Genomic DNA, 115,343 nt, shown 5'->3' with positions numbered 1-115,343 from the left:
CCGGCAGCCGATCGAGGAGCTATTGCCCTGTGCCACCACGTTGGCGAAGACGGCGGGTTGCGTCGTCGTGATGGTGAATGACCACGGCAGGGTCACGTCGTCAACTCGTTGTGGCACAGCGTCGACGTCGAGGTAGTTGATTGTCGCCACAGTCCCGGGCGCGCCGAAAACTTCGAGGACCACCTCTTTGGGGTTGAACGGGATGATCTCGTTTGAGATGCCACCGGTGGCCGAAGTGGTGTTGTGAGAACCGAAGATCCCGTGCAAGCGATAGACGCTGAAACCCGCGGCCACGATCACCGCTATTGCGACGAGCAGCATCCAGCCCCGACTTACCGCCTTGGCGAGCGAAATCGGGGCAATCTTTCCGGCGCTTCGGGCGCGGATCGACATGCCATGACGGTACGGTACCGGACCGGACACTTCAAGAGCGGGGCGAGATCGGTTCGACATCTCGCGTTGAGTCGGGGTGACTGAGGGAATTGGCTGAGGGGTTTACCGGATGGGCCTTGTGAGGCTGGGCAGGACGACATTGTCGACCAGGGCCTGCACGGTGTGCGGGGTGGGTGGTCGGCTGGGGATGATGTGGCGGAAGACGAGGTAGCCGGGCAGCAAGTCCCAGAGTTCGTCGTCGATGGCCGCGGCGTCGATCTCACCACGGTCGACGGCCTGGTGCAGGATGTGGTGCATCAGCGCTTTGCGGTGCTCGAAGAACCCGTGTTGCATGGCATCGCTGAGCGCCGGATTGCGCGACACCTCGACCAGCACCGCGCGGATGGTGCTGGTGTGCTGCCGGGCCTGCTCGCAGATCACTTCGCCCAGTTGCAGCAAATCGCCGCGCAGCGTGCCTGTTTCCGGCGGTACCGCGACCTGGCGGATGCCCTCGATGAACGCGGCCAGCACCAGTTCGGCTTTCGACGGCCAGCGCCGGTACACCGTGGCTTTGCTGGCACGGGCAGTGGCCGCGACCGCATCCACCGTCAACCGGTCATAGCCGTGCTCTTGCAGCAGCTGCAACGTCACGGCAAGCAACTCAGTCTCCCGGGTCGACCATGATGCGGGCTCCGGGGAGCGATCGGCAGTTGGGGTCACAGCGCCCACGATAGAGGCCTTACGGTAGTACAGACCAGTACCGTACTGTCGCGGTGCCTGGACTGGGCTCTCCGGAGGGGCGCCACACGATCTCCAGCCGGGAAATTATGCTCGGCAGCGTGACTCAACGGTCCAATCGGCGGCCGACGCCGCTCCACGAGTTGCGAGTCGTCGAGGTCAGTGACCGCATCGCCGGGAGCTACTGTGGCAAATTGTTGGTCGACGCCGGTGCGCAGGTGCGCAAAATCGAACCGCCGCAAGGGGATCCGCTGCGCCGCTACTCGCCCAGCTGTGCACCGGTGCCCGACGAATCGGCGGCCTCGCCGTTGTACTGCTACCTCAATGCCGGCAAGCAGAGCCTGACCCTGGCGCCGGATTCGCAGCGGTACCGTTCCGAGCTCGCCGCCGCCGACGTCGTGATCGCTACCTGCGGTCGGTCACAGGCGCCGGCCCTGGGCATTGACCCCCCGCGGCTGCTGGCCGAGGCTGCGCAGGCGGTTGTGATCACGATTTCCGATTTCGGCTGGACCGGTCCGTTCGCCGACCGCACCGCCACCGAGTTCACCCTGCAAGCGTGGGCGGGCTCACCCGGCTTTCGCGGTGATCCCGCCGGGCCGCCCATCTCGATCGGCGGCGACGTGGGTGAATACATGGGTGGTGTGTTCGCCGCGTTCGGCGCCCTGGCCGTGCGCCGCCGCGTCGAACACGGCGGCCCGGGCGAGCATCTGGATCTGTCCATGCTCGAGGCGATGAGCCTGATGCAGAGCAGCGAATGGCTGCATTCGCAGCTGCTGCAGGTTCCACCGGTCCGCCGCACCCTCGAAGTGCCCTCGATCGAACCCGCCAGGGACGGCTACGTCGGGATCACCATGGTCACCGGCCAGCAGTGGCTCGACTTTATTGCGATGGTGGAATGCCCTCAGCTCGAGGAGATTTCGCAGCTGCGGTTCCAAATCGGCCGCTGGGAATACCGAGACCTCATCCGCGAATCGATCCGTCCATGGATGGCCGAGCGGACCGTCGAGGAGATCGTCGCGCTGGGTCAGTTGTTCCGGTTGCCGATCGCGGCGTTGGGGAATGGTGCCACCGTCCGCGATATGGAGTACGTGACCGAGCGCGGGGTGTTCGTCGACAACCCCGCCGGCTTTCACCAGCCGCGCCCGCCGTGGGTGATGTCGCGGTGCGCGCCGGCGCCGGTACGCCGTACTGCTGAGCTCGGCGTTGATAACGACGAATCACCATGGCGCGCGCGCGAATCCGCATCTGATCCGGTGCCGGTCGGGCTGCCGTTGGACGGTGTTCGGGTGATCGATCTGACCGCCTTCTGGGCCGGGCCGGCCGCGACCCATCTGCTGGCGGCCTTCGGCGCCGACGTGGTCAAGGTGGAGTCGATCCAGCGCCCGGACGGCATTCGTTACTCGGGGGGCATGCGCACCGATGTGGACGACTGGTGGGAGTACGGCTGGGTCTTCCATGCGATGAACACCAACAAGCGTTCGATCACATTGGATTTGGGCTCCGAAGATGGACGCCGGTTGTTCCTGGCGCTGGCCGCGGATGCCGACGTGGTGATCGAGAACTTCTCGCCGCGCGTAATGGAGCATTTCGGGTTCACGGCCGAGGTGCTGTTGAAGGCGAACCCCCGACTCGTGGTCGCCCGCATGCCGGCCTTCGGATTGACGGGGCCGTGGCGTGACCGGGTCGGCTTCGCGCCCACCATGGAGCAGATCGGCGGCCTGACGTGGGTGACCGGATTGCCGGAGGAGCCGCCGGTGACCCCGCGCGGCGCGTGCGATCCGCTGGCCGGCGTGCACGCGGCGTTCGCGGTGCTGGCCGCACTGAACTTCGCCGAACGTAGCGGGGTCGGCCAGCAGGTCGAGCTGCCGATGGTCGAGTCGGTGTTGAATACCACCGCAATTCAGCCGATCGAGCACGAGGTCTACGGCGTCACGCTCAACCGTCGAGGCAACCGGGGTTTCGGCGGGGCGTTACAGAACATCTACCGGTGCTCCGGCGAGGACGACTGGATTGCGGTCAGCATTCGTGACGACCGCGACTGGAGTGCGCTGGTCGAGTTGATGGAGCGACCGTACTGGTGCGACGAGTCGCTGTCGACTACGGCGTTGCGGCGCGAGCGGGCCGACGAGATCGACGGCTGGCTACGGGACTGGTTTGCCGCGCAATCCCTGATGCCGACGGTGGAATCGCTTGCGGCTGCCTGCATTCCGGCTGCGCCGGTTGTCTCGCCGTCATTGGTCACCGAAAACCCGCAACTGTGTGACCGCGGGTACTTCGAGTCGCTGGTCCATTGCCGTATCGGGCAGGCCCTATATCCCACACCGCCTTTCGCGCTGCTGGCCGGCCAGCAGGAATGGTTGCGGCGCCCACCGCCGACGCTTGGCGAGCACAATGAAGAGATACTGCGTGAGCGGTGCGGGCTGGCCGACGAGGAACTTGCGCGGCTGGCGGCAAACGGTGTCATCGGGACTCGACCCAAGGGGCTGTAGGGCACTGCTGATCTGATCAGCCGCACCGAGGCCACTCGGCGCATCAACGCCGCCGCCGATCTGGGGCCGCGGCGCGGGCTGACCGGAGAACCGATCGCCCCGGTACTGGCCGGGGCCGCCGCCGCCCAACGCGAGGGAAAATCGGCGCCGAGCACATCGCGGTGATTCGCCGCTTTTGTCACCAATTGCCGGGCTGGGTCGATCAAGCCACCCGGGAGCGCGCCGAAGCTCAGTTGGCGCGCCACGGCGGCCAGGTTCGCCCCGAACAACTATCCGGGCTGGCCGCCACGATCGCTGATTGTCTCAATCCCGACGGCACCTACCGCGATGAGGACCGGGCGCGGCGCCGCGGCCTGACCTTAGGCAGCCGGCAAGCCGATGGCAACTCGGAGCTGAGCGCGCTGATCACCCCCGAACCGCGCGCCACCGTCGAGGCCGTGCTGGCCAACCCGGCCGCCCCGGGCATGGGCAACCCCGAATCCCAAACCCCCTGTGTGGACGGCACTCCCAGTCAAGGGGCCATCGACACCGACACCCGCTCAGCCACCAACGCAACCACGACGGCCTTACCGCCGGGCTGCGCGCCCTGTTGGCGTCGGGAGCGTTGGGTCGGCACAACGGCTTACCCGCCTCGATCATCGTGACCACCAGGATTGCCGAGCTGGAAGCCGCTGCCGGACAAGGACTGACCGGCGACGGCACCGTGCTGCCGATCAGTGATGTGATCCGGCTGGCCCCCCACGCCCGCCATTACCCGGTGGCTTTCGACAAGGGCAAAGCCTTAAGGCTGTATCACAGCAAACGGCTGGCTTCACCGGGTCAGCGAATCGTGTTGTCTGCCAAGGAGCGCGGGTGCAGCGCGCCAGCAGCGCGCCCGGTTGTGACGCCAAGGGCTACTTCTGACCCAACCGTCATTCCCCACGCCCAATCACCCAGCACCGACGTCAACCAACTCACCTTCGCCCTGCGGCGGCCACCACCCCGTGAGCCGACAACTGCTGGAGCACCCGCAAAAGCACCCACGGCGACACCAAATGGGTCCCTCCGGCCCATCTCGAGCGCGGCCAACCCCGCACGAACACGTTTCATTATGCCGAAAGCTCCTCCGCGCCGACGAAGCTGCGGACTCACCGTCATCGCGCAAATGGCGAAGCTCTGCCATCGCGAGGGTAACTTACGGCAAAGCCGTTGTGCGACAAGGATCCCGCCGGAGCCTCGGTGGAAGCCAGCCGGCGCAGCAATCCCGGGCACCACCGGCTACCCGCTATGTCCACGTTGACGTTCAATCCCTAAGATAGTAAAAATAGATCTAGTCGTCGAACCACGGTGAGTCAAACGCGGCCTGGTTGCCGCTCGGCCGCGTGGGAAACGGAGATCTCGTGACGCAGACCATTTCAGGCTCGGCTTCCGAATCGGCCCAGGATCCGTCGGAACGAGAGTTCGGTGCGAGCGGGATTGCGCTGTCGTCGTACCGGTTCCCGACGGGATGGTTCATCGTCGCGTTCGCCTCTGACCTGGCTCCCGGCGATGTCAAGCGTGCGCATTATTTCGGCGAGGAACTGGTGCTGTTCCGCACCGCTTCGGGGCGGGCGCACGTGCTGGACGCCTACTGTCAGCACCTGGGAGCGAACCTCGGTGTCGGCGGCACGGTGGAGGGCGAACACATCGTATGCCCCTGGCATGGCTGGCAATGGCGCGGTGACGGCACCAACGCGCTGATTCCCTACAGCAAGATCGGCTGCAAGAACAACGTCCGGATCCGCAGTTACCCCAGCATGGAGTGGTACGGCTTCATCCTGGTCTGGCACGAACGCCACGGCCGAGCGCCGTACTGGCAACCGCCGGTGCTGCCGGAGCTGGAAACCAACGAATACTACCCGCTGCACCCGCACAGTCGGATGCTCAACCGGGTCAAGGTGCATCCGCAGATGATCATCGAGAACGCCGCCGACCCGTATCACGTGCAGTACGTGCACAAGGCCGCCAACCCGGCCACCACCGCGTCGTTCGAGGTCTCCGGGCACCACCTGCACGCCACCGTGAACGCCCACTTCGGCGGCGGCCGACCCACGACCTGGTTGACCCCTAACGGCCCGATCGACGCCAAGATCGTCTACGACAACTATTCGCTGGGGTTGGGTCTCGTGCGCTTCCCGAACGAGCTGGTGGGCACGGTCCAAGTGACCGGACAGACACCGGTCGACGAGGACTACACCGACTACTTCTACACCCAGGCCTCCCTCCGCGAACCCGGTGACATCGGCGACGTGCCCATCGGCCGCGCCGCGAAGTTCCTTGCCCTACAGCAGGAAGTCATCAAACAGGACTTCTTCACCTGGGAGAACATGAAGTACTTGGACAAGCCGAACCTGGCGCCGGAAGAAGCGCACGACTATGCGGCCCTTCGACGCTGGGCGCACCGCTTCTACCCCGGGGCACAGCCCTCGGCCGAGGACTTCGGGTACACCGCCGAGGGCAAGCCCGACCCGGCGGCTGCGAAGGCGTGATGTGAGCAGGCCCCCGGGGCCCTCCGATTTCGGAGTCGATCGCTTCACCGTTGCCGATGTGCTCGACCGTCGCGCCATGCAGCATCCCGATCGGGTGATGCTGTCGGTAGCCGGCATCGACGTCACTTTCGAGGACGTGCGGCGGCGGTCCTGTGCTGCGGCGAGCATGCTGACCGGCCTCGGAGTCGGTCGCGGTGACACCGTGGCGCTGTTTACCGCAACGTGCCCGGAATGGATCTACTTCTGGCTGGGCGCGGCGCGAATCGGCGCCGTCAGCGCGGCGGTGAACGCGGCCAACAAGGGCGATTTCTTGCTGCATACCTTGCGGCTGTCGCGGGCCAAGGTCATACTCACCGACCCCGAGCGGCAACACCGCTTTGAGGACATCGCCGACCAGCTGGACACACTGAATCAAATCGTGGTCCTGGGAGATTCACTGAGTTCGGCACTGAGTCGCGATGCCGGCGGCACCCCGGACCGCAACCGCGGCGCCGCGGGGGTGGCATCGCTGTTCTTCACCTCCGGCACCACCGGGCCGTCGAAAGCCGTTGCCACGAGCTGGCATTACCTGTTCACGGTGGCCGCCACCGTGGCATCGGCCTGGCGATTCGGCCCGGGAGAGGTGCTCTGGACCGCGATGCCACTGTTTCATCTGAGCGCGGCGCCCATTGTGCTGGCCCCGATGCTGGTCGGCGGAACAACGTTGCTCGCCAACGAATTTCATCCTAGCGAGGTCTGAGACGACGTGCGCGCTCATGGCGCCGTCGGTTTCGTCGGCGCCGGCGCGATGGTGTCGATGCTGCAGAATCTCCCCCCGGATCCACGTGACGCCGAGCTGCCGTTGCGGTTCATCTCCGCCGCACCGATTAGCGCGGACGCCTACCGCGAGATCGAAAGGCGTTATGGCTGCCGCGTTGTCACGATGTACGGATTGACCGAGGCATTTCCCCTTACCGTCAAGGGCGTTGCCGACGACGGCGTTCCGGGGACATCGGGCAAGCCAAACCCGAATTTCGAGGTGCGCATCGTTGACGACACGGGCAACCCGGTACCGGCCGGAAAGGTTGGAGAGATCATCTGCCGGCCTCGATATCCGCACGTGATGAGCGAAGGGTACGTAGGGCACGAGGCGTCGGGCTTGCCGGTCCATCAACATCAGGACTGGTTTCATACCGGAGACCTGGGCAGCTTCGACAACGAACAGAACTTGACCTATGTGGACCGCATCAAGGATTCGCTACGCAGGCGCGGTGAGAACATTTCTTCGGTGGAAGTGGAGACCGTCGTGACAGGCCATCCGGCGGTGCTGGAGGCCGCGGCTGTCGGCGTGCCCAGCGACGTGGGTGAGGACGACATCCTGCTGCTCGTCACCATTCGCCCCGGTGCCGTCATCGACTGCGCGGAGTTGCTCGACTTTTGCGCTGACCGCATGCCTTACTTCTGCGTGCCGCGATTTGTGGAAACGGTCGATGAACTCCCGAAGAACGGAATCGGACGAATACGCAAAGATCTATTGCGTGCCAGGGGTTTAACACCGGCAGCATGGGATCGGGAAAGGCATGGCTACCAAGCCAGCCGATGAGTTAACGTAGTGTCACGTCAATCGGTCCCAACATTCCCGCGAGTGTGGCTGGAGAGCACAATGACGTTGTCCTATCAAGAACAGCAGATGCTGCATGCTGCGACGGGCCGCGCTGCCATTTTGGATTTGACCGCGCGGCACAATCGGGCGTATTCCGACGGTGACCGCGACGCCTGGATTGCCACCTTCCGTCATTCCGGTGCCAGCTATAGCCGTGACGGCGAACCCTTCGGTGATCCGCGCGCGGCCTTCGACGGCGGTGACGGGCAACGCCTGGTCACCGTCGACCACGAGATCCACGTCGACGGGGTCGATGCGACGCAGCGCTGTGTCGCTCTGCTGTTTGCACGCGTGCATGGCGACACCGCGCTGCGGGCCACCGGAACATTCCGTGATCAGCTGATCTATGAGCGCGGTGGTTGGTACTTCACTTCCCGGGCACTGCAATGGGATTCGGTACCGAGCCGGCATCCGCTCGTCATGTAATCCGGCCTTGAACGTGACCTACCACCTGGCCTTCGGCAGCTATCAGGATGCGCTGCAGATGGTCGGCGCGACTACGGAGCCGCGAACCGCTGCAACCGTGGTCAGCGCAGCGCGCATTCAGTTGTTCGCCGCCATGGTCCGTGACGGTAACCGGTCGTATTGGGACGCCGAGTACGCGCGGCGGCGGTGGGGCGGCTTGCTGGCTCCGCCGGCGCTGTTGATGGGTTGGCTGATTCCGCCACCCTGGCAACCGGGAGGCCGGGTTCCCGCGGCATCGTTGGCGTTGCGGGTGCCATTGCCGGGCACCACATTCATCAACGCGGCCAACGATGCCGAGTTCCTGCGACCGATCGTCGAGGGTGACCGGCTCACCGTCGTCGAGGAGCTGGTGTCGGTATCCCCCGAAAAGCGGACCCGGCTCGGGGTTGGTCATTTCGTCGAGACGCTGGAGACCTACCGTCGCCAGGACGGTGCGGTGGTCGCCACATCCCGAAATACGCTGTTCCGCTTCACACCTGGGCCGGGATCGTGACCGATCTGACTTGGAACGAAATCACCGTTCCGCTCGGGCTGCCTGAGGTCGTCGACCAGATCAGTTATCAGCGTGTGGTGGAGAACCCGGGGGCGACGTGGGACTATTTTCCCGGCCATTTTGATCCGGCATACGCCCAAAGCCAGGGAAATTCAACGATATTCGTCAACACCATGCATCTCGCGGGTTTCGCTGACCGGATCGCGACCGACTGGGCTGGTCCGGGCAGCCGGGTGGTACGCCGTTCCTTGCGGTTGGCCGGCTCGATCTATGCCGGTGACACCATGGTGGGGAGGGCACAGGTGGTGGCCAAGCGGTGTGACGACAGTGTCGACCCGCCGCGCTATCTTGTCGACCTAAGAATCGAGGTCGCCAATCAGCACGGCGCGTTGTGCTGTCCGGTCGAGATCACCCTGCAGCTGCCGGAATAGCCTTGAATGGCGGCATTTTTCCGTTGCACAGCACCGCTTGCAGCTCGACGTATTCGGCTAGACCCTCGGGCCCGAACTCGCGGCCGATCCCGGACTTCTTGAACCCGCCGAACGGTGTGCTGATATCGAGCATGTACATGTTGATGCCATAGGTGCCGGTCCGGATCCGGGCGGCGATATCCATGCCGTGGCCGGTGTCGGCTGTCCAGACCGACCCGGCCAATCCGTAGTCGCTGTCATTGGCGATCCGGATCGCGTCCGCTTCGTCGCGGTAGGTAAGCACCGTCAATACCGGGCCGAATATCTCTTCCCGGGCGATGCGCATCTCGTTGGTCGCGTCGGTGAACAGCGTTGGCCGCACGTACCAACCACGGCGGGCCGGGCTGTCCTCACCCCCGACCACGATGCGCGCCCCTTCCTGCCGTCCGGACCTGATGTAGTCCTGAACCCTACGCTGCTGGCGGCGGGCCACAAGAGGCCCGATGTCGGTCTTTTCGTCAGCGGGGTCGCCAACCTGCAGCGACGCCATCATGTCGGCAAGGGCGTCGACCACTTCGTCGTGACGGCGTTCGCTGACCAGGATGCGGGTCTGGGCGACACAGGCCTGGCCGTTGTTCATCAGGCCGGCCGTCTTCAATCCGGCGACCGTCGTCTCGAGGTCGGCGTCGTCGAGGATGATCGCCGCCGACTTGCCGCCCAGTTCCAGGCTGACCCGTTTCAGCTGCTCTCCACAGATTCCGGCGATCCGGCGGCCGATGGTGCTGGAGCCGGTGAACGCGATCTTGTCCACCCCGGGATGGCGCACCAGCGCCTCTCCGGCAACCGGTCCGCCGGTCAGTATCGAGACGACGCCCTCGGGTAGTTCGATCTGCTCGATCATCTCGGCCAACCACAAAGCGTCCAAAGGAGTTTCGGGCGCGGGTTTGACGATCACGGTGCAGCCGGCGATCAGCGCCGGAATCAGCTTGGGCATGATCAGGCATTGCGGCACGTTCCACGGCACAATGGCGCCGACGACACCGACGGGTGTCCGATGCACATGGGCCTCGCCCAGCAACCCCTGCCGGCGTTCCGCCCATGGGAAATGCCGTGCGGCCGCCAGGGTCAGGTGGATCATCGACGCCGCACCTGCCGCCTGGCCCAGCCTGCTGAAGCTGCGGGGCGAACCCATCTCTTGGGTAATCAAGTCGGCCATGTCGTCGAGGTGGCGCGCGTAAACGGCGGCCAACCGCTCGACCTTGATCATTCGCTCCTGCGGATCCAACAGCGGCCACGAACCGTGGTCGAACGCGTGCCGCGCGGCTGCCACCGCCGCCTCGACATCGCCGGGACCAGCCGCCGGTGCTTCGCCCACGGGTTGCTCCGAGTGCGGCGAAATGACGGAAAGCCGCTCCGGCGTGGTGGGTTTGCGCCAGCGCCCGCCGATGAACAGTTCGTCATAGCGGTGTTGCGGGGATTCTGCCGTCATCGGACATCCCCTCGGGGCAGACCATAGGTAACTTTGCTATTGATGCTAACATAGCGAAAAAGCGTGGCATGGCGCCTGGGAAGGCTTGACATGAGCAGCGACTGGCGCAGTTACCCGTTCCAGCTGGTCGATGGTGACAGCGCACTGGAGTTTCCCGCCGCCGAAGGCGTCCACGCCGACCAGGAATCCGATACCTGGTTTCTCGCGGGCCAACTGGACACAGCCGGTACCAGCCGGTCGTTTGCGTTCCTGACCATTTTCAACAAGAACCGGCCCGGTGGCTCGGTGGTCGCCGACTTCTACACGCTGGCGCTGTTTGACCTCGACACCGGCGAGTACGGCACCTACACCGACTACGACATGCCGCCGGCCAGCATGGCACCCGACGCCCGGCCCAAGCTGTCGGCTGCAGCGGGACACCTGGACCTCGCATACCGCAGCGACGCCGGCACCGTCTCGTGGACCACCTGCCATGACGCCGATGGACAGTTGTTGCCCTACACCTACCGGGTCAGTCTGGTGGGAACCGATCAGGCCGGTCGCTTGATGCGGCTGGATCTGGCGGTGACGCCCACGCGCGCGCCCACCCCGGTGGGGGCGTCGGCCTACAACGGAAAGATCGTCTGCTTCGGCCAGCCCGACACCCACTCCTACTTCCACACCGGAATGACGATGACCGGAACGCTGTGCTGGGGCGAGGCGAGCGAACAGGTCACGGGTACGGCCGGGCATATCGACCGGCAGTGGTTCCCGACGTATGCCGGTGGCGGGGGAGACCCACGGGGCCGGTCGCACGAATGGCGCACCATCCATTTCGACAATGGTGTCGACATGAGCATCTGGAGACAGTTCGACCGTATGAACGGCAATGCGGTGCAACCGTTTACCGGGTTGACGGCCAGCTATCCCGATCCCGGCCGGGCGCCGGAATGCGCCGAGGACATCGAGGTCACTATCCTCAGCTATGTCCGGTGGCCGGATTCCGTGCGGCCGTTGTTGCCTCCGGTCCGGCCGGCCCGCTATATGCCCGACCGCCACCGGATCACCAGCACTGCAATGCAATTGGACCTCACCGGCGAGCCGCTCGTGGCCGCACCGGCCCACGGCCTGCCGATCGAATACATGGAAGGCCCCTACCGTTACCGCGGAGCGCTGCGCGGTGAGCCGGTGACGGCCTTCGCGTTCTATGAGCGGTCGCTGGCGTTGCATCGCGACTGGGAGCTGATCGACGTGCTGGCCGCGACCGTCGCCAACGCTCGGCCACCGCGCCCGGAGCTGGTCGCTCTGGTGGAACGCGTTGCGCCAGTGGTGCTTTCGGGACGTCGCGGGGAGGCCCTGGAGATGTTGCGGACGGGATCAGCAGCGCTTCCGGACGATTGTGATCAGGATTCTCGTGAAGTTCTCGAGGCGCTGATCGGCTCGCTGGCGCAGGAGATTCCCGCGGCGAAGCTGTAATTTGGCAGGAGTCTTCTCGACCTTTTGCTGCGAATCTTCAGCCTCGGCGCAACGCGTCGAGCGCGCGCTCCCATGCTAGGTGACGGTGTTGTAGCCCCGGCTCGTTGCGCCCGAACACCAGTCGCTCCCGCGCGCCCGATTCGAGGTTGGCTTGCAACGACTCGGCCAGTCGATAGTCCTCGTCGCGGACCGTTGCGTGTGCGTACTCGAATACGGCCTGGGCGCCGGTGGCCACGGATTCGTCGGATATATCCAGCGCCGTGGAGTTTTGGTGGACGGTAACCGACCGGCCCGGCTGCTGGCCGGGGTAGATGCGGAACAGCTCGCCGTTGGCGATCGTCACCGACAGCACGACGTTGGGGAACAGCGCATAGATAACGACCATGTGGTGGAACGGATCCCACTGGTCCTCGGGCACGGCGTCCAGATCCAGGATCGTGTTCAGCGGAAAGATTAGCCGGTGATGCGGCCCGTAGGCGTCGAACACCGTGCAGTTGCTGCGGGCGATGGTGGCGAAGGTCTGCTTGTGCACGGTGGCGAAGTGGTAGTTCTCCGAAAATGTGTCGATCGCCAGCTTCCAGTTGATCCGCGAGTCGAGCACTTTCTCGCCCAGTGGGGACCAGTGCCCGATTCCCCATGAGTCGAGTTCGCCGGCCAGCGGTCCCAGGTGGGCTGCGATGTCCAGGGTGGCGCCCGGGTCCAGTGCAACCCACAGAAAGCCGGCGAATTCGGTGGCCGGAAGCCTGGTCAAGCCGTCGTCCTTCAACGTCATCTCGGGAAAGCCCTCCTGGCCCGGCAGTCCGACCAATCGCCCGGTGTTGTCATACGTCCAGGCGTGGTAGGGGCAGGTGAACCGCTTCGCGGTACCGCACCCCGTCGCCACCTGGGCCTGCCGGTGCAGGCAGACGTTGTCGAAGGCCCGCACCGACCCGTCCGACGTCCTGGTCAGCAGCACCGATCGCCCCAGCACCGTCTTGGTGCAATACGAGCCCGGCCGCGGCAGCTCGGAGACGTAGCCGACCAGCTGCGGGCTGGACATCAGCATGGCCCGGTCGTGTTCGTGGCGCTCGAGGCAGGTGTACTCCCGCGCATGGACCGTATGCTGCCGCGGTGCCAGGTCCGTGGTCTGGTCGCGGGCGAGCTTGCGGGCACGGCGGGTGAGGTCGATGAGCTGGTGGTGATCCATCGCGACCCCCATTGCGATCGAGTGCGGTCTGCTCGCCTCTAACTTTACTAACTTTGCATTGACAGTAAGAATCGGCTACCGACCGTCGTCCAAACCTCTGTTGCGACATCGTGATGCAGATGTGACGGGCGAGCTCAGTGAGCCAATTGATGCCGGTGTCGTACTCTGTGGCATGTGGAGGTCTCGCGTCGGGACGCACTCAAGTACGCGGCGGCGGTACCAGGCATGCTGGGCCTTGGCATCGCAGCCGCGTCGCTGTGCGCCGCGCCGGCGTCGGCGGGTTCGCTTGGCACCTTGTTGGACTATTCGGCCGGGGTCATACCCGCCAGCCAGATCAGGGCCGCCGGGGCGGTGGGGGCGATCAGATATGTATCGGATCGGCGACCCGGCGGTACGTGGATGCTGGGCAAGCCGATCCAACTCGGCGAGGCGCGCGATCTGAGCAGCAACGGGCTCAAGATCGTGTCGTGCTACCAGTTCGGCAAGGGCAGCACGTCCGACTGGCTCGGCGGTGCAGCTGCAGGTGTTCAGCATGCCCAGCGGGGCATGGAGTTGCACGCCGCGGCGGGCGGTCCGGCGGGCGCCCCCATCTATGCCTCGATCGACGACGATCCGTCGTATGAGCAGTACAAGAACCAGGTCATGCCGTATCTGCGGTCCTGGGAGTCGGTGATCGGGCATCAGCGCACCGGGGTATACGCCAACTCCAAGACGATCGACTGGGCGGTCCATGACGGGCTGGGCTCTTATTTCTGGCAGCACAACTGGGGCTCCCCGAAAGGCTTCACGCATCCGGCCGCCAATTTGCACCAGGTCGAGATCGACAAACGTAAAGTCGGCGGAGTCGGCGTGGATATCAACGAGATCCTCAAGCCCCAATTTGGGCAGTGGGCATAACCTTCAGTCCCGTCAGGCCCCGGGCGACACGCTCCAGCAAACACTCGTTCGCTTAAGCGGAGGCCGCGCAAAAACTGGCGATTGGCCCGCGCCACGGCCGACGCGACATCACGGGCCGGGCGCAGCACCGAATTTCAACATAACGATTTGGTAACAATACTGCCTTGATCAGCGCAGTTAGAGCTACTCGACCGTAACCACCTGCACGCAGGACGTTTGGTCCGCACGCCTGCGCCGCCAGTGGAAGCAGGTGTTACCGATGGCGTGGTTACCCGCGCGTAGAACTCGCCAGTAACCGATCAGCGTCAAAAAAGTGGACTGATCCTTATGACACTCTTATAGAGCCGATGCAGTCCGTCGCGCCGCCCGGTCCATGGGCCAGCCCGCCGACAACGCACCGGTCAGACGTTTTCCGGCTGCGATTCGATGCGGAATCGGCCGGAGTTCACGAGGCCCCTGCAGGGGCGGTCCGGGCCGGCCGAACGAACCGACACGTACAGACGCATACAGGAGATAAAGACGGTGACGATCCACGAGCACGACCGGGTGTCAGCTGACCACGACGGGACGGGTCCGCATCGCACGCATGCTCTGGTCGATCGCCTGACCGCCGGTGAGCCGTTCGCGGTCGCGTTCGGTGGCCAGGGCAGCGCCTGGCTGGAGACGCTCGAGGAATTGGTTTCGGCGGCCGGAATCGAATCGGAGCTGGCGGCGCTGGCCGGCGAGGTCGAGCTGCTGCTCGAGCCGGTCGCCAAGGAACTGGTTGTGGTGCGCCCGATCGGCTTCGAGCCGCTGCAGTGGGTCCGTGCGCTGGCCGCTGAAGACACCGTCCCGCTGGATAAGCATCTGACGTCGGCTGCGGTGTCGGTGCCCGGCGTGCTGCTCACCCAGATCGCGGCCATCCGCGCCCTGGCACGCCAGGGGATGGACCTCATGGCCACCCCTCCGGTCGCCCTGGCCGGGCACTCGCAGGGCGTGCTGGCGGTAGAGGCGCTCAAAGCCGGCGGAGCCCGTGATGTGGAGCTGCTGGCGTTGGCGCAGCTGATCGGGGCAGCCGGAACGCTGGTGGCGCGCCGGCGCGGGATCTCGGTGCTGGGCGATCGTCCACCGATGGTGTCGGTCACCAACGCTGATCCGGAGCGGATCCAGCGATTGCTCGAGGACTTTGCCCAGGATGTGCGCACGGTGCTACCGCCGGTACTGTCCATCCGCAACGGCCGGCGCTCGGTCGTCATTACCGGCACCCCCGAGCAGCTCTCGCGCTTCGAACTGTATTGCCGTCAGATCTCGGAGAAGGAGGAGGCCGACCGCAAGAACAAGGTCCGTGGCGGCGACGTCTTCGCGCCGGTCTTCGAGCCGGTACGGGTGGAGGTGGGCTTCCACACCCCGCGGCTGGGCGACGGCATCGACATCGTCGGCAGCTGGGCCGAGAAGGTCGGCCTCGACATCGCGTTGGCCCGGGAACTCGCCGAATCCATCCTCGTCCGCAAGGTCGACTGGGTGGACGAGATCACCCGCGTCCACGAGGCCGGTGCGCGCTGGATTCTCGACCTGGGGCCCGGGGACATCTTGACCCGGCTGACCGCGCCCGTGATTCGTGGCCTGGGTATCGGCATTGTGCCCGCCGCGTCCCGTGGTGGGCAACGCAACCTCTTCACCGTCGGCGCCACTCCCGAGGTGGCCCGGGCCTGGTCGAGCTACGCCCCGACCGTGGTTCGCCTGCCCGACGGCCGGGTCAAGCTCTCGACGAAATTCACCCGACTTACCGGACGGTCACCGATCCTGCTGGCAGGCATGACGCCGACCACCGTCGACGCCAAGATCGTCGCAGCGGCTGCCAACGCCGGGCACTGGGCCGAGCTGGCCGGGGGCGGACAGGTCACCGAGGAGGTCTTCCACAACCGCGTCCAGGAGATGTCCGATCTGCTGGAGCCAGGCCGGACCTATCAGTTCAATGCGCTCTTCCTCGACCCGTACCTGTGGAAGCTTCAGGTCGGCGGCAAGCGGCTGGTGCAAAAGGCGCGCCAGTCCGGCGCGGCGATCGACGGTGTGGTGATCAGTGCGGGCATCCCGGATCTCGAAGAAGCCGTCGAGCTGATCCATGAACTCAACGACATCGGGATCAGCCATGTCGTATTCAAGCCCGGAACCATCGAGCAGATCCGCTCGGTGATCCGCATCGCCACCGAGGTATCGACCAAGCCGGTGATCATGCACGTCGAGGGTGGTCGCGCCGGCGGTCACCACTCCTGGGAAGATCTCGACGACCTGCTGCTGGCGACCTATTCCGAGCTGCGCTCGCGGGCCAACATCACCGTCTGCGTCGGCGGCGGCATCGGCACACCAGAGCGTGCGGCCGAATACCTGTCCGGACGCTGGGCGCAGTCTTACGGCTTCCCATTGATGCCGATCGACGGCATCCTGGTCGGCACCGCGGCGATGGCGACCCTAGAGTCCACGACGTCACCCTCGGTCAAGCGGATGCTGGTGGAGACCCAGGGCACCGGCGAGTGGATCAGTGCCGGAAAAGCCCGGGGCGGCATGGCTTCCAGCCGCAGCCAGCTCGGCGCCGACATCCATGAGATCGACAACTCCGCGTCGCGTTGCGGCCAGCTGCTCGACGAGGTCGCCGGCGACGCCGAGGCGGTCGCCGACCGCCGCGACGAGATCATCGCGGCCATGGCCAAGACCGCCAAGCCGTACTTCGGCGACGTCGCGGAGATGACCTACCTGCAGTGGTTGCGGCGTTACGTGGAACTGACCATCGGCGAAGGCAATTCGACCGCCGACACCGCTGGGGTCTTGGGGCCGGACAGCCCGTGGCTGGCCGACACCTGGCGCGACCGCTTCGAGCAGATGCTCCAGCGCGCCGAAGCCCGCTTGCATCCAAAGGATTTCGGCCCTATCGAAACGGTCTTCACCGACCCGGCGCTGCTGGAGACGCCCGCCGAGGCCATCGCCGCGCTGCTTGTTCGCTATCCGGACGCCGAAACCGTCCAGCTGCACCCGGCCGACGTTCCCTTCTTCGTCACCCTGTGCAAGACTCCGGGCAAGCCGGTGAACTTCGTGCCGGTGATCGACAAGGACGTCCGACGCTGGTGGCGCAGTGACTCGCTGTGGCAAGCCCATGACGCACGTTACGACGCCGACCAGGTGTGTATCATCCCCGGTCCGGCGGCGGTGGCCGGCATCACCCGCCTGGACGAGCCGGTGGGCGAGTTGCTGGACCGCTTCGAGCAGGCCGCCATCGACGAGGTGCTGTCGGCCGACGGCGAAGTCAAGGACGTCACGTCGCGCCGGTTGGGCCGTCCCGACGTCACCGGACCGCTGGCCGTCGTGCTGGACGCGCCCGACGTGCTGTGGGCCGGCCGCACCGCGATCAATCCGGTGCACCGGATCGCCGACCCCAGCGATTGGCAGGTACACGACGGACCCGAAAATCCCCGTGCCACACACTCTTCCACCGGAGCCAGGCTCCAGATCGACGGACAAAACGTGGTGTTGAGCGTGCCGGTTTCGGGTACCTGGATCGACATCCGCTTCACCCTGCCGACCAACACCGTCGACGGCGGTATCCCGGTGGTCTGCACCGAGGACGCGGCCACGGCGATGCACTCGGTGTTGGCGATCGCAGCCGGTGCTGACGGGCCGCAGGCCATGCCCGCGGTCCATGACGGGACCACGTCGGTCACCGTCGACTGGGACCCGGAGAAGGTTGCCGACCACACCGGGGTCACCGCCACCTTCGGCGAGCCGCTGGCGCCCAGCCTTACCACGGTGCCCGATGCCCTGGTCGGCCGGTGCTGGCCGGCCGTTTTCGCGGCGATCGGATCGGCGGTTACTGCCACCGGTGTGCCCGTGGTAGAAGGTCTGCTCAACCTGGTCCACTTGGATCATGCCGTCCGCATGGTCGGCACTTTGCCCCCGACTCGCGCCCAATTGACCGTTACTGCAACGGCTTTCGAAGCCGTTGACACCGAGGTGGGCCGGGTGGTGCCGGTTTCGGTGACGGTCGCCGTGCCCGGCGGCGAAGCGATCGCCGTCCTCGACGAGCGATTCGCCATCCTCGGCCGAACCGGGGCAGCCGAACTCGCCGACCCGGTGCGGGCCGGTGGTGCGGTGTCGGAGAATGCCACCGACACCCCGCGGCGCCGCCGCCGTGACGTCACCCTGACCGCGCCGGTCGACATGCGCCCGTTCGCGGTGGTATCCGGCGATCACAACCCCATCCACACCGACCGGGCGGCAGCGCTGCTCGCCGGCTTGGAATCGCCTATCGTGCACGGCATGTGGCTGTCGGCCGCAGCCCAGCACGTAGTGACCGCCACCGACGGACAGGCCCGTCCGCCAGCCCGGCTGATCGGCTGGACCGCGCGTTTCCTGGGCATGGTGCGTCCGGGCGACGAAGTCGACTTTCGTGTCGAACGCGTCGGAATCGACCGGGGCGCAGAGATTTTGGAGGTAGCCGCGCGGATCGGCTCCGACCTGGTGATGTCGGCGACCGTGCGACTGGCCGCGCCCAATACGGTGTACGCGTTCCCCGGCCAAGGTATTCAGCACAAGGGCATGGGCATGGAAGTGCGGGCGCGATCCAAGGCGGCCCGCAAGGTGTGGGACACCGCCGACAGGTTCACCCGCGACACGTTGGGCTTCTCGGTGCTGCACGTCGTCCGGGACAACCCGACGAGCATCATCGCCAGCGGAGTGCACTACCACCACCCCGACGGCGTGCTGTACCTGACGCAGTTCACCCAGGTCGCCATGGCCACCGTCGCGGCCGCGCAGGTGGCCGAGATGCGCGAGCAGGGCGCCTTCGTCGAGGGCGCGATCGCCTGCGGCCACTCGGTCGGCGAGTACACGGCGCTGGCCTGCGTCACCGGCGTCTACGAGCTGGAAGCCCTGCTGGAGATGGTGTTTCACCGTGGTTCCAAGATGCACGACATCGTGCCGCGTGACGAACTGGGCCGCTCCAATTACCGGTTGGCGGCGATCCGTCCGTCGCAGATCGATCTCGACGACGCCGATGTCCCGGCCTTCGTTGCGGGGATCGCCGAGCGCACGGGTGAGTTCCTGGAGATCGTCAACTTCAACCTACGTGGTTCGCAGTACGCGATTGCCGGCACCGTGCGCGGCCTGGAGGCGCTGGAAGCCGAGGTGGAGCGCCGCCGTGAAATCACCGGTGGCCGGCGGTCGTTCATTCTGGTTCCCGGTATCGACGTGCCGTTCCACTCTCGGGTGCTGCGGGTCGGGGTGGCCGACTTCCGGCGGTCGCTGGAGCGCGTGATGCCGCGCGACAAAGACCCGGATGTGATCATCGGGCGCTACATTCCCAACCTGGTGCCGCGGCTGTTCACCCTGGATCGTGACTTCATCCAGGAGATCCGGGACCTGGTGCCCGCCGAACCGCTCGATGAAATCCTCGCCGACTACGACACCTGGCGTCGCGAGCGGCCGCGCGAGCTGGCCCGCATCGTGTTGATCGAGCTATTGGCTTGGCAATTCGCCAGCCCGGTGCGCTGGATCGAAACGCAGGATCTGCTGTTCATCGAGGAGGCCGCTGGTGGCCTGGGTGTGGAACGGTTCGTCGAGATCGGTGTGAAGACTTCGCCTACGGTGGCCGGCCTTGCTACCAACACCCTCAAGCTGCCCGAATACGCGCACAGCACAGTGGAAGTGCTCAATGCTGAGCGCGACGCCGCGGTGCTGTTCGCCACCGACACCGACCCCGAGCCGGAGCCCGAGGCCGACGAGCCCATGGGCGAAGCGGCAGAGTCGGTTGAACCAGCCGAAACTGCCTCTGCCGCACCGTCTCCCGCACCCACAGCGCCCTCGGGTGCTGCGCGGCCGGACGACATCGCCTTCGACGCCGCCGATGCCACCCTGGCACTGATCGCGTTATCGGCCAAGATGCGCATCGACCAGATCGAAGAACTCGACTCGATCGAATCCATCACCGACGGGGCATCGTCGCGACGCAACCAGCTGCTGGTGGACCTGGGTTCCGAGCTGAACCTCGGCGCCATCGACGGGGCCGCCGAGGCCGACCTGTCCGGGCTGCGGTCGCAGGTCACCAAGCTGGCACGTACCTACAAGCCTTACGGGCCAGTGCTTTCCGACGCGATCAACGATCAGCTGCGAACGGTGCTCGGGCCCTCGGGTAAGCGGCCGGGCGTGATCGCTGAGCGCGTGAAGAAGACCTGGGAGCTGGGTGACGGCTGGGCTAAACACGTCACCGTCGAAGTCGCTCTGGGGACCCGTGAGGGCACCAGCGTCCGCGGCGGCGCGCTGGGCAACCTGCACGAGGGCGCGCTGGCAGACGCCGCGTCCGTCGACAAGGTGATCGACGCCGCAGTCGCGTTTGTTGCCGCGCGCCGGGGCGTGGCCGTGGCGCTGCCGTCGGCGGGCGGTGGTGGGGGCGCCACCGTCGACGCGGCCGCACTGGGCGAATTCACTGATCAGATCACCGGTCCCGACGGGGTGCTTGCCTCGGCGGCTCGCCTGGTGCTGGGCCAGCTGGGACTCGATGATCCGGTGACCGCGCCCGCGGCGGCGACCGACGCCGAGCTGATTGACTTGGTCACCGCCGAACTGGGCGCCGACTGGCCGCGTTTGGTGGCTCCGGTGTTCGACGGCAAGAAGGCGGTTGTTTTCGACGACCGTTGGGCCAGCGCCCGCGAAGACCTGGTCAAGTTGTGGCTGACCGACGAGGGCGACATCGACACCGACTGGGCGCGGCTGTCGGAACGTTTCGAGGGCGCCGGCCATGTCGTGGCGACGCAGGCCACGTGGTGGCAGGGCAAGTCGCTGGCCGCGGGCCGGCAGATCCACGCGTCGCTGTACGGCCGGATCGCCGCCGGCGCCGAAAACCCGGACCCCGGCCCTTACAGCGACGAAGTGGCTGTGGTGACCGGCGCCTCGAAGGGCTCGATCGCGGCTTCAGTGGTGGCACGACTGCTCGACGGCGGCGCCACCGTCATCACCACCACCTCGAAGCTCGACGACCAACGACTGGCGTTCTACCGCAAGCTGTATCGTGACTACGCCCGCTACGGCGCGGTGTTGTGGGTGGTCGCGGCCAACATGGCGTCCTACTCCGATATCGACGCGCTGGTCGAGTGGGTTGGCACCGAGCAGACGGAAAGTCTTGGGCCACAGTCGATTCACATCAAGGACGCGCAGACCCCGACACTGCTGTTCCCGTTCGCGGCGCCCCGCGTCGTCGGTGATCTGTCGGAGGCCGGCTCGCGTGCCGAGATGGAAATGAAGGTGCTGCTGTGGGCCGTGCAGCGGCTGATCGGCGGCTTGTCGACCATCGGCGCCGAGCGCGACATCGCGTCACGGTTGCACGTCGTGCTGCCCGGCTCGCCCAACCGGGGGATGTTCGGCGGCGACGGCGCCTACGGTGAAGCCAAGTCGGCGCTGGACGCGGTGGTGAGCCGCTGGCATGCCGAATCGTCCTGGGCGACCCGCGTCAGCCTGGCGCATGCCCTGATCGGGTGGACTCGCGGCACCGGGCTGATGGGCCACAACGACGCCATCGTCAGCGCCGTCGAGGAGGCTGGTGTCACCACCTACTCGACCGACGAGATGGCGGCGCTGCTGCTGGGCCTGTGCGACGTGGAATCCAAAGTCGCCGCGGCCAGTTCGCCGATCAAGGCGGACCTAACCGGCGGCCTGGCCGAAGCGGATCTCGACATGGCTGAATTGGCCGCCAAGGCGCGCGAGCAGATGTCCGCGGACGCGTCCGGCGCCGAAGAAGAGGCAGCGCAGGGCATTATCGCCGCGTTGCCGTCACCGCCACGCGCACACGCTCCGGCACCGCCGCCGGAGTGGGCCGATCTGGACGTCGACCCCGCCGAACTGGTGGTGATCGTCGGTGGCGCCGAACTGGGCCCCTACGGGTCGTCGCGCACCCGCTTCGAGATGGAGGTCGACAACGAACTGTCGGCGGCCGGTGTGCTCGAACTGGCCTGGACCACCGGAATGATCCGCTGGGAAGACGACCCGCAACCAGGTTGGTACGACAGCGAATCGGGTGAGCTGATTGACGAGGCCGAGCTTGTCGAGCGCTACCACGACGCCGTGGTGGAACGCGTCGGCATCCGCGAGTTCGTCGATGACGGCGCAATAGATCCCGATCACGCGTCGCCGCTGCTGGTGTCGGTGTTCCTGGACAAGGACTTTGGTTTCGTGGTGTCCACCGAGGCCGAGGCCCGGGCGTTTGTCCAGTTCGACCCCGAGCACACCGTCATCCGGCCGGTGCCCAATTCCACCGACTGGCACGTTATCCGCAAGGCCGGCACCGAAATCCGGGTACCGCGCAAGACGAAGCTGTCGCGGACCGTCGGGGCGCAGATCCCTACCGGGTTCGACCCCACGGTGTGGGGAATCAGCCAGGACATGGCCGCCACGATCGACCGGGTGGCGCTGTGGAACATCATCGCGACCGTCGATGCGTTCCTGTCCGCCGGCTTCACGCCGGCCGACCTGATGCGCTGGGTACACCCCAGCCTGGTGGCCAACACCCAGGGCACCGGCATGGGCGGAATGACCTCGATGCAGACCATGTACCACGGAAACCTGCTGGGCCGGAACAAGCCGAACGACATCCTGCAGGAAGTGCTGCCCAATGTCGTTGCCGCGCACGTGGTTCAGTCCTATGTCGGCAGTTACGGTGCGATGATCCACCCGGTCGGCGCCTGCGCGACCGCCGCAGTGTCGGTGGAAGAGGGCGTCGACAAGATCCGGCTGGGCAAGGCCGAGCTGGTGGTGGCCGGCGGGTTCGACGACCTGACACTGGAGGCCATCATCGGCTTCGGTGACATGGCGGCCACGGCGGACACCTCGATGATGCGCGGCCGGGGTATCCACGACTCGAAGTTCTCCCGGCCCAACGACCGGCGGCGGCTCGGATTCGTGGAAGCTCAAGGTGGCGGCACCATCCTGCTGGCCCGCGGCGACCTGGCCCTGAAGATGGGCTTACCGGTGTTGGCCGTGGTGGCCTACGCGCAATCCTTCGCAGACGGTGTGCACACCTCGATCCCGGCCCCTGGTATCGGGGCGCTGGGAGCCGGCCGCGGTGGCCGGGATTCGGTCCTGGCGCGGTCGCTGGCCAAGCTCGGCGTGGGTGCTGACGACATCGCGGTGATCTCCAAGCACGACACCTCGACGCTGGCCAACGACCCCAACGAGACCGAACTGCACGAGCGGCTCGCCGACGCGCTGGGCCGCTCCGAAGGCGCCCCGCAGTTCGTGGTGTCGCAGAAGAGCCTCACCGGCCATGCCAAAGGCGGCGCCGCGGTCTTCCAGATGATTGGGCTGTGCCAGATCCTGCGCGACGGCGTCATTCCGCCCAACCGCAGTCTGGATTGCGTCGACGACGAACTGGCGAGCTCCGCGCACTTCGTGTGGGTCCGCGAGACCTTGCGGCTGGGCGGGAAGTTCCCGCTCAAGGCCGGGCTGGTGACCAGTCTCGGGTTCGGTCACGTGTCGGGCCTGATCGCACTCGTGCACCCGCAGGCCTTCATCGCGTCGCTGGATGCCGCGCAACGTGCGGACTACCAGCGCAGGGCCGACGCGCGGTTGTTGGCCGGGCGGCGCCGTCTGGCCGCGGCAATTGCCGGCGGTACGCCGATGTACGAGCGGCCCGCGGACCGCCGTTTCGACCACCATCAGCCGGAGAAGCCGCAGGAGGCCGCGATGTTGCTGAATCCGGCCGCCAGGCTGGGCGACGGCGAGGCATTTATCGGATGACTTCGATCATCCGTTAACGTGGCGACCCATGGGCATCGTCGGTGTGGGGATCGACCTGGTCTCGATTCCTGATTTCGCCGAGCAGGTCGACCAACCCGGAACGGTGTTCGCGACGACCTTTACGCCCGGTGAGCGCCGTGACGCCTCGGACAAGAGTTCGTCGGCGGCCCGGCACCTGGCGGCCCGGTGGGCCGCCAAGGAAGCAGTGATCAAGGCCTGGTCCGGCTCGCGGTTCGCGCAGCGGCCCATGCTTCCCGAGGACATCCACCGCGACATCGAGGTGGTCACCGATATGTGGGGCCGGCCGCGGGTGCGGCTAACCGGCGAAATCGCCAAGCACCTAGCCGATGTGACCATCCATGTGTCGTTGACCCACGAAGGGGATACCGCCGCTGCGGTGGCCATTCTCGAGTCACCCTAGAGTGCGCGCTCAATAGGGAGCGCCCTCAACTATGAGCGAACGATTTGTGTATAGCTGGTGCCGGTGTAAGTGCGACTGGCAATGGACTGCCGGGGTAGGTTTGGTGTACACGCTGACGCCGGGTCGGGATGTCGGCAACGATATCCATGCTGTATTGACTTAGCAGCTGGTCGATTATCGACGCGGTGACTATTTTGCTGAATCGCTCCGCGACGCACCCGAATGGTCCACGCCCGAATGAGGAAAGGCTTGGCGCCGGTGTGCGCAAGTATCGGTCGGGGTCATAGCAGTCAGGGTTGTCAGGAATTTGCGTGAGGTCGCGGTTAAGCGCGCCAGGTACCACGGCGACACCATTGCCGGCTGGGATGTGGTAGGTCGTACCCCGATGTTTGAACTCGTACGGTTTATACAGATATCGCACTAACGACGCGACGGGGTACATGCGGACCGATTCGGCCAGGCAACGCTGCAGATATTCGAGCCGTTCGGATTGGTCGTAGGTTGCCTGCACGTGCGTGTATACGCCGGGGTGGGTGAGTACGTCGACCAAAGTCCAGTAAGTGTAGGCACCGGGGTAGGCGGTGGCGTTCCACAATACATACATGAACATCCACATTTTGTCGGCGTGGGTAAGTTCCTGGCCGTTTAATCGGGCAGCGTTAATGGCCGCCATCAGCGGTGAGTCGCAATGCTGAAAATCGGTCCATGAATCCCGCAGCATCCGATAGAGCTTTCGGGTGTGGCGGTGTTCGGGCATGAAGTAGTGAAACGGCGTCACGGCAAGTGCGCTGCGTGGGACATCGATACCGTCGCAGATGTGGCGGTAGAAATGGGTTAGGCGTTCGCCGATGTTGTCCCACACCGCATCACCCACGAAGTAGCGGCAGGTGACTTCGTACACGATCGGGTGGATGACTTCGGTCAGGTCGACGAGGTCTGTCCACTGTGCGGAATGCCGCTCGGCGATCGCGGCTGCGCGAGCCGGGATCTCGCTGACACGGGCCGGGGTTAGCAGGGTGGCAATGATTCGCCGGCCCGTGACGATGAGTGCTTGGAGAGTGTCAGGTCCATTGTCGGTGCGCGGAAACCAGAACCCGACCGTTGGTACTCGATGCAGCACCTCGCCAACACCGGCGTGATCGGTGGGCAAGCTCAAAATCTTTTGATAGTGCTCTGCTCCGAAGAGGATGGTGAGGTCGTAGATCGTCGGGAGGCGCAGCGTAAAGAAGTCGCCGTGTGCCTTCTGATTGCCAATTATGAGTCCGACCGGATCGGTGATGATCGACTTGAGCCGCGGCGCGAGGCCGATCACCGGAATCTTCTCGGCATCGGACCAGGCCAAAGGGACCGGTCAGGTGCCGGCAGGGGTTGGCATCGGCCGTAGGAACCTACGCCAGCGCGCTCCTGCGCCGATAGCCATCATGAGCACCGTCGCGACCAGGCCATATCGCTTCAGCATGCGGCTCCTTCTGTATGCAACTGTCTAGTCCCAGCTCGACAACTGGCGGTCGAGCCGTCTCCGGCGACAATGGCGGGTCGGCGTAGCTATTTTCTTGTGTTCCCGGATTTCGCAGCCGCGTAGGAGGCCTGGTCAGAGTCCTCGGTAGTCCGCGTCTCAACTGTTGACGCACAATTCTATTTTGTCTTGGTGCGAACTGAGGATGCTGTGGGCAAGCTCACAGATAGCGCCGAGGTGGACGAGTATGTCGCGCTCGGCAACTGACTTCGTCACTACCCACTGTCGGGTTCGCTGACTGCCGATCCGAGTTCCAAAGGAAAATCCTGAGAGCATTTGCCGGGACTTGGACGTCCGTGCATATTCCAGACGTAGTGAATGGGAGTAGTGAATGGGAAAGGGCGTGAAGTTGTATAACGACTACGGAATCCGGGCCGTCACCGCCAATGCCTCGATGCTCCAGATGTTCTGAATCCCTGCGCAGCGTAGAGATGCTCCATGTCAACGATGTTTTCGGCAACTTCCTGCAGATGGCTTCGCAAGGTTATCATTCGTTTACCTATCGGACACCAAGCGTATTCTTCCGGGGTGGGTTGCTGTCCCACGACAGCTGTCCATCGAAAACATAGTACACGTCGGTCGGCACCTCATTCGGCATTGCTGTGGGCAGCTCCGGTCGCAACCCCGGCGGCGGGACACCATAGGAGGAATTAATGCGCAAACGGATACTGGCGAAGCGGAAGCCGGTGAATTGACGGCGTAGATCATCACCCTCCGCGTGTTCGAAATGGGCACTCATGTGTGGGGCAGTACGCCGTTGCTTGAGACTTCGGTCACATACCCCATGAGACTCACCAGGGACTGAATTCGGGCATGCGGCTGACGCGGTGACGGAATGACTTCTCGATCGCAGCACGCCGCGCGGCGGAACAAGAGCGGAACAGCTGAGTCGGATTACCCGAATCTGGGCTACTCGTCGAGGCCGTGCTCGATGGCGTAGCGGGTCAACTCCACCCGGTTGGCGACCTGCAACTTGCGAAATGTCGCCTGCACGTGATTTTCGACGGTGCGGTGACTCAGCGAGAGCTTTTGGGCAATCTGCTTGGCGGACAAACCTTTTGCGACGTAGCGCAATATCTCGGTCTCCCGTTCGGTGAGGCTGGGGCGAGCCGGTCCCGAGTCGGTGCTCGTGGCGATGCGCCGATATTCGCCCAGCACGAGTCCGGCCAGGCTCGCAGTGAATACGGCGCGCCCGGCCGCGGTGGCTCGCACGGCGTCACTGAGTTCCGCCTTCGAGGCGCTCTTGACCAGGTATCCCGTCGCCCCGGCTTTGACCGCCTCCAAGACGTCCTCGCGTTCATCCGACGCCGACAGGACCAGCACCCGGGTCTCGGGGGAGACCTCGAGTACCTCCGTCGTCGCCTGCACACCATCGCCATCGGCCAACCGCATGTCCATGAGCACCACGTCGGGCTTGACAACCGCGGCCCGTCGCCGTGCGGCTGCCACTCCGTCGGCGGTGGCAACGACGTTGAACCCGTCATCGGCAAGGTCGCGCGCGACGGCGTCGCGCCAGATCGGATGGTCGTCGACGACCATCACGGTCGGGGACTGCTGTTCACTCATGACGTCCTTCCCGGCGCGGCACCCTCAGTTCCCACTCGGTGCCCTCGCCCGTGTTCGTGCTGAGTTGCGCGGTGCCGCCCAGCGCGGCCAACCGGCCCACGATCGACTTCGTGACCCCAAACCGACCCTGGCTGGCGGCTTCGTCGAGGCGTCCCGCAGCAATGCCGACACCGTCGTCGCGAACGGTCACCGCCACCGCGTCGCCCGTATCTTCCAGCAGCACATACGCATGGGCGTTCGGCCCGGCGTGCAACCGAACATTGTCCAGGGCGTTGCCCACCGCCGCGTCCAGTTCGGCGGCCACCCCACGTCCCAGCGGTACCGGTGCGCCCGGCAGGCTCAGGGACACCTGATCGGACGCCCGGCGCCGCAACAGCGCGCCGAGGTCGACGGTCTGGGTGTCACCGTCCTGCTCGGCGTCGGCCGAACTCAGCCAGCGCCGCAGCGCGCGTTCCTGCTCGCTGGCCAGCGCCGCCAATTCAGCTGTGTCGCCGCCTATTTGGTGGCCCCGCTTGGCGACTAAAGCCAGCACCTGGATGACACCGTCGTGGACTTGCCGGGACAGCCGTTCGCGCTCGTGTAACGCGGCGGACAATTCGGCGGCTCGTTGCAGTTCGTCGTGGGCGCGCCGGGCGGTCCGTGCGGCCATGCCCACGGCGAGCCCGACCGCCAGCTCGATGACAATGGTCGCGCTGCGTCCCAGGTTGACGTTTACGTAACCCTTGACCGCTTCGTTGGCGGCCGTCACCGCCACGCCGGTCAACATGCCGCCGGCCGGGCCGAACTGCAGGGCCGCCGAAATGGTGGCGTTGCTGGCCCACAAGGTCGTCGGCCAGGCCTGGTTATCCAGGGCCCATTGGCCGGTTGCGACCACCCTGGTGGACAGCATCAGCACGACGACGACGGCGATCTCGGCGATCACCCAGGCAGGCCGTCGGCCGAAGCTGCGCAGGTAGGCGATCGCGACGGCCACGCTCCAGCCGATAAGCACGGCCAGCAGGACCCAGCCCAGCGCCGGCCGTCGCAGATCGGAGTTGACGGCGATCTGAAACCCCAGGGCATAAACGCAGCTCAACAACCGAAACACCTGCGCCGCCCGCCAGAGCGGCGCCGTCGGATCGGGGCCGCGCGTCGCCATGTCGGGCTCAGCATAGCTAGCCTCGTGGTCGTGACTGATCTGGTTGACAGGGTTCGTGCGGTGTTGCCGGCGGTGCAGCGTGATCTCGAAGACCTGGTACGCATCGAATCGGTGTGGGCGGACCCGGCTCGGCGCGATCAGGTACACCGCAGCGCACAGGCGGTAGCACACCTGTTGTCGCAGGCCGGTTTTGACGAGGTTCGGATCGTCAGCGAAGGCGGAGCGCCCGCGGTCATCGCGCGGTATGCGCCGCCACCGGGCGCGCCTACGGTGCTGCTGTATGCCCACCATGACGTGCAGCCGGAAGGCGACCGCGACCAGTGGGCGTCGCCGCCTTTCGCGCCGACCGAACGTGACGGGCGACTGTATGGGCGGGGCGCGGCCGACGACAAGGCCGGCATCGCAACGCATTTGGCCGCATTTCGGGCGCACGGTGGCCGGCCTCCGGTGGGCGTGACGGTTTTCGTCGAGGGCGAAGAAGAGTCCGGATCTCCATCACTGGGCCGGTTGCTCGCCGCTCACCGGGACGCGCTGGCCGCCGATGTGATCGTCATCGCCGACTCCGACAATTGGAGCACTGAGGTTCCCGCGCTGACGGTGTCGCTGCGCGGATTGGCCGATTGCGTCGTCGAGGTCGCCACGCTCGACCACGGCCTGCACTCCGGATTGTGGGGCGGTGTGGTTCCCGACGCGCTGAGCGTGCTGGTGAGGCTGCTCGCCAGCCTGCACGACGACCACGGCAACGTGGCGGTAGCCGGGCTGCATGAAACCGACGTCGCGGCACTGAATGTGCCTGACTACCCGCCCGGACGGGTGCGTGCAGACGCGGGCCTACTGGATGGGGTGAGTGAAATCGGTTCCGGCCCGGTGCCCCAGCGACTCTGGGCGAAACCGGCAATCACCGTGATCGGCATCGACACCACATCGGTTGCGGCAGCGTCGAATACGTTGATTCCGCGGGCTCGCGCCAAGATCAGTCTGCGGGTTGCGCCCGGGGGTGACGGCGTCGCGCATCTGGACGCCCTGGAGGCCCATCTGCGGCGGCACACGCCGTGGGGCGCGCGGGTCAGCGTTCACCGGGGCGAGGTCGGCCAGCCGTACGCCATCGAGGCCAGCGGCCCCGTCTATGACGCCGCCCGGGCGGCGTTCCGGCAGGCCTGGGGCACTGATCCAGTCGACATGGGCATGGGCGGGTCGATTCCATTCATCGCTGAGTTCGCGCGGGCGTTTCCGGCGGCGAAGATCCTGGTCACTGGCGTCGAGGATCCCGCAACTCAGGCACACAGCATCAACGAGAGCCTGCATCTGGGGGTATTGGAGCGCGCCGCGGTCGCCGAAGCGCTGTTGCTGGCCAACCTGGCCTGATCAGACCGCCAAGTCGCGGCGCAGTTTGGCGACGTGTCCGGTGGCCTTGACGTTGTACTGGGCAAGGGCGATCTTGCCCTTCTCATCGACGACGAACGTGGACCGGATGACGCCCTGCACGGTCTTGCCGTACATCTTCTTCTCGCCGTAGGCCCCCCAGGCCGTCAAAACCTCGCGGTCAGGATCGGACAGCAGCGGGAACGTCAACGCCTCGGCGTCGCGGAACTTGGCCAGCTTGGCGGGCGCGTCAGGCGAAATTCCGACGACGTCTAGACCGGCGTCGTTGAGATCGTGGAGGTTGTCGCGGAAGTCGCAGGCCTCTTTGGTGCATCCCGGTGTCGAGGCGGCCGGATAGAAATACACGACCACGCGGCGTCCCTGGTAGTCGGCCAGCGACACCTTTTTGCCGTCGGCGTCGGGCAAGCTGAAGGCAGGCGCTTTGTCGCCGGGAGCCAGGCGGGTGGACTCGCTCAACGTATGTTCCTTTCTGTTCACCGGAGCGTAGCGACTCGCACCGGCTGATCTAGGGTAGTTCGTCAGGTGCATCGACTTGGAGGACAGACACGTGGCGGACCGTGATCCCGAGGCCATCAAGCAGGAGATCGACCTCGCCCGCAACCAACTGGCGGCGACGGTCGACTCGCTTGTCGAACGTGCCAATCCCCGCCGACTCGCCGACGACGTCAAGGCCAAGGTGGTCGAATTCGTCACCAAACCCGCGGTGACCGTGACACTGGTCGGTGTCGGGTCTGTCGTGGTCATCGTGGTGATCCGTAACATCAGGAATCGGTAAGCGCTGCAGTGACACTCACTGGCTGCGTAGCTGACACCAACCTTTAGTCGGCACGCCTTACACGAATCACATTGTGCCGGTGGTGTTTCGCGGTGACTACGCCGCCGAGCACGGCGGTGCCGCAGGATTCGGCTCGGGTTGTTTACCAGACACGCCGATCCGGAGTTTCTGGCCGATTCGACAACACGAGACGCGATGCGCCATTGAGGGGTGCGCCGTCAGGGTTTCGAACCCCGGACCCGCTGATTAAGAGTCAGCTGCTCTACCAACTGAGCTAACGGCGCCTTGGACGGCCAAAGACCGCGTACGCGACAATAACAGGCGTAGCGGCGCGGTGGGAAATCTCCAGATCACGACGCGGCGAGATGCGACACTGAACCATAGAGACAAAGCCGACAATTTCTGTCCGGGCCGCGATCAGGCACTACAATACAGGGAACAATCCAGGGTCAGCGGTGACCGAAGTAAGCGAGACTATCTGGAAGGTCACTTGATGACGCCTTTGCGCAGAAGTCAATCGTGGCTGGCTGCGGTCATGGCCCCGGTTGCTGTTCTCGCGGTGGCGTGCAGCAGTGGCAGTGCGCCCGCGCCGGCCAAGGTCATCGTCAACAAGGGCACGCCGTTCGCTGACCTGCTGGTGCCCAAGCTGACCGCCTCGGTTACCGACGGAGCGGTCGGTGTCACCGTGGATGCGCCCGTCACCGTCAGCGTTGCCGACGGGGTGCTGGCGGCGGTCACCATGGTGAACGAAAACGGCAAGTCCATCAGCGGCCAGCTCAGCGCCGACGGACTGCACTGGTCGACAACCGACCAGCTCGGCTACAACCGGCGCTACACGCTCAGCGCGAAGGCGCTGGGACTGGCCGGCGCGGCGACTCGACAGATGACATTCCAAACCAGTTCGCCCGCCCATCTCACAATGCCGTATGTGAGTCCGGGTGACGGTGAGGTTGTGGGGATCGGCGAGCCGGTGGCGATTCGTTTCGACGAGAACATCGCCGACCGGGTCGCTGCAGAGAAGGCCATCAAGGTCACCACCAACCCGCCCGTCGACGGCGCCTTTTACTGGCTGAACAACCGTGAGGTGCGTTGGCGCCCAGAGCATTTCTGGAAGCCCGGGACCGTCGTCGACGTGGCGGTCAACACCTATGGCGTGAATCTCGGCGAGGGAATGTTCGGCGAGGACAATGTCAAGACGCACTTCACCATCGGTGATGAGGTCATCGCGACGGCCGACGACAGCACCAAGGTACTGACGATTCGGGTCAACGGTGAGGTCGTCAAGACCATGCCGACGTCGATGGGGAAGGACAGCACGCCCACCGCCAACGGCGTCTACATCGTGGGCGCACGGTTCAAACACATCATCATGGACTCGTCGACCTATGGCGTTCCGGTGAACTCGCCCAACGGGTATCGCACCGACGTCGACTGGGCCACGCAGATTTCCTACAGCGGCGTCTTCGTACACTCCGCGCCGTGGTCGGTGGGAGCTCAAGGTCACACCAACACCAGCCACGGTTGTCTGAACGTGAGCCCGAGCAATGCCCAGTGGTTCTACGACCACATCAAGACCGGTGACATCGTCGAAGTCGTCAACACCGTGGGAGGCACGCTGTCCGGCACGGATGGCCTCGGGGACTGGAATATTCCGTGGGATCAGTGGCGCGCCGGTAACGCGAAGGCCTGAGCGTGGCCTGAGCCCTGGGTTGCGCTCTCGATAGTCACATCGTCGGGCGGTGGTGATCGCGCGGCGTCGCGCAACGACGGCGGCCGGAACGTCCACGACGATGTGAACGCGCTGGTTGCGCCAATAGCTGGCTTAGGTGTTCATCGGGCGACGAGACTGCTGCGGTCTCGACGTGGGGCACCAGTTTCGCGGCGGCGGCCAATGGCCTCACGTCATGCACTGCGCAAGCCTGCAGCACGGGGTGATCCTTCAGCAGCTGGATACCTTCCAAGCGCTCGGCCACCCCGCGGTCGGTGAGCTAACCTCGAGCAACTCGGTCAAAGCTCGGTAGACGCTGTATGCGCCGCGATAGCAGCGCGCCGTACCCCCGCTGACCTGTGGGGTGAGTGACGGGACTCGAACCCGCGACACCCAGGATCACAACCTGGTGCTCTACCAACTGAACTACACTCACCATGGCCGCCGGCCGGCCCTCTGGGAGGGCTAACGAGCGGCGACGTCGATATTAACCGGTCGGAGGCTCCTCGGCCGAATCAATTGTCACCGGTGCGTCGGCTCCGACTTGAATATCGGCGACCACCGCGGCGATTTCGCTGGTAGACGGCCCTGGCGGCGGAACGAACGCGGTACGTCGGTAGTACCGCAGTTCGCGGATGGATTCGTGAATATCGGCCAGCGCCCGATGCGCCAGGCCTTTGGGCGGCTGGCCGAAGTAGATGCGTGGGTACCAGCGCCGGCAGAGCTCCTTGATCGAGCTGACGTCGATCATCCGGTAGTGCAGAAACGCGTCCAGAGCGGGCATGTCGCGGGCGATGAAGGCGCGATCGGTGGCGATGGAGTTTCCCGCCAACGGCGCCGTCTTGGGTTGTTTGACGTGCTCGTTGATGTAGTCGAGCACCATCGTTTCGGCCGTCGCCAGGTCGACGGTCGATGCCCTGACTTCCTGGACCAGCCCCGAGCGGGTGTGCATCTCGGCAACGACGCCGATCATTGACGACAGCGCGTTGTCGTCGGCATGGATCACCACGTCCACGCCGTCGCCGAGAATGTTCAAGTCGGCGTCAGTGACCAGGACGGCGATCTCGATCAACTTGTCCGTAGCTATGGTCAGCCCGGTCATCTCGCAGTCGATCCACACCAGTTCGTCACGCACAGGGCTCAAGAGTAGGCCCATCTGTGCTGTCGTAACTGCGACACCCGTGCAAGTAGTGTGATTGCTTTGCCGAGCGGGCGCGGGGTGACGACTGGGAAGAGGTGGTGCGATGAGCACCGAAGCGGCGGGCGACGGGTCTGGCGGGCCCGCGCAGCAGATCGCGGCCGGATACGCCGTAACCGGCCAGGCGTTGGAATTGGGCTCTGTCGTCGTCGACGGCGAGGCCGACCGCGCTGCGCAGATTCGCATCCCGCTGGCCACCATCAACCGGCACGGTTTGGTCGCCGGGGCCACCGGAACCGGGAAAACCAAGACGCTGCAGCTCATCGCCGAGCAGCTCAGCGCCGCAGGTGTGGCGGTGCTCATGGCGGACGTGAAGGGCGACCTGTCCGGCCTATCCCGGGCGGGGGAGGCCAATGACAAAACGGCTGCTCGGGCGAAAGATACCGGCGACACTTGGACGCCGACGGCCTTCCCGGTGGAGTTTCTGTCGCTGGGAACTAGCGGAGTCGGTGTTCCGGTGCGCGCGACCATCTCCAGCTTTGGACCTATTCTGTTGTCAAAAGTACTGGGGCTCAACGCTACCCAGGAATCAACGCTGGGATTGATCTTTCACTGGGCCGACCAGCGGGGACTTCCGCTGCTGGACTTGAAAGATCTGCGAACCGTAATCACCCATCTGACCAGCGACGAGGGCAAGGCGGAGCTGAAAGCCCTTGGCGCCGTTTCTCCGACCACCGCCGGTGTCATCCTGCGAGCATTGGTCAACCTCGAAGCCGAAGGTGCTGACACCTTCTTCGGCGAGCCGGAACTGAGACCCGACGACCTGATACGCATCGACAGCCAGGGCCGCGGCATCATCTCACTGCTGGAGTTCAGCGGGCAGTCGCTGCGCCCCGTGCTGTTCTCCACCTTCCTGATGTGGGTGCTGGCTGACCTGTTCACATTTCTGCCCGAGGTGGGGGATCTGGACAAGCCGAAGCTGGTCTTCTTTTTTGACGAAGCGCACTTGCTGTTCACCGACGCGTCAAAGGCTTTCCTGGAACAGGTCGAGCAAACCGTCAAGCTCATTCGCTCCAAGGGCGTCGGCGTGTTCTTCTGCACCCAGTTGCCGACGGATCTACCCAACACCGTGCTCTCCCAGCTGGGCGCCCGGATTCAGCATGCGCTACGGGCGTTCACCCCCGACGATCAGAAGGCGCTCAACAAGACCGTTCGCACGTATCCCAAAACCGATGTCTACGACCTGGAATCGGCGCTGACCTCGCTGGGTATCGGCGAGGCCGTCGTGACCGTGCTCTCCGAAAAGGGCGCGCCGACCCCGGTGGCCTGGACTCGCATGCGGGTTCCGCGGTCGCTGATGGGCGCGATCGGCACCGAAGCCGTTGCTGCGGCGGCCCAGGCAAGCCCGCTGCAGGCCGCCTATGGCCAGACCGTCGACCGGGTGTCCGCCCACGAGATGCTGAGCGCAAAATATGGCTCGGCGCAGGAGCCGACGCAGCCCGCTCAACCACCTCGCGGACAATACGATCCGCTGCCGTGGCCCGACGATATCGAGGTGCCGCCCATGCCGGCGCCCGCCGAACCCAGGCGTCCCGGGGTATGGGAAGAAATTCTGAAGAACCCAACCGTGAAGAGCGCCATCAACACCGGGGTACGCGAAATCACCCGCAGCATCTTCGGCACCGGGCGGCGTCGCCGCAGGTAACGGCTATCCGCCCCCCAGCTTCTTGTAGAAGCTGCCCACGATGGGCGCGACGATGGCGCGCGGCGCATACTGACTTGCCACCGACATGGCCTTCGAGGTCAAGCCCGGAACCACACGCATCTTGTTGCGCTCCAAGGCATCCAGCGATACCTGTGCGGTGTGCTCAGTGGAGATCCACAAGAAGTCCGGCACCAGCCTTTCGACAAGCGACGCCTCGCCAGCATCGGGCAGATCGGTGCGCACTGGTCCCGGCGCCAGCAGCGTGACATGCACTCCGGAGTTGCGGAGTTCACCGCGCAGCGATTCGCTGAAGGTGTTCGCAAAGGCCTTGGTGGCCGCATAGGTCGCGTTGTAGGGAATCGGCGAATTCCCTGCTGCCGACCCGGAAATCAAGATGCCGCCGGCCCTGCGCTCGAGCATGCCGGGCAGCACCGCCAAGGTGAGGTCGTGCACCGCGACGGCATTGAGCTGCACTTGTGCCTTTTCGCCCGCCGGGTCGAGCGTCGCAAGCGGACCAAACGTCCCCGTGCCCGCATTGGCGCACAGGATCGAAATGGGCCGTGCCGCTAGTTCTTCACACAGCTTCGCCCGTTCGTCCGGGTCTGCGAGATCGGCCGGCCGCACCTCGACAGCGACCCGATACTTGTCGGTCAGATGGGCGGCGAGCTCGGTCAGCAAAGCTTCCCGGCGTGCGGTGATGATCAGGCTGTGGCCGCGGGCGGCCAACTCCGTCGCGAGCGCTTCGCCGATGTTCTGCGAAGCTCCGGTGACAACGGCACGGGCGTCGGGACTCGGAGCGGGGATCGGCATGCGCCAATCGTAGACAGCTTGCAGGTGACGCCGGGCGCAGCGGGTCGCTGCCGCCTCAAATCGGTTGCGATCGCAAGGGCGGCGTAGCCGGGCGCAGCGGGTCGCTGCCGCCTCAAATCGGTTGCGATCGCAAGGGCGGCGTAGCCGGGCGCAGCGGGTCGCTGCCGCCTCAAATAGAGTGCCGGACATGACTCACCGGGGTATAGGCACGTATGTGCGGTCCCGGGTAGTGGCATGGGCGTTGTGGGACAGCGGTTCTACCGGCCTGAACGCGATCGTGACCACCTTCGTGTTCTCCGTCTATCTGACCAGCACCGTGGGGGAGGGGCTGCCCGGCGGCAGCTCACCGGCAAGTTGGTTGGGCCGGGCCGGGGCCGCTGCCGGGTTGACTGTCGCTCTGCTGGCCCCGGTGGTGGGCGTGTGGGTCGAGTCTCCGGATCGGCGCAGGGTGACGCTGAGTGTGTTGACGGGGCTGGCGGCGGGGTTGACCGCGGCGATGTTTTTGATCCGCGATAGCCCCGGTTACCTGTGGCCGGGGCTGGCGTTGCTGGCGGCGACCGCGTCGTGCAGCGACCTGGCCAGCGTTCCCTACAACGCGATGCTTCGCCAGCTTTCGACACCGCAAACTGCGGGCCGGATTTCCGGCTTCGGGTGGGCAGCGGGGTACGTCGGGAGCGTCCTGCTGCTGTTGCTGGTCTACGTGGGTTTCATGGCTGGCACCGGTGACGTTCGTGGGTTATTGCACCTGTCTGTCCATGATGGATTCAACGTAAGGGTGGCAATGCTGCTGGCCGCGGCATGGCTGGCTGTGCTGGCGTTGCCGCTGTTGCTGGTCGCACATCGCCTGCCCGATGCTGCTGCGGTGCCTCGCCCGGCTACGAGCATGCTGGGTGGTTATCGCAAGCTGTGGACGGACATCAACGCCGAATGGCGCCGCGACCGCAACCTGGTCTACTTCTTGGTTGCCAGTGCGATCTTCCGCGACGGGCTGGCGGCCATGTTCGCCTTCGGCGCGGTCCTGGGTGTCAACGTGTACGGCCTTACCCAGGCCGACGTGTTGGTGTTCGGGGTGGCCGGAAGCGTCGTGGCCGCAGTGGGCGCGGTAGGGGGCGGACTGATCGACCACCGGATCGGCTCGAAGCCGGTGATCGTCGCATCGTTGGCCTCGATCCTGGCCGCGGCGGTGACCTTGATGGCGCTCTCCGGCGCGGTGGCCTTCTGGATATGCGGACTGCTGTTGTGTTTATTCATCGGACCGTCTCAGTCGTCGGCGCGCGCCTTGTTGTTGCGCATGGCTCAGCATGGCAAGGAGGGGGTTGCCTTCGGGCTGTACACGATGACGGGCCGGGCGGTGGCGTTCCTGGGACCGTGGTTGTTTTCGGTCTTCGTTGACGTGTTCGGCGCCGTCCGCGCCGGGTTGGGCGGTATCTGCTTGGTGTTGCTGGTGGGCTTGCTGGCCATGTTGGGCGTGCGGGTCCCGCACCGCAATGTCGTCATAGCAACTGACGCGGTAACCGAGCCGAGTTAGCCGGAGGCGTCGCAGATGGTCAGGCCTACTCCGGTGCGCTGGCGTACCTGAACCCCCGCCACCGTTACCGAGCAGGTCACGTTGTGGCCGATGTTGATGATGGTGACGCTTGCCGGATGCAGGGAAGACTTGGGCAGGCTCACCTCTTTGCTCCACGGCAGCGCCACGTTGAATTCGGTCTGGATGACGTCACCGGTGTCGGTGTAGGTCACGCTGATCGCGCGGCCCTCGCCGGTGACGTTGTAGACGACGGTCTGCATGGCACCGGGGGTGGGTGTCTCGGTGGGCGTGCCAGAGCCTCCAGTCGTTGTGGGCGCCGGCACGATGCTGGGTGTCGGTGTCATTGTTCGTGTCGTCGGCGGCTTGAGCGTGGAGCTCGGGGTGGGCATCGGTGGAAGCGGCTCGACCGCCGTCTGATTCTTGACTGACATGTTTGCGATCACCAGTGCGATGACCAACCCGACGACAAGCAGGACGGCCGCGCCGGCAGCGAACCACAGCCAACGCGGCGTGCTCGGGCCGTGTGGTGGCGGTGCTCCGTCGTGAAAACCTTCGCCCTGCTCAGGGTGGTCCTGCTGCCAATACTGGGGTGGCAATTGCTGGGTCGGGTTTGGTTCGTGAGCGCCGGGTTCCCACTGGGGAATGTGGCCGCTGTAGGTGGGAGCGTAGGGCGCCTGACCGGCGTAGGCCGGGTCGACGGGCGACGGGTTTACCGGACCCTGCGGCCACGTAGGCGCGGGCCCCGGTTGAGGGGGACCATACCGCGGGGGTCGGCGTGGATCGTTCATGCCCACCTCATGGTTTGAAGGGTACCGAAGAGTTGGACGGCGCCGGCGCCGCACCGCTCCAGCGGCACCGACACGGCGGGCGGCGTCCCAACCGAAGCCATTTACCGAAGCGGTGACCACATTCTTCAACAAGCGTTGATGATCGCGTGTGAACTGCGTATCATGGTTCTTCAGCGGGTGCTGAAGAAAACGCCTACGCCAGTTGCAGAACGGGGGTGCTAGGCATGAAGTTCGGCATCGACGTACCGACGTGTCTGGCCGGTATGGCCTACCCGGTCCCGTTCGCCACGGCCGACGAGGTGGTTCAGATCGCCGTAGAGGCCGAGGCGCTTGGCTTTCACGAGGTTGCCGGAAACGATCATCTGAGCACCCAGCGGTTCGTGCGAGAAGCCTGGCCGGCCCCGCCTGACTACTTCGAGCCGCTGATGATGTTGGCGACGATTGCGGCCAAGACATCGGTGGTGCGGCTGGCTACCGGAATTCTCGTCTTGCCGACGCGTGAGCCGGTGTTGTTGGCCAAACAGGTTGCCACCCTGGATCAGATAAGTGGCGGTCGCGTCACGCTGGCCGTTGCTGCCGGCGGCTATCGCGACGAATTCGAATCGGTAGCACCGGATTTGGCCGGTGTGTCGCGCACCCAGCTGATGGCCGAGGGCATCGAGGCGTTGCGCATTCTGTTCGGGCAGCGTCGGTCGACGTATCAGGGCCGATACCGTCGCTTCTGCGATGTCGAGTCATACCCCAAGCCGGTCCAGTCGCCATTGCCCATCTTCTCCGGTGGCAATGCCAAAAGCGCCATGCGGAGGGCGGGGGAGCAATGTCAGGGCTGGCTGCCGGCCAAACTCGGACCGAGTGAAATTGCCTGTGGCCGAATAGAAATCGAGAAATTCGCACGCGCTGCGGGCCGCAATCCAGCCGATGTCACGATCGGATTGCAGACGGTCGTGTGCCTGGCTCCTACTGCTGCCAAAGCGCGTGAGCGCCTGGAGCGGTCAACGTTCGAGCTGTTCCGGACCTCCCTGCGGGACACCATGATGAAAGGCGTGAGCCTGGACAAATATGTGGCTGACAACCTTCATCGGCACGCCGGACCAGGTTTGCGCCAAGGTGGCTGCGTTCGAACGCGCCGGGCTGGACGGGTTCTACGCCACCTTGTTCGTCGCCAATACGGTAAGCGAAATGCTCGAACAGATGCGGCTTTTCGCCAAGTATGTGATCCCGGCTTTCCCGGGCGGTGCCGGACGTTAGTGGTCGGTGACTTTCAGTGCGGCCACGGTCATGGCCCGCATGATGGCGCGGGAACGCAGTACCCGCGCCGATCTCGTATCGGCCGACTTCATGCTGTGTGGTGTGGAGTTCAGCAGTCCGAACACGGCGTGCGCCATCAGTCGCGCATCGGCTTCCGCCAGCTCGGTGTTGCGCTCGCGCAGCACGCCCACCCAGACCTCCACGTATTGGCGCTGCGCCCTGCGCACCTGTCGCTCGGCGGCGGCGGGCAGATGCGCAAGGTCGCGGTCCTGGATTTGGATGAGGTCCGGTTCACCCAGCGCAAAGTCGAGGTGAAAGTCGATGAGCCCATCCAGCGCGGCAGCCGGATCCGGACCGCGGGCCGTCACATCGCGGGCCCCGGCGAGGAGCCGGGAACTGATGCCGACCAGCAACTCGACCAGCAGCGACTCCTTGTTGGGAAAGTGGCGATAGATCGCCGGACCGCTGATGCCTGCCGCTGCACCGATGTCTTCCAATCGCACTGCGAGAAAACCGCGTTCGGCGAATAGCCGTTCGGCGGCCGACAAGAGTTGCAGACGCCGGTCCGACTTCATTCGACTGCGACGAGTCGGGGCTTCAGTTTGAGCTGGCGGGCCGTCCGGAGCGGACGCTGTCATGACCGCCTCCGTAGAAAACTCGTCCTGGACACTTCGGTTAATCGTCACTAACGTAGCACGAGTTATTTGTTGTGAACCCGTGCGCGGTCAGCGCCAGGCGGAGGAACCGTGGCAGCCGGCGGGGCAGATCACAGAGCCCCTTCGTTTGACCTCTCCCACGACCGGGGCACGGACACACCTGCGCTGCTCGAGACCACTATCGGCGTCAACCTCGCCCTGACTGCCGCTCGGTACGGGCACCGGGATGCGCTGGTCGACGTGCGCGCGGGGCGACGCTGGAGTTACGCCAAATTGCTGGCCACCGCGATGTCGTCGATGCCCACGTCATCGGTGTGCCCGACGAACGTCTGGGCGAAGAACTCATGGCGGTGGTCAAGCTGAGGCCGGGCGCACCGCAGTTGACTACCGAACGACTACATCAATTCTGTGCTGGCCGCATCGCCCGGCGAGTTCCCCATGACCGTCACCGGCAAGGTCCGCAAAGTCGAATTGCGCCAACAAGCAATCGACTATCTGCATGGTCGAGGCTGAGGGTCCGGATGCTGGCCACTGTCCCTTTACCCGCCGCGCGGGTAATGGTATTGTCTGCCTCGGTTAATGGAGATTAACTGAAGAAGTCAGCTGGCCGGACAGCGAGGAGATGCTGCGGGTAATGGACAAGGTGGTGGCTACCGCCGGCGACGCGGTAGCGGACATAACCGACGGGTCATCGCTTGCGGTCGGCGGGTTCGGGCTGTGTGGGATCCCAGAGGCGCTGATCTCGGCGTTGGTGGACAGTGGCGTAACGGACCTGGAAACGGTGTCGAACAACTGCGGCGTCGACGGTGTGGGTCTCGGTGTGTTGTTGGAGCACAAGAGAATTCGCCGGACTATCTCCTCGTATGTGGGCGAGAACAAGGAGTTCGCCCGCCAGTTCCTGGCCGGCGAACTCGAGGTGGAGCTCACCCCGCAGGGCACGCTGGCCGAGCGGTTACGCGCCGGCGGAATGGGCATACCCGCCTTCTATACCCCGGCCGGCGTGGGTACGCAGATCGCCGACGGCGGGCTCCCATGGCGCTACGACGCCTCGGGCGCGGTCGCGGTAGTGTCGCCCCCGAAAGAGACTCGTGAGTTCGATGGTGTCACATACGTTTTAGAGCGGGGAATCCGCACGGACTTCGCGCTGGTGCATGCCTGGAAAGGCGACCGGCACGGCAACCTGGTGTACCGCTACGCCGCCGCCAACTTCAACCCCGAGTGCGCGCCAGCCGGAAGGATCACGATTGCCGAGGTGGAACACCTCGTCGAGCCCGGTGAGATCGACCCGGCGATGGTGCACACGCCGGGTGTGTTCGTGCACCGGGTGGTGCATGTGCTCAATCCCACCAAGCGGATCGAGAAGGAGACCGTGCGCTGATGACCGCGCCGATGACGACGCAGTGGTGGTATCGCCCGCTTGTGGGGCACGCAGCGACGAGGTGGGGGTACCGCCCGTTTGCGGGGGAGGGTGGCGCCAAATGACTTGGAGTAGAGACGGGATGGCCGCACGGGTGGCCGCCGAGTTCGAGGACGGCCAGTATGTCAACCTCGGCATCGGGATGCCCACCTTGATTCCTAACCACATTCCCGAGGGCGTGACCGTTGTCTTGCATTCCGAAAACGGAATCCTGGGCGTCGGGCCATATCCCAGGCCCGAAGAACTCGACGCCGATCTGATCAATGCCGGCAAAGAGACAGTGACCACGCTGCCGGGCGCAGCGTTCTTCGGCTCGTCGACCTCGTTCGGCATTATCCGCGGCGGCCATCTCGACGTCGCAGTGCTTGGCGCCATGCAGGTTTCGGTCACCGGCGACCTGGCCAACTGGATGATTCCAGGCAAGATGGTCAAGGGCATGGGCGGCGCCATGGATCTCGTACACGGCGCCCGCAAAGTGATCGTCATGATGGAGCACGCAGCCAAAGACGGCAGCCCGAAAATCGTCGAGCAGTGCACACTGCCGTTGACCGGCGTGGGCTGCGTGGACCGCATCGTCACCGAACTGGCGGTAATCGATGTCTGCGACGACGGTCTGCACCTGATCGAGACCGCGCCCGGCGTGACGGTCGACGAGGTTGTCGCCCGAACCGAACCGCGCCTTGTGCTGAGCAATCTGGTTACCCCGTGACCGCCGTCGCCGCGCCATCCTTTGCCGACGAGCACCGCCGACTGGTGGCCGAACTGAACACCAAGCTCGCCGCTGCCTGCCTGGGCGGTAGCGCACGCGCCCGAGAGCGTCACGTCAGCCGCGGCAAGCTCCTGCCCCGGGAACGCGTGGATCGGCTCCTGGATCCGGGCAGCCCGTTCCTTGAGCTGGCCCCTTTGGCCGCCAACGGGATGTACGACGACGAGTCGCCGGGTGCCGGGATCATCACCGGAATCGGCCGGGTATCGGGGCGTGAATGCGTCATCGTCGCCAACGACGCGACCGTCAAGGGCGGCACTTACTACCCGATCACGGTCAAGAAACATCTGCGCGCTCAGGAGATCGCGCTACAGAATCGGCTGCCATGCATCTATCTGGTCGACTCCGGCGGCGCCTTCCTGCCGCGCCAGGACGAGGTGTTTCCCGACCGCGAGCACTTCGGGCGGATCTTCTACAACCAGGCAACCATGAGCGCCGAGGGCATTCCGCAGGTGGCTGCGGTACTGGGCTCCTGCACGGCGGGTGGCGCCTATGTGCCGGCGATGAGCGACGAGGCCGTCATCGTCCGCGAACAGGGCACGATTTTTCTTGGCGGTCCGCCTCTGGTCAAGGCTGCCACTGGCGAAATCGTCTCGGCCGAGGAACTCGGCGGCGGTGACCTGCATTCGCGGGTGTCCGGTGTCACCGACCATCTGGCCGACGACGACGAACACGCGTTGCGGATCGTGCGCTCCATCGCTGCCACCTTCGCACCCCGCGAGCCGGCTCAATGGGATGTGGGCCGTTCGGTGGACCCCAAATACGCGCAGGCCGAGCTTTATGACGTCGTGCCTCCCGACCCGCGGGTGCCCTATGACGTGCACGAGGTCCTCTTGCGGCTGGTGGACGGTAGCGAATTCACGGAATTCAAGGCGCTTTACGGCAAGACGCTGGTGACCGCCTTCGCGCGCATCCACGGCCACCCCGTCGGCATCGTGGCTAACAACGGAGTCTTGTTCAGCGAATCCGCGCTCAAGGGAGCGCATTTCATCGAACTGTGCGACAAGCGCAAGATCCCGCTGTTGTTCCTCCAGAACATCGCCGGGTTCATGGTTGGCCGTGACTATGAGGCCGGTGGTATCGCCAAGCACGGCGCCAAGATGGTCACCGCCGTGGCCTGCGCCCGAGTGCCGAAGCTGACCGTCGTGATCGGTGGATCCTATGGCGCCGGCAACTATTCGATGTGCGGGCGGGCATACTCGCCGCGCTTCTTGTGGATGTGGCCGAATGCGCGGATCTCGGTGATGGGCGGCGAGCAGGCGGCGTCGGTACTGGCCACGGTGCGCGGCGAGCAACTGTCGACAGCCGGCACGCCCTGGTCAGCTGACGATGAAGAGACGTTCAAGGCGCCGATCCGTGAGCAGTACGAGCACCAGGGCAACCCTTACTATTCGACCGCCCGCCTGTGGGACGACGGCATCATCGATCCGGCTGATACCAGAACAATTGTGGGGCTAGCTCTTTCGGTGTGCGCCCACGCGCCGCTGGGGCCGGTTTCCTACGGCGTCTTCCGGATGTGACGCGATGTTTGACACCGTATTAGTGGCCAACCGCGGCGAGATCGCGGTACGGGTGATCCGGACCCTGCGCCGGCTGGGTATCCGCTCGGTGGCGGTCTACAGCGACCCCGACGTCGGAGCACGACACGTGCTGGAAGCTGACCAGGCAGTCCGGCTGGGGCCCGCGGCGGCCCGTGAGAGCTACCTGGACATCAACAAGGTACTCGGCGCGGCCGCGCACTCCGGATCGCAGGCGATCCATCCCGGTTACGGTTTCCTTTCCGAGAACGCCGATTTCGCGGCGGCCTGTGAACGCGCCGGAATCGTTTTCCTCGGTCCATCGGTGCGGGCGATCGAGGTGATGGGCGACAAGATCACCGCCAAGAACGCGGTGGCCGCCTTCGACGTACCCGTGGTGCCCGGCGTGGCGAAACCGGGGCTGAGCGACGAGGACCTGGTCCGCGCGGCCGACGAGGTCGGCTGTCCGGTGCTGATCAAGCCGTCCGCCGGCGGTGGCGGCAAAGGCATGCGGCTGGTCGAGGATCCGGCGCGGCTTCGCGACGCGCTGGTGAGCGCGCGTCGCGAAGCCGCCTCCGCCTTCGGTGACGACACGCTATTCCTGGAGCGATTTGTGCTGCGGCCCAGGCATATCGAGGTGCAGGTGCTCGCCGACACCCATGGCAATGTGGTGTATCTGGGTGAGCGTGAATGCAGTCTGCAGCGCCGCCACCAGAAGGTCATCGAGGAGGCGCCGTCACCGCTACTCGACCCGGAAACACGGGCGCGGATCGGAGCTGCCGCATGCAACACGGCCCGCAGTGTCGACTACGTCGGGGCCGGCACGGTGGAATTCATCGTTTCCGGGCAGCGGCCCGACGAATTCTTCTTCATGGAGATGAACACCCGGCTGCAGGTGGAACATCCGGTCACCGAGGCGGTTACCGGGCTGGATCTCGTGGAATGGCAGCTGCGAGTGGCCGCCGGCGAGAAGCTGGCGTTTGCACAGGACGACATCGAGCTGTCCGGACACGCGATCGAGGCGCGGGTATACGCCGAGGACCCCGCGCGCGGCTTCTTGCCCACCGGTGGCCGGGTGCTGCGGGTGATCGAACCCTCCGGTGCCGGTGTGCGGGTGGATTCCTCGCTGTTGGCCGGCACGGTCGTCGGCAGCGACTACGACCCGATGCTGAGCAAGGTGATTGCGCACGGGGCCGATCGCGCGCAGGCACTGGCGCGGCTAGACGTGGCGTTGGCCCACACCGCGGTCCTGGGCATACAGACCAACGTCGAATTCCTCCGTTTCCTGCTTGCCGACGAGCGGGTGCAGTCCGGAGACCTGGACACCGCGCTGCTGGATGACCGGGTGGCCGACTTCGCACCGCTGATCGCGCCGGACGACGTGTTTGCGGCGGGCGGCCTCTACGTCCAATGGGCTTTGGCTGTGCAGGCTCGCCGTCGGGCGGGCGAATTGTGGGCCGCTCCCAGCGGATGGCGGTTAGGCGCTGCACACGCACCGGCGCGGACGGCCATGCAGACTCCGCAGCGTAATGAGACGGTGTCGGTGTGGGGCCTGCCCGAGGCGGCCCGCGTGCAGGTCGGCGACGGTGAAATACTTTCCGCCAGTGTGCAAGTCGAGCGAGACCTGATGAGTGTGACGCTCGACGGGGTGCGCCGCGACTACCGTTGGGCGGAGGCCGAGCGGCATCTGTGGATCGCCGACGAGCGTGGAACGTGGCATCTTCGCGAGGCCGAAGAGCGCAAAATTCATCGCGCGGCCGGCGAGCGGCAAGCGGAAGTCGTCAGCCCGATGCCCGGCAACGTCATTGCGGTGCAAGCTACCTCCGGCACCGCGGTTGTCGAGGGCGACGTGGTGGTGGTGGTGGAGGCGATGAAGATGGAACACGCGCTTACCGCACCGGTTTCGGGGCAGCTGGAGGTGCTGGTGTCAGTTGGTGAGCAGGTGAAGGTCGACCAGGTATTGGCTCGGATCAAGGATGAAGGATCATGACGACAACGATTACCGCGGGAACGCTACCCAAGGAATATCAGGACCTTCGCGATACGGTGGCCGACTTCGCCCGTACGGTGGTCGCGCCGGTTTCGGCCAAACACGATGAGGAGCACAGCTTCCCGTACGAAGTTGTCGCCAAGATGGGTGAGATGGGATTGTTCGGCCTGCCGTTCCCCGAGGAGTACGGCGGCATGGGCGGCGACTACTTCGCGCTGGCGCTGGCGCTGGAAGAGCTCGGCAAGGTCGACCAGTCGGTGGCCATCACCTTGGAGGCCGCGGTAGGGCTGGGGGCCATGCCGATCTACCGGTTCGGCACCGAAGAGCAGAAGCGAAAGTGGTTACCGGATCTGACCGCTGGCCGTGCGCTGGCCGGTTTCGGCTTGACCGAGCCCGGTGCGGGCTCGGACGCCGGCAGCACCCGCACCACCGCCCGCCTCGAGGGCGACGAGTGGATCATCAACGGCAGCAAGCAGTTCATCACCAACTCGGGCACCGATATCACCTCGCTGGTCACGGTCACGGCGGTCACCGGAAGCGTGGCCGACGGTAAGAAAGAGATCTCGACGATCATCGTGCCCAGCGGCACACCGGGATTCATCGTCGAGCCGGTCTACAACAAGGTCGGCTGGAATGCGTCGGATACCCACCCGCTGACGTGCACCGATGCGCGTGTGCCGGCCGAGAACCTGCTGGGTGCCCGCGGAACGGGTTATGCCAATTTCTTGTCCATTCTCGACGAGGGCCGTATTGCGATTGCCGCACTGGCGACCGGGGCGGCGCAGGGTTGTGTCGACGAGAGCGTCAAGTATGCCAAGGAACGGCAGTCCTTCGGCCAGCCGATCGGTTCGTATCAGGCGATCAGCTTCAAGATCGCCCGGATGGAGGCGCGGGCGCATGTGGCTCGCACGGCATATTACGAGGCCGCTGCAAAGATGTTGGCGGGCAACCCGTTCAAAAAGGAAGCGGCGATAGCCAAGATGGTCTCTTCGGAAGCGGCGATGGACAACGCCCGCGACGCGACCCAGATCCACGGCGGCTACGGCTTCATGAACGAGTACCCGGTGGCGCGTCATTACCGTGACAGCAAGGTCCTCGAGATCGGTGAGGGCACCACCGAAGTGCAGTTGCTGCTCATCGCGCGATCGCTGGGGTTGTCATGAGCGGACCGGCCGGCGAGCGTGAATCTGACGACGCCGTGTCGGCGAGTCGCGCCACGGAATCCACAGTCGCGGGGAAGACCGTCGTCCAGCGCGGCTTGTGGTTCGAAGAGTTCGACATCGGCACCACCTACCTGCATCGGCCGGGCCGCACCGTCACCGAGGCGGACAACGTGCTGTTCACCACGTTGACGATGAACACCCAATCGCTGCACCTCGACGCGGCCTGGGCCGCGCAGCAGCCTGGTTTTCGCGGTGAGCGACTGGTGAATTCGATGTTCACCCTCTCGACGCTGGTTGGGTTGTCCGTGTCGCAGCTGACTCTGGGCACCATCGTGGCCAACCTCGGCTTTTCCGATGTGTCGTTTCCCAAGCCGGTCTTTCACGGCGACACCCTCTACGCGGAGACGGTGTGCACGGGTAAGCGCGAGTCGAAAAGCCGTCCCGGCGAAGGCATCGTCACGTTGGAGCACACTGCCCGTAACCAGCATGGCGAGGTCGTCGCGCGCGCCGTGCGCACCACGCTGGTCCAAAAGCGGGTCCACAACCAGGTCCAGGAACGGCTCGAGGAGGAGCAATGAGCCTGCGTGCCGCGGGTCCGGGATGGCTGTTCTGCCCGGCCGACCGACCGGAGCGCTTCACCAAAGCCGCCGGTGCCGCCGACGTAGTGATACTCGATCTCGAAGACGGTGTGGCCCAAGCGGAGAAGGCGGCTGCCCGTCAGGCGCTTTGTGACAACCCGCTGGACCCCGAGCGAACCGTGGTGCGCATCAACGCGGGCGGCACCGATGAGCAGGCTCGCGACTTGGATGCCTTGGCCGCCACCGCCTATACGACGGTGATGCTGTCCAAGGCCGAGTCGGCGGCACAGGTGGTTGCGCTGGCGCCCCGTGATGTCATCGCGTTGGTGGAAACCGCGCGCGGCGCCGTGTTCGCCGCTGAGATCGCCGCCGCCGACGGCACTGTGGGGATGATGTGGGGAGCCGAGGATTTGATCGCCACCCTGGGTGGCAGCTCCAGCCGGCGCGCCGACGGTGCATATCGGGATGTAGCCCGTCATGTCCGCTCGACGATCCTGTTGGCGGCATCCGCGTTTGACCGGTTGGCCTTGGACGCCGTGCACCTGGATATCCGCGATGTCGAAGGATTGGAGTCCGAAGCGATCGACGCCGTGACGGTGGGCTTCGATGCCACGGTATGTATCCACCCGAGCCAGATCCCGGTGGTGCGCAAGGCATATCGACCCGGCGACGAGAAGCTGGCGTGGGCACGGCGAGTTCTGGCCGCTGCGAAGGACGAGCGCGGGGTATTCGCGTTCGAAGGCCAGATGGTCGACTCTCCGGTGCTGCGGCATGCGGAAATGTTGCTGTGGCGCGCGGGCAGTCCAACCTCGGACTAACGGCCCGGTGCAACCGCCTCGGGCGGCTTGAGCGGCAATGCCGTGGTGCGGCTGGCCGGTGCCGTCACAGTTGTAGCGTGCGCAGCCCGCCTGTTCAGCGGCGTTTCGTTGCGAGATGAGAAAGCATCGAGTGCAATTGATGCCGGAAGGGTCGACCAATGAATAGCCGGACAAACGGGGCCACCGGTGGCGTCGGAAGCTGGGCTACTCGACGCGCATTTCGGTCCGGAGACCGGATCGCGTTGGTCGACGGGGGCCATCGGATCGCGTACGTCGAGTTCGATCGCAGGACTGACCAATTCGCCCGGGGCGCTGCGCGGCTTTGGCGTGCGGCAGGGCGACCGGGTGGCGGTGTTGTTGCCCAACTGCGCTGCCTTCCTGGAGACGATGTTCGCGACCGCCAAGCTCGGCGCCGCCTTCGTGCCCATCAACATCAGGATGGCCGCGCCCAAGGTGACCTACCTGTTGGCCGATTCCGGCGCCGACGTGTTCGTGTGGTCGGCTCAGCTGTCCCCGCTCGCCCGCGCCGCCCTTGCCGGCGAGGGTGTGCGGGTACGCGCCCGTCTGATCGTCGGCGGCCGGCCCACCGGCGCAGAAGCAGAATTTGAGGAGGTACTAGCCAGCGGCGAGCCGAAAGCGACCGGCATCAGTGTGGCAGGAAACGACCTGTGCTGCCTCATGGCCGCTGCGGGTGCCACCGGGCGCCCGAAGCGGCCATGCTGACCCACGACAACCACCTGTGGAATGCGATCAACACTCTCGTAGGGCACCGGCTACACGAAGGCGCCCGGACCGTGACGCTCGCTCCGATGAACCACATCGGAGGTCTGGGAGTGCACACGCTTCCGCTGCTGTACCTCGACGGCACGGTTACCCTCCTGCCGGCGTTCGAGCTCGCGGAGACTCTGGCCGCCATGGCGCGCGAGCGGGTCACTGTTTAGTTCCTGGTGCCGGCGATGTGGGCGGCGTTGATGGCGGTGCCCGACTTCGACTCGCACGACCTTTCGGCGCTGGAGCTGGCCATCGTCGGTGGTGCACGCTGCCCGCTGCCGGTGTTCGAGTACTTCCGGGATAAAGACGTGCCCTTCCAGGAGGGGTTCGGCATGACCGGTCCCGACGGTTTCGGTTCTCGACGCTAATCACGTCAACGACAAGGCGGGTTCGATTGGGCGGGCACTGTTTCATGTACAGACTCGCATCGTCTACGACAACGACCGTGACGTGCCGACCGGCCAGGCGGCGGAGCTGGTTGTGGGCGGTCCCAACGTCTTTGCCGGATACTGGGGGCTGCCCGAAGCGACCGCCGAGGCGCTTCGCGGCGGCGGGTTCCACACCGGAGACCCGGGCAGGATAGACGCCGAAGGTTTCCACGACGCGGAAGGTAACGAGCGTTGCAACCGCGCGCAGTCGATATCGGCGGCATAATAAAAGAAGCCCCAGTGTTGCGGCCAGCCGAGCGGATCGACGTAGTTCGTTGATGATACGGGAGGACGGCATCTTCTGACGGTGTGACCGTGGTTCTGGGCTAAGGAGGCGGAATGGCTCGGAATTGTCAGACACCGGTGACCGTCGACCGCGAGCCGGTGCAACTCGTCGGTCCAGATGGCATACCGACCGCCGAAGAGCGCTACAGCCGTGACTTGCCGGCCCAGACGCTGTGCTGGCTCTACGAAATGATGGTGGTCACCCGCGAGCTGGACAACGAGTTTGTCAACCTGCAGCGGCAGGGCGAATTGGCGTTGTTCACGCCCTGCCGCGGTCAGGAGGCCGCGCAGGTAGGTGCGGCCGCCTGCCTGCGCGCGACCGACTGGTTGTTTCCGCAATACCGCGAGCTCGGCGTTTACCTGGTGCGCGGCATCCCGCCCGGAGACGTCGGTGCCGCATGGCGCGGAACCTGGCATGGCGGACTGGAATTCACGACGAAATGCTGTGCTCCGATGTCTGTTCCGGTGGGTACCCAGACGCTGCACGCCGTCGGGGCGGCGATGGCCGCCCAGCGTCTCGGCGAGGATTCGGTGACGGTGGCCTTCCTCGGTGACGGCGCAACGAGTGAGGGCGACGTCCACGAGGCGCTGAACCTTGCGGGCGTATTCCGGGTGCCGTGCCTGTTCTACGTCCAGAACAACCAGTGGGCAATTTCAACGCCGGTCCGCAACCAGACCGCCGCTGTTTCCCTCGCGCACAAGGCGATCGCGTACGGTATGCCCGGTATCAGAGTGGACGGCAACGATGTGCTGGCGTGCTATGCGGTAATGACTGAAGCCGCCGCGCGGGCCCGAGCCGGTAACGGTCCCACCCTGATCGAGGCGGTGACCTATCGCCTGGGTCCGCATACCACCGCCGACGATCCCACCCGGTATCGCAACCAGCCGGAGCTGGATCACTGGCTGGCTCAGAACCCGATTCCGCGGTATCGCCGCTATCTACAGGGCCAAGGGCTGTGGTCGCAGAGCCTCGAGGACCGGGTCGCAGCCCGGGCGGCGCAGCAGCGGGCCGATCTGCGTGATGCCGTATTCGGGGCGCCCGACATCGACGTCGACGAACTGTTCACCGCGGTGTACGCCGACATCACGCCGGAGTTGGAAGCGCAGCGTCGGCAGTTGCGCGCCGAATTGGCCCGCACCGATTAGGAGGCGTCGATGACCCAGATTGCCGATCGCCCAACACCCTCGGAGGAAACGCTGCCGTTGGCGCAGCTGGCCGAACCGTTGGGCCCGGCACCGCAGCCGATGACCATGGTGCAAGCGCTCAACCGCGCACTGCACGACGCGATGGCCGCAGACGAGCGGGTGCTGGTATTCGGTGAAGACGTCGCGATCCAGGGCGGGGTGTTTCGGGTAACCGAGGGACTGGCCGAAACATTCGGCGAAACCCGTTGCTTCGACACGCCGTTGGCGGAGTCCGCGGTGATCGGGATCGCCGTGGGGTTGGCGCTGCGTGGTTTTGTGCCGGTGCCCGAAATCCAGTTCGACGGCTTTACCTATCCGGCGTTCGACCAAATCGTCAGCCACCTGGCCAAGTATCGCTTCCGCACTCGCGGTCAGGTGGACATGCCGGTCACGGTCCGCGTTCCGTCGTTCGGCGGGATCGGCTCGGCCGAACATCATTCGGAGTCCACCGAAACCTATTGGGCCCACACGGCGGGTTTGAAGGTGGTGGTTCCATCCGAACCGTCGGATGCGTACTGGTTGTTGCGGCATGCCATCACGTGCCCCGACCCGGTGATGTATTTGGAGCCCAAGCGCCGGTACTGGGCTCGCGGGGTCGTCGATACCAGCCGCCCGGAAGCCCCGCTCGGGCAGGCCGCCGTGCGGCGATCCGGTGGTGATGTCAGCGTGTTGACCTATGGCGGCTTGGTCGATACCGCACTTGCCGCGGCGAATATCGCCGAACAGCAACGCGGTTGGAGTATCGAGATCGTCGACTTGCGGTCCTTGGTGCCGTTGGACTTCGACACGATCGCCGAATCGATCCGCCGGACCGGGCGGTGTGTGGTGCTGCACGAGGGGCCGCGAAATGTGGGCTATGGCGCGGAGCTGGTCGCTCGTGTCCAAGAAGAGTTGTTCTACGACCTCGAGGCCCCGGTGTTACGCGCCTGCGGTTTTGACACCCCGTATCCGCCGGCGCGTCTCGAGAAGGCGTGGCTTCCCGGCCCGGACCGGTTGCTGGATTGTGTGGAGCGGGTGTTGGGACAACCGTGAATTCCCAACCGCAGCGCATCAAGGACTTCCTGGTTCCGGACCTGGGGGAGGGACTCGACGAGGTCACGGTGACGTGCTGGAACGTCGTGGTGGGCGACGATGTGGAGCTCAATCAGACCCTGTGTTCGGTAGAAACCGCCAAGGCACAGGTCGAGATTCCCAGCCCCTACACCGGGCGAGTCGTCGAGATCGGTGGCTCCGAAGGCGATGTCATCGAGGTGGGCGCATTGCTGGTGCGCATCGATACCGCACCGGACCGCGCGATGGCGGCGGCGTTGGCCGGCGATGGTCAGGCCACTGCGCCGACGCTGGTGGGGTATGGGGCCGACCCGGATCTCGACAGCAGCAGGCGAATCCCTGGGCACTCCAGGCCGCGCGCAGTGCCGTCGGCGCGCAAGCTGGCCAAGGAGTTAGGAGTTGATCTGGCCGCCTTGCGGCCGGAAGCGGATTCCGGTCGGGTGATCACCCGCTCGGACGTGCTTGCGGCAGCTCAGCCGCCCGCGCGTGATACCGACGTGCAACCCGTGCGAGGTGTACAGGCTCGGATGGCCGAGCGGATGACGTTGTCCCACAGAGAGATCCCGGACGCGTTGGCCAGCGTGCAGGTTGACTGCGGTAGCCTGCTGAGGCTGTCTGACATGCTCAGCGCCCATGCCGGTGCAAACGTCACGCCGTTTGCACTCACATTGCGGTTTGTTGTTATCGCATTGACGCATCACACGATTCTGAATTCGACTTGGGTTGATTCGGCTCGCGGCCCGCAGTTGCATCTGCACCGCCGTGTGCATGTGGGCTTTGCCGTGGCCACCGACCGCGGACTGCTGGTCCCAGTGCTCACCGATGCGCAAGCACTGACAACCCGCGGACTCGCCTGCCGCACAGCCGAATTGATCAGCCGAGCGCGTGAAGGCACGCTTACCCCATCCGAGCTGGGTGGTTCGACGTTTACCGTGTCAAACTTTGGGGCGTTGGGCGTTGACGACGGTGTTCCGGTGATCAACCATCCCGAAGCAGCCATCTTGGGGATGGGCGCGATCAAGGCGCGGCCGGTGGCCGTCGGCGATGAGATCGTGGCCCGGCCGACGATGACGTTGACGTGCGTCTTCGACCATCGCGTCGCCGACGGTGCCCAGGTGGCGCGGTTCCTGTGCGAGCTGCGTGACTTGATCGAGTCGCCCGCGGCGGCGCTGCTGGACCTTTAGCGCAAAGTCGCGGTGCCGCCTCGGCGCCGTCCTGTGGGGCCGGCCCAGGTGCCGTGCAGCCCGCCACCTTGCGCGGGCGCACGGAAGTACGGCACCAGCAATAAATCGGCCACCCTGCCCAGGTGCTCACGCGACGATCAGCGCATTTCACGATTGACCAATCTTTGCCGAAAGCGCCTCTTGCACAGTTGGTTGTGACATGAATGCCCGAGTCGACCTCGACTTCTGGATCGGTCAGGCGACAAGCTCGTGGGCCTGCGCCACTAGGTGGCGGGTTCGACACGCGGTGTGAGCGAGTCCCTGCACTGAGAAAGCGAGCGGGCAGTCGGAGGAAACGCAAATGTCATTCGTGACCACAACACCTGCGACGATGACCTGCGCTGCAACAGATTTGGCCGCGATCGGGTCACGGATCGACACAGCCAATGCGGCTGCGGCGGCCGTGACCACGAGGTTGGCGGCCCCGGCCGCCGACGAAATATCTACAGCGATTGTGGCCCTGTTCAACGAGCATGCTCGCAGCTTCCAGACCCTGACCGCCCGAGCCACTGCGCTTCTTGACGAGTTCGCGGTGGCCCTGCAAGCGGGCGCGAGGTCCTACGCATGGGTTGAGGCAGGGAATGGGTCGTCGATGCAGGAACTGCTTGGCGTAGCGCACGCGTCGACCCAGGCGCTGGGTCAATCGGTTATCGGCAGCGGCATTACGGTGGGGTCCGCCGCGGGCAGCGCAGTGTCGTCGATACCTAAGGCCATGGCGGCTGCCTTGGCCCCCGCTACCGCAATGGTGATGGGAGGCACCGGGACGCCGATTCCCGGGCAAAGCTACATCGACAACGTCTTGGAAGCGTTCATCAAGCCAAACACCGCGTGGGCCGTCCCGCAGGGTCTGGCCACGCCCGAAGAGCTGTACCCATACACCGGCGTCCTGGACCTAAGGTTCGACATCTCGGTGTCGCGGGGTTTGACAGTCCTGCACAACGCGATCAGCGAGCACCTTGCCGTCGGAAGCCATGTCACCGTCTTCGGTTACTCGCAAAGCGCCACGATCTCGTCGTTGGAGATGAGGTATTTGGCCGCTCTGGGTTCGAGTGCGCCAAGCCCAGACCAGCTGTCCTTTGTGCTGGTGGCTAATCCCAACAACCCCAATGGGGGCCTCTTCGCGCGTTTCGCCGGTCTGTTTGTTCCGAGTATCGGTCTGACCTTCAGCGGCGCGACTCCAGCCGATGTGTACCCGACCAGCGTTTACACCGTTGAATACGACGGAATCGCCGACTTCCCAAGGTACCCAGTCAATTTGCTGGCGGATCTCAACGCCCTGGCGGGCATCTACTATCTGCACGGCACTGTCCCCTATCTGACGCCTGAGCAGGTGAGTGGGGCAACAATACTGCCGACCGACGGTCCCACCATGAGCACTTACCACATGATCCGCACGCCGCATCTGCCACTGTTGTACCCATTGCGGGGCGTCCCGTTTATCGGCAATGCGCTCGCGGATCTGATGGAGCCCAACCTGACCACGCTGGTGAACTTGGGGTACGGCGACGCCCGCTACGGCTATTCGACCGCGCCGGCGAATCTGCCGACGCCATTTGGACTCTTTCCCGAAGTCGCCCCGGTGACCGTTCTTGACTTGCTCGTTGCCGGAACGCAGCGCGGAATGGACACCGCTGTATACGACATTACCTCTGCGGGATTGCCGGCGCTGCCGGACCTCTCGAATTGGATGGCCGTCGCCGACTCGCTGCCCGCCCCGGTGTGGCCCGGTTTTCGCACCTACATCGAAATCAGCGAATTGCATGCAGCAAACGCCCGTCTCGTTGCGGCCCTCGGCGATATTGCTGCCACCGGTTACGGGACTCTTTCGGCCACACGAGACATGACCCTTGCCCTTGTAGTCACGCTGCCCTCCTACGACCTCAACCTCTTTCTGGACGGGTTCGGGCAATTCACCGCTGGTGACCCGCTGGGATTGGTCAACGCAGTCGGCTATCCATTAGCGGCTACCACGGGATTGCTGGCGCTCGGGGGCGGCGTCGAATTGATCGTCGTCTTTAATGCGTTGCGAGCGGTCGCGGCCGAGCTGTCGGCGCTAGCCGCCTGATTTAAGTCACGGGTGCACCACATTCGGGGTCCACGACCCCGGCAATACCGGTACTCGTGGGGCCTCACCCGATGCGCCACCACATACTGTTGCCAATCCAGTGGGCTGCGCAACAACGACCTTGGGGGCGGTACCGGCGAATCCCAACGTGGCGACAGCCCGCTCCGAACCCACTGCGGGCAGCGGCCCAGACGGTCCTCCCAACCCGGAGGGCGCCGGTGCTTCGGGCAACATCGCCGACGCAACTGCCGTGGGCGCCACACTGCCGACGGTCGCACTTGCTGCAGGTGCCGCAACCGCACCCGAAAGAGTGCTTGCGGTCGTGGCGGCAGACGAACCCGAAGCCGACAGCGCCGCCGCTGCTGCCAGCGGACTCGGCAGCATCGAAACAACCGCGCCGCACAGGTGCGTGATCCAGTAGAGCACCGCATTTGCGATGTCATAGCCCAGCGCGAAAGGCATCATCATGAAGCCGAGGGCCATGATGCCGATAGCAAACCATGTGAGACTCAGATATTGCATAATGTTGCCGGCAAAGGCGGAGTAGCCGAGAAATTCGGCTAAGACGGCGGCAAATAGCCATGACGGCGATAGGATTATGACTGTAATTACAAACAGCGTGAAAAATGGCACGCCGATAATCTCTATCAGCATAGTTTCCACCAGACCCCAGAATAAAGTCCATAGTGGAAATGGGTCGCAGCCGAAGGCTTGGCTAACCGCGGCGACATGGGCGGCTTCGCCGGCGCGGCACCTGATGATCACCGGCGCCGGCGGGGTGTGAGGCGTCGAGGTCAACGCTGCGGCACCGGATCCCGCATAGACGCTCATCGTGGTGGCGGCCTGGATCCACATCCGCACGTAGTCGGCCTCGTTCAGTGCGATCGGGATGGTATTGATGCCAAAGAAATTCGTCGTTGCCAACACGGCATGGGTCGTGTGGTTGGCCGCCAATTCGGCCAGTGTCGGCATCGTGGCCAACGCCGTGGCGTAGGCTCCGGCCGCGGACTCGTGTGCAGCCGCTGTGGTGACGCAATCGGCGCTGGCCTGCGTCAACCACAACACGTACGGCGCATAGGCACCCACGCATATCGCGGCGCTGGGCCCTTGCCATGCTGCTGTCTGCAGCATGCCCAGCACCACCGAGAGGTCCTCGGCCACCGACGCATACTCAGCGCTCAGCGACGACCACTCCGCGGCAGCCGCCAACAGTGAATTGGGACCGGGACCGGTGCTCAACAACGCCGAATGCACCTCCGGTGGAGACGCCAGCCAAACCGGGGCCGTCATGACAAACCGCCATCGACCCAGTACCTGGCTGCCGCCCACCTATCGGCGGCAGGATTGGTTGCCCGGATCCGACCCGCATTGACCTCCGACCGGCCCCAGGCTGGGCCGAAGTTGCGGGGTCCGGTTTTGCAACGTCGGTCGTCCACAAACATCTGCTCTAAACCTTTCGGTCGGGCTGGTCACCGAGGACCACCGAGGACCACCGAGGATCACCGAGGACCACCGAGGATCACCGGGGATTACGGAGGCCCAAGTGCGCCTTGTTGGGGTGCGGTGCGCCTGCCGGACAACGGTGGGCGTGTACATTGCCAGAGCTAACTCTCCAATACGATCGACCATTTGACAATACAGACGTATGGTAGGTTGCGTCCATGATGGGCGGCTGGACCGAAGCGCAACGATCTCCCGAATCGGGGAGGTTCAAATTCCCCCGATGGGAGGTCGCACGCCTGCTGAACGGCGGCTGCCGGGCAGCCCCCACCACCGATGCCACGCGCGACGGTGCTGGCGTGGCCATGTCTGCGCCGCGATACCGGGGGCCTGTATTTTGTATTGACCCTTGTAGTGACCCTTGTAGTGCCCCCGAGAGGACTCGAACCTCTGACCTAGGGATTAGAAGGCCCTTGCTCTATCCACCTGAGCTACGGAGGCAATGCGCAGGTCAGTCTATCCAACCGCGGTTCAAGATCGGCTTCGGCGACACGACGGGCCTGAAAAGTCTTCCGCTACGCCAGAAATCGGTTATGGTGTGAGCCTCGACACACGTACAACACCGGCCGGCAAACGGCCGTTAACCGCAACGACGCGTGTGCCTGGACGTCGAGGGGTGGGCTTTGTTATGTGCATGGCCAGTGTGACTTCCCGGTGCTCCCGTGCCGGTGCCGAAGCGTTGCGGCAGGGAGCGCAGCTCGCGGCTGACGCCAAAGACACCATCCGCTCGGGAGCCGTACTGCTTCGGGGTTCGCCGTTCGCGCTCGGCTGGGTGGCGGGTTGGGTTTCCACGGAGTTTCCCCTGCACGTATTGACCGGGCATGCGCTGTCTCGGGTGTCGCCGCCGGCGATCGGCCGATTCGGCGCAGCATGGGCGGCGCAGCGAGCGGATAAGGCGCTCACTGCGGCTCTCGAGGAGTCCCTCGGTCCGGACTTCCGCGACCTGGTATCGCACCCGAGTGGCGACCCTTCCGCATGCGCCCGGCGAGGCGGCCTGCTGCCCTCGGGGCCACGTCGCCGCTACGCCGCGCAGACCTCCGATATTTCCTACGGTCCCGGTGGTCGGGCGCATCTGCTCGACATCTGGCGCCGGCCCGATCTGGCACCGGGCCATCGTGCGCCGGTGCTGATCCAGGTTCCCGGAGGCGCGTGGGCGGTCAACGGCAAACGTCCCCAGGCGTACACGTTGATGAGCCGGATGGTGGAACTGGGCTGGATCTGCGTTTCGATCAACTACAGCAAGAGCCCGCGGTGCAGTTTCCCCGCACACGTCATCGACGTCAAGCGCGCGATCGCCTGGGTTCGTGAGAACATCGCGGACTACGGTGGTGACTCCGACTTCATCGCACTGACCGGCGGGTCAGCGGGTGCGCACCTGGCTTCTTTGGCGGCCCTCACGCCCAACGATTCGATGTTTCAGCCAGGGTTCGAACACGCCGACACGACGGTTCAGGCCGTCGCGCCTTATTACGGCGTATATGACTTCACCGACTTCGACAACATGCATGAGATGATGCTGCCGTTCCTGGAGCATTTCGTCATGAAGAGGCGCTACGCCGACGATCCGGAGCACTTCATGGCGGCTTCGCCGATTTCCTATGTGCATCGCGATGCGCCGCCGTTCTTTGTGCTGCACGGCGATAAGGATCCGCTGGCGCCCTGCGCGCAGGCCCGGGCATTTTGCGCGGCATTGCGCGGAGCAGGAGCGGCCACGGTGGCCTATGCCGAGCTGGCCAATGCCCACCACGCTTTCGACATCACGCCGACGGTCCGGTCCCGACTGGCGGCCAATGCCGTGGCCGACTTCCTCGGGGTGGTGTACGGCCGGCGGTCCAGCTCCGTGCTGAGTTCATTGGCGCTGACGGAGACGCCGGCCAGCTGAACCAACAGGCCACCGTCGCGGCGCGCTCCGGCGCCCGTGTCAACCAGTGGGTCATCACTTTCACCCCCGCGGCAACCGGACTAGCGTTGTGTCTGCAATTTGGTTGACGGTCTGACGCGGGAGGCTTGATGGCGGTGACAGGGTTGGCGCATCGAGTTAGCCGGTCGTGGGGTAGTGATCATGGCTGAGCCCGCCGAGGGCGTCGCGTTGTCCGACGAGCTCGGACCGGTCGACTATTTATTGCATCGGGGCGAGGCCAATCCGCGTACCCGGTCGGGCATCATGGCGCTGGAACTCCTCGACACCACACCGGACTGGGACCGTTTCCGGACCCGCTTCGACAACGCCTCTCGACGCGTGTTGCGGCTGCGGCAAAAGGTCGTCGTTCCGACGCTGCCGACCGCGTCACCGCGCTGGGTCGTGGATCCCGACTTCAACCTCGACTTCCATGTGCGACGGGTGCGCGTCACCGAACCGGGCACGTTGCGCCAGGTGTTCGACCTCGCCGAGGTGATTCTGCAATCGCCGCTGGACATCTCGCGGCCGCTGTGGACAGCCACGTTGGTTGAGGGTCTGGCCGATGGCATGGCGGCGATGCTGCTGCATGTCAGCCACGCCGTCACCGACGGTGTCGGCGGTGTCGAGATGTTCGCTGAGATCTACGACTTGGAGCGGGATCCGGCACCCAGGCCGACACCGCCACAACCCATTCCGCAGGATTTATCGCCCAACGACTTGATGCGCGAGGGCATCAATCATTTGCCCATGGCCATCGTCGGCGGCCTCGTGGGCGCGGTGTCCGGGGCGGTATCGGTGGCGGGGCGAGCGGTTCTGGATCCCGTTGCCACGGTGTCGGGGATCGTGGGCTACGCGATGTCGGGCGTTCGGGTGTTGAACCGTGCCGCGGAGCCCTCGCCGCTGCTGCGGCGGCGTAGCCTGACCACCCGCACCGAGGCGATCGACATCCGCCTGTCCGAACTGCACAAGGCGGCCAAAGCGGGCGGCGGATCGATCAACGACGCCTACCTCGCGGGTGTGTGCGGTGCGCTGCGGCGGTACCACGAGGCCCACGGCTTGCCGATCAGCACCCTGCCGATGGCGGTGCCGGTGAACCTGCGTGCCGAAGGCGCGGCGGCCGGCGGCAATCAATTCGCCGGCGTCAACTTGGCGGCGCCGATAGGTACCGTCGATCCCGTGGCCCGGATGAAGAAGATCCGTGCCCAGATGACCCAGCGTCGTGACGAGCCGGCGATGAATATCGTCGGTTCGATCGCGCCAGTGTTGAGCATCTTGCCCACAGCCGTGCTCGAAGGGATCACCGGTTCTGTGGTCGGCTCGGACGTGCAGGCCAGCAACGTCCCGGTCTATCCCGGCGACACATTCATCGCCGGCGCAAAAGTCTTGCGGCAGTACGGTATTGGCCCGCTACCGGGTGTGGCCATGATGATGGTGCTGATATCCCGGGGCGGGTGGTGCACCGTCACCGCACGCTACGATCGGGCATCGGTGCGAAACGACGAGCTGTTCGCCCAGTGCCTGCTCGACGGTTTCGACGAGATCCTGGCGCTCGCGGGTGAGCCCGCACCACGGGCGATCCCGGCTTCCTTCACCGCCACGGCCGGTATGGCGTCTCGTTCGGTGTCGGGCTCATGAACACCTCACCAGAGCGAGGCGAACAGCGCGAAACGGGTAAGCCCGCCAGCGATCTGCGGTTACCCGGCTCGGTCGCCGAGATCATGGCCAGCCCTTCCGGACCTAAGGTCGGCGCGTTTTTCGATCTCGACGGAACGTTGGTCGCCGGCTTTACCGCGGTCATCCTCACCCAGGAGCGGTTGCGGCGCCGAGACATGGGTGTCGGCGAGTTGCTCAGCATGGTGCAGGCCGGTCTGAATCACACGCTGGGACGTATCGAGTTCGAAGACCTCATCATCAAGGCGTCCTCGGCGCTGCGGGGACGGCTGTTGAGCGACCTGGAGGAGATCGGCGAGCGGTTGTTCCACCAGCGGATAGAGCCCCGGATCTACCCGGAAATGCGTGAGCTGGTTCGGGCACACATGGCTCGTGGGCATACCGTGGTCCTCAGCTCGTCGGCGTTGACTATCCAGGTCGAACCGGTGGCCCGCTTCCTGGGGATCGCCAACATGCTGACCAATAAGTTCGAAGTCAATGAAGACGGGTTGCTCACCGGTGACGTGGTGCGGCCCATCTTGTGGGGGCCCGGCAAAGCCGCAGCGGTACAACGTTTTGCAGCCGAGCACGGGATCGACCTCAAGGACAGCTATTTCTACGCCGACGGCGACGAAGACGTCGCACTGATGTACCTGGTCGGCAATCCGCGGCCCACGAACCCCGAAGGCAAGATGGCTGCCGTCGCCAAGCGCCGGGGCTGGCCGATCCTGAAGTTCAACAGCCGCGGGGGCGTCGGTCTGCGGCGCCAGTTGCGGACACTCGCCGGGTTCAGCACGATGTTCCCCGTCGCGGCGGGAGCGGTGGGCCTGGGTGTGCTGACCGGTAGCAGGCGGCGCGGGGTGAACTTCTTCACCTCCAACTTCTCCCAGTTGCTGCTCGCCACCAGCGGTGTGCATCTGAATGTGGTGGGGAAGGAAAATCTGACTGCCCAGCGTCCGGCCGTCTTTATTTTCAACCACCGCAACCAAGTTGACCCGGTCATTGCCGGAGCGCTAGTGCGCGACAACTGGGTTGGCGTGGGCAAGAAGGAACTGCAGAACGACCCGATCATGGGCACGCTGGGCAAGCTTTTGGACGGGGTGTTCATCGATCGCGACGACTCGGCGGCCGCGGTGGAGACGCTGCACGCCGTCGAAGATCGCGCCAGAAACGGGTTGTCAATCGTGATCGCCCCCGAGGGCACCCGGCTGGACACCACCGAAGTCGGACCCTTCAAGAAGGGGCCGTTTCGCATCGCGATGGCGGCGGGAATCCCCATCGTGCCCATCGTGATTCGCAATGCGGAGATCGTCGCCTCACGAAACTCGACCACGATCAATCCGGGCACCGTCGATGTCGCGGTCTTTCCGGCGATCCCGGTCGACGACTGGTCCCTCGACACACTCGCGGACCGTATTGCCGAGGTGCGCCAGCTTTATCTGGACACTTTGAAGGACTGGCCGGTCGACGAGCTGCCCGAAGTCGACCTATATGCCGAGCAGAAGGCAGCGCAGAAAGCACAGGCCGCCAAGGCCCCCGCGAAGAAGCAACCAGCCAAGAAGACCCCCGCCAAGAGCGGCTCCAAGAAGGTCCCTGCCAAAGGGGCTGCCAAGAAGGCCCCGGCGAAAAGGGCCCCAGGCCAAAGCGCTGCCAAGAGATCCGCGAACACCACCACGGAGAGCACATCGGCAACGGCGGAGCCCCACGAGTCGAAGGTGGCCATCACCGACGGTGAGGTGCAACGGCCGCGCGCTGAACAGGCAGACGCCCCCGAATCGTCGAGCTCTGGGCACCAAGGACGGCCGTGACCAAACCGGTCGCCGACACCAGCGCAGTCCTGAGTGCTGAAGACACGCTGGTGCTGGCGTCGATGGAGTCGCCGGTCGAGATGCAGCTGATCATGCATTGGCTGGACGAGCAGCGGGCCCGTAATCCCGAGGCGAAATTCGACGTTTTGAGACTGCCGCCGCGCAATGCTTCGCCAGCCGCGCTGACCGCTCTGGCCGAGCAACTCGGGTACGGTCCCGAAGCCGGCTCCGAATCACTCGAGGACCGGTCGATCGTGCCGGTGCGGGTGTTCTGGCTCCCGCCACCGGATCGCAGCAGAGCGGCCAAGGTGGCGGGGTTGCTCCCCGGTCGGGATCCCTACCACCCCAACCCACGTCAGCAGCGGCGCATCCTGCGCGCCGACCCCCGGCGGGCCAGGGTGGTGGCCGGCGAGGCGGCAACGGTCGCCGAACTGCGTCAGCAATGGCGCGACACCACCGTCGGCGAGAACAAGCGCGAATTCGCCCAGTTCGTCACGCGCAGGGCGGTCCTGGCGTTGGCACGTGCCGAGTACCGGATTCTCGGGCCCCAGTACAAATCTCCTCGGTTGGTCAAGCCAGAGATGCTGGCGTCAGCGCGGTTCCGTGCCGGCCTGAAGCAGATACCCGGTGCCACCGTCGAAGAGGCCGGCAGAATTCTCGATGAACTGGCCACCGGTTGGAGCCAGGTGTCAGTAGACCTGATTTCCGTTCTGGGCAAACTGATCAGCCGAGGTTTCGACCCCGAATTCGACTACGACGAATACCAGGTTGCTGCCATGCGTGCCGCACTGGAATCGCATCCGGCAGTGTTGCTGTTCTCGCACCGCTCGTATATCGACGGCACAGTCGTGCCAGTGGCCATGCAGGACAACCGGTTACCGCCGGTGCACATGTTCGGCGGTATCAACTTGTCGTTCGGCGTGATGGGTCCGCTGATGCGGCGCTCGGGAATGATCTTCATCCGGCGCAACATCGGCGACGATCCGCTGTACAAGTATGTACTAAAGGAGTACGTCGGCTACGTCGTCGAGAAGCGCTTCAACCTGAGTTGGTCTATTGAGGGGACGCGGTCCCGTACCGGAAAGATGTTGCCGCCCAAGCTGGGACTGATGAGCTATGTGGCCGAGGCCTACTTGGACGGCCGCAGCGACGATATTTTGCTCCAAGGGGTTTCGATCTGTTTCGACCAGTTGCACGAGATCGCCGAATACGCCGCCTATGCACGCGGCGCCGAGAAGACGCCTGAAGGTTTCAGCTGGCTCTACCGGTTTATCAAGGCGCAGGGCGAACGCAACTACGGCAAGATCTATGTCCGTTTCCCCGAAGCAGTTTCGATGAGACAGTATCTCGGTGAACCGAACGGTCCGTTGGCTCATGATCCGGCAGCGAAACGGCTTGCGTTGCAGAAGATGACGTTTGAGGTGGCGTGGCGGATCTTGCAGTCGACGCCGGTGACGGCGACCGGGTTGGTGTCTGGATTGCTGCTGACGACTCGCGGGACCGCGCTAACTCTCGATCAGCTGCACCACACATTGCAGGACTCCCTTGACTACCTGGAGCGCAAGCAGACACCGATGTCGACGAGCGCGTTGCGGCTGCGCTCACGCGACGGGGTGCGCGCAGCAGTCGACGCATTGTCCAACGGGCACCCGGTCACCCGGGTGGACAGCGGCCGGGAACCGGTGTGGTACATAGCGCCCGACGATGAACTCGCGGCGGCGTTCTATCGGAACTCGGTGATCCACGCCTTCTTGGAGACCTCGATCGTCGAACTCGCGCTCGCGCATGCCTGGCACAGCGACGGTGACCGCATGGCCGCTTTCTGGGACCAGGCGATGCGGTTGCGCGATCTGCTGAAATTTGACTTCTATTTCGCCGATTCGGCCGCGTTTCGGGCCAACATCGCCGAAGAGATGGCCTGGCACAAAGATTGGGAAACCCAAGTTGCCGCCGGCCCCGACGGGATCGACGCGATCCTTTACGCGAAGCGGCCGTTGATGTCGGACGCGATGTTGCGGGTGTTCTTCGAGGCGTATGAGATTGTCGCCGACGTGCTGCGCGATGCTCCTGCCGATGTGGGACACAAGGAGTTGACGGAGTTGGCTCTCGGGGTCGGCCGCCAGTACGTGGCCCAGTCACGGGTGCGCAGCAGCGAACCGGTGTCGACGCTGCTGTTCGCCACCGCACGCCAGGTGGCCGTTGACCAGAACCTGATCGCGCCGACGCCGGACCTCGCCGAACGCCGGCGCGCGTTCCGGTGCGAGTTACGAAACATTCTGCGCGACTTCGACTATGTCGAGAAGGTCGCGCGCAATCAGTTCATCGCCCGCGAGTTCCAAGCCCGGCGGGGGCAGACCGACCACAAGTCCTCGGACATCGCCTAGTCGAATCGACGTGGCTTGGTCGGACGCGGGGCCGGGTCGCCGCCTCGGGCTCGTCCGCAGGACGGCACTGGCCGCGACTACCGGTCACTGCCTCGGTAGTTGGCGAACACCGATTCCAACGGCGCGGGTCTGGCGTTTGCGGGCTGCCGTGGTGGCCCCGACGTGGCCGAAGCGGCGTGGCCCGATCGCCTGGGTCGTCACGCCCGGGGTCACTGTGATCTGCTGGCGGGCGTGCGGTCACCGTTGGCGGCCGATTTGATTCGGATGGCGGACAATGACTTTCCGGCTTCCACGACACTGGGCCATCTCGGTCACCACATGTGTCAGCTGTTCGGCGATCGGATACCTCGGCAGTGGCGCACTACTGCTGGTCTTCAATTCCTGAGTGTGCGGCCTTGGATGTGCGTGCGCTCCGTGGGTGCCGGTTTGGCATGTCGATGCCCGCGCCTTTGCTCGAACCTCGTGTTATGGCTGGTGTTCCGGGAGTGCGAGGATGACAGGCATGCTTATTGGGTCGACAGCCATGCCGCCGTATCGAGTGCGCAGTGACGGTGTTGAGCGTGCCTGTGGGGCGGGAACATTCGTCGCGGCCCGCCCTGACGGCACGTTCGGCGCCATCGACGCACAGTCGGCGCCATCGGTGCGCGCTCGAGCCCGTCAGCGCACGCTCGACGCCGTCAGCGCAACCGGGCACTCGGATCGACGTGACCATGTCCGAGTTGCGCCTGCGCCCGGATAACAGGTAGCGAACGCGGGGGTCGCCGGAACACGAGCGCAAACCCCATGGACCCTTGCATCGATGCGAAGGCGCGCAAAGGATTTGGCGCTCCAAGCTGAGCAGCGCTAACACCTCACCCCATCGGCGACCCAGGTGGCTGATGTGATGGATCACCGAAGGCAATGCGAAATTCGACGCACTCCGAAATCCTGCGCGCTGTCTCAAACGCCGCATCACACGAAATCCCGTCCCGCGCTTGAATATCTGCGTTACCAGCCGACCCCACTCGTCTTCTAAGAGACAATCAGGCATTCGGGTTAGGCAGAAAACTGTTCCGGGGAAGCCGGGGCACGGCGACATCGCCGGGCGCTCATCCCCAGTCGTGACTTCTTCCACAGGTTCGGCTTGCCAGTGCCGTTAGTCACCGATATGTCGGTGGCCTAGGGCTCAATGGACACGAGCACGAGCACTAGCTCGCCCGATTACGAAAGGAATGTGGAGCCACATGTTTGAAACGCAGCTGACTGTCGTCGGTCACATCGTCAACGATCTCCAACGCCGGCAGGTCGGCGACCAGGAGGTGGTGAAGTTCCGGGTGGCCAGCAATTCCCGCCGTCGGACCAGCGACGGCGGGTGGGAGCCGGGCAACTCGCTATTCATCACCGTCAACTGCTGGGGCAAGCTGGTCAGCGGCGTGGGGGCGGCGCTGGGCAAGGGTGCGCCGGTGATTGTGGTGGGGCATGTGTACACCAGTGAGTACGAGGACCGCGACGGCAATCGTCGGTCCTCGTTGGAGATGCGGGCGACGTCGGTCGGACCAGACCTCTCGCGGGTCTTCGTGCGTATCGAGAAGCCCGGCTACACTGGCCCGAGCTCCGAGAACGCACCGGCAGTTGCAATGACAGGACAATCCGGGACCGTTGTGAACGACGGCTGCCGCGCCGCACGGGCTGAGTCCGTCCCGGAGGTGGCTGTCGTCCAGAACGCTGCCGAGCACACCGCGCTACCGCTATCGGCTTGATGCCGATAGGCGGTGCCTAGGATGGTCGGCGGGATACTCCGGATAATCCGGCAAGACCAGAAAGGCAATACCGCGGTATGGCTGAGTTCATCTACACGATGAAGAAGGTCCGCAAGGCGCACGGCGACAAGGTGATCCTCGACGACGTCACGTTGAGTTTCTACCCCGGCGCCAAGATCGGTGTCGTTGGCCCGAACGGGGCCGGTAAGTCGAGCGTCTTGCGGATCATGGCCGGTTTGGACAAGCCGAACAACGGTGACGCATTCCCGGCTACCGGGGCGACCGTCGGCATCCTGCAACAGGAGCCGCCGCTCAATGACGAAAAGACAGTCCGCGGCAACGTCGAAGAGGGTCTGGGGGACATCAAGGTCAAACTCGACCGGTTCAACGAGGTCGCCGAATTGATGGCCACCGACTACTCCGACGAGTTGATGGAGGAGATGGGCCGGCTCCAGGAGGAATTGGATCATGCCGAGGCATGGGACCTGGACTCGCAGCTGGAGCAGGCCATGGACGCCCTGCGCTGCCCGCCACCCGACGAGCCGGTGACCAACCTGTCCGGAGGTGAGCGTCGTCGCGTCGCATTGTGCAAACTGCTGCTGTCAAAGCCTGACTTGCTGCTGCTCGACGAGCCCACCAACCACCTGGACGCAGAAAGCGTCCAGTGGCTCGAACAGCATCTCGCCGCCTACCCCGGCGCCATTTTGGCCGTCACCCACGACCGCTACTTCCTGGACAACGTCGCGCAATGGATCCTCGAACTCGATCGTGGCCGCGCCTATCCCTACGAGGGCAACTACTCGACCTACCTCGAGAAGAAGGCCGAGCGGATCGCGGTCCAGGGCCGCAAGGACGCCAAGCTTCAAAAGCGTCTGCAAGACGAGTTGGCCTGGGTCCGGTCCGGCGCCAAGGCGCGCCAGGCCAAGAGCAAGGCACGCCTGCAGCGCTACGAGGAGATGGCAGCCGAGGCGGAGAAGACCCGGAAGCTCGACTTCGAAGAGATTCAGATTCCCGTCGGACCGCGACTGGGCAACGTGGTAGTCGAGGTCGATCATCTCGACAAGGGCTACGGCGGACGCACGCTGATCAAAGATCTTTCGTTCACTTTGCCCCGCAACGGCATCGTTGGCGTCATCGGTCCCAACGGCGTCGGCAAGACCACGCTATTCAAGACCATCGTCGGGCTCGAGCAACCGGACAGCGGCACGGTCAAGATCGGTGAAACGGTCAAGCTGAGCTACGTCGACCAGGCCCGTGCCGGCATCGATCCGAAGAAGACTGTCTGGGAGGTCGTGTCCGACGGCCTGGATTACATCGAGGTCGGTCAGAACGAGATACCGTCGCGGGCTTATGTGTCGGCGTTCGGGTTCAAGGGACCGGATCAGCAGAAGCCGGCCGGGGTGCTTTCCGGCGGCGAACGCAACCGGCTCAACCTTGCGCTGACACTTAAGCAGGGGGGCAACCTGATCCTCCTGGATGAACCGACCAATGACCTGGACGTCGAGACCCTGAGCTCATTGGAGAATGCCCTGGTGAATTTCCCAGGCTGTGCTGTGGTGATCTCCCACGATCGCTGGTTCCTCGACCGCACCTGTACCCACATCCTCGCGTGGGAAGGTGATGCCGACAACGAAGCTAAGTGGTTCTGGTTCGAGGGTAACTTCGGCGCCTACGAGGAAAACAAAGTGGAACGGCTCGGTATCGAAGCCGCGCGTCCACACCGGGTTACCCACCGGAGGCTGACGCGGGACTAGTGTCAGGTCTGCCGAGCCCCGCGACGATGCGGCCGGTGCGGCCGTTGAGGAGTGGGGCAATCGAGTAGCGCGCTGGTATCGGTCATGAGTTGGGAGCAGTCGATATGACGAGCGATCCCGAAGTTAAGCAGGATGTCGGGGCGTGGACAGCGTTCACCCGACCCGCTGATATCCCGGACTGGATCTCGCAGGCCTATCGGGATAGCTACCGGGGTCAATCGGACGACGCATCGCAGACCCCCGACTCGCTGGTCACGCCACGTACGTTGGGTGCGCACTATCGCCTCGGTCGAAATCGTGCGGCCGGTGAGAGCTGTGTTGCCGTGTATCACGCAGACGACCCAGCCGGGTTCGGGCCGGCGCTGCAAGTAGTCGCCGAGCACGGCAGCATGCTGATGGATTCGGTGACGGTGTTACTGCACCGGCTCGGGGTGGGCTACGCCGCCATCATGACGCCGGTGTTCGATGTGCGCCGCAGCCCCGCCGGTGAACTGCTGCGCATCGACCCCAAAGCGGCCGGCGCGTCACCGTATACCGGTGAGGCCTGGATTTTCGTTCAGCTGTCTCCGTCAGTGGATCGCAATGCGCTGACTGAAGTCGAACGGCTGCTACCGAGGGTCCTGGCCGATGTCCAGCGGGTCGCGACGGACGCGGCGGCGATGATCGCCACCCTGAGTGAGTTGGCCGAAGCGGTCGACAATGATCCCGAAGGTCATTTTGCAGCGCCTGATCGTCAGGAGGTGGCGGCGCTGCTGCGCTGGCTGGGTAACGGTAACTTCCTGCTGCTGGGCTACCAGCCCTGCCGGGTCGACGAAGGAATGGTCATCGGCGACGGGGCCAGCGGCCTCGGCGTACTGCGGGCGCGGGCAGGCACCAGGCCCCGGCTGACCGACGAATCCAAATTGCTGGTTTTGGCTCAGGCGCGGGTCGGCAGCTACCTCCGTTACGGTGCTTACCCCTACGCCATCGCGGTGCGCGAGAACCTCGAGGACGGCAGCCTAACCGAGCATCGTTTCGTCGGGCTCTTCACGGTCGCCGCCATGAACGCCGACGTCCTGGACATCCCGGCGATCTCGCGGCGGGTTCGGCAGGCGCTCGAATTGGCCGGCAGCGACCCCAGCCACCCGGGTCAGCTGTTGCTCGATGTCATCCAGACCGTTCCGCGCCCCGAGCTTTTCACCCTGAGCGCCGAGCGGCTGTTGGAGATGGCCAAAGCCGTAGTGGATCTTGGCTCCCAACGACGCGCTTTGTTGTTCCTGCGCGTGGACCGGCTGCAGTTCTTCGTCTCGTGTCTGGTTTATGTGCCGCGCGACCGCTACACCACCGCAGTGCGATTGCAGATCGAGGACATTCTGGTCCGCGAGTTCGGCGGGACGCGACTGGAATTCACCGCTCGGGTCAGTGAATCACCTTGGGCGCTCATGCATTTCATGGTTCGGTTGCCAGAGGAGGACGCTGCGTCGCCACCGGGCTCGATCGATGTTTCCGAAGCCAACCGGCTCCGGATCCAAGGGTTGCTGAGCGAGGCCGCGCGAACCTGGGCCGACCGGCTGATCGGCGCAGCGGCGGACGGCTCCGTCGGGCACAACGACGCCGAGCATTACGCCGCTGCCTTCTCCGAGGCCTACAAGCAGGCGGTCAGCCCCACCGATGCCATAAGCCACATCGCCATCATCAACCAGTTGGCCGATGACTCGGTCAAGCTGGTCTTCTCCGACCGAGACGAACAGGGCCTCGCTCAGCTGACCTGGTTCCTGGGTGGCTGTACGGCCTCGCTCAGCGAACTACTGCCGATGCTGCAGAGCATGGGTGTAGAGGTGCTCGAAGAGCGGCCGTTCACCGTCACCCGCCCCGACGGGCTGCCGGTTTGGATCTATCAGTTCAAGATCTCGCCGCATCGCACCATTCCGCGATCGACGACGACAGCCGAGCGGGACGCGGCCGCCCGGCGGTTCGCCGATGCCGTCACCGCCATCTGGCAGGGCAGGATCGAGATTGACCGGTTCAACGAGCTGGTGATGCGCGCGGGGCTGACCTGGCAGCAAGTTGTCGTGCTGCGCGCGTACGCCAAGTACTTGCGGCAGGCGGGTTTTCCCTACAGTCAGTCCTATATCGAATCGGTGCTCAATGAGCACGCCTCGACCGCGCGCTCGCTGGTCACCCTTTTCGAGGCGATGTTCGATTCCAGGCCGGCCGGCTCAAGGCGCGATGCGCAAGCCGCGGCGGCCGCTGTCGCCGCCGACATCGATGCGGTGGTGGGTCTGGACACCGACCGCATCCTGCGCGCCTTCGCCTCGCTGGTTCAGGCCACATTGCGGACCAATTACTTTGTGACACGCGAAGGTTCGGCCCGTAGCCGCAATGTGCTGGCGGTCAAGCTGGACGCGCAGTTGGTCGACGAGCTGCCGCTGCCGCGTCCCAAGTTCGAGATCTTCGTGTACTCGCCGCGGGTGGAAGGTGTGCACCTGCGATTCGGCCCGGTCGCCCGCGGCGGCCTGCGTTGGTCGGACCGCCGCGACGACTTCCGTACCGAGATCCTGGGTCTGGTCAAAGCGCAGGCGGTGAAGAATGCCGTCATCGTGCCGGTCGGCGCCAAGGGCGGATTCGTCGTCAAGCGGCCGCCGTTGCCCACCGGCGACGCGGCCGCCGACCGCGACGCCACCCGCGCCGAAGGCATCGCGTGCTACCAGCTGTTCATTTCCGGATTGCTCGACGTCACCGACAACGTCGATCACGCGACCGGAAAGGTCAGCCCGCCGCCCGAGGTGGTACGCCGCGACGGCGATGACGCCTACCTGGTGGTGGCTGCCGACAAAGGCACCGCCACGTTCTCCGATATCGCCAACGACGTCGCCAAGTCGTACGGGTTTTGGCTGGGTGACGCGTTTGCCTCCGGCGGATCAGTGGGCTACGACCACAAGGCCATGGGCATCACCGCCAAGGGCGCCTGGGAGGCCGTCAAACGACATTTCCGCGAAATCGGGGTCAACACGCAGACCGAGGACTTCACCGTCGTCGGCATCGGCGACATGAGCGGCGACGTGTTCGGCAACGGCATGCTGCTGTCCAGGCACATCAAGCTGGTCGCCGCTTTCGATCACCGGCACATCTTCCTCGACCCGGACCCCGACACCGCCACTTCCTGGGAAGAACGGCGCCGGATGTTCGAGTTGCCCCGATCTAGCTGGAACGACTACGACAAGTCGCTGATCAGCGAGGGCGGGGGCGTCTACAGCCGCGAGCAGAAGGCCATTCCGATCAGCCCACAAGTGCGTGCTGCGCTCGGCATTGACAGCCAGGGCGACGGGGGAGCCACTGAGATGTCGCCGCCCAACCTGATCCGCGCGATTCTGCAGGCACCCGTCGACCTTCTCTTCAACGGCGGCATCGGCACCTACATCAAGGCCGAGTCAGAATCCGACTCCGATGTCGGCGACCGGGCCAATGACCCGGTGCGGGTCAACGCCAACCAAGTGCGGGCCAAGGTGATCGGCGAAGGCGGCAACCTCGGAGTGACGGCACTGGGCCGCGTCGAATTTGATCTGTCCGGCGGCCGGATCAACACCGATGCACTGGACAACTCCGCCGGAGTGGACTGCTCCGACCATGAGGTCAACATCAAGATCCTGATCGATTCGCTGGTGACCGCAGGCAAGGTCCAGGCCGTCGAACGCAAACAGCTGCTGGAGTCGATGACCGACGAGGTGGCTCGGCTGGTGCTCACCGACAACGAGGACCAGAACGACCTGGTGGGTACCAGCCGCGCCAATGCGGCCAGCCTGTTGCCGGTGCACGCCGATCAGATACGGCACTTGGTGGCCGAGCGCGGACTCAATCGGGAGTTGGAGGCGCTGCCGTCGGAGAAGGAGATTGCGCGGCGCGCCGAGGCGGGTATCGGGCTCACCTCGCCGGAACTGGCGACGCTGATGGCGCACGTCAAGTTGGCGCTCAAAGAGGAGGTGCTGAACACCGAGCTGCCCGATCAGGACGTGTTCGCGTCCCGATTGCCCGACTACTTTCCACGGCCGCTGCGGGAACGGTTCGCCCCGGAAATCCGCTCGCACCAGCTGCGTCGCGAGATCGTCACCACGATGCTGATCAACGATCTGGTGGACAACGCCGGCATCAGTTATGCCTTCCGGCTTGCGGAGGATGTCGGAGTGACACCGATTGACGCGGTGCGCACCTACGTTGCCATCGACGCCATCTTCGGGGTGAACCACCTGTGGCGGCGCATTCGCGCGGCGAATCTGCCGGTTGCGCTGTCGGACCGGCTGACGCTGGACACTCGCCGCCTGATCGACCGGGCCGGACGCTGGCTGCTCAACTATCGTCCGCAGCCGCTGGCCGTCGGTGCTGAGATCAACCGCTTCGCCGCGAAGGTCAAGGCCATGACGCCGCGCATGTCGGAGTGGCTGCGCGGCGACGACAAGGCCATCGTCGAAAGGGAGGCCGCCGAGTTCACCGAACAGGGCGCACCCCATGACTTGGCCTACCGGGTCGCCGTGGGCCTGTACCGCTACAGCTTGCTCGACATCATCGATATCGCCGACATCATCGAGATCGACACGGCTGAGGTCGCCGACACCTACTTTGCCCTGATGGACCGGTTGGGCACCGACGGACTGCTGACCGCGGTTTCCGAGCTGCCCCGAAACGATCGATGGCAGGCCTTGGCGCGGCTGGCGATTCGTGACGATATCTATGCGTCGCTGCGGTCATTGTGTTTCGACGTGCTGGCTGTTGGCGAGCCCGACGAAAGTGGGGAGCAGAAGATCGCCGAGTGGGAGCACATCAGCGCCTCGCGGGTGGAGCGGGCCCGTCGCACGCTCAACGAAATCCGGGAAAGCGGCGCGAAAGACCTTGCGACGCTGTCAGTGGCGGCGCGTCAGATCCGCCGGATGACGCGCACCAGTGGGCGCGGGGCGTCCGCATGAGTGTCGGTTTCGTCGCGCCGGTTCCGGTGCGCTGGTCCGACATTGACATGTACCAGCACGTCAATCACGCCACCATGGTCACCATCCTGGAAGAGGCGCGCGTCCCGTTTCTCAAAGACGCGTTCGCCGCCGACATCACCACTACGGGCCTGCTCATCGCCGATGTCCGGGTCAGCTACAAAGGTCAACTGCGGCTGTCCGATTCGCCGCTGCAAGTGACGATCTGGGTGAAACGGTTACGCGCGGTCGACTTCACGCTGGGTTACGAAGTACGGTCGGTCAACGCGGACCCGGACTCGAAGCCGGCCGTCATCGCCGAATCGCAGCTGGCCGCGTTCCATATCGAAGAGCAGCGCTTGGTCCGATTGTCCCCGCATCATCGGGAGTATCTGCAACGCTGGCTTCGCGAATAGGAGGGGCGATAACGGAGGGAACCGGAGGTGGAGCCGAACGCGGTCTGTGGCTGACTGACCCGGCTCACCGCGCGGATCTGGCCACGTTCGTCGAGCGTGCGATGCGGCTCGACGACGCGGCGGTTATTCGTGTCCGGGCACGATCGACGGGAGTGCTGACGGCTTGGGTAGCAACGGGTTTCGACGTGCTGGCCAGTCGGGTGGTGGCGGGCCGGGTGCGCCCCGGCGATTTTTCGGTGGGCGCAGCCGGATTGGCGCGGGGCCTGGCGGCGATGGGCACGTCTGGTTACGTCGACCCGGGCTACGCGATGGATTCGGCGTGGCGAGGTGCGCTGCCTCCGGAGACCGGTTTCGTCCATCTTGACGACGTGCCAGCCCGGGTGATGCTGGATCTGGCGGCGACAGGCGCACGCTTGGCCAAGGAATACGGCAGTTCTCAGGGTCCGCCGGTTTCGCTGCTGGACCAGGAGGTCATTCAGGTCAGTTCCGGCGACGTGGTGGTCGGGCTGCCGATGCGCTGTGTATTCGCTTTGACCGCAATGGGTTTCCTGCCGCAGTCGGCCGAGCTGACCGACGCCGACGAGATGATCCGGGTCCGGGTTCTGCCGACCTGGTTGCGGCTCGACGCCCGTTTCGGCTCGGTGTACCGACGGCGCGGCCATCCCGCTCTGGTTCTGCGCTGACGATCAAGCTCGGGCGTTAACGGTCACGTCGGACGCCCGCGACGCCCGTTTCGTTTCGCCAGTGCAACCGGTACCGGTAGTAAAGGCCTCTGTGGATCCTGGCGTTGGGGAGAACGTCGTCGGCAATCCGGCGAATTTGATCGAGATTTTCCTGGGGCGCGGCGACCGGTACGCCGATGTCGCGCGTCTCCCGATGAAGGTGCGATCCCACGCGGGCTACGGGCGTTCCCAGCACAGTCCACGCCCAGTCGCGGATCGTCCTGTTCGCCGCCAGCCCCACGACGGCCAGTTCGCCGCCGGGCTTGAGGAAACGGCGTGCTTTGGCTAGCGCTGGCGGCAGCGGCTGGTGATGAATGCTGGCCACAAAGGTGATGACATCGAAGCTTTGCTCTGGTGCGGTGAAGCTTTGAAAGTCGCAGTGCTGGACCGATACGTTGCCTATCGAGTGGAGCCGGCGACGGGCCCGCTCGACCGTGGGAGCGTCGGGATCGATGCCGACGACTCGGTGCGACACCGCCGCCAGTCGCTGCACCAGCAGGCCCTCCCCGCAACCGATATCCAGGACGTCGCCGTGGTGGCGCGCTGCGATGTCGAGCACCCACGGGTGATAAGCGGTGTTGTGGTTCCAGTAGTCAGCCACGCTTTCGGCCAGTACGGCTGGCCGGCTTCGGCGGGGTGGGGCCACTCGGGTTCCGAAGCTAAACCAGCCAGGCCGCGCTGGCCGGTGGCAATTGTCCGTCTACCAACGCAGCACTCGCCATGAGAAGTTGACCGGGCGGCAGCGCGATCGGGTTCGTACCCGCATTGAGCACGCAGGCCAGCCCACCGCCACGCCGGAACATCAGGGCGTCGCCGGGAGCGGACAGCCACTCGATTTGGGTGCCGTCGAATTCGCTTCGGCTGCTGCGCAAGTGGAGCGCCTCGCGGAAAAACACCAACATCGAATTGGGTTCGGCGCGCTGTTGTTCGACGGTCAGCTCCGCCCACTCGGGCGGCATCGGCAACCAGGTGTCGGCGCAGGTGGAGAAACCAAACGGGGGAGCATCGCCAGACCACGGCATCGGGACGCGGCAGCCGTCGCGACCGCGCTCGGTGTGACCCGAGCGTTCCCACGTCGGGTCCTGCAACACCTCGTCGGGTAGATCCACGTCGGGTAACCCGAGCTCCTGCCCGTTGTAGACAAACACCGCCCCGGGCAGGGCGAGCATGACCATGGCCATGGCTCGCGCCCGGCGCAGCCCCACCGCGCCGCCACCGTAGCGGGTTACCTCCCGGCCTACGTCGTGGTTGGCCAGAGTCCACGTCGGGGTGGCGTCCTCCAACGCCGCGGCGTCCAGGGAGTTTTGCACGGCGTCGTGGATTGCGGCGGCGTCGAATTCGGTCCGGGTCAGGCGGAAGTTGAAGCCGAGGTGCAGCTCGTCGGGGCGCACATACTCGGCCCAGCGAGCGTTGTCGTTGACCCACACCTCGCCGACGGTTACCGCGCCGGGGTAGTCGTCGATGACGGCTCGGATGTCGCGGTGAATCTCGTGTACCTGCGGGCGGTTGAAACGGGGGTCGTCATCGGTGTGGCGCAGGATCTTGGCTTCGTCCGCCGCATCGGGGAGGCCGGGCGGCTTGGCCATTCCGTGTGCCACGTCGATGCGGAATCCGTCGACGCCGCGTTCCAGCCAGAACCGCAGCGTCTTCTCGAAGTCGTCGAAAACGTCCGGATTGTCCCAGTTCAGGTCGGGTTGCTCGGCATCGAAGAGGTGCAGATACCATTGGCCGGGGTTGCCGTCGGGTTCGACCACGCGCGTCCAGGCCGGTCCGCCGAACACCGATTCCCAGTTGTTCGGCGGCAACGCCCCATCGGGTCCGCGGCCGTCGCGAAAGAAATAGCGATCCCTCTCCTCGGAGCCGGGTCTGGCGACCAGCGCTGCCTGAAACCACGGGTGCTGGGAGCTGGTGTGGTTGGGCACCACGTCGATGGTCACCTTGATACCGCGCTGGTGAGCTGCGGCGAGCAGCTGTTCGAAGGCCGCCATTCCGCCGAATAGGGGGTCGATATCTCGTGGATCGGCGACGTCGTAACCATGGTCGGCCATCGGCGAGACGGTGACCGGATTGATCCAGATCCCATCGACCCCGAGGTATGCCAGGTGGTCCAGCCGGGTGGCCAGCCCGCCCAGGTCGCCGACGCCGTCGCCATCGCTGTCGGCGAAAGACCGCGGATAGACCTGGTAGAAAACCGCGTCCGACCACCACGGCTCCGGTCGACGAGCGCGTGCGCGAGGAGAGCCGGGGCCCGTCGGCTCGAGCTGCGAGTTGATGTCGGCGCTCATCAAAACGTGGCGTTGACCAGTGAGTGGGCGGCCATTTCCAGGTATGCCAGCAACTCTCGGCGGCGATCATCGTCGAGAGTGTCGGCGTCGATCGAGGCTACAGCGGTGTGCATGCACCGCAACCAGGCGTCGCGCTCGATCGGCGTGATCCGGAAGGGCATGTGCCGCATCCGCAGCCGCGGGTGCCCGCGCTGTTCGGAGTAGGTCCGGGGGCCGCCCCAATATTGCTCGAGGAACATCCGCAATCGGTGTTCGGCACCCGAGAGGTCCTCTTCGGGATACAGCGGGCGCAGTATCTCGTCCTCGGCGACTTGCTCATAGAACCGCGACACGATTGTTTCGAAAGTCTTGGCTCCGCCGACGGCGTCGTAGAAAGTCTCTGGCATCTGATCCATCTCCTCCATTGTGGTGCATCGGTGGTGAGAAGGGCGTCTCCGGCGACGGTCGGCTCTGGGTATTCACCGGATAGACACGGCATGGCCGCGACAATTAGCGTGCGGCCGGCAACGAATCATGGTGGACTGTTGCGCGGAGGATTCATGGCGCAAGGCAAGAAGCGCCGCAGCCACCGTAGTACCGGTGTCGCGGCGGGTATCACAGGACCGCCGACCGCGTCATGCCTGCACAGTGCCGACACCCATCCGCCCAACCGCGCAGAGAGCGCATCGATCTGGAATCGTCGGCGCGTGCTGCTGCTGAACTCCACCTACGAACCGCTCACTGCGTTGCCCATGCGCAGGGCGGTCGTCATGGTGATCTGCGGTAAGGCCGATGTGGTACACGATGATCCCGCCGGCCCGGTCATCCATTCGGCGACCAGCTCAATCATCGTTCCGTCGGTCATCCAGCTGCGAACCTATGTCCGGGTCCCCTACCGGGCGCGCGTCCCGATGACCCGTGCGGCGCTGATGCACCGCGATCGCTTCTGTTGCGCCTATTGCGGGGCAAAGGCCGACACCGTCGACCACGTGGTGCCGCGCAGTCGTGGGGGAGAGCACTCGTGGGAGAACTGTGTGGCGTGCTGCTCCACGTGCAATCACCGCAAGGGCGACAAGTTGCTCACCGAACTCGGCTGGTCACTGCGCCGTAAGCCGCTGCCGCCGACGGGTCAGCATTGGCGGCTCCTGTCCACAGTGAAAGAGCTGGACCCGTCGTGGGAACGGTACCTCGGTGAAGGCGCCGCCTGATTTTCTGCTGTCCTCGCTGCCCTGATTGGCCCTGGGTGGGATACGGTTTGCGTCGTGAACGCTATGGAGATTCATCTCTTGTTCGTCGGAATCCCGCTGTTGCTGGTGATCGTGTTGGCGTTGTTGCTCTTCAGCCGCAAGGGCCCGCACCCCGCAACCTATGAGCTGTCCGAGCGCTGGACCCATCCGCCGATCCTGTGGGCCGCGACCGACGAAGATGTCGGTGGCTCTCACGGCGGGCACGGCTCGTCCGAGTTCTCGGTTGGAGGTGGCGCCAGTGGCACATGGTGACGTTGCGACGATAGAACCTACCGATCTGCCGAAGGGCTGGGTGATCACCAGTAGCGGCCGGATCTCGGGTGTCACCGAGCCCGGGGAACTGTCGGTGCACTATCCATTCCCGATCAAGGACCTCGTGGCTCTGGACGACGCGCTGGTCCACAGCTCGCGGGCGTCCAGGGCGCGCTTCGCGGTCTACCTGGGTGATCTGAGTAGTGACACCGCCGCACGGGCTCGCGAGATCCTGGCGAAGGTGCCCACACCCAACGACGCGGTGTTGATCGCGGTCTCACCCGACCAGTCGGCCATCGAGGTGGTCTACGGCTCAGCGCTGCGGGGTCGCGGTGCCGAATCGGCGGCTCCGCTTGGCGTGGCCGCCGCGTCGTCGGCGTTCGAGCAGGGTCACCTGATTGACGGGCTGGTCAGTGCCGTCCGCGTGATCAGTGCCGGAATTTCGCCCTAACACCAACGGGCGCGCAACGCTGCGCACTGCGGCTACGTCGGCGCACCCGCATACGTGCGCTGACGCTAATCGGCCCCGTCGAATCGCCGGGCCCGCAGCGACCGTTTGACGCCGGCCTGGCCCTCGAGCACCAACCGGCGCAACGCCGGGGGCACCTCGGAGTCCGGGGCGGACAAGAAGTTGTCCGCAGCGGCGATACCTTCTTCGCTGATGTCGGAAGCGGGATAAAGCCCGATCACCACCGATTGCGCGACCTCGCTGGACCGCCGGGCCCACACTCCTGGGATCGCCTGGAAGTAACGCGCGGTGAACGGCTTGAGCAGCTCAGCTTGTCCCGGAGCGGCGATGCCCGCAATGATCGCGCGGCTGGTGGTGTTGGCCAGGGTGTCGTCGTCGACCACGGTGGTGAAGGCGCTTTCCTTGACCTCGCGTTGCGGCCGCGCCGCGCGCGCCTGGGCGGCGTACCGCTTGCCGGTGGCGGTCGGGTCGCGTTGTTCTTCGGCGTCGATCCTCAGCGACTGCGGCCCCTCGGCGTCAATGGCGCCCGCGGTCGCCAGCGCGATCACGATGCGCCAGCGCAGGTCGGTGTCTACGTCCAAACCCGCCAGTCCCAGTTCGGCGGGGTCACCGTCGAGCAGTGCGGCCACGGTTTCGACGTGGCGGGGCGATAGCACGGAACCGCACAGCGCGTTGACGAAGGCCAGCTGATGGTCGGAACCGGCCGCGGCCGCGCGGGCCAATTCCAGCAGCTTGTCGGCGAACTGCGGCCATCCATGCTCGCGGGCCCAGCCCGGCTCGGCGTAGGCGTTCATCGCGGTCTGCGCCTGCATCAGCAGCCGCTGCGCCACGCCGACCTCGGTCTCGGCGTGCACGCCACCGGACACCAGTGACACGAAGTCGCGGGCGCGCAATTCGGCCTCGCGGGTCATTTCCCACGCCGCCGACCACACGAGGCTGCGCGGCAGCGGCTCGGCGATGTCGGCGATGCGCTGCAGCGCGGTCCGCAGCGACTCCGGGTCCAGCCGCAGCGAGCAGTAGGTCAGGTCGTCGTCATTGACCAGAATCAGCTTGCCGCGTGGAATACCCACCAGCGCAGGCACTTCCGATACCGGGCCAGCGACGTCGAGTTCCTCGCGGTGGACCCGGACCAGCTTGCCCGAGCCGCCGGCGACGTCGTCGTCGTAAATGCCCACCGCCAGCCGGTGCACCCGGGTCTCACCCGCGCCCGGCGCGGCTCCGCTCTGCTGCACCGCAAACCGGGTGAAGCTACCGTCCTCGTTGACGTCGAAATCGGGCCGCAGGGTGTTGAGCCCCGTCGTCTTGAGCCACTGCTGGCCCCAGGTCGACAGGTCACGACCGGACGCCTTTTCCAGTGCGGCAATCAGATCGTCGAAAGTGGCATTGCCGAATGCGTGGGTGCGAAAGTAGTCACGCAGCCCGGCCAAAAAATGCTCCAAGCCGACATAGGCTACGAGCTGTTTGAGCACCGACGCGCCCTTCGCGTAGGTGATGCCGTCGAAGTTCACCTCGACGGCAGCCAGGTCGGGAATATCGGCGGCGATCGGGTGGGTCGACGGCAGTTGGTCCTGGCGGTAGGCCCACGATTTTTCGACAGTGGCAAACGTTGTCCAGGCCTCGGTGAACTCGGTGGCTTCGCTTTGGCACAGCACCGACGCGAAGGTGGCGAAAGACTCGTTCAGCCACAGGTCGTCCCACCACTTCATGGTGACCAGGTCGCCGAACCACATGTGGGCCATCTCGTGCAGTACCGTCTCGGCGCGCCGCTCGTAGGAAGCCCGGGTGACCTTGCTGCGGAACACGTAGTCCTCCAGGAAGGTCACCGCACCGGCATTTTCCATCGCACCGGCATTGAATTCAGGCACGAATAGCTGGTCGTACTTGCCGAACGCATAAGGCAGTCCAAAGTGCTTGTGGTAGAACCCAAATCCCTGTTTGGTCTGGGTGAATAACCGCTCAGCGTCCATGTACTTCGCCAGCGAAGCCCGGCAGTAGAGACCCAACGGGATCTCGCCGTGTTCATCGCGGTAGGTGTCCTGCCAGGCGGCATACGGACCGGCGATCAGAGCCACCAGATACGTGCTCATTCGCGGGGTGGTGGCAAAGGTGTGCACCCCGTTGTCCACCGCTTTGTCCAACGTGGTGGCCGCGGCGTTGGAGATCACCTGCCAATGCAGTGGTGCGGTGACCCGCAGGTCGAACGTCGCCTTGAGGTCGGGCTGGTCGAAGCAGGCGAACATGCGCTTGGCGTCGGCGGTCTCGAATTGCGAATACAGATAAGTCTCGCCGTCGACGGGGTCGACGAAGCGGTGCAGACCTTCGCCGGTGTTGGAGTATCGGCAGTCGGCGTCGATGATGACGACGTTGCGGTTGGCCAGGCCGCGCAGCGGGATCCCGGTCGACTCGTCGTAGTCGGAGACGTCCAGTTGTCGGCCATTGAGGCTGGCGCTGCGGACGGTGTCGGCGGCGATGTCAATCACCGTGTCGGCGCCGGCGAGCGCGTCGAACACCACGGTGGTGGTGGATCGGAAGGTCCGTTCGCCGGGGGCGCCGTGCCCGTCCGTCACGTCGAGGTTGATCTGATAGCTGTCGACGGAAATCAGGGCGGCGCGTTCTATTGCTTGTTCGCGGGTGAGATTCGGAAGGGCCACGGGCTCCAACATATCGGCTAGATGGGTTCGGTCGGTTGGCACGGCATTGCCGTAACCCGTGGGAACACTCGCGCCGCGGCCGTGGTTGTGCTGGACGGTGTTTTCGCAGTCACCGAACTTTCCCGGAGAGGATCGCAGTATGCCCGACAAGTCTGTTGCCGATTTCTGGTTCGACCCGCTGTGCCCGTGGGCATGGATCACGTCGCGTTGGATTCTCGAGGTGGAAAGGATCCGCGATATCGAGGTGAATTTCCACGTCATGAGCCTGGCTGTGCTGAACGAAAATCGCGAAGGGCTGCCGGAGCAGTATCGCGAAAACATGAAGCGGGCGTGGGGGCCGGTACGGGTGGCTATCGCGGCGGAGCAGGCTCACGGCGCCGGTGTGTTGGCCCCGCTGTACACCGCCATGGGCAGCCGGATTCACAACGAAGGCAACAAGGACCTCGACGAGGTCATCACCCAGTCGCTGGCTGAGGTCGGTCTGCCTGCCGAACTGGCTGCGGCCGCCACCTCCGATGCCTACGACGACGCCCTGCGCAAGAGCCACCACGCCGGTATGGACGCCGTGGGAGACGACGTCGGCACCCCGACCATTCACGTCAACGGGGTGGCGTTCTTCGGCCCGGTGCTGTCGAAGGTCCCGCGCGGCGAGGAGGCCGGAAAGCTCTGGGACGCGTCCCTGACGTTCGCCGCCTACCCGCATTTCTTCGAGCTCAAGCGGACTCGCACCGAGCGTCCCGAGTTCGACTAGCCTCAGGGCGCTGGCAGCCGGTTGATTTCGAATCGCAGGTGGTCGAAGACGGTGCGCGCGGTGAAGCCGTGTCGGCTAGTGAGCACGATCAGGCATTCGGCTGCGTTCGCCGTTGACATGACCGGACTTCGGTCCCCAGTGAGAGCTGCCGCGATCTGTTCGGTGTCGGCAGCCTTGCCCTGGATGAGCGCGACGAAGACCGACGAGTCGAGGATCACGGCCGTTCACACGTCCGTCGCCGCGTCGTATCCGAGGGCTTGTTCGCGTTCGGACTTGGTGATCGGGGTTCGATCGTGCAGCAGTGGCCAGATCTCGGTTCTGAGGACGTCGAGGAGTTCATCGGCACGGTTTGCAGTGCGGGACTGCGTGATCTCGATCTGGGCGCGCAGTGCATACCGGGGATAGCGTCGATGCGGCTCGGGAGGTGAAGACGTGCGGCGAGTTCATCGGCCAAGCGAATCACCTCTTCATCCTTGACGTTGAATGTCACGGGTATCGGTATCACTCGTCAGGTGTGTGGTACCCGCTGTGCGGGCCTGGGCCTGGGCCTGGGCCTGGGCCTGGGCCTGGGCCTTGGCCGCGGGCAGCGACGGCCTTGCGCCGGGCGTCGGGCACAATGTCGGGCATGCGCGTCTACCTGGGCTCTGACCACGCCGGATTCGAACTCAAGCAGCACGTCATCGAGCACCTCAAGGCGTCGGGACACGAACCGATTGACTGCGGTGCCTTCGCGTACGACGCCGACGACGACTACCCGGCGTTTTGTATAGCCGCCGCGCAGCGGACGGTGGCCGATCCGGGCAGCTTGGGCATCGTGCTGGGTGGATCCGGCAATGGTGAGCAGATTGCGGCCAACAAGGTGCCGGGCGCACGCTGCGCGCTGGCGTGGAGTGTGGAGACGGCGTCGCTGGCTCGTGAACACAACAACGCCCAGTTGATCGGCATCGGCGGCCGCATGCACAGCGTCACCGAGGCGTTGGCGATCGTCGACGCATTTCTGACCGCGCAGTGGTCGAACGCCGAACGCCATCAACGACGAATCGACATTCTCACCGAATACGAGCGCACCCACCAAGCACCACCGGTACCCGGCCGGGGGACCTGAGACCAGGCCCTGAACAAGACCCTGAGACCAGGCAAGGACTGCAGTGCCAGAAGGGCATACGTTGCACCGGTTGGCCCGGCTGCATCAGCGACGTTTCGCCGGTGCTCCGGTCGCGGTGTCCAGCCCCCAGGGCCGCTTCGCCGATTCGGCGGCCGCGGTGGACGGCCGGGTCCTGCGGCGAACCAGCGCCTGGGGCAAACACTTGTTTCATCACTACTCCGGCGGCGGGATCGTCCACGTGCATCTCGGGCTTTACGGAGCCTTCACCGAATGGGAGCGTCCGGCGGCTGATCCTCTTCCCGCACCTGTCGGACAGGTGCGGATGCGCATGGTCGGCGCCGCATTCGGTTCCGACCTGCGCGGCCCGACGGTATGTGAGGTGATCGACGAGAGCCAGGTTGCCGAGGTCGTTGCCCGGCTAGGACCCGATCCGCTGCGCCGGGATGCTGATCCGTCCTGGGCGTGGGCCCGGATCATGAAGTCCCGCAGGCCGATTGGTGCGCTCCTGATGGACCAGACGGTGATGGCGGGGGTGGGCAACGTCTACCGCAGCGAGCTGTTGTTCCGCCACCGCATCGATCCCTACCGGGCCGGGCAGCAGATCACCGAGGCAGAGTTCGCCGCGGCCTGGACCGACCTGGTGGCGTTGATGAAGGTGGGCTTGCGGCGCGGCAAGATCATCGCCGTCTTCCCCGAGCATGACCACGGCGCGCCGTCATACCGGCCCGACCGGCCCCGCACTTACGTCTATCGGCGTGCGGGCGACCCGTGCCGGCTATGCGGGACAACGGTGCGCACCGCCGAGATGGAAGGCCGCAACCTGTTCTGGTGTCCTACCTGCCAGTCGTGACGGCCCATGGCGGCCGGGTCACGTCGGGGACAAGAGACGTTCGCGGCTGCTGTTTCGGCTCTCGGGGCACGCGGGTACTCGTCGCAGTATGAGAGTCTCGTCACGCGTAGCCGCAACGACTTTCGCATTGACCATCGGTTGCGGCCTGGGCGGTTTAGCCGTCGCTCCCGAAATTCAGGCGGCGCCGGCTCCGGTCCCACAGTGGTGGTGTCCGGGCGACTTCTGGGACCCCGGCTGGGGCAACAACTGGGACTGGAACAACTGCCATGACAACTGGCGCGGCCTGGGACCCAACCCGAACGGCGGGCCCGGCTGGGGGCCTGGCCCGGGCGGAGGTGGCGCGCCGGGGCCCGGCCCGGTTGGACCTGCCGGGCCAGGCGGATCTGGAAACGGCGGCCCCGGGGGCGGGCACTGACGCGCGGGTTATCCGGCTAGGTCCGCTCAGCGCGGAGTGACGCCCAGCGTCGCGTAGATCTCGTTGCTCAAAGCGACGCTGCGCGGGTCGGCGTTGGCCTTGCTGGCGTCGTAGCGGTTCATCACGTACGCGTAGCCGATCCCGTGTTCCAGGTCGACAAACCCGAACGAACCGCCCAGGCCGCCGTGGCCGAAGATGCGCGGATTAGGGCCGTTGACGGCACGCTGGTTGAGCATGTAGCCCAACCCCCAGCCGTGATCGGCCACGCGGGGACCCAGGACCAGATCGGTATCGAAGCCGCCCTGCGACACCCGGACCAGATCCATGTGTTCCCGGCTGAGGAGCTTCTCCTGGGCCAGCGCGTTGTAGAACGTCGCCAGCCCAAGTGCTGAGACCAGTCCGTTGGTGCCGGGGAATTCCAGCTCGCGCCACAGCTGCATGTCGTTGTTGCCGACTTCGTCGGCGGGGGCAAATCCCATCGACACCGACAGCGCGGCTTTGGGGTGGTCGTCGAGACTGCCTGGGTGACCGGGGGCCTGCAGATCGGCGAGCATCCCGCGGACCTTGGGCTCGTTCACCATGTCGGCACAGCGATGCTGCTCGTAGCGCGGCAGGCCGATGTGGATGTCGGCGCCGATCGGTTCGGCGATCTCGGTGCGCAGGTACTGGCCGATGGTGCGGCCGGTGACTCGGCGAAATACTTCGCCGAGGATGAAACCGAACGTGGTCATGTGGTAGCCCTGAGCAGTGCCCGGCTCCCACCACGGTGTCGCCGCTGCCAGCTGCTCGCAGACAAAGTCCCAGTCGGTGACCTGCTCCCAGCTCAGTCGCTCGTTCGGTCCGATCACACCGGATCGGTGGCTCAGCACCATGGCCAGCGTCACGGCTTCCTTGCCCGCTTGCCCGAACTCGGGCCAATAGCGGGCCACCGGCGCATGCAGGTCCAGCTCGCCGCGGTCAGCGAGCTGGTGGACGCAGGTGGCCGCCAGTCCCTTGGTCCCGGAGAGCACGTTGGTCAGAGTGTCCTGTCGCCAGGGTCGGCTACCGGCGGCGTCCGCCGAACCGCCCCAGAGGTTGACGACGAGGTCGCCGTCCACCCAAACGGCAACGGCCGCGCCGACTTCGCGGCATGACTCGAAGTTGCGCTGGAAGGCGTCGTGAACTTTGACGAACTCGGGCGCGCATGAGCCTTTGATGTCGGCATTGCACATGGCGCATTCCCCCCGGGTGCAACTAGTTTGAGCGGGCGACGGGAATCGAACCCGCGTAGCTAGTTTGGAAGACTAGGGCTCTACCATTGAGCTACGCCCGCATGTATGAGGTCGAGCGAAACTCTACGTGGTGGCCAAGATCAAATCTAATCGACACAGTTGTGTGACGCGCTTCGCGTGCACTGCCAGGTCCCCGGAGGTCGCTGCGCGGCGGGTGTCGCCGGGCCGTAGGATCGCGAGGTCAGCGCGGGGTGTAGCGCAGCTTGGTAGCGCATCCGCTTTGGGAGCGGAAGGCCGCAGGTTCAAATCCTGTCACCCCGACCAGCCGACCGTCCGGAACGACCATCGAGGAGCACATCCGTGAAGAGCAGCGTCGAGCATCTGAGCCCCACCCGGGTTCGCATCAATGTGGAGGTGCCCTTCGAAGAGCTCGAGCCCGATTTCCAGCGGGCCTACAAGGAGCTGGCCAAACAGGTCCGGCTGCCTGGCTTCCGGCCGGGCAAGGCGCCGATCCGGCTCCTCGAGGCCCGCTTCGGTCGAGAGGCGATGCTGGATCAGATCGTCAACGATGCCCTGCCCAGCCGGTACGGACAGGCGCTGGCGGAATCCGAAATCCAGCCATTGGGGCGGCCCGATATCGAGGTCACACAAAAGGAGTACGGCCAGGATCTGGCCTTCACCGCCGAAGTCGACGTCCGCCCCAAGATCACGTTGCCGGATTTGAGTCAATTGACGGTTTCGGTGGAGCCCATCGCGGTCAGCGACGACGAAGTCGAAGCTGAACTGAAGTCGCTGCGCGTCCGCTTCGGCACCCTGAACCCGGTCGAACGGGCAGTGGCCGTCGGCGACGTTGTCACTATCGACCTTTCGGCAACCGTCGATGGTGAGGAGGTTCCCAACGCCGCCGCTGAGGGCCTGTCCCACGAGGTTGGTTCCGGCCGTCTCATCGCGGGACTCGACGACGCGGTCGTCGGTCTGGCTGTCGAGGAGTCCCGGGTGTTCACCGCCACGCTGGCAGCCGGCGACTACGCCGGCCGGGACGCGGAGGTCACGGTCACCGTCAAGTCCGTCAAGGTGCGCGAGCTGCCCGAGCCCGACGACGAGTTCGCCCAGTTGGCCAGCGAGTTCGACACCATCGAGGAACTGCGGGCCAACCTCCGTGAGCAGGTGCTGCAGGCAAAGCGTGCCCAGCAGGCGGAGCAGGTCCGCAACGCCACGATCGACGCCCTGCTCGAGCAGGTCGACGTGCCGGTGCCGCAGTCCTATGTTCAGGCGCAATACGACAGCGTCATCCATAGCGCACTGAGCGGCATCAACCATGACGAGGCCAGGTTCAACGAGCTGCTCGCCGAGCAGGGCTCGTCGCGCGAGGCGTTCGACGCCGAGGCCCGCAGCGCTTCGGAGAAGGATGTCAGGCGGCAGCTGCTGTTGGACGCACTCGCCGAGGACCTAAAGGTCCAAGTCGGCCAGGAGGCCCTCACCGAGAGGCTGTTGACGACATCGCGGCAGTACGGTGTGGAGCCGCAACAATTGTTCGCCTATCTGCAGGAGAACAACCAGCTACCGTCGATGTTCGCCGACGTTCGACGCGAGTTGGCGGTCCGGGCCGTCGCTCAAGCCGCCACGATCACCGATACCGACGGCAACACGATCGACACCGGCAAGTTGTTCGGCACGAGCCCCGAAACTCCGGAAGAAACCGACGAGCCCGCGGAGGCCCACGAGGATGCCGTGGACGCCGTGGGTGCCGCGGGTATCGCAGACACCGGCGATGCCCGCGGCACCCACGCCGCCGTTGCTGGCCCGGCCGAGACCGCGGCGACCGATACGGCCGATCCGCCCGGCCAAGAACACAGCGCGTGACGCTGTGAGCGAACGCGGCCATTTCAAGGGGTCCGTGAGCGCACACAGCGAGTGCGGTTGGTTAGGGTCGGTTCATACGGATCTCAAGAAAGCAGGTGTCCCACTGTGAGCCAAGTGACTGGCATGCGTTCGAACTCGCAGGGCCTTTCCCTCACGGACTCGGTCTATGAGCGCTTGCTCTCCGAGCGCATCATTTTCCTGGGTTCCGAGGTGAACGACGATGTGGCCAACCGGCTGTGTGCGCAGATCCTGTTGCTCGCTGCCGAGGACCCCACCAAGGACATCTCGCTGTACATCAACTCGCCGGGAGGATCGATCAGCGCCGGGATGGCTATCTACGACACCATGACCTTGGCGCCGTGTGACATCGCCACCTACGCGATGGGCATGGCCGCCTCCATGGGCGAGTTCTTGTTGGCCGCGGGCACCAAAGGCAAGCGCTACGCGCTGCCGCACGCCCGCATCCTCATGCACCAGCCGCTGGGCGGGGTGACCGGAAGCGCGGCCGACATTGCCATCCAGGCCGAGCAATTCGCCGTCATCAAGAAAGAGATGTTCCGGCTCAACGCCGAATTCACCGGCCAGCCGATCGAGCGCATCGAGGCGGACTCGGATCGCGATCGCTGGTTCACCGCTCAGGAAGCCCTGGAATACGGCTTCGTCGACCACATCATCACCCGCGCCGCAAGCGTCACCAATGGAGAAATGCAATGAACCCAGAAATCCAGCCCCAGGCGCGGTACATCCTGCCGTCGTTCATCGAGCACTCCAGCTTCGGCGTCAAGGAATCCAACCCCTACAACAAGCTGTTCGAGGAACGCATCATCTTCCTCGGTGTCCAGGTCGACGACGCGTCGGCCAACGACATCATGGCGCAGCTGTTGGTGCTCGAGTCGCTGGATCCCGACCGCGACATCACCATGTACATCAACTCACCCGGCGGTGGATTCACATCTCTCATGGCGATCTACGACACCATGCAGTACGTACGGGCCGACATCCAGACGGTGTGCCTGGGTCAGGCCGCCTCGGCCGCTGCGGTCCTGTTGGCCGCGGGGACACCGGGCAAGCGGATGGCGTTGCCCAACGCGCGGGTGCTGATCCACCAGCCGTCGCTGTCGGGGGTGATCCAGGGTCAGTTCTCTGACCTCGAGATCCAGGCCGCCGAGATCGAGCGGATGCGCACGCTGATGGAGCACACACTGGCCCGCCACACCGGCAAGGACGCCGCCGTGATCCGGAAGGACACCGACCGCGACAAGATCCTGACGGCGGAAGAGGCCAAGGACTACGGCATCATCGACACCGTCTTGGAGTACCGGAAGCTGTCCGCGCAGAAGGCCTGACGTTTCGCCGAATGTGCCGTCACTGTGAATTGTCGGCAGCGTTTTCGCTGGGATTGCACGCTCGGCGCACGTCGGCAATGTCGGCCGGCCGCACTCGGCAGCACCCGCCGACGATGCGCGCTCCGGCGGCAATCCACCGCGTGGCCAGCTCACTCGAGAATCGCCGAGGGCCCACCCAGCTACGGCGTCGGCGATCCCAATGTTCGCCGCTGTTGGGGTAGACGATCATCGGCTTGCCCACACCGGCGCAGGCTATGGCCGCCAGCACGTCGTCGGGAGCGCAGCAATTGACACCCACGGCGACGATCTCCGGGACGTCGGCAGCCACGGCAAACGCGCCGGGCAGCGGCTGCCCGGCTCGGGTTCGCGTCCCACTGATCGTGTAGCTGAGCCAGGCCGGCACGCCCATTTGGTGCACCAGGTTGACAAGCGCTTCGGCTTCGTCGACATCGGGGATGGTTTCCAGCGCCAGCACGTCCGCGCCGGCAGCGGCCAGCACCTCCAGTCGAGGGCGATGCCAGCTGGTCAGGGCCTTGACGCTGAGCCCGTAGCGACCGCGATATTCGGACCCGTCGGCGAGCGCGGCGCCGTATGGTCCGACCGAGGCGGCGACCCGAAGGTCGGCCCCGCCCACCTCGTCTCGCGCGTTCATCGCAAGTTCAACGCTGCGGCGTAGCAGTGTTGCCGCGTCGTCGCGGCCGATCCCGCGCGCCGCGAACCCCTCGAACGACGCCTGGTAACTGGCGGTCGTGGCGATCATCGCGCCGGCGCGAAAATACGTGGCATGCACCGCGGTGAGTTCCAGCGGCGCGTCGGTCAGCAGCCTTGCCGACCACAAGGGGTCGGCAAGATCATGACCGCGGGCCTCTAGTTCGGTGGCCAGGCCGCCATCGCTGATCACCACGGATTCAGCAGCCAACCCCACAAGGTCACTGTAGGGTGGGCGCTTGGGGTGTGGGCCGCCACTGCGTCTGCCAGTCGACGAGCCTCGGTTGCATAACGACCGCGACACGCCAGAGACACCGATCGCGCGTCTCGGCGAGTGCCGAGCGCCGCAGGGGGATATGTTGCATTTACAAGGCAGAGACAGCAGAGACGGCAGAGACCAACAAAACGAATACCGACGAATTCCTAGGAATATCAAAGACGCTATTCGGCGCCAACAGTCGCGGTGGGCCGCAGCAAGCGGGTAGCGTCGGGGAGTACACGCGGCACGGTAAGACGAACGGCGAACAGGAAGTAGGCCCTCACCATCATGGCGCGCATAGGAGACGGCGGTGACCTGCTGAAGTGCTCGTTCTGCGGGAAGAGTCAAAAGCAGGTCAAAAAGCTGATCGCTGGTCCCGGAGTGTACATCTGCGATGAGTGCATCGATCTTTGCAACGAGATCATCGAAGAGGAACTCGCCGACGCCGACGATGTGAAACTCGACGAGCTACCCAAGCCAGCCGAAATCCGGGACTTCCTCGAGGGCTACGTGATCGGGCAGGACACCGCGAAGCGGACACTGGCCGTCGCGGTCTACAACCACTACAAGCGTATCCAAGCCGGCGAGAAGAACCGCGACTCGCGGCATGAGCCGGTCGAGCTGACCAAGTCCAACATTCTGATGCTCGGGCCGACCGGTTGCGGCAAGACGTATCTGGCCCAGACGCTGGCCAAAATGCTGAACGTCCCATTCGCCATTGCCGACGCCACGGCGCTGACCGAAGCCGGTTATGTCGGCGAAGACGTCGAGAACATCCTTCTCAAGCTGATTCAGGCGGCCGACTACGACGTCAAGCGCGCCGAGACCGGCATCATCTACATCGATGAGGTGGACAAGATCGCCCGCAAGAGCGAGAACCCGTCCATTACCCGTGACGTGTCGGGGGAAGGGGTTCAGCAGGCCCTGCTGAAAATCCTCGAGGGCACCCAGGCGTCGGTTCCTCCGCAGGGCGGCCGCAAGCACCCCCACCAAGAATTCATCCAGATCGACACCACCAACGTCTTGTTCATCGTGGCGGGCGCCTTCGCCGGGCTGGAGAAGATCATCTACGAGCGGGTGGGTAAGCGCGGCTTGGGCTTTGGCGCCGAAGTCCGCTCCAAGGCCGAGATCGACACCACTGACCACTTCGCCGAAGTGATGCCAGAGGATCTGATCAAGTTCGGTTTGATCCCGGAATTCATCGGCCGATTGCCGGTGGTGGCCTCGGTCACCAACTTGGACAAGGAGTCGTTGGTCAAGATCTTGTCCGAACCCAAGAATGCTTTGGTCAAGCAGTACACCCGGCTCTTCGAAATGGACGGCGTGGAGCTGGAGTTCACCGATGACGCGCTGGAAGCCGTCGCCGACCAAGCGATTCACCGCGGCACTGGCGCCCGTGGCTTGCGGGCCATCATGGAAGAAGTGCTGCTGCCGGTGATGTATGACATCCCCAGTCGAGACGATGTCGCCAAAGTCGTGGTCACCAAGGAGACCGTGCAGGACAACGTCTTGCCGACGATCGTGCCGCGCAAGCCGTCCCGCACCGAGCGCCGCGACAAGAGTGCCTAACACCGGCAAGATCGCGACGGATCCGGTCCGCATCCCAAGAACCGAGCCCGCCGCGCCTTAGAACTGCACCCGGAGCGCCGCAGGGCATACACGATTCGTGCCATCCCGGATGCGATTGGTTAGAAAGTGACCAAGACCACAGTTTGGGCTGTTGTCGTACCGCTCGCCGCTCTGACGTCGGCTTTTGCCGAATCGATCGCTTGTTGCCGGCGTTCCGTAACGGCCGGACACGCAGCAACAAGTGTCATACTTGATACCGCCAGTGACACCAAAACGGGAGGTGGGGGAGCTATTCCGACGGCGTAACCTGAAACCGCGCAGGAGTGCTCCACATTTGGGCCTGACCAAGCCTGATTGAAGACAGAAGGCCTGATTGAAGACGGAAGGCGGAGACGTGGATCCGAACGGCAGCGGAGCCGAGTCAGAGTCTCATGCCGTGGCGTCGCACGCCCGGCACGAGCGGCGGCGCCTGGAACATGTCGTCATCCGCTTCGCCGGAGACTCCGGCGACGGGATGCAGCTCACGGGCGACAGGTTCACTTCGGAAGCGGCCATCTTCGGCAATGACCTGGCAACGCAGCCGAACTATCCCGCCGAGATCCGAGCACCGGCGGGCACCCTGCCCGGGGTGTCGTCCTTTCAGATTCAGATCGCTGACTACGACATCCTGACTGCTGGTGACCGGCCGGATGTGCTGGTCGCGATGAACCCGGCAGCGCTGAAGGCCAACATCGGTGACCTGCCACGCGGGGGCATGGTGATTGCCAACTCGGACGAGTTCACCAAGCGCAACCTGATGAAAGTCGGATACGTCACCAATCCGCTAGAGTCCGACGAATTGGACGAGTACGTCGTACATTCCGTCCCGATGACCGCCTTGACCCTCGCGGCGGTGGAAGCGGTCGGCGCGTCGAAGAAAGATGGCCAGCGCGCCAAGAACATGTTCGCTTTGGGCCTGTTGTCGTGGATGTACGGCCGGCCGATACGGACCAGCGAAAACTTCATCAGAGAGAAGTTTGCGCGCAAACCCGACGTCGCCGAGATCAATGTGCTGGCCCTCAAGGCGGGGTGGAATTACGGCGAGACCACCGAGGCCTTCGGCACCACCTACGAAGTTCCGGCGGCGGCCTTGCCGCCCGGTGAATACCGGCAGATCTCGGGAAACACCGCGTTGGCGTACGGGATCGTTGCAGCGGGTCAGCTCGCCAATGCTCCCGTGGTGCTGGGCAGCTATCCGATTACCCCGGCGTCCGACATCCTGCACGAGCTGTCCAAGCACAAGAACTTTAACGTCATCACCTTCCAGGCCGAGGACGAAATCGGGGGCATCTGCGCGGCCCTGGGCGCGGCCTATGGCGGCGCGATTGGCGTTACCAGCACCTCGGGGCCGGGCATTTCGCTGAAGTCCGAGGCGCTCGGCCTGGGCGTGATGACCGAACTGCCGTTGATCGTCATCGATGTGCAGCGCGGCGGGCCGTCGACCGGTCTGCCCACCAAGACCGAGCAGGCCGATCTGCTGCAGGCGTTGTATGGCCGTAACGGTGAGTCGCCGGTAGCGGTCCTGGCGCCGCGGTCACCCGCTGACTGCTTCGAGGTCGCCGTCGAGGCGGTGCGGATCGCTCTTGCTTACCAGACCCCGGTGATCGTTTTGTCCGATGGGGCCATCGCGAACGGCTCAGAACCGTGGCGAATTCCCGACATCACCACCTTCGAGCCCATCGTGCACAAGTTCGCCAAACCGGACGAGCCTTTCCAGCCGTACAACCGCGACCCCGAGACTCTCGCCCGTCAGTTCGCCGTACCCGGCACTCCCGGTCTGGAGCACCGCATCGGCGGGCTGGAAGCGGCCAATGGCTCCGGGGCCATCTCCTATGAGCCGTTGAACCACGACCTCATGGTTCGAATTCGCCAAGCCAAGATTGACGGCATCCGAGTGCCCGATCTCGAAGTGGACGATCCCACGGGGGACGCCGAGCTGTTGTTGATCGGCTGGGGCAGTTCTTACGGGCCGATCGGCGAGGCGTGCCGACGCGCACGGCGCAAGGGCATCAAGGTCGCGCATGCCCACTTGCGGTACCTCAGCCCGTTGCCGGCCAACCTGGGCGACGTGCTGCGACGTTATCCGCAGGTCGTAGCGCCAGAGATGAACCTGGGCCAGCTGGCGCTGGTGCTACGTGGCAAGTACCTGGTCGACATTCAATCGGTCACCAAAGTTCAGGGGTTGTCGTTCTTGGCCGACGAAATTGGCCGAGTTATCCGCGCCGCGTTGGGCGGGACGCTGGCCGAAATCGAGCAGGACAAGACGATGGTCGCCAAATTGGGGGCGGCCCCGATCGGAGCGGGAGCCGTCGAATGATCGGGAGCCGCGATCCGGTGGGGCGCCGCGTGCCGGCGGCGACCAAGCAATGAAGAGGAGCGACGCTCATGACTAGCGTGACCGGCGATCTGGCGGGCACAGACCTCGGACTGACGCCGGGTTTGACCAAGAACTCGCGGGTGCCCACCACGGACCAACCGCAGAAGGCCAAGGACTACACCAGTGACCAGGAGGTCCGCTGGTGCCCGGGATGCGGTGACTACGTCATCCTCAACACCATTCGTAATTTCCTGCCCGAACTCGGACTGCGCCGCGAGAACATCGTGTTCATCAGTGGCATCGGATGCTCCAGCCGCTTCCCGTATTACCTCGAGACCTACGGGTTCCACTCGATCCACGGCCGCGCTCCGGCAATCGCGACCGGGCTGGCGCTGGCCCGCGAGGACCTGTCGGTATGGGTGGTCACCGGCGACGGCGATGCGTTGTCGATCGGTGGCAACCACCTGATTCATGCAATGCGGCGCAACGTCAACATCACGGTTCTGCTGTTCAACAACCGGATCTACGGCCTGACCAAGGGCCAGTACTCACCCACCTCGGAAGTCGGCAAGATCACCAAGTCGACCCCGATGGGTTCGCTGGACACTCCGTTCAACCCGGTCTCGCTGGCCCTGGGTGCCGAGGCGACGTTCGTCGGCCGCGCGCTGGATTCCGACCGTGCCGGGCTTTCTGAGGTGCTGCGCGCTGCCGCCGAGCATCGCGGTGCCGCACTGGTGGAAATCCTGCAGGACTGCCCGATCTTCAACGACGGCTCTTTTGATGCGCTCCGCAAGGAGGGGTCGGAAGAGCGAGTGATCAACGTCCGTCACGGTGAACCGATCGTGTTCGGCGCCAACGGCGAATACTGCGTCGTGAGGTCGCGTTTCAGCCTCGAAGTGGCCAAGACCGCCGACGTGGCTGTCGAGGAGATCGTGGTGCACGACGCCCACGCCGACGACGCGGCTTATGCGTTCGCGCTGTCCCGGCTGTCCGATCAAAACCTCGAGCACACCGTGCTGGGGATCTTCCGCCACATCAGCAGGCCCGCCTACGATGACTCGGCGCGTTCTCAGGTCAGCGCCGCCCGGAGTGCGGTTCCGTCCGACACCGCAGCGCTGCAGGCGCTGCTTCGCGGGCGCGACACCTGGACTGTCGGCTGAAATGGGCGAACAAGTGCCGGGCGCAATGTCACTGGGCGGGGTTGTCCTGGCTGGCGGGGAGTCGCGGCGGATGGGTCGTGACAAAGCCACACTGCCGCTGCCGGGAGTGACCACAACGTTGGTCGAGCACGTGGTCGGTGTCGTGGGACAGCGCTGCGAGCCGGTAATCGTGATGGCTGCACCCGGGCAACCGTTGCCCCCGTTGCAGGCCACGGTCCTGCGCGACGAAGTGCGCGGGCTCGGCCCGTTGCCGGCGACGGGGCGCGGCTTGCGCGCGGCCGCCGCGGCCGGCGCGCGGTTTGCGTTTGTGTGCGCCGTCGACATGCCTTTGCTGACAGTCGAATTGATCGATGACCTGGTGCGCCGCGCGGTGCAGACCAACGCCGAAGTGGTGCTGCCATGGGACGGTCGCAGTCACTATTTGGCCGCGGTTTATCGAACCGAGTTGGCTGATCGGGTTGATGCATTGGTTGCTGCCGGTGAACGCAAGATGAGCGCGTTTGTCGATGCATGCGACGCGCAACGGATCGTCATGCCCGATTCCGGGTCGCTGTCCAATGTCAATACGGCGGCCGAGTTGCGCATACCGGCGCAGCAACGGCGCTGACGGTCAGCTCGTAGGCTCCCCGCGTTACGGGCGCCGTGGTTTTCGGCGCATTTATTGCGGATTTGCTGTTGGTCGAATTTTGATTTATCGAAATTCGATTCTTGCGTGCGAATATCATTTCTGTCTGTTTTCTCATTCAAATGAGATTGGTGCGGGGCTGAGATTGCCTGTTGTTATGTCCGTTTGCTGACCCCGTGAAGTCTAGTTAGCTATGCCGCGTGACGTATGTTGTTGCAGCGCAGGGAAATTCGACGGCCAGCAAGCTGCGTAGTCGTTTCCGGAGCCACCGTCGGCCCTGGGTCGATGCAAGGTGATCAACGAGCGGTACGCCCCCGATCTGTTGCAATCACCAGCTGTGCCGGCTGCGGCTTGCCGGAGACGTGCGATGGCCCACTCCGGCCCCACGTACTGGGTCGTCTCCCGTGAAAGCGGTTAGGGCAACAGCTCTTTGGCTGAGTCATGAGCCGCGTCATGGCCGTCCGATCCTTCTGGCACGGTCGGTTCGCCGCCCGCTCCTTCGACACGACATATGTCGGCGGCGACGAGAAGTTGCGCATCGATGACTTGGGTCACGATGACGCGTTGACGGATCCACCGAATAGCCGGGCGACGGACAGCGGCAAATGCGTGTCGCAGCTCACAAAATCGGCGTGATTCGGCTCACCGTGTCCCCGTCGCCGCCGCTGATCGGTCCCGGCGAGAAACAGCCTTCTGACCTGCGGGGACCATTGTGCGACCACGTCGTGATTCGCTCGTTATAGAACCGAGATATCGGTTGGGCCGGGATGACGAATCCAAATCGTTATCGTACGGTGCGTTTAGTCCGGAAACGGGCAGCAATAAGTAAGCACAATTGAATCCACGGATCCCGCGTGTGAGCGGAGCTGCGGGCGGCGCCAACGAGTACAGCCGTCGCGGCGGCCGGGGATAGAAACCCCGGCGGGCAGTTCGAGCCCTCCGCTGTCGTGCCGAAACGAGACGGCACGCCTCAAAGCAGCAATTCCACCTGGACAGCGCATCCAGCCCACCGCCGTGGGCTGGCTTGCTTTGGCGCGCGCACCGCGAAAGGAACAATGTTGAAGAACGTCCGTAAGACGCTCATCGTTGCCGCGATCACAGGGACGCTCGTGACTGTGCCGTCGGGTACCGCCGCCGCGGATGAGGGCCTCGACCCGAATGCGGCGCCCGGCCCCGATGCGGTGGGCTTCGACCCGAACGTGCCTCAAGGTCCGGACACCTTTGCTCCGGGCGCCCCGGACGACGCACCGGCACCCGAGCTGGTGGGTTTCGACCCGAACGTGCCTCCACCGGCGGTCCCCGACGCCATGATCGCTCCCGTCGACCTGCCGGAGGGGCCGGCCCCGGACGCCGCACCGCCGGCGCCGGAACTAGCGGACTTCGACCCCAACATGGCGCCACCGCCGGCTCCGGATGTCCCGCCTCCGTCGCCGGCGCCCAAGGCGTACAGCGTGAACTGGGACGCCATCGCCCAATGTGAGTCGGGCGGCAACTGGGCGATCAGCACCGGTAATGGCTACTCGGGCGGGCTGCAGTTCACCGCCAGCACCTGGCATGCCAACGGCGGTGCGGGCTCGGCGGCCACCGCCAGCCGTGAGGAGCAGATCCGCGTGGCCGAGAACGTGTTGCGTACGCAGGGGATTGGCGCCTGGCCGGTCTGCGGTCGGCGCGGCTGACCACATCGTTAGGCGATATCGCCGAACTCCGGGTGCCGGGCCTGCGGGCCCGGCACCCGGAGTATTCGGGTCGCATACGGGCTGACTCCCGCACCGCGGGTAGCCTCGGGCCCGTGACCGCACCGCCGCGCGAATTCGACATCATCCTGTACGGGGCGACAGGCTTTGTCGGCAAGCTGACAGCCGCGTACCTGGCTCGAGCCGGCGGGCAGGCGCGGATTGCGCTGGCCGGTAGGTCGACCGAGCGGTTGATCGCCGTTCGCGACTCGTTGGGAGACTCGGCGCGCTCCTGGTCCGTCGTCGTCGCCGACGCCGGGTCGCCCGAGACGCTGAAGCACCTGGCCGCCCGCACCCGAGTCGTCGTCACCACGGTCGGGCCGTACCTGCGCTACGGACTGCCATTGGTGGCCGCGTGCGCCGCCGCCGGCACCGACTACGCCGACCTGACGGGCGAGCCGCCGTTCGTCCGCGAGAGCGTCGACCACTACCACAAGCAGGCCGCCGATACCGGTGCCCGGATCGTGCATGCCTGCGGTTTCGACTCGATCCCGTCAGACCTCAGCGTGTACGCCCTCTATCGCGCCGCGAATGATGACGGCGCAGGGGAACTGGGCGACACGCATTTCGTGGTGCGGTCCTTAGCCGGCGGGCTATCAGGCGGCACCATCGCGTCGCTGTTGGAAGTCCTGCGCGCCGTCTCCGCCGACCCTGAGCTGCGCCGCCAGTTCGCCGACCCGTACACCTTGAGCACCGACCGCGCCGCCGAGCCCGAATTCGGATCGCAGCCCGATCTGCCGTGGCGGCGCGGGAGTCAACTTGCCCCGGAACTGACCGGACTATGGACGGCAGGGTTCATGATGGCACCGACCAATACCAGGATCGTGCGCCGCAGTAACGCCCTGTTGGACTGGGCCTACGGCAGGCGATTCCGATACAGCGAACACATGAGCCTGGGATCGTCACTGCTGGCGCCGGTGGCGTCGGCCGTCATCAGCGGCGTCGGCAACGTGACGACCGAACTGGGCAGCCGCTATTTCCGGTTTCTGCCGCAAAGGTGGGTGGAGCGGGTTGCACCAAAACCGGGAACCGGTCCAAGCGCGGCCAGCCGCGAGCGCGGCTACTACCGGATCGAGACCTACACCACCACAACCTCGGGTGCACGATATGTGGCACGCCTGCGGCAGGACGGCGATCCCGGCTACAAGGCAACGTCGGTGCTGCTGGGGGAGTGCGGCCTGGCGTTGGCATTCGATCGTGACAAGCTCTCGGATCTGTGCGGGGTGCTGACTCCGGCCGCCGCGATGGGGGACGCGTTGCTGGCCCGCTTCCCGGCCGCCGGTGTGTGGTTGGACACCGAGCGGCTGGCCTGACCCGGTGCCGGCGTACGTCTAGGGTCGGAAGAGACGTGGCTTGATATCCGACCCCGAAGGCAGCCCGCACCAATGCCCGGTCTTGACGATCTGTACGCCCGGATCCCAATGTCTGACATCGCGCGCAAGCTGGGTGCCGACGAAGCCGAGGTCGACGCCGCGGTCCACACCCTGGTACCGGTGCTGCTCACCGGACTGCACCAGCATTCCCGCGATCCCGAACACGCCGGCCGCATCGAGTCGGCCGCCAACAGTCATGCCGCGCGTGGTCTGCTCGACGCCGGCGGCGCGCTCGATGTGGTTGACCAGCGTGGCGGAGAACAGGCGGTCGCCACGCTGTTCGCGGGCAATGACAGCGACCAGGTGGCATCGGCGCTGGCCACTGGTGGGGCCGGAAACAGAGAACTGCTGCAGCGGCTGTTGCCGCTCGTGCTCCCGATCGTATTGGCGTACCTGGGTAATCAGCTCCGGCCCGGCGGCGCCCTGCAGGGTGCCACGCTTCAGCACGAGGAAACATCCTCAGGCGGCGGTTTGGCTCAGCTGCTCGGGTGGATGCTGGGGGGCGGCAGCGACGAGACGTCCCTCGGCAGCATGCTGGGTGGTAAGGGGCGCGCGCTGGCCGACATCATCGGCGGGCTGCTCGGCGGCAAGAAGTAACCGGCGCAATCAGTCGACCGGACCGGATAACGAAAGGCAAAGGCATGTCAGACACGCTCGGTGCAGGACAGCGGCTGCAGCAAGGGGATTCGTTGGTCTCCAACAACGGTGCCTACACGTTGACCTTGCAAGAAGACGGCAACCTGGTACTGACCGCTGATGGTGCGCCGGTATGGGCCACGGCGACCGACGGCCAGAACGTGGTGCGTGCCGAGCTGCAGACCGATGGCAATTTCGTCCTGTACACGCCCGAGCGAGCGGTCTGGCACAGCGACACCATGGGCAGCAAGAACGTCAGACTGGTGCTCCAGGATGACCGCAACCTGGTGCTCTACGCAGCCGACGGCCCGGTCTGGTCGGCCGGAACCCAGACCGATACGCCGCCGGCCGATCTGCAGAAGTCTGTTGGCGCGCCGGAGGTGACCGGCACGGCACAGGCAGCCCAGCCGGTCGGGGAAGCGGCGCCCGAGCCCCTCGCACAAGTGGTTGCCGAGGAGCCAGCTCAGCCCGCCCCGCAGACTTATACCGTGGTGTCCGGTGACACCTTGTGGGGCATCGCCCAGCGCTTCTATGGTGACGGCAACAAATACCAAGTGCTGGTCGACGCCAACGCGATACCCAATCCCGACCTGATCCACCCCGGGCAAGTCATCACGATTCCGTGATCGGGGAGTAGCTGCGCATTTGGGCGATTACATCCCCGCACATGGCGGTTCCTAGAATTGACCGGTGACCGCCAGCCCCCGCTCTGATGCCGACCAGTTGCCCAAGACGTGGGACCCGGGTGCGATGGAGGGGGCCATCTACCAGAACTGGTTGGATGCCGGTTATTTCACCGCCGACCCCACCAGCGCCAAGCCTGCCTATTCGATCGTGCTGCCGCCGCCGAACGTGACCGGCAGTCTGCATATGGGCCACGCACTGGAACACACCATGATGGACGCCCTGACCCGCCGAAAACGCATGCAGGGCTACGAGGTGCTGTGGCAACCCGGCACGGACCATGCCGGTATCGCCACTCAGAGCGTGGTGGAAAAGCAGCTGGCGGTCGACGGCAAGACCAAAGAAGACTTCGGCCGGGAGCTGTTCGTCGAGAAGGTCTGGGACTGGAAGCGGGAGTCCGGCGGGGCGATCGGTGGCCAGATGCGCCGGCTCGGTGACGGAGTGGACTGGAGCCGCGACCGGTTCACCATGGACGATGGCCTGTCCCGGGCGGTGCGCACCATCTTCAAGAGGCTCTACGACGCCGGACTGATTTATCAGGCCGAGCGCCTAGTCAACTGGTCGCCGGTGCTCCAGACGGCGATCTCGGACCTGGAAGTCAACTACCTCGACGTCGAGGGCGAGCTGGTGTCGTTCCGATACGGCTCGCTCGACGACTCACAACCACACATCGTGGTGGCCACCACCCGGGTAGAGACCATGCTCGGCGACACTGCCATCGCGGTACATCCCGACGACGAGCGCTACCGCCACCTGGTCGGCACCGGCCTGCCGCACCCGTTTGTCGACCGGCAGCTGATCGTCGTCGCCGACGAGCACGTGGATCCCGGATTCGGCACTGGCGCAGTCAAAGTCACGCCCGCTCACGACCCGAACGACTTCGAGATCGGAATGCGGCACAACCTGGCGATGCCCTCGATCATGGACGTCAAGGGCAGGATTGCCGACACCGGAACACAATTCGACGGCATGGATCGATTCGAAGCACGGGTCGCGGTGCGCGAGGCACTTGCCGCCCAAGGCCGTGTCGTCGAGGAGAAGCGCCCTTACCTGCACAGCGTCGGACATTCCGAGCGTAGCGGGGAACCGATCGAACCGAGGCTGTCGCTGCAGTGGTGGGTCCGGGTGGAGTCGCTGGCCAAGGCGGCCGGCGACGCGGTGCGCAACGGCGACACGGTGATTCATCCCGCCAGCCTGGAGCCGCGCTGGTTCGCCTGGGTCGACGACATGCACGACTGGTGTATCTCCCGACAGCTGTGGTGGGGACACCGCATTCCGATCTGGTACGGGCCCAACGGCGAAAAGGTGTGTGTTGGACCGGACGAGACACCGCCGGAGGGTTGGGAGCAGGACCCCGACGTGCTGGACACCTGGTTCTCCTCGGCGCTGTGGCCATTTTCGACGCTGGGCTGGCCCGAAAAGACTGCGGAGTTGGACAAGTTTTATCCGACAAGCGTTCTGGTCACCGGTTACGACATCTTGTTCTTCTGGGTGGCGCGGATGATGATGTTCGGCACGTTCGTCGGCGGCGACGACGCCATCACCCTCGACGGCAGCCGAGGCCCCCAGGTGCCCTTCACCGATGTGTTCCTGCACGGGCTGATTCGTGACGAGTCCGGCCGCAAGATGAGCAAGTCCAAGGGTAACGTCGTCGACCCACTGGACTGGATCGACGAGTTTGGAGCGGACGCATTGCGGTTCACGCTGGCCCGCGGCGCCAGCCCCGGGGGCGATTTGGCGGTGGGCGAGGACGCCGTTCGCGCGTCGCGCAACTTCAGCACCAAGCTGTTCAACGCGACCCGCTACGCCCTCCTCAACGGTGCGGTGCCGGCGCCCTTGCCGCCGCCGGCGCAGCTGACCGATGCCGACCGCTGGATCTTGGGACGGCTGGAAGAGGTTCGCACCGAAGTGGATTCGGCCTTCGACAGCTACGAATTCAGCCGCGCCTGCGAAGCGTTGTATCACTTCGCCTGGGATGAGTTCTGCGACTGGTATGTCGAGCTGGCGAAAACCCAGCTTGCCGAGGGGCTCTCACATACCACGGCCGTTCTGGCGGCGGTGTTGGACACGCTGCTTCGGCTGCTGCATCCGGTGATTCCGTTCGTCAGCGAAGCGCTGTGGCAGGCGTTGATCGATGACGAGACTGGCAGCGAGTCCTTGGTAATCGCCGAGTGGCCGCAGCCCTCCGGCATCACGATGGATCCCGTTGCCGTGCAGCGCATCAGCGATATGCAGAAGCTGGTGACCGAGGTCCGACGATTCCGCAGCGATCAGGGTCTGGCCGATCGGCAGAAGGTGCCGGCGCGGCTGGCCGGTGTCGACGAGTCGGAGCTGACGACTCAGGTGGCTGCTGTGACATCGCTGGCGTGGCTCACCGCTGCGGGTCCGGATTTCCGCCCTTCGGTGTCATTGGAGGTTCGGCTGAGCCGCGGGACGGTTGTCGTCGAACTCGATACCTCCGGCACGATCGACGTGGCCGCTGAGCGCCGTCGTCTGGAAAAGGAATTGGCCGCCGCGCAAAAGGAGCTCGCGTCAACCGGCGCCAAACTGGCGAACGCGGAGTTTTTGGCCAAGGCACCCGAAGCTGTCGTCGACAAGATCCGCGACCGGCAGCGGCTGGCGCAAGAGGAAACCGATCGCATCACAGCCAGACTGGCTGCACTGCAATGAGTTTCGAGCAGCTCGACCAGCCTTCCGGCGGTGAGGCCCCCACGCCTGACGAGATCGCGTCCCTGTTGCAGGTCGAGCACCTGTTGGACCAGCGCTGGCCGGAGACTCGCATTGAGCCGAGCCTGACCAGGATCAGCGCGTTGCTGGACCTGCTCGGTTCACCGCAGCTCAGCTATCCCTCGATTCACATCGCCGGCACCAATGGCAAGACTTCGGTGGCGCGGATGGTCGACTCCCTGGTTACCGCATTGCAGCAACGCACCGGACGAACCACCAGCCCGCATCTGCAGTCGGTGGTCGAACGGATTTCGATTGACGGAAAGCCCATCAGCCCGGCGCGGTACGTGGCGACGTACCGAGAAATCGAGCCGTTCGTGCAGATGATCGATCAGCAGTCTCAGGCCGCGAACGGGCCGGCAATGAGCAAGTTCGAGGTGCTCACCGCGATGGCCTTCGCCGCGTTCGCCGACGCACCCGTCGACGTCGCGGTGATCGAGGTGGGCATGGGTGGTCGATGGGACGCCACCAACGTCATCAACGCGCCCGTGGCCGTGATCACCCCGATCAGCAGGGACCATGTCGACTACCTCGGTCACGACATCGCCGGGATCGCGGGTGAAAAGGCGGGCATCATCCGTCGGGCCGCCGAGGGCTCGCCCGACACGGTGGCGGTCATCGCGCGCCAGCGCCCGGAAGCCATGGAAGTGCTGCTGGGTCAGGCAGTGCGCGCTGACGCCGCGGTCGCACGGGAGGATTCGGAGTTCGCGGTGTTGGGCCGCCAGGTCGCCGTCGGTGGTCAGGTGCTGCAATTGCAGGGCCTCGGCGGGGTGTACTCCGACATCTATCTGCCGCTGCACGGTGAACACCAGGCGCACAACGCGGCGGTGGCACTGGCCGCGGTCGAGGCCTTCTTCGGAGCGGGGGCACAGCGTCAGCTCGACGTCGAGGCGGTGCGCGCCGGCTTCGCCGCGGCCACCAGTCCCGGCCGGCTGGAGCGCATGCGCAGCGCGCCGACGGTGTTCATCGACGCCGCGCATAATCCGGCCGGGGCAATGGCGCTGGCGCAGACGCTGGCCGGCGAGTTCGACTTCCGGTATCTGGCCGGAGTGGTCAGCGTGCTGGCCGACAAGGACGTGCACGGCATTCTGCAGGCCTTGGAGCCGGTGTTCGATTCCGTCGTGGTGACCCACAACGGCTCACCACGGGCGCTGGATGTCGAGTCGCTGGCGACCGCGGCCCGGGAGCCGTTCGGCGCCGATCGGGTGTTCACCGCCGCGAATCTGCGTGATGCCATCGATACGGCAACGGCACTGGTCGATGAGGCGGTTGCGGCGGGAGCCGACGTGGGTTCGTTCTCCGGTTCCGGGATCGTCGTCACCGGATCGGTCGTCACCGCCGGAGCCGCCCGCAGTCTGTTTGGACGTGACCCGGAATGAGCGGCCAGTCGCACGAGCCGGCAGACACACCGCGAGCGGACCCGTGGCAGAGCTTCGGTGCGGTCATGGCCGTGACACTGCTGCTCGAGGCGATCGTGGTGCTGCTGGCCATCCCCGTGGTGGGGGCAGTGGGCGGCGGGCTGAGTTCGGCGTCGCTGACTTATCTGATCGGGCTGGCGGCAGCATTGATCCTGCTTGCCGGGCTGCAACGCAAACCGTGGGCGATCTGGGTGAACCTCGGCGTGCAGCTGGTGCTGCTCGCCGGGTTCGCCGTGTATCCGGGCGTCGGCTTCATCGGTGTGCTGTTCACCGGGGTTTGGGTGTTGATCGCTTACTTCCGATCCGAGGTCCGCAGGCGCGAGCGACGGGAAGCGCCGCCGTCGGGCTAAACGGGGTCACGGGTGCCAGGTGGGCATTCGGCCCGCCGGTGACCTACTGTTAGCCACCGTGACTGAACGGACTCTCGTACTGATCAAGCCCGACGGTGTGCAACGCCAACTGATCGGCGAGATCATCAGCCGCATCGAGCGCAAGGGCCTGACCATCGCGGCGCTGGAGCTCAGAAACGTCAACGACGAGCTCGCCGGCCGCCACTACGCCGAGCACGAAGGTAAGCCATTCTTCGGTTCCTTGCTCGAGTTCATCACGTCGGGGCCGGTCGTGGCCGCCGTTGTGGAGGGGCCGCGAGCAGTCACGGCGTTTCGTCAACTCGCCGGTGGCACTGACCCGGTCGACAAGGCCACGCCGGGCACCATCCGGGGTGATTTTGGTTTGGAAACCCAGTTCAACCTGGTGCACGGCTCCGACTCGATCGAGTCGGCGCAGCGCGAAATCGCGCTCTGGTTTCCCAGCGCTTAGCCGGTGATGAGCCGGTGATGAGCCGGTTTCGCCGGTATGCAGCTCAGACCGGGGTGATCCGGCCGAGTGATATGGGATACTGACTGCGGGTGAACGTCGTCGGACCGGCGTCGAACACCCGAATGAAGACTTCGGCAAGCGCGACCATCGCCATCCGATGGGGCGCGGCGTGTCAAGCCGTCATTCAGCACGGCGCCGAGTTCGCTCGCCCGAGCGGCTCGGAGCAAGACCATCACAAGCCCGGGAGAAGTGACCCGGGCACATAGCGGAGCCCTCGCGTGGCCGCGTCGAAACGACGCGCCCGGGGGCTTGAGGAGAATACGTGGTAGACGGTGCCCCATCTTCAGACCCAAGAGACCCGACACAGCGTGAGGAACTGCCGGACCGCCTGAGAGTCCATTCACTGGCACGAACGCTGGGAACCAGCAGCAGGCGGGTGCTTGACGCCCTGAACGCGCTGGACGGGCGAATCCGCAGCGCACATTCGAGCGTGGACCGGGTCGATGCCGTCCGGGTGCGCGACCTACTAGCCGAACGGCCCTCCGAAGGACCCTCCGACGAAACGGAACACGCCGCGCCCGGTGTCGGCGAGGCGGCTGCTGCGCCCGAGGAATCCGAGGCGCCCCCGGAACCCGAATCCCGGCTGCTGCTGGAAACGCATGAGACGGTGCAGGTCGTCGAGACGTGGGTGGAGCGGCCCCACTACCTGCCCCTGTTTGTCGCGCCGCAGCCGATTCCCGAGCCGAGCGATGACGACGACACCGACGACACCGACGACACCGACGATATCGACGATATCGACGACACCGCCGAAGACTCAGACGACGAGCAAGAGCAAATCGACCGGCCGAGCGGCCGGCGCCGCCGACGCGGCCGTCGTGGTCGTGGCCGCGGACGTGGCGAACAGGGCGGATCCGACGGGCTCGGCCACGCCGGTGACGACGGTGATGAGGTCGAGCAGAAGACGGATGCGGATTCCGGGCGAAGCGATGACGACGGCGATCAAGACTCCGATGACACCGACACCGACGCCGGCGACGAAGACAACGGTTCGGCAGAGGGCGGCAGCCGTCGTCGCCGGCGGCGCAGACGGCGCAAGTCGGGTTCCGGAGATGACGGTGACGAGGGCCCGTCGCCCGATGATCCGCCCAACACCGTCGTGCACGAGCGCGCGCCGCGCAACGGGGGCGGTTCCGGAGACGGCGAATCCAGCGGTAACGAGATCAAGGGCATCGACGGCTCCACCCGGCTGGAAGCCAAACGGCAACGCCGCCGGGATGGCCGCGATGCCGGCCGGCGTCGCCCACCGGTACTGACCGAGGCCGAATTCCTGGCCAGGCGTGAAGCCGTCGAGCGCGTGATGGTGGTGCGTGACCGGGTCCGCACCGAGCCGCCGCAGCCGGGTGCCCGCTACACCCAGATCGCCGTGCTGGAAGACGGGATCGTCGTCGAACACTTCGTGACGTCGGCGGCTTCAGCTTCTCTGGTGGGCAACATCTACCTGGGCATTGTGCAGAACGTGCTGCCATCGATGGAGGCCGCCTTCATCGACATCGGTCGTGGCCGCAACGGGGTGCTCTATGCCGGTGAAGTCAACTGGGATGCCGCGGGTCTGGGCGGGGCGGACCGCAAGATCGAACAAGCCCTCAAACCTGGTGACTACGTCGTCGTTCAGGTCAGTAAGGACCCGGTAGGCCACAAGGGTGCACGGCTGACCACGCAGGTGTCGTTGGCCGGCCGCTATCTGGTCTATGTGCCGGGCGCGTCGTCGACTGGGATCAGTCGCAAGCTGCCCGACACCGAGCGTCAGCGACTCAAGGAGATCTTGCGTGAGGTGGTGCCGTCCGACGCGGGGGTGATCATCCGCACCGCGTCCGAGGGGGTCAAAGAGGGCGACATCCGCGCCGACGTCACCCGGTTGCAAGAGCGCTGGCAGCAGATCGAAGCCAAAGCTGCCGAGGTCAAGCAAAAGGCGGCCGGCGCTGCGGTGGCGCTCTACGAAGAGCCGGATGTGCTGGTCAAGGTTATTCGCGACTTGTTCAATGAGGATTTCGCCGGGCTCATCGTTTCCGGTGACGAAGCCTGGACCACGATTAACGACTACGTGAATTCCGTTGCGCCCGATCTGGTTTCGAAGTTGACCAAATACGAGCCGGCGGAGCTTTCCGGGGGCCAGCCGCCGCCCGATGTGTTCGCGGTGCATCGTATCGACGAGCAGCTGGCCAAGGCGATGGACCGCAAGGTGTGGCTGCCGTCGGGCGGGACGCTGGTGATCGACCGGACCGAGGCCATGACGGTGATCGACGTCAACACGGGTAAGTTCACCGGCTCTGGGGGCAATCTCGAGCAGACCGTCACCAAGAACAACCTGGAGGCGGCCGAAGAGATCGTGCGTCAGCTGCGGTTGCGTGACATCGGCGGCATCGTCGTCATCGACTTCATCGACATGGTGCTGGAATCCAACCGCGACCTGGTGCTGCGGCGGCTGACCGAGGCGCTGGCCCGCGACCGCACCCGTCACCAGGTGTCCGAGGTGACCTCGCTGGGCTTGGTGCAGCTGACCCGCAAACGTCTGGGAACCGGCCTGATCGAGGCCTTCTCGACATCGTGTCCCCAGTGCAGCGGTCGCGGGATCCTGGTGCAGGCCGATCCGGTGGATTCGGGAGCGGCGCCCGGGCGAAAGTCGGACTCCGGGGGCCGGCGCAACAGGCGATCGAAGAAGAGTCGCGCCGAAGAGCCCGGTGAGAAAGCGATCGTGGCCAAGGTCCCCGCTCACGCTCCCGGCGAGCATCCGATGTTCAAAGCGATGGCCGCAGGCTCGTCCCTGGGGCCGGATCGCGGGGACGGCGAACCCGAGGAGTCCGGCGCGGAACTCGCGGTTGGGGTCGTCGAAGAGACCGCGATAGGGGTCTCCGACGACATAGCTGACCTCGACGACAACGGCGAGTCCGGCGACTCCGACGAGATCGAAGACTTCGAGGACACCGACACCGACGAAGACACCGACGAAGACACCGACGAAGACGGTGACGAGGACGGTGACGAAGATACCGACGAGGACGGCGACGAAGACAGCGACGAGGATGAAGAGCTCGATGACGAGGAGCTCGATGACGACGACGAGCTCGATGACGACGACCTGGGCGACGACGACCTCGATGACGATCTCGACGTCGACGATTCCGACACCGACGATGAGGACATCGATTCCGAGCCCGGGGACAGCGCCGACGGCCCGCCTGGTCCCGTCGGGATGGCCTCGTTGCCGGAACGTCCGCGTCGGCGACGGGCGGCGGGCAGGCCGGCCGGCCCGCCGATCCATGTGGACTGAACGCTACAACTGCGCGCCGGTTTGACCCTGTAGCTGCTGGTCACGTAACCTGGGTCAGTTGTCGGCAGGCTGCCAGCCTACGACGGCGATACGGTCCAATCGCGCCTCCGGTGGCGCTGTGTGCCGAATCGCGAACCAGACCCGCACGCGTAAGCAACCGGTGGCGCGTGCCCGCAAATGTAAGCGCGACAACGAGCAGAGGTGCACCCACGATGGCGACCTACGCAATCGTCAAGACCGGCGGAAAGCAATACAAGGTTGCCGTCGGAGACGTGGTCAAGGTCGAGAAGCTCGAATCCGACCCCGGGGCGAACGTGTCGCTGCCGGTCGCCCTGGTCGTCGACGGGGCCACCGTCACCACCGATGCCAAGGCACTGGCCAAGGTCGCGGTGACCGGCGAGGTGCTCGAGCACGTCAAGGGTCCCAAGATCCGTATCCACAAGTTCAAGAACAAGACCGGTTACCACAAGCGGCAGGGCCACCGTCAGCAGCTGACGGTCCTGAAAGTCACCGGCATCAAATAGCGGAGGCGACAAATGGCACACAAGAAGGGCGCTTCCAGCTCGCGCAACGGTCGTGACTCGGCCGCGCAGCGGCTGGGTGTCAAGCGGTTCGGCGGCCAGGTCGTCCAGGCCGGTGAGATCCTCGTTCGCCAGCGTGGCACCAAATTTCATCCCGGCATCAATGTCGGCCGCGGCGGGGATGACACGCTGTTCGCCAAGGCGGGCGGTGCGGTCGAGTTCGGCATCAAGCGTGGGCGCAAGACCGTCAACATCGTGCCGCAGTCCTAAGCGCTTCCCGCGCGTAACGCAGGGGCGGTCACACGGGCTTTTGTCCGCCTTGGTGTTACATCCGAAGGATTGGTAGCCGATGCCTCGGTTCGTCGATCGAGTCGTCGTGCACGTGCGGGCGGGTTCGGGCGGTAACGGCTGCGCCTCGGTTCATCGGGAAAAATTCAAGCCGCTGGGCGGTCCCGACGGCGGCAACGGCGGGCGCGGCGGCAGCATCGTCTTCGTGGTGGACTCGCAGGTGCACACCCTGCTCGACTTCCATTTCCATCCCCACATCAACGCGCCATCGGGCAAACCCGGCATGGGCAGCAACCGCGACGGCGCCGCGGGCACCGACCTGGAGGTCAAGGTGCCCGACGGCACCGTTGTGCTGGACGAAACCGGGCGGTTGCTGGCCGATCTGGTCGGTGCCGGCACCCGCTTTGCGGCCGCCGCTGGTGGCCGCGGAGGGTTGGGCAACGCCGCGCTGGCGTCGCGTGCCCGCAAAGCACCGGGGTTCGCCTTGCTCGGCGAACCCGGACAATCGCGGGATCTCACCCTCGAACTCAAGACCGTTGCCGACGTCGGACTCATCGGGTTCCCGTCGGCCGGGAAGTCGTCGCTGGTGTCGGTCGTTTCGGCGGCCAAACCCAAAATCGCCGACTACCCGTTCACCACCCTCGTGCCCAACCTCGGGGTGGTTTCGGCGGGCGAACACGCATTCACGGTGGCCGACGTGCCCGGCTTGATCCCGGGCGCGGCCCAGGGCCGCGGGCTGGGCCTGGATTTCCTGCGGCACATCGAGCGCTGCGCGGTGCTGGTACATGTTGTGGACTGCGCGACCAACGACCCCGGCCGCGACCCGATCTCCGACATCGACGCGCTGGAAGCCGAACTTGCGGCTTACACACCCACGTTGAGGGGTGATTCGGTGTTGGACGATCTCACCGAACGGCCCCGGGCGGTGGTGCTCAACAAGATCGACGTCCCCGAGGCCCGCGAACTGGCCGAGTTCGTTCGCGACGAGATCGCCCAGCGCGGTTGGCCGGTCTTCCTGGTGTCCACCGTCACCCGGGAAAACCTGCAGCCGTTGATCTTCGGGCTGTGGCACATGATGGCGCGGTACAACGCCGCACGGCCTCAGGTGGTGCCGCGACGGCCGGTGATTCGCCCCGTGCCCATCGACGACAGTGGTTTCGAGGTGCGGCCCGACGGACACGGCGGTTTCGTGGTGACCGGTGCCCGGCCCGAGCGCTGGATCGGCCAGACCGACTTCGACAACGACGAGGCCGTCGGCTATCTCGCGGACCGCCTGGCGCGCCTGGGTGTCGAGGACGAGTTGTTGCGGCTAGGTGCTCAGCCAGGGTGTGCGGTGACGATCGGTGAGATGACCTTCGACTGGGAGCCGCAAACTCCCGCGGGCGGTCACGTCACGATGTCAGGCCGGGGCACCGACGCGCGTCTGGAGCGCAACGAGCGGGTCGGCGCCGCCGAACGCAAGGCGGCCCGCCGGCAGCGACGTGAACGCGGTGAGAGCTGATGACCAGTGCCCACCGGGAAGCCATCCGGGCCGCACGCAGCCTCGTCGTCAAGGTCGGCACGACGGCGCTGACCACCCCGTCCGGCATGTTCGACGCCGGCCGGCTGGCCGACTTGGCCGACGCTATCGAGGCGCGGATGAAGGCGGGCACCGACGTCGTCATCGTATCTTCGGGCGCGATCGCCGCCGGCCTCGAGCCACTCGGATTACCCCGCCGCCCAAGGGATTTGGCGACCAAGCAAGCTGCGGCCAGTGTGGGGCAGGTGGCGCTGGTGAACTCGTGGAGCGCGGCGTTCGCCCGCTACGGGCGCACAGTCGGGCAGGTGCTGCTGACCGCCCACGATATTTCCATGCGGGTGCAGCATACCAACGCCCAGCGCACCCTGGACCGGTTGCGGGCACTGCATGCGGTGGCGATCGTCAACGAGAACGACACGGTGGCCACCAACGAAATCCGTTTCGGTGACAACGATCGGCTCTCGGCCCTGGTAGCCCACCTGGTGGGTGCCGAGGCGCTGGTGCTGCTGTCCGACATCGACGGCCTCTACGAGGCGGACCCGCGAAAACACCAGGGGGCGCGGTTCATTCCCGAGGTGTCCGGTGTCGCCGATCTGGACGGGGTTGTCGCCGGGCGCAGCAGTCACCTCGGTACCGGCGGGATGGCGTCCAAGGTCTCGTCGGCGCTACTGGCAGCCGATGCGGGGATGCCGGTGCTGCTGGCCCTCGCAACGGACGCGGCGACGGCGCTCAGCGACGCGTCGGTGGGCACTGTCTTCGCGCCGCGTCCGGGGCGCATGTCGGCGCGGCGGTTCTGGGTACGGTATGCCGCCGAGGCCGCGGGCTGGCTGACCCTGGACTCGGGTGCGGTGCGGGCCGTCGTGCGGCAGCGCCGGTCGCTGCTGCCGGCTGGCATCACCGCGGTATCGGGCAAGTTTTTCGCCGGTGACGTTGTCGAACTCCGTGGACCCGATGCGGCCACCGTGGCCCGCGGTGTGGTTGCCTACGACGCGGCCGAGCTTGCCTCGATGATGGGCCGGTCCACCTCGGAGTTGCCCGGTGAACTGCGCCGGCCCGCGGTGCATGCCGACGACTTGGTGCCCGTTTGACCTGAGGTGGCCTAAGCACCTCTGAGAGACAGCCACGATGTGTTCGTGCGTCCAGAGCGCTTCGAGCTAGGCCGTAGTCCCAAGCCGCACGCGGGTTTCGGAGGGTGGCGCGTGCACTTTTGCCTGGGGGCTCATGTGGCCAGGACGCAGCTACACGCCATTTTCGGTGAGCTGTTGCGTCAAATGCCCGACATCCAGAAGCGGTGCCGGCCTAGGCCGGGCAGCTTCGTGCACGCTTATCCGCACCATGCTCGGCATCTTCTGCTGGGCGGCCGGTCGCCAGCTCAGCGGCCAACCCGGTCAGCGTCTCCGAGCAGCCGCCGTCGATCTTCAGCCTGGCCGCGTCGTCGCCGCGGGTAGGTCCACGGTTGACGACGGCGATCGGGATCGCGAGGGCCGCGGCGCGGCGCACGAATCGGTAGCCGGAGTACACCGTCAGCGACGAGCCGGCGACCAGCAGGGCCTCGGCCCGATCAACCAGTGAGTAGGCTTGAGCCACAAGTTTTTTGGGCACGTTTTCGCCGAAGTAGACGATGTCGGGTTTGAGTATTCCGGTGCAGCACGGGCAATCGAGGTAGCGAAACGATGCGGTGTCTGCGGCCGAGGCGATGACGGCGTCCGCGTCGGGAGCCACCGCCAATCCGCCGACCGCCGCGGCGCGCTCGATGAACCCGGGGTTGAGCGCTTCCAGCTGCTGGGCCAGCGCGGCCCGGCTCATGGTGTAACCGCAACTCAGGCAGACCACCTGCGCATAGGTGCCGTGCAGATTGACCACGTCGCGGCTGCCGGCCTTGGTGTGCAGCAGATCGACGTTCTGGGTGATCACGCCCGACACCACCCCGGCCCGCTCCAAGGCGGCCAATGCCCGATGTCCGGCATTGGGCACGGTGTCGTCCATGTGCCGCCAGCCGCAGTGATTGCGTGCCCAGTATCGCCGGCGAAACGCCGGATCCGAGGTGAACTGGCCGATGGTCATGGGATTGCTCGGCGGTGAGTCGGGTCCTCGGTAATCGGGTATGCCCGAGTCGGTGGAAATCCCCGCGCCCGTGAGCACCGCGACCCGGCGACCGGCCAGTAGCGCGACGAGTTCGGGGGATTCCACCCAACCGAGGGTAGGGCTCCGCTAACACCCCGTCACCCGATCCAGATGGCGATACCGCGACAATGGAGGGCAATGAGCTTCTATTCCGCATACCGGCACGGGTTCGTGCGCGTCGCCGCGTGCACGCACCACACCACCATCGGCGATCCCGAGGCCAACGCCGCCTCGGTGTTGGGCCTGGCCCGCCAGTGCCACGACGACGGCGTTGCCCTGGCGGTGTTTCCGGAACTGACGTTGTCCGGCTATTCGATCGAGGACATCCTGCTGCAGGATGTCTTGCTCGAGGCCGTCGAGGATGCACTGCGCGACGTGGTGGCGCACTCCGCCGACCTGCTGCCCGTCCTGGTGGTCGGTGCGCCGCTGCGCTATCGGCACCGCATCTACAACACCGCGGTCGTTGTCCATCGCGGCCGCGTGCTGGGTGTGGTTCCGAAGTCCTACCTGCCCACCTACCGGGAGTTCTACGAGCACCGCCAGGTCGCGGCCGGCGACGACGAGCGCGGCAGCATGCGGATCTGCGGATCGGATGTGCCGTTCGGGCCGGATCTGCTCTTCATCGCGTCGGACCTGCCCGGCTTCGTCCTGCACGTGGAGATCTGCGAGGACATGTTTGTCCCGGTCCCGCCCAGCGCCGAGGCGGCTCTGGCGGGTGCGACCGTATTGGCCAACCTGTCCGGAAGCCCGATCACGATCGGGCGCGCCGAGGACCGCTGCTTGCTGGCCCGGTCCGCGTCGTCGCGTTGCCTGGCGGCCTATGTCTATGCCGCGGCGGGAGAGGGCGAGTCGACGACGGACTTGGCGTGGGACGGCCAGACGATGATCTGGGAGAACGGGGTGCTGCTGGCGCAATCCGAGCGTTTCCCCAAGGGCGAGCGCCGTTCGGTCGCCGACGTGGACACCGAGTTGCTCCGCTCGGAGCGGCTGCGGATGGGCACCTTCGACGACAACCGGCGCCATCACCGGGCAGCAGTGGAGTCGTTCCGGCGCATTGAGTTCCGCGTCGATCCGCCCACCGGTGACATCGGGTTGCGGCGGAACGTCGAGCGGTTCCCGTTCGTGCCGGCCGATGCGCGACGGCTGCAACAGGATTGCTACGAGGCCTACAACATCCAGGTATCCGGTCTGGAACAGCGGCTGCGGGCACTGCACTACCCGAAGGTGGTCATCGGCGTCTCCGGGGGCCTGGACTCCACACACGCGCTGATTGTCGCGGCCCGCGCGATGGACCGCGAAGAACGCCCGCGCAGCGACATTCTGGCGTTCACCCTGCCCGGCTTCGCCACCGGCGAGCGCACCAAGACCAACGCGGTCAAGCTGGCGCGGGCGCTGGGGGCCACGTTCGAGGAAATCGATATTCGCGACACTGCGGCGCTGATGCTCAACGAGATGGGTCATCCGTTCGCGCGCGGTGAAAAGGTCTACGACGTCACATTCGAGAACGTGCAGGCCGGTCTGCGCACCGATTACCTGTTCCGCATTGCCAACCAGCGCGGCGGAATCGTCCTGGGCACCGGCGATCTGTCCGAGCTGGGGCTGGGCTGGTCGACATACGGTGTCGGCGACCAGATGTCGCACTACAACGTCAATGCCGGGGTGCCCAAGACGCTGATCCAGCATCTGATCCGCTGGGTCATCACCTCGGGTGAATTCGACGAGCACGTGGGCGAGGTGCTGCAGTCGGTGCTCGACACCGAGATCACCCCGGAGCTGGTTCCCAGCGGCGAAGAGGAGGAGCTGCAGAGCAGCGAAGCGAAGGTCGGACCCTTTGCTCTGCAGGACTTCTCGCTGTTCCACGTGTTGCGCTTCGGGTTCCGGCCGTCGAAGATCGCGTTTCTGGCCTGGCATGCGTGGCATGATTCCGAACTCGGCACGTGGCCGCCCGGCTTCCCGCACGACAAACGCCCGTCCTACTCCCTGTCCGAGATCCGGCATTGGCTGCAGGTTTTCGTCGATCGGTTTTATTCGTTCAGCCAGTTCAAACGCTCGGCATTGCCCAACGGCCCCAAGGTGTCGCACGGGGGAGCGTTGTCTCCACGCGGGGATTGGCGCGCGCCGTCGGATATGTCGGCTCGGACGTGGCTCGATCAGATCGAGCAGGAAGTGCCACAAGACTGAACACGACTCATTCGGTAATGGGGTGAGCCGTTGCGTGAGGTCTGTGGCAGGAAAGTCTGGTAGCCGGCGGGATGGCTCCAGAATGCCTGCACGGCGTGACTTTTCAGGCCTCAAGGCCCGGCGGACGGCTGCAGCCGATTGTTCGCCCGCGACAAGCGTCAGATCGACGTAATAGACAAGCTGGGCGTTTCGGCGCAGACTGCATAGCGCTGACACCGAATCCAGGGTCAACCGGGTCGGATACAACTACGACCTGTGTCTTGTCTTGCTCCCATACGGGACTTTCTCCATCTGCGGATCCCTGTAATCCCTTGTGTCACTGTGGTTTCAGTGGTCACATGACGGCGATTGTTGTCGGTGGTTGTTCGTAGAGTTTCAGGCATGGGTTCGAGCAGTCGTGAAGACATCGTCGGGGTCTTCAACGCGCTCGACGCGGATCTGGATCGTTTGTGTGAGTTGTCTTTTGACGTGCTCACCACCCCCGAGCGAATGCGCGCCCTGGAGCGCCTGGAAAGCTTGGCGCGCCGGCTGCGGACACCGCAGCACACG

Annotated in this window: 88 protein-coding genes, 5 tRNA genes and 7 pseudogenes (1 of these 100 running past the window's edge); 74 read left to right on the top strand and 26 right to left on the bottom strand. The window is 65.2% G+C overall.

Annotation, left to right across the window (positions count from 1 at the left end):
* Nucleotides 1-393, bottom strand: the 5' portion of a protein-coding gene (locus EET13_RS19610; protein WP_122443834.1) for an MmpS family transport accessory protein. The gene continues 84 nt to the left of window position 1, outside the view; the window shows 393 of its 477 coding nt (coding positions 1-393); its start codon is at nucleotides 391-393; its stop codon lies off the left edge, out of view.
* A 102-nt stretch (nucleotides 394-495) separates the two neighbouring features.
* The gene (locus tag EET13_RS19605) at nucleotides 496-1,104 is read right to left on the bottom strand and encodes a TetR/AcrR family transcriptional regulator (protein ID WP_122443833.1); all 609 of its coding nucleotides are present in this window, start codon (nucleotides 1,102-1,104) and stop codon (nucleotides 496-498) included.
* 95 nt (nucleotides 1,105-1,199) lie between these two features.
* Between EET13_RS19605 and EET13_RS19600 the strand changes: the two genes are divergently transcribed.
* The 7 genes and pseudogenes from EET13_RS19600 to EET13_RS19570 all read left to right on the top strand — a co-directional run bounded on the left by EET13_RS19600 (nucleotide 1,200) and on the right by EET13_RS19570 (nucleotide 9,137).
* A complete protein-coding gene (locus tag EET13_RS19600; protein ID WP_122443832.1) occupies nucleotides 1,200-3,599 on the top strand; it encodes a CaiB/BaiF CoA-transferase family protein in 2,400 nt (799 codons plus the stop codon).
* 15 nt (nucleotides 3,600-3,614) lie between these two features.
* Nucleotides 3,615-4,772, top strand: a pseudogene (locus EET13_RS32890) (13E12 repeat family protein); the annotation flags it as partial.
* Between the two features lie 206 nt (nucleotides 4,773-4,978).
* Nucleotides 4,979-6,106, top strand: a complete 1,128-nt coding sequence (locus EET13_RS19590) for an aromatic ring-hydroxylating oxygenase subunit alpha (protein ID WP_122443856.1) — start codon at nucleotides 4,979-4,981, stop codon at nucleotides 6,104-6,106.
* A gap of 1 nt (nucleotide 6,107) precedes the next feature.
* A pseudogene (locus EET13_RS19585) lies at nucleotides 6,108-7,688 on the top strand (AMP-binding protein).
* A 60-nt stretch (nucleotides 7,689-7,748) separates the two neighbouring features.
* Nucleotides 7,749-8,174 (top strand): nuclear transport factor 2 family protein, encoded by a 426-nt coding sequence (locus tag EET13_RS19580; RefSeq protein ID WP_122443831.1) that lies wholly within the window; start codon nucleotides 7,749-7,751, stop codon nucleotides 8,172-8,174.
* 58 nt (nucleotides 8,175-8,232) lie between these two features.
* Nucleotides 8,233-8,706, top strand: a complete 474-nt coding sequence (locus tag EET13_RS19575) for an FAS1-like dehydratase domain-containing protein (protein ID WP_244604007.1) — start codon at nucleotides 8,233-8,235, stop codon at nucleotides 8,704-8,706.
* Nucleotides 8,700-9,137, top strand: a complete 438-nt coding sequence (locus EET13_RS19570; protein WP_425293703.1) for a MaoC/PaaZ C-terminal domain-containing protein — start codon at nucleotides 8,700-8,702, stop codon at nucleotides 9,135-9,137. The genes EET13_RS19575 and EET13_RS19570 overlap by 7 nt, the downstream gene beginning before the upstream one ends.
* Here EET13_RS19570 and EET13_RS19565 read toward each other — a convergent pair.
* Nucleotides 9,115-10,605, bottom strand: a complete 1,491-nt coding sequence (locus EET13_RS19565; protein ID WP_122443829.1) for an aldehyde dehydrogenase — start codon at nucleotides 10,603-10,605, stop codon at nucleotides 9,115-9,117. The two genes, EET13_RS19570 and EET13_RS19565, sit on opposite strands and share 23 nt — an antisense overlap.
* Before the next feature lie 90 nt (nucleotides 10,606-10,695).
* Between EET13_RS19565 and EET13_RS19560 the strand changes: the two genes are divergently transcribed.
* Nucleotides 10,696-12,060, top strand: a complete 1,365-nt coding sequence (locus tag EET13_RS19560; RefSeq protein ID WP_122443828.1) for a secreted hydrolase — start codon at nucleotides 10,696-10,698, stop codon at nucleotides 12,058-12,060.
* Nucleotides 12,061-12,097: 37 nt separating this feature from the next.
* Here the strand turns inward: EET13_RS19560 and EET13_RS19555 are convergent, their stop codons facing one another.
* Complete coding sequence (locus tag EET13_RS19555; RefSeq protein ID WP_122443854.1) at nucleotides 12,098-13,246, bottom strand: aromatic ring-hydroxylating oxygenase subunit alpha; 1,149 nt, start codon at nucleotides 13,244-13,246, stop codon at nucleotides 12,098-12,100.
* A 174-nt stretch (nucleotides 13,247-13,420) separates the two neighbouring features.
* Between EET13_RS19555 and EET13_RS19550 the strand changes: the two genes are divergently transcribed.
* From EET13_RS19550 to acpS, 3 genes are all read left to right on the top strand, one after another.
* Nucleotides 13,421-14,143, top strand: a complete 723-nt coding sequence (locus tag EET13_RS19550; protein ID WP_122443827.1) for a DUF1906 domain-containing protein — start codon at nucleotides 13,421-13,423, stop codon at nucleotides 14,141-14,143.
* A gap of 522 nt (nucleotides 14,144-14,665) precedes the next feature.
* Nucleotides 14,666-23,896 carry a type I polyketide synthase gene (locus EET13_RS19545; protein ID WP_122443826.1) on the top strand — a complete coding sequence of 3,077 codons (9,231 nt, stop codon included), beginning with the start codon at nucleotides 14,666-14,668 and terminating at the stop codon, nucleotides 23,894-23,896.
* 28 nt (nucleotides 23,897-23,924) lie between these two features.
* Nucleotides 23,925-24,317, top strand: a complete 393-nt coding sequence (gene acpS, locus EET13_RS19540; RefSeq protein ID WP_023366014.1) for a holo-ACP synthase AcpS — start codon at nucleotides 23,925-23,927, stop codon at nucleotides 24,315-24,317.
* A 25-nt stretch (nucleotides 24,318-24,342) separates the two neighbouring features.
* Here the strand turns inward: acpS and EET13_RS19535 are convergent, their stop codons facing one another.
* The 3 genes from EET13_RS19535 to macS form a co-directional block, all read right to left on the bottom strand.
* Entirely contained in the window at nucleotides 24,343-25,629 is a 1,287-nt protein-coding gene (locus tag EET13_RS19535; RefSeq protein ID WP_136623204.1) for a cytochrome P450, read from the bottom strand.
* Between the two features lie 1,113 nt (nucleotides 25,630-26,742).
* The gene (locus EET13_RS19525) at nucleotides 26,743-27,399 is read right to left on the bottom strand and encodes a response regulator (protein WP_122443823.1); all 657 of its coding nucleotides are present in this window, start codon (nucleotides 27,397-27,399) and stop codon (nucleotides 26,743-26,745) included.
* Nucleotides 27,392-28,537 carry a MacS family sensor histidine kinase gene (gene macS / locus EET13_RS19520; protein WP_122443822.1) on the bottom strand — a complete coding sequence of 382 codons (1,146 nt, stop codon included), beginning with the start codon at nucleotides 28,535-28,537 and terminating at the stop codon, nucleotides 27,392-27,394. Before macS ends, EET13_RS19525 begins: the two co-directional genes overlap by 8 nt.
* Here macS and EET13_RS19515 point away from each other — a divergent pair.
* Nucleotides 28,517-29,902 (top strand): dipeptidase, encoded by a 1,386-nt coding sequence (locus EET13_RS19515; protein ID WP_244604006.1) that lies wholly within the window; start codon nucleotides 28,517-28,519, stop codon nucleotides 29,900-29,902. The genes macS and EET13_RS19515 overlap by 21 nt on opposite strands.
* Here the strand turns inward: EET13_RS19515 and bcp are convergent, their stop codons facing one another.
* Nucleotides 29,903-30,376: a thioredoxin-dependent thiol peroxidase gene (bcp, locus tag EET13_RS19510; protein WP_122443853.1), complete on the bottom strand. Its 474-nt coding sequence runs from the start codon at nucleotides 30,374-30,376 to the stop codon at nucleotides 29,903-29,905. It abuts the gene before it with no gap.
* Between the two features lie 91 nt (nucleotides 30,377-30,467).
* On the opposite strand from bcp, the gene EET13_RS19505 reads away from it, so the two are divergent.
* Nucleotides 30,468-30,695, top strand: coding sequence for a DUF3618 domain-containing protein (locus EET13_RS19505; protein ID WP_122443821.1), 228 nt, complete (start codon nucleotides 30,468-30,470; stop codon nucleotides 30,693-30,695).
* A 211-nt stretch (nucleotides 30,696-30,906) separates the two neighbouring features.
* On the opposite strand, the gene EET13_RS19500 is transcribed toward EET13_RS19505, so the two are convergent.
* Nucleotides 30,907-30,979 (bottom strand) — tRNA-Lys (locus EET13_RS19500).
* 209 nt (nucleotides 30,980-31,188) lie between these two features.
* On the opposite strand from EET13_RS19500, the gene EET13_RS19495 reads away from it, so the two are divergent.
* A complete protein-coding gene (locus tag EET13_RS19495) occupies nucleotides 31,189-32,385 on the top strand; it encodes a L,D-transpeptidase (RefSeq protein WP_122443820.1) in 1,197 nt (398 codons plus the stop codon).
* 378 nt (nucleotides 32,386-32,763) lie between these two features.
* Here EET13_RS19495 and EET13_RS19485 read toward each other — a convergent pair.
* Both EET13_RS19485 and orn read right to left on the bottom strand, forming a co-directional pair.
* Nucleotides 32,764-32,839, bottom strand: a tRNA-His gene (locus EET13_RS19485).
* Between the two features lie 51 nt (nucleotides 32,840-32,890).
* Complete coding sequence (gene orn / locus EET13_RS19480) at nucleotides 32,891-33,538, bottom strand: oligoribonuclease (protein WP_122443818.1); 648 nt, start codon at nucleotides 33,536-33,538, stop codon at nucleotides 32,891-32,893.
* A 109-nt stretch (nucleotides 33,539-33,647) separates the two neighbouring features.
* On the opposite strand from orn, the gene EET13_RS19475 reads away from it, so the two are divergent.
* The gene (locus EET13_RS19475) at nucleotides 33,648-35,246 is read left to right on the top strand and encodes a helicase HerA-like domain-containing protein (RefSeq protein ID WP_122443817.1); all 1,599 of its coding nucleotides are present in this window, start codon (nucleotides 33,648-33,650) and stop codon (nucleotides 35,244-35,246) included.
* Between the two features lie 3 nt (nucleotides 35,247-35,249).
* On the opposite strand, the gene cmrA is transcribed toward EET13_RS19475, so the two are convergent.
* The gene (gene cmrA / locus EET13_RS19470; protein WP_122443816.1) at nucleotides 35,250-36,056 is read right to left on the bottom strand and encodes a mycolate reductase; all 807 of its coding nucleotides are present in this window, start codon (nucleotides 36,054-36,056) and stop codon (nucleotides 35,250-35,252) included.
* Between the two features lie 187 nt (nucleotides 36,057-36,243).
* Here cmrA and EET13_RS19465 point away from each other — a divergent pair, with 187 nt between their 5' ends.
* Nucleotides 36,244-37,584: an MFS transporter gene (locus EET13_RS19465; RefSeq protein WP_122443815.1), complete on the top strand. Its 1,341-nt coding sequence runs from the start codon at nucleotides 36,244-36,246 to the stop codon at nucleotides 37,582-37,584.
* On the opposite strand, the gene EET13_RS19460 is transcribed toward EET13_RS19465, so the two are convergent.
* Entirely contained in the window at nucleotides 37,581-38,372 is a 792-nt protein-coding gene (locus EET13_RS19460) for an MmpS family transport accessory protein (RefSeq protein ID WP_122443814.1), read from the bottom strand. The two genes, EET13_RS19465 and EET13_RS19460, sit on opposite strands and share 4 nt — an antisense overlap.
* Nucleotides 38,373-38,596: 224 nt before the next feature.
* Here EET13_RS19460 and EET13_RS32885 point away from each other — a divergent pair.
* Nucleotides 38,597-39,304 (top strand): annotated as a pseudogene (locus tag EET13_RS32885) (TIGR03619 family F420-dependent LLM class oxidoreductase); the annotation flags it as partial.
* A 127-nt stretch (nucleotides 39,305-39,431) separates the two neighbouring features.
* On the top strand, nucleotides 39,432-39,620 hold the full coding sequence (locus EET13_RS19450) for a hypothetical protein (protein WP_122443813.1): 189 nt from the start codon (nucleotides 39,432-39,434) through the stop codon (nucleotides 39,618-39,620).
* Here EET13_RS19450 and EET13_RS19445 read toward each other — a convergent pair.
* Nucleotides 39,617-40,258 carry an SACE_7040 family transcriptional regulator gene (locus EET13_RS19445; protein ID WP_122443812.1) on the bottom strand — a complete coding sequence of 214 codons (642 nt, stop codon included), beginning with the start codon at nucleotides 40,256-40,258 and terminating at the stop codon, nucleotides 39,617-39,619. The genes EET13_RS19450 and EET13_RS19445 overlap by 4 nt on opposite strands.
* 108 nt (nucleotides 40,259-40,366) lie before the next feature.
* Between EET13_RS19445 and EET13_RS30520 the strand changes: the two genes are divergently transcribed.
* From EET13_RS30520 to EET13_RS19365, 16 genes and pseudogenes are all read left to right on the top strand, one after another.
* Nucleotides 40,367-40,639: a hypothetical protein gene (locus tag EET13_RS30520; RefSeq protein WP_168991305.1), complete on the top strand. Its 273-nt coding sequence runs from the start codon at nucleotides 40,367-40,369 to the stop codon at nucleotides 40,637-40,639.
* Nucleotides 40,558-40,789: pseudogene (locus EET13_RS19440) on the top strand (AMP-binding enzyme); the annotation flags it as partial. The gene EET13_RS30520 and the pseudogene EET13_RS19440, both read left to right, overlap by 82 nt.
* Nucleotides 40,790-40,910: 121 nt before the next feature.
* Nucleotides 40,911-41,654: a CoA transferase subunit A gene (locus EET13_RS19435; protein ID WP_122443851.1), complete on the top strand. Its 744-nt coding sequence runs from the start codon at nucleotides 40,911-40,913 to the stop codon at nucleotides 41,652-41,654.
* A 100-nt stretch (nucleotides 41,655-41,754) separates the two neighbouring features.
* The gene (locus tag EET13_RS19430) at nucleotides 41,755-42,402 is read left to right on the top strand and encodes a CoA transferase subunit B (protein WP_122443811.1); all 648 of its coding nucleotides are present in this window, start codon (nucleotides 41,755-41,757) and stop codon (nucleotides 42,400-42,402) included.
* Nucleotides 42,399-43,979, top strand: a complete 1,581-nt coding sequence (locus EET13_RS19425) for a carboxyl transferase domain-containing protein (RefSeq protein ID WP_122443810.1) — start codon at nucleotides 42,399-42,401, stop codon at nucleotides 43,977-43,979. The genes EET13_RS19430 and EET13_RS19425 overlap by 4 nt, the downstream gene beginning before the upstream one ends.
* Before the next feature lie 4 nt (nucleotides 43,980-43,983).
* Nucleotides 43,984-45,966 carry an acetyl/propionyl/methylcrotonyl-CoA carboxylase subunit alpha gene (locus EET13_RS19420; RefSeq protein WP_122443809.1) on the top strand — a complete coding sequence of 661 codons (1,983 nt, stop codon included), beginning with the start codon at nucleotides 43,984-43,986 and terminating at the stop codon, nucleotides 45,964-45,966.
* Nucleotides 45,963-47,129, top strand: coding sequence for an acyl-CoA dehydrogenase family protein (locus tag EET13_RS19415; protein WP_122443808.1), 1,167 nt, complete (start codon nucleotides 45,963-45,965; stop codon nucleotides 47,127-47,129). Before EET13_RS19420 ends, EET13_RS19415 begins: the two co-directional genes overlap by 4 nt.
* On the top strand, nucleotides 47,126-47,707 hold the full coding sequence (locus EET13_RS19410) for a MaoC family dehydratase (protein ID WP_122443807.1): 582 nt from the start codon (nucleotides 47,126-47,128) through the stop codon (nucleotides 47,705-47,707). The genes EET13_RS19415 and EET13_RS19410 overlap by 4 nt, the downstream gene beginning before the upstream one ends.
* Nucleotides 47,704-48,525 (top strand): HpcH/HpaI aldolase/citrate lyase family protein, encoded by an 822-nt coding sequence (locus EET13_RS19405; protein WP_122443806.1) that lies wholly within the window; start codon nucleotides 47,704-47,706, stop codon nucleotides 48,523-48,525. The genes EET13_RS19410 and EET13_RS19405 overlap by 4 nt, the downstream gene beginning before the upstream one ends.
* 186 nt (nucleotides 48,526-48,711) lie before the next feature.
* A pseudogene (locus EET13_RS19400) lies at nucleotides 48,712-49,466 on the top strand (AMP-binding protein).
* Between the two features lie 15 nt (nucleotides 49,467-49,481).
* Nucleotides 49,482-49,664, top strand: a complete 183-nt coding sequence (locus tag EET13_RS19390) for a hypothetical protein (protein WP_122443803.1) — start codon at nucleotides 49,482-49,484, stop codon at nucleotides 49,662-49,664.
* Between the two features lie 25 nt (nucleotides 49,665-49,689).
* A complete protein-coding gene (locus tag EET13_RS19385; RefSeq protein ID WP_122443802.1) occupies nucleotides 49,690-49,950 on the top strand; it encodes an AMP-binding protein in 261 nt (86 codons plus the stop codon).
* A gap of 113 nt (nucleotides 49,951-50,063) precedes the next feature.
* Entirely contained in the window at nucleotides 50,064-51,155 is a 1,092-nt protein-coding gene (pdhA, locus tag EET13_RS19380) for a pyruvate dehydrogenase (acetyl-transferring) E1 component subunit alpha (RefSeq protein ID WP_122443801.1), read from the top strand.
* A gap of 9 nt (nucleotides 51,156-51,164) precedes the next feature.
* On the top strand, nucleotides 51,165-52,226 hold the full coding sequence (locus EET13_RS19375; RefSeq protein ID WP_122443800.1) for an alpha-ketoacid dehydrogenase subunit beta: 1,062 nt from the start codon (nucleotides 51,165-51,167) through the stop codon (nucleotides 52,224-52,226).
* A complete protein-coding gene (locus tag EET13_RS19370) occupies nucleotides 52,223-53,428 on the top strand; it encodes a dihydrolipoamide acetyltransferase family protein (protein ID WP_122443799.1) in 1,206 nt (401 codons plus the stop codon). The genes EET13_RS19375 and EET13_RS19370 overlap by 4 nt, the downstream gene beginning before the upstream one ends.
* Before the next feature lie 340 nt (nucleotides 53,429-53,768).
* Nucleotides 53,769-55,532 carry a PE family protein gene (locus EET13_RS19365; RefSeq protein WP_122443798.1) on the top strand — a complete coding sequence of 588 codons (1,764 nt, stop codon included), beginning with the start codon at nucleotides 53,769-53,771 and terminating at the stop codon, nucleotides 55,530-55,532.
* 6 nt (nucleotides 55,533-55,538) lie between these two features.
* Here EET13_RS19365 and EET13_RS19360 read toward each other — a convergent pair whose 3' ends face one another.
* Nucleotides 55,539-56,822: a PPE family protein gene (locus tag EET13_RS19360; protein WP_122443797.1), complete on the bottom strand. Its 1,284-nt coding sequence runs from the start codon at nucleotides 56,820-56,822 to the stop codon at nucleotides 55,539-55,541.
* A gap of 577 nt (nucleotides 56,823-57,399) precedes the next feature.
* Nucleotides 57,400-57,473: transfer RNA gene (locus EET13_RS19355), tRNA-Arg, on the bottom strand.
* Between the two features lie 187 nt (nucleotides 57,474-57,660).
* Between EET13_RS19355 and lipQ the strand changes: the two genes are divergently transcribed.
* The 9 genes from lipQ (at nucleotide 57,661) to EET13_RS19310 (ending at nucleotide 74,300) form a co-directional block, all read left to right on the top strand.
* Nucleotides 57,661-58,914, top strand: a complete 1,254-nt coding sequence (gene lipQ / locus EET13_RS19350; protein ID WP_122443796.1) for an esterase LipQ — start codon at nucleotides 57,661-57,663, stop codon at nucleotides 58,912-58,914.
* A gap of 180 nt (nucleotides 58,915-59,094) precedes the next feature.
* A complete protein-coding gene (locus EET13_RS19345; protein ID WP_122443850.1) occupies nucleotides 59,095-60,567 on the top strand; it encodes a WS/DGAT/MGAT family O-acyltransferase in 1,473 nt (490 codons plus the stop codon).
* A complete protein-coding gene (locus EET13_RS19340) occupies nucleotides 60,564-62,390 on the top strand; it encodes an HAD-IB family hydrolase/lysophospholipid acyltransferase family protein (RefSeq protein WP_122443795.1) in 1,827 nt (608 codons plus the stop codon). The genes EET13_RS19345 and EET13_RS19340 overlap by 4 nt, the downstream gene beginning before the upstream one ends.
* Complete coding sequence (locus EET13_RS19335; protein WP_122443794.1) at nucleotides 62,387-64,774, top strand: glycerol-3-phosphate 1-O-acyltransferase; 2,388 nt, start codon at nucleotides 62,387-62,389, stop codon at nucleotides 64,772-64,774. The genes EET13_RS19340 and EET13_RS19335 overlap by 4 nt, the downstream gene beginning before the upstream one ends.
* Before the next feature lie 1,223 nt (nucleotides 64,775-65,997).
* Complete coding sequence (locus tag EET13_RS19330; protein WP_122443793.1) at nucleotides 65,998-66,513, top strand: single-stranded DNA-binding protein; 516 nt, start codon at nucleotides 65,998-66,000, stop codon at nucleotides 66,511-66,513.
* Between the two features lie 77 nt (nucleotides 66,514-66,590).
* Nucleotides 66,591-68,267: an energy-dependent translational throttle protein EttA gene (ettA, locus tag EET13_RS19325; protein ID WP_122443792.1), complete on the top strand. Its 1,677-nt coding sequence runs from the start codon at nucleotides 66,591-66,593 to the stop codon at nucleotides 68,265-68,267.
* A 104-nt stretch (nucleotides 68,268-68,371) separates the two neighbouring features.
* On the top strand, nucleotides 68,372-73,204 hold the full coding sequence (locus tag EET13_RS19320) for an NAD-glutamate dehydrogenase (protein WP_122443791.1): 4,833 nt from the start codon (nucleotides 68,372-68,374) through the stop codon (nucleotides 73,202-73,204).
* Nucleotides 73,201-73,617: an acyl-CoA thioesterase gene (locus EET13_RS19315; RefSeq protein ID WP_122443790.1), complete on the top strand. Its 417-nt coding sequence runs from the start codon at nucleotides 73,201-73,203 to the stop codon at nucleotides 73,615-73,617. The genes EET13_RS19320 and EET13_RS19315 overlap by 4 nt, the downstream gene beginning before the upstream one ends.
* Before the next feature lie 8 nt (nucleotides 73,618-73,625).
* Complete coding sequence (locus tag EET13_RS19310; protein WP_122443789.1) at nucleotides 73,626-74,300, top strand: DUF8010 domain-containing protein; 675 nt, start codon at nucleotides 73,626-73,628, stop codon at nucleotides 74,298-74,300.
* Between the two features lie 16 nt (nucleotides 74,301-74,316).
* Here the strand turns inward: EET13_RS19310 and EET13_RS19305 are convergent, their stop codons facing one another.
* From EET13_RS19305 to EET13_RS19295, 3 genes are read right to left on the bottom strand one after another with little or no spacing between them, the layout of a single operon-like run.
* Entirely contained in the window at nucleotides 74,317-74,940 is a 624-nt protein-coding gene (locus tag EET13_RS19305; protein ID WP_122443788.1) for a class I SAM-dependent methyltransferase, read from the bottom strand.
* 58 nt (nucleotides 74,941-74,998) lie between these two features.
* Nucleotides 74,999-76,624 carry a glycoside hydrolase family 13 protein gene (locus tag EET13_RS19300; RefSeq protein WP_122443787.1) on the bottom strand — a complete coding sequence of 542 codons (1,626 nt, stop codon included), beginning with the start codon at nucleotides 76,622-76,624 and terminating at the stop codon, nucleotides 74,999-75,001.
* Entirely contained in the window at nucleotides 76,624-77,010 is a 387-nt protein-coding gene (locus EET13_RS19295) for a globin (protein WP_122443849.1), read from the bottom strand. The genes EET13_RS19300 and EET13_RS19295 overlap by 1 nt, the downstream gene beginning before the upstream one ends.
* Before the next feature lie 153 nt (nucleotides 77,011-77,163).
* On the opposite strand from EET13_RS19295, the gene EET13_RS19290 reads away from it, so the two are divergent.
* The 3 genes from EET13_RS19290 to EET13_RS19280 all read left to right on the top strand — a co-directional run bounded on the left by EET13_RS19290 (nucleotide 77,164) and on the right by EET13_RS19280 (nucleotide 78,553).
* Nucleotides 77,164-77,811, top strand: a complete 648-nt coding sequence (locus tag EET13_RS19290; RefSeq protein WP_122443848.1) for an HNH endonuclease — start codon at nucleotides 77,164-77,166, stop codon at nucleotides 77,809-77,811.
* 63 nt (nucleotides 77,812-77,874) lie between these two features.
* Entirely contained in the window at nucleotides 77,875-78,102 is a 228-nt protein-coding gene (gene ctaJ / locus EET13_RS19285) for an aa3-type cytochrome oxidase subunit CtaJ (RefSeq protein ID WP_122443786.1), read from the top strand.
* Nucleotides 78,089-78,553, top strand: a complete 465-nt coding sequence (locus EET13_RS19280; protein WP_211186474.1) for a DUF5130 domain-containing protein — start codon at nucleotides 78,089-78,091, stop codon at nucleotides 78,551-78,553. The genes ctaJ and EET13_RS19280 overlap by 14 nt, the downstream gene beginning before the upstream one ends.
* A 65-nt stretch (nucleotides 78,554-78,618) precedes the next feature.
* Here EET13_RS19280 and pepN read toward each other — a convergent pair whose 3' ends face one another.
* A complete protein-coding gene (pepN, locus tag EET13_RS19275) occupies nucleotides 78,619-81,222 on the bottom strand; it encodes an aminopeptidase N (RefSeq protein WP_122443847.1) in 2,604 nt (867 codons plus the stop codon).
* Between the two features lie 139 nt (nucleotides 81,223-81,361).
* On the opposite strand from pepN, the gene EET13_RS19270 reads away from it, so the two are divergent.
* Nucleotides 81,362-81,973 carry an Rv2466c family mycothiol-dependent reductase gene (locus EET13_RS19270; protein ID WP_122443784.1) on the top strand — a complete coding sequence of 204 codons (612 nt, stop codon included), beginning with the start codon at nucleotides 81,362-81,364 and terminating at the stop codon, nucleotides 81,971-81,973.
* 2 nt (nucleotides 81,974-81,975) lie between these two features.
* Here EET13_RS19270 and EET13_RS19265 read toward each other — a convergent pair whose 3' ends face one another.
* Nucleotides 81,976-82,191 carry a type II toxin-antitoxin system VapC family toxin gene (locus tag EET13_RS19265; RefSeq protein ID WP_211186473.1) on the bottom strand — a complete coding sequence of 72 codons (216 nt, stop codon included), beginning with the start codon at nucleotides 82,189-82,191 and terminating at the stop codon, nucleotides 81,976-81,978.
* Between the two features lie 6 nt (nucleotides 82,192-82,197).
* A pseudogene (locus EET13_RS31665) lies at nucleotides 82,198-82,463 on the bottom strand (type II toxin-antitoxin system VapB family antitoxin).
* Nucleotides 82,464-82,598: 135 nt separating this feature from the next.
* Here EET13_RS31665 and EET13_RS19255 point away from each other — a divergent pair.
* The 3 genes from EET13_RS19255 (at nucleotide 82,599) to EET13_RS33110 (ending at nucleotide 84,343) form a co-directional block, all read left to right on the top strand.
* Nucleotides 82,599-83,078 (top strand): ribose-5-phosphate isomerase, encoded by a 480-nt coding sequence (locus EET13_RS19255; protein WP_211186476.1) that lies wholly within the window; start codon nucleotides 82,599-82,601, stop codon nucleotides 83,076-83,078.
* Nucleotides 83,079-83,121: 43 nt separating this feature from the next.
* On the top strand, nucleotides 83,122-83,928 hold the full coding sequence (locus tag EET13_RS19250; protein ID WP_122443783.1) for an Fpg/Nei family DNA glycosylase: 807 nt from the start codon (nucleotides 83,122-83,124) through the stop codon (nucleotides 83,926-83,928).
* A gap of 88 nt (nucleotides 83,929-84,016) precedes the next feature.
* A complete protein-coding gene (locus EET13_RS33110; RefSeq protein ID WP_136623203.1) occupies nucleotides 84,017-84,343 on the top strand; it encodes an Mtp family mycobacterial-type pilin in 327 nt (108 codons plus the stop codon).
* A gap of 26 nt (nucleotides 84,344-84,369) precedes the next feature.
* Here EET13_RS33110 and EET13_RS19245 read toward each other — a convergent pair whose 3' ends face one another.
* Nucleotides 84,370-85,554 (bottom strand): serine hydrolase domain-containing protein, encoded by a 1,185-nt coding sequence (locus EET13_RS19245; protein ID WP_122443782.1) that lies wholly within the window; start codon nucleotides 85,552-85,554, stop codon nucleotides 84,370-84,372.
* Nucleotides 85,555-85,584: 30 nt separating this feature from the next.
* Nucleotides 85,585-85,655: transfer RNA gene (locus EET13_RS19240), tRNA-Gly, on the bottom strand.
* A gap of 146 nt (nucleotides 85,656-85,801) precedes the next feature.
* Here EET13_RS19240 and EET13_RS19235 point away from each other — a divergent pair.
* The 4 genes from EET13_RS19235 (at nucleotide 85,802) to clpP2 (ending at nucleotide 88,763) form a co-directional block, all read left to right on the top strand.
* Nucleotides 85,802-85,878, top strand: a tRNA-Pro gene (locus EET13_RS19235).
* A gap of 36 nt (nucleotides 85,879-85,914) precedes the next feature.
* Nucleotides 85,915-87,417 carry a trigger factor gene (gene tig / locus EET13_RS19230; protein ID WP_122443781.1) on the top strand — a complete coding sequence of 501 codons (1,503 nt, stop codon included), beginning with the start codon at nucleotides 85,915-85,917 and terminating at the stop codon, nucleotides 87,415-87,417.
* A 105-nt stretch (nucleotides 87,418-87,522) separates the two neighbouring features.
* A complete protein-coding gene (clpP1, locus tag EET13_RS19225; protein ID WP_122443780.1) occupies nucleotides 87,523-88,131 on the top strand; it encodes an ATP-dependent CLP protease proteolytic subunit ClpP1 in 609 nt (202 codons plus the stop codon).
* Nucleotides 88,128-88,763, top strand: coding sequence for an ATP-dependent CLP protease proteolytic subunit ClpP2 (gene clpP2, locus EET13_RS19220; protein WP_122443779.1), 636 nt, complete (start codon nucleotides 88,128-88,130; stop codon nucleotides 88,761-88,763). The genes clpP1 and clpP2 overlap by 4 nt, the downstream gene beginning before the upstream one ends.
* A gap of 19 nt (nucleotides 88,764-88,782) precedes the next feature.
* Here the strand turns inward: clpP2 and mmuM are convergent, their stop codons facing one another.
* Nucleotides 88,783-89,688 (bottom strand): homocysteine S-methyltransferase, encoded by a 906-nt coding sequence (gene mmuM, locus EET13_RS19215; RefSeq protein WP_122443778.1) that lies wholly within the window; start codon nucleotides 89,686-89,688, stop codon nucleotides 88,783-88,785.
* A 330-nt stretch (nucleotides 89,689-90,018) separates the two neighbouring features.
* Between mmuM and clpX the strand changes: the two genes are divergently transcribed.
* The 19 genes and pseudogenes from clpX to EET13_RS31660 form a co-directional block, all read left to right on the top strand.
* On the top strand, nucleotides 90,019-91,299 hold the full coding sequence (gene clpX, locus EET13_RS19210) for an ATP-dependent Clp protease ATP-binding subunit ClpX (RefSeq protein WP_122443777.1): 1,281 nt from the start codon (nucleotides 90,019-90,021) through the stop codon (nucleotides 91,297-91,299).
* Between the two features lie 394 nt (nucleotides 91,300-91,693).
* Entirely contained in the window at nucleotides 91,694-93,655 is a 1,962-nt protein-coding gene (locus EET13_RS19205) for a 2-oxoacid:acceptor oxidoreductase subunit alpha (RefSeq protein WP_122443776.1), read from the top strand.
* Between the two features lie 68 nt (nucleotides 93,656-93,723).
* Nucleotides 93,724-94,815 carry a 2-oxoacid:ferredoxin oxidoreductase subunit beta gene (locus tag EET13_RS19200; RefSeq protein WP_122443775.1) on the top strand — a complete coding sequence of 364 codons (1,092 nt, stop codon included), beginning with the start codon at nucleotides 93,724-93,726 and terminating at the stop codon, nucleotides 94,813-94,815.
* A gap of 1 nt (nucleotide 94,816) precedes the next feature.
* The gene (mobA, locus tag EET13_RS19195) at nucleotides 94,817-95,422 is read left to right on the top strand and encodes a molybdenum cofactor guanylyltransferase (RefSeq protein ID WP_122443774.1); all 606 of its coding nucleotides are present in this window, start codon (nucleotides 94,817-94,819) and stop codon (nucleotides 95,420-95,422) included.
* A 471-nt stretch (nucleotides 95,423-95,893) separates the two neighbouring features.
* Nucleotides 95,894-96,076 (top strand): hypothetical protein, encoded by a 183-nt coding sequence (locus tag EET13_RS30515; protein WP_168991306.1) that lies wholly within the window; start codon nucleotides 95,894-95,896, stop codon nucleotides 96,074-96,076.
* A gap of 422 nt (nucleotides 96,077-96,498) precedes the next feature.
* Nucleotides 96,499-97,116, top strand: a complete 618-nt coding sequence (locus EET13_RS19185; RefSeq protein WP_122443845.1) for a transglycosylase family protein — start codon at nucleotides 96,499-96,501, stop codon at nucleotides 97,114-97,116.
* A 113-nt stretch (nucleotides 97,117-97,229) separates the two neighbouring features.
* Nucleotides 97,230-98,486: a saccharopine dehydrogenase family protein gene (locus tag EET13_RS19180; RefSeq protein ID WP_122443773.1), complete on the top strand. Its 1,257-nt coding sequence runs from the start codon at nucleotides 97,230-97,232 to the stop codon at nucleotides 98,484-98,486.
* 72 nt (nucleotides 98,487-98,558) lie between these two features.
* A complete protein-coding gene (locus tag EET13_RS19175; protein WP_122443772.1) occupies nucleotides 98,559-99,143 on the top strand; it encodes a DUF937 domain-containing protein in 585 nt (194 codons plus the stop codon).
* 44 nt (nucleotides 99,144-99,187) lie between these two features.
* Nucleotides 99,188-99,808 carry a LysM peptidoglycan-binding domain-containing protein gene (locus EET13_RS19170; RefSeq protein ID WP_122443771.1) on the top strand — a complete coding sequence of 207 codons (621 nt, stop codon included), beginning with the start codon at nucleotides 99,188-99,190 and terminating at the stop codon, nucleotides 99,806-99,808.
* Nucleotides 99,809-99,872: 64 nt separating this feature from the next.
* Entirely contained in the window at nucleotides 99,873-102,536 is a 2,664-nt protein-coding gene (locus EET13_RS19165; RefSeq protein ID WP_122443770.1) for a valine--tRNA ligase, read from the top strand.
* Entirely contained in the window at nucleotides 102,533-103,972 is a 1,440-nt protein-coding gene (gene folC, locus EET13_RS19160; RefSeq protein WP_122443769.1) for a bifunctional tetrahydrofolate synthase/dihydrofolate synthase, read from the top strand. The genes EET13_RS19165 and folC overlap by 4 nt, the downstream gene beginning before the upstream one ends.
* A complete protein-coding gene (locus EET13_RS19155; protein WP_122443768.1) occupies nucleotides 103,969-104,361 on the top strand; it encodes a DUF4233 domain-containing protein in 393 nt (130 codons plus the stop codon). The genes folC and EET13_RS19155 overlap by 4 nt, the downstream gene beginning before the upstream one ends.
* A 58-nt stretch (nucleotides 104,362-104,419) precedes the next feature.
* Entirely contained in the window at nucleotides 104,420-104,830 is a 411-nt protein-coding gene (gene ndk / locus EET13_RS19150; RefSeq protein WP_122443844.1) for a nucleoside-diphosphate kinase, read from the top strand.
* A 322-nt stretch (nucleotides 104,831-105,152) separates the two neighbouring features.
* Nucleotides 105,153-108,161, top strand: a complete 3,009-nt coding sequence (gene rne, locus EET13_RS19145) for a ribonuclease E (protein ID WP_122443767.1) — start codon at nucleotides 105,153-105,155, stop codon at nucleotides 108,159-108,161.
* A gap of 212 nt (nucleotides 108,162-108,373) precedes the next feature.
* Nucleotides 108,374-108,685 carry a 50S ribosomal protein L21 gene (gene rplU, locus EET13_RS19140; RefSeq protein ID WP_122443766.1) on the top strand — a complete coding sequence of 104 codons (312 nt, stop codon included), beginning with the start codon at nucleotides 108,374-108,376 and terminating at the stop codon, nucleotides 108,683-108,685.
* Nucleotides 108,686-108,697: 12 nt separating this feature from the next.
* Entirely contained in the window at nucleotides 108,698-108,952 is a 255-nt protein-coding gene (rpmA, locus tag EET13_RS19135) for a 50S ribosomal protein L27 (RefSeq protein WP_122443765.1), read from the top strand.
* A 79-nt stretch (nucleotides 108,953-109,031) separates the two neighbouring features.
* A complete protein-coding gene (obgE, locus tag EET13_RS19130) occupies nucleotides 109,032-110,471 on the top strand; it encodes a GTPase ObgE (protein ID WP_122443764.1) in 1,440 nt (479 codons plus the stop codon).
* The gene (gene proB / locus EET13_RS19125; RefSeq protein ID WP_122443763.1) at nucleotides 110,471-111,577 is read left to right on the top strand and encodes a glutamate 5-kinase; all 1,107 of its coding nucleotides are present in this window, start codon (nucleotides 110,471-110,473) and stop codon (nucleotides 111,575-111,577) included. Before obgE ends, proB begins: the two co-directional genes overlap by 1 nt.
* A gap of 36 nt (nucleotides 111,578-111,613) precedes the next feature.
* Nucleotides 111,614-111,814, top strand: a pseudogene (locus EET13_RS31660) (cytochrome P450); the annotation flags it as partial.
* Here EET13_RS31660 and EET13_RS19115 read toward each other — a convergent pair.
* Nucleotides 111,789-112,679, bottom strand: coding sequence for a Sir2 family NAD-dependent protein deacetylase (locus tag EET13_RS19115; RefSeq protein ID WP_122443762.1), 891 nt, complete (start codon nucleotides 112,677-112,679; stop codon nucleotides 111,789-111,791). The pseudogene EET13_RS31660 and the gene EET13_RS19115 sit on opposite strands and share 26 nt — an antisense overlap.
* Nucleotides 112,680-112,751: 72 nt before the next feature.
* Between EET13_RS19115 and EET13_RS19110 the strand changes: the two genes are divergently transcribed.
* Nucleotides 112,752-114,794 carry an NAD(+) synthase gene (locus EET13_RS19110; protein WP_122443761.1) on the top strand — a complete coding sequence of 681 codons (2,043 nt, stop codon included), beginning with the start codon at nucleotides 112,752-112,754 and terminating at the stop codon, nucleotides 114,792-114,794.
* Nucleotides 114,795-115,343: the final 549 nt, after the last annotated feature.

The organism is Mycobacterium attenuatum (genome assembly GCF_900566085.1).
Taxonomy (GTDB): domain Bacteria; phylum Actinomycetota; class Actinomycetes; order Mycobacteriales; family Mycobacteriaceae; genus Mycobacterium; species Mycobacterium attenuatum.
This window is presented reverse-complemented; position numbering and strand designations above follow the sequence as displayed.

What these genes read in the sequence shown, in the direction of transcription:
- EET13_RS19415 (WP_122443808.1), top strand. Translation starts at nt 45,963, where the DNA reads ATGACGACAACGATTACCGCGGGAACGCTACCCAAGGAATATCAGGAC.
- EET13_RS19375 (WP_122443800.1), top strand. Translation starts at nt 51,165, where the DNA reads ATGACCCAGATTGCCGATCGCCCAACACCCTCGGAGGAAACGCTGCCG.
- EET13_RS19200 (WP_122443775.1), top strand. Translation starts at nt 93,724, where the DNA reads ATGACTAGCGTGACCGGCGATCTGGCGGGCACAGACCTCGGACTGACG.
- acpS (WP_023366014.1), top strand. Translation starts at nt 23,925, where the DNA reads ATGGGCATCGTCGGTGTGGGGATCGACCTGGTCTCGATTCCTGATTTC.
- EET13_RS19330 (WP_122443793.1), top strand. Translation starts at nt 65,998, where the DNA reads ATGTTTGAAACGCAGCTGACTGTCGTCGGTCACATCGTCAACGATCTC.
- EET13_RS19580 (WP_122443831.1), top strand. Translation starts at nt 7,749, where the DNA reads ATGACGTTGTCCTATCAAGAACAGCAGATGCTGCATGCTGCGACGGGC.
- EET13_RS19175 (WP_122443772.1), top strand. Translation starts at nt 98,559, where the DNA reads ATGCCCGGTCTTGACGATCTGTACGCCCGGATCCCAATGTCTGACATC.
- EET13_RS19340 (WP_122443795.1), top strand. Translation starts at nt 60,564, where the DNA reads ATGAACACCTCACCAGAGCGAGGCGAACAGCGCGAAACGGGTAAGCCC.
- EET13_RS19445 (WP_122443812.1), bottom strand. Translation starts at nt 40,258, where the DNA reads ATGACAGCGTCCGCTCCGGACGGCCCGCCAGCTCAAACTGAAGCCCCG.
- EET13_RS19300 (WP_122443787.1), bottom strand. Translation starts at nt 76,624, where the DNA reads ATGAGCGCCGACATCAACTCGCAGCTCGAGCCGACGGGCCCCGGCTCT.
- EET13_RS19110 (WP_122443761.1), top strand. Translation starts at nt 112,752, where the DNA reads ATGAGCTTCTATTCCGCATACCGGCACGGGTTCGTGCGCGTCGCCGCG.
- EET13_RS19345 (WP_122443850.1), top strand. Translation starts at nt 59,095, where the DNA reads ATGGCTGAGCCCGCCGAGGGCGTCGCGTTGTCCGACGAGCTCGGACCG.
- EET13_RS19430 (WP_122443811.1), top strand. Translation starts at nt 41,755, where the DNA reads ATGACTTGGAGTAGAGACGGGATGGCCGCACGGGTGGCCGCCGAGTTC.
- cmrA (WP_122443816.1), bottom strand. Translation starts at nt 36,056, where the DNA reads ATGCCGATCCCCGCTCCGAGTCCCGACGCCCGTGCCGTTGTCACCGGA.
- EET13_RS19360 (WP_122443797.1), bottom strand. Translation starts at nt 56,822, where the DNA reads ATGACGGCCCCGGTTTGGCTGGCGTCTCCACCGGAGGTGCATTCGGCG.
- EET13_RS19450 (WP_122443813.1), top strand. Translation starts at nt 39,432, where the DNA reads ATGTGGCTGACAACCTTCATCGGCACGCCGGACCAGGTTTGCGCCAAG.
- folC (WP_122443769.1), top strand. Translation starts at nt 102,533, where the DNA reads ATGAGTTTCGAGCAGCTCGACCAGCCTTCCGGCGGTGAGGCCCCCACG.
- EET13_RS19365 (WP_122443798.1), top strand. Translation starts at nt 53,769, where the DNA reads ATGTCATTCGTGACCACAACACCTGCGACGATGACCTGCGCTGCAACA.
- pdhA (WP_122443801.1), top strand. Translation starts at nt 50,064, where the DNA reads ATGGCTCGGAATTGTCAGACACCGGTGACCGTCGACCGCGAGCCGGTG.
- lipQ (WP_122443796.1), top strand. Translation starts at nt 57,661, where the DNA reads ATGTGCATGGCCAGTGTGACTTCCCGGTGCTCCCGTGCCGGTGCCGAA.
- EET13_RS19170 (WP_122443771.1), top strand. Translation starts at nt 99,188, where the DNA reads ATGTCAGACACGCTCGGTGCAGGACAGCGGCTGCAGCAAGGGGATTCG.
- clpP2 (WP_122443779.1), top strand. Translation starts at nt 88,128, where the DNA reads ATGAACCCAGAAATCCAGCCCCAGGCGCGGTACATCCTGCCGTCGTTC.
- rplU (WP_122443766.1), top strand. Translation starts at nt 108,374, where the DNA reads ATGGCGACCTACGCAATCGTCAAGACCGGCGGAAAGCAATACAAGGTT.
- EET13_RS19405 (WP_122443806.1), top strand. Translation starts at nt 47,704, where the DNA reads ATGAGCCTGCGTGCCGCGGGTCCGGGATGGCTGTTCTGCCCGGCCGAC.
- EET13_RS19575 (WP_244604007.1), top strand. Translation starts at nt 8,233, where the DNA reads ATGGTCGGCGCGACTACGGAGCCGCGAACCGCTGCAACCGTGGTCAGC.
- obgE (WP_122443764.1), top strand. Translation starts at nt 109,032, where the DNA reads ATGCCTCGGTTCGTCGATCGAGTCGTCGTGCACGTGCGGGCGGGTTCG.
- EET13_RS19410 (WP_122443807.1), top strand. Translation starts at nt 47,126, where the DNA reads ATGAGCGGACCGGCCGGCGAGCGTGAATCTGACGACGCCGTGTCGGCG.
- clpX (WP_122443777.1), top strand. Translation starts at nt 90,019, where the DNA reads ATGGCGCGCATAGGAGACGGCGGTGACCTGCTGAAGTGCTCGTTCTGC.
- EET13_RS19465 (WP_122443815.1), top strand. Translation starts at nt 36,244, where the DNA reads ATGACTCACCGGGGTATAGGCACGTATGTGCGGTCCCGGGTAGTGGCA.
- mobA (WP_122443774.1), top strand. Translation starts at nt 94,817, where the DNA reads ATGGGCGAACAAGTGCCGGGCGCAATGTCACTGGGCGGGGTTGTCCTG.
- EET13_RS19245 (WP_122443782.1), bottom strand. Translation starts at nt 85,554, where the DNA reads ATGTGCAATGCCGACATCAAAGGCTCATGCGCGCCCGAGTTCGTCAAA.
- EET13_RS19420 (WP_122443809.1), top strand. Translation starts at nt 43,984, where the DNA reads ATGTTTGACACCGTATTAGTGGCCAACCGCGGCGAGATCGCGGTACGG.
- EET13_RS19560 (WP_122443828.1), top strand. Translation starts at nt 10,696, where the DNA reads ATGAGCAGCGACTGGCGCAGTTACCCGTTCCAGCTGGTCGATGGTGAC.
- EET13_RS19475 (WP_122443817.1), top strand. Translation starts at nt 33,648, where the DNA reads ATGAGCACCGAAGCGGCGGGCGACGGGTCTGGCGGGCCCGCGCAGCAG.
- macS (WP_122443822.1), bottom strand. Translation starts at nt 28,537, where the DNA reads ATGGCGACGCGCGGCCCCGATCCGACGGCGCCGCTCTGGCGGGCGGCG.
- ctaJ (WP_122443786.1), top strand. Translation starts at nt 77,875, where the DNA reads ATGGAGATTCATCTCTTGTTCGTCGGAATCCCGCTGTTGCTGGTGATC.
- EET13_RS33110 (WP_136623203.1), top strand. Translation starts at nt 84,017, where the DNA reads ATGAGAGTCTCGTCACGCGTAGCCGCAACGACTTTCGCATTGACCATC.
- EET13_RS19290 (WP_122443848.1), top strand. Translation starts at nt 77,164, where the DNA reads ATGGCGCAAGGCAAGAAGCGCCGCAGCCACCGTAGTACCGGTGTCGCG.
- EET13_RS19255 (WP_211186476.1), top strand. Translation starts at nt 82,599, where the DNA reads ATGCGCGTCTACCTGGGCTCTGACCACGCCGGATTCGAACTCAAGCAG.
- EET13_RS30515 (WP_168991306.1), top strand. Translation starts at nt 95,894, where the DNA reads ATGGCCGTCCGATCCTTCTGGCACGGTCGGTTCGCCGCCCGCTCCTTC.
- EET13_RS19270 (WP_122443784.1), top strand. Translation starts at nt 81,362, where the DNA reads ATGCCCGACAAGTCTGTTGCCGATTTCTGGTTCGACCCGCTGTGCCCG.
- EET13_RS19435 (WP_122443851.1), top strand. Translation starts at nt 40,911, where the DNA reads ATGGACAAGGTGGTGGCTACCGCCGGCGACGCGGTAGCGGACATAACC.
- EET13_RS19460 (WP_122443814.1), bottom strand. Translation starts at nt 38,372, where the DNA reads ATGAACGATCCACGCCGACCCCCGCGGTATGGTCCCCCTCAACCGGGG.
- EET13_RS19525 (WP_122443823.1), bottom strand. Translation starts at nt 27,399, where the DNA reads ATGAGTGAACAGCAGTCCCCGACCGTGATGGTCGTCGACGACCATCCG.
- proB (WP_122443763.1), top strand. Translation starts at nt 110,471, where the DNA reads ATGACCAGTGCCCACCGGGAAGCCATCCGGGCCGCACGCAGCCTCGTC.
- EET13_RS19495 (WP_122443820.1), top strand. Translation starts at nt 31,189, where the DNA reads ATGACGCCTTTGCGCAGAAGTCAATCGTGGCTGGCTGCGGTCATGGCC.
- rpmA (WP_122443765.1), top strand. Translation starts at nt 108,698, where the DNA reads ATGGCACACAAGAAGGGCGCTTCCAGCTCGCGCAACGGTCGTGACTCG.
- ettA (WP_122443792.1), top strand. Translation starts at nt 66,591, where the DNA reads ATGGCTGAGTTCATCTACACGATGAAGAAGGTCCGCAAGGCGCACGGC.
- EET13_RS19295 (WP_122443849.1), bottom strand. Translation starts at nt 77,010, where the DNA reads ATGCCAGAGACTTTCTACGACGCCGTCGGCGGAGCCAAGACTTTCGAA.
- EET13_RS19600 (WP_122443832.1), top strand. Translation starts at nt 1,200, where the DNA reads ATGCTCGGCAGCGTGACTCAACGGTCCAATCGGCGGCCGACGCCGCTC.
- EET13_RS19390 (WP_122443803.1), top strand. Translation starts at nt 49,482, where the DNA reads ATGTGGGCGGCGTTGATGGCGGTGCCCGACTTCGACTCGCACGACCTT.
- EET13_RS19555 (WP_122443854.1), bottom strand. Translation starts at nt 13,246, where the DNA reads ATGGATCACCACCAGCTCATCGACCTCACCCGCCGTGCCCGCAAGCTC.
- EET13_RS19565 (WP_122443829.1), bottom strand. Translation starts at nt 10,605, where the DNA reads ATGACGGCAGAATCCCCGCAACACCGCTATGACGAACTGTTCATCGGC.
- EET13_RS19315 (WP_122443790.1), top strand. Translation starts at nt 73,201, where the DNA reads ATGAGTGTCGGTTTCGTCGCGCCGGTTCCGGTGCGCTGGTCCGACATT.
- EET13_RS19155 (WP_122443768.1), top strand. Translation starts at nt 103,969, where the DNA reads ATGAGCGGCCAGTCGCACGAGCCGGCAGACACACCGCGAGCGGACCCG.
- EET13_RS19320 (WP_122443791.1), top strand. Translation starts at nt 68,372, where the DNA reads ATGACGAGCGATCCCGAAGTTAAGCAGGATGTCGGGGCGTGGACAGCG.